A 115343-nucleotide genomic window follows, 5' to 3' on the forward strand; every position below is an offset into this window, starting at 1 on the left:
AAATTAAACATGACGAGATTAGAAGTTTTGGAAACTGCTAAACACTGTGTACAGCTTGCAAAATCCTTTTTTCCTAATGTCCAAATTTCAGCAGAGGATGCATGTCGTACCGATCGAGCATTCCTTGCCGAATTTGCAGAGACTGCTATAAAAGCAGGTGCGGATGTAATTAATATTCCAGATACTGTAGGTTACACAAGCCCTTCAGAATACTATGATCTATTTAAATATTTACAAGAAAATGTACCGTCTTATCATAAAGCTATTTTTTCTTGTCACTGTCATGATGATCTAGGAATGGCAGTAGCGAATTCATTAGCTGCAATACAGGCAGGAGCAAACCAAGTTGAATGCACCGTAAATGGAATTGGGGAAAGAGCAGGAAATGCAGCACTAGAAGAAATAGCAGTTGCACTACATATTAGGGAAGATGTTTATCGTAAAAATACTAATTTACGATTACATGAAATTACGAAGACAAGTGAACTTGTTAGTCGTCTTACAGGTATGGTTGTCCAGAAGAATAAAGCAATTGTAGGTACAAATGCTTTTGCTCACGAATCAGGTATTCATCAAGATGGAGTATTAAAAAACCCAACAACATATGAAATTATACCTCCTTCATTAATTGGACTTTCTACAAATTCATTAGTATTAGGGAAACACTCAGGACGTCATGCTTTTACTGATCGATTAAGAGAACTTGGATTCAATTTTTCACAAGAAATTATTAACGAAGCGTTTATTCAATTTAAAGCTTTGACAGATTCTAAAAAAGAAATTACAGATGCAGATTTACTAAACATTATTAGTAAATGGAGCAAAAAGGAGGTTCTAAAATGAAATTAAAGATCGCATGTTTACCAGGAGACGGAATCGGACCAGAAATAATGAGTTCAGCTGTGCAAGTTTTGGAACAAATTGCACAATCTTATCAACATGATTTTACTTTTTCTACAAACTTATTTGGGGGCCATGCGATTGATGAAACAGGCACCTCATTACCGAAAGAAACTTTAGATAGTTGTTTAAATTCGGATGCTGTATTATTGGCCGCAGTAGGTGGACCAAAATGGGATCAAGGTGTTGAACGGCCAGAAAGCGGCTTATTAAGATTAAGAAAGTCACTAAATTTATACGCTAACATTCGACCGGTCGATGTTTACGATGAACTTGTAAATCACTCTCCATTAAAATCTGAACAAGTAAGAAATGTAAGCTTTGTCGTCGTTCGAGAATTAACAGGCGGAATTTATTTTTCCGAACCTCGTTTCCATAATGAAAATGAAGCAACCGATACGCTTTCCTATACTAGAGAAGAAGTTGAACGAATTGTAACGTATGGTTTTGAGTTAGCTAAAACTAGAAAAGGCAAACTTACATCAGTTGATAAAGCAAATGTATTAGAATCTAGTAAACTTTGGAGAAAAATTGTCATTGAATTAAGTTCAAAATATCCAGAAGTAGAAGTTGAGCATATTCTTGTTGATGCAGCTGCGATGGAGTTAATTCGTAATCCAAGAAGATTTGATGTAATCGTTACTGAAAATTTATTTGGAGATATTTTAAGCGATGAAGCTTCGATGATTACTGGTTCATTAGGAATGCTACCTTCTGCAAGTAGATCTGGGAATGGTCCTTCATTATATGAACCAATTCACGGTTCAGCACCAGATATAGCTGGACAAAATAAGGCTAACCCTATTGCAATATTAAGGTCAGTTTCGATGATGCTTCGCGATTTCAAATTAGTAGATGAAGCAAACTCAATTGAAAACGCAATTGTTAATACAATTAATAATGGTTATTTAACTGGTGACTTAGGCGGTAAAAGTTCGACGATTGAATTTACAGAACAAGTATTAAAGGAATTACAATTTCAAACAGTTGGAGGAACAAGTCGATGAAGCAAACATTGTTTGATAAACTTTGGCAAAATCATGTTGTAACTGGTGAAGTAGGTAAACCTCAGCTTTTGTATATCGATTTACACTTAGTCCATGAGGTAACTTCTCCGCAAGCATTCGAAGGGTTAAGATTATCCAATCGAAAAGTAAGAAGACCAGAATTGACATTTGCGACAATGGATCATAATGTACCAACAAAAAATCAATTAGTCATCACTGACTTAATTGCTAAACAACAAATGGATACGTTAAGAAATAATTGTCAGGAGTTTAATATTCCTTTAGCAGATATTACGGATGAGGACCAAGGCATTGTCCACGTAATTGGTCCAGAACTTGGATTAACTCAGCCGGGAAAAACAATCGTATGTGGAGATAGTCACACATCTACCCACGGTGCATTTGGTGCATTAGCATTTGGAATTGGAACAAGCGAAGTTGAACATGTTTTAGCAACACAAACTTTATGGCAAGTAAAGCCGAAATCAATGGGTGTGAAACTTGATGGTAAGCTTCCAAAAGGCGTATATGCTAAAGATATTATTCTTCATTTACTAGCAACTTATGGCGTTTCAATGGGAACTGGATATGTCATTGAGTTTTATGGTGAAGCAATTACAAATATGTCAATGGAAGAGCGTATGACATTATGTAATATGGCGATTGAGGGAGGAGCAAAAGCAGGATTAGTGGCTCCTGATCAAAAAACTTTCGATTATTTAAAAGGTCGAAAATATACTGTCAATTCATATGATGAAAAATTAGTAGAATGGAAGAAACTATATACAGAAGAGGGAGCAACATTTGATAAAACAATCGAAGTGGATGTAGCAACCCTTGCACCATACGTAACTTGGGGAACGAATCCTGGAATGGGCGTAAGAATTGATGAAGTCCTTCCAAAAGCTAAGGATGAGAACTACGAACGAGCTTATGAATATATGGGATTAAAGCCAGAAATCACACCGAAAGAAATTCCAGTTCAACATGTATTCATCGGTTCATGTACAAACTCTAGATTGTCAGATTTAGAGGAAGCGGCAAATTATTTGAAAGGAAAGAAAGTAAAATCTGATGTACGTGCACTAGTTGTACCAGGATCAAAAAAGGTCCGAAATGCAGCGATGGCAAAAGGACTACATAAAGTCTTTATCGAAGCAGGATTTGAATGGAGGGAAGCTGGTTGTTCGATGTGTCTAGCAATGAATCCAGACCAAGTACCAGCTGGAGAACATTGTGCTTCTACTTCAAACCGAAACTTTGAAGGAAGACAAGGTAAAGGAGCAAGAACACATTTAGTCAGTCCGGTAATGGCAGCGGCTGCTGCGGTACATGGCCATTTTATTGATATTCGAAAGGAGCAAGCAAATGAAACCGTTACGTACGCATAAAGGCACAACTGTATCAATTATGTTAGATAATATCGACACAGACCAAATTATTCCAAAACAATATTTAAAACGAATAGAACGAACTGGCTTCGGAGAATTTTTATTCGATGAATGGCGATATCATGATGATCGCTCACCTAATAAATCTTTTTCATTAAATAATGAAGAAAGAAAAAATGCTTCAATCTTAATAAGTGGAAATAATTTTGGATGCGGATCATCTAGAGAACACGCACCTTGGGCGTTAAATGATTATGGATTTACTATTATTGTTGCTGGTAGCTTCGCAGACATTTTCTACAATAACTGTATAAAAAATGGTATGCTACCGATTGTCTTAAATGATGAAATTCGCTCACAATTATCTACACTAAATGGAAATCAAGAAATTGAAGTGGATTTGGAAAATCAAGTCGTAAAAACAATATTTGGGAACTTTGATTTTTCAATCGATCCTGTTTGGAAAGAAAAATTACTTAATGGCTTAGATGATATTGCCATTACAATGAAATATGAAAATGATATTGAAAAATACGAAAAATTACACGCATAACTAAAAAAAGGAAGTATCTTATAAGCTAACTTACTTATAGGATACTTTTTTTATTTGAGTGAAAGGCATAGACTAGGTAGATGTTCCTTTTTCAATGCAATTTTGTCGATAAAATTAATTCAAATGAGAAATAATTGATTCAATATTTAGATAGTTGTTTAATAAGATTAAAAATACATTATTAAACTAGAAAGAGGTGAATAAATTGAAACTAAAATTAATTGTAGATAGCTCTTCTGATCTTCCAATTGAAATATTGAAAAAATACGATATTTCAGTTATACCATTAAGAGTCTACGACCAATTAGATAAAGAGTATCTTGATGGAGTAAATTTACAATCACATGAGTTAATGCTAAGAATGAAAAATGGAGAGAACTTTACTTCATCTTTACCTTCCTACGATGCAATTTATCAAACTTTAGTCTCTTGTAGTACAGACCAAAATTGTGTCTATCTTACTTGTTCTGGGGATTTATCAGGTACTTATAATTTTGCACAATTAGTAAAATTAGATATTTTAGAAAACAATCCAAATGCCTCTATTCATATCATTGATACAAGATCAGTATCACTCGGAATTTGTGTATTAGTGATGGAACTAATAGAAGGCCTGAATAATGATGAATCATTTGAGAATCTAATCAATCAATTAACTCACAATATAAATAAGATCCAACATATTTTTACGATAGAAGACCTCCAATATTTAATACGTGGTGGTCGTGTCGGTAAGTTTGCAGGTTTTTTAGGAGGCATGCTTAATATTAATCCGATTATGGAAGTTAGCGCAGGGAAATTTAAACCAGTTGAGAAGGTAAGAGGTCGAAAAAAAGCATTAAATCGTATGCTTGAAATAATGAAGGATCGAAAGGATGAACTTAGTAGAAATGTTGGAGTTGTGTACGGGGTAAAGGATGAATTTACTGAACAATTTATTAACCAATTAAAGGATCTAATAGGTAGTGGACATTTAATTGAAAACTCAGTTGGTTCAGCTGTCGGCGTTCACACAGGTCCTAGTGCATTAGGAATCTTTTTTCTATCTAAATAAAAAACATTTCGACTCTCAAAGTGGTGAGAGTTTTTTTGTTTAGATAGCTAAATTTAGAAAATATATGGAAATAATAAATGATCTTTTGATAGGAAATAATAACACATGCTTTTTTGTTAAAAAGAGACATATTTATTAATATTGAAACAGATTTTGACAAAGAGAAGTATAAAGATGTTAGAAAATTTGTGATATTTAAATGTATATATACTTCAGTTTTGAATTCAGTAGATTATTCCTATGGAAATTAATTTTAGTAGGATAGATGTTTATGCTTTTATTCTATCAATAGGGAAGAACGTTTAAAACAATGGGAAAAACTTTTATTAATTAAGGTCTATTGTTGGTTGAAAATAATTTAATAGATAGTAATTGGACTAACGTAAATAAAAATCAGGTATCGCAATTAAAAAAGGTAAATAGAAAATAAAATTGTGGAACTGCAATTAAAATTGAGAATGGCAATTATATTTTAACTAATTGCAATTAAACAAGGTAAATTGATGTGTTTGAAACTCATTTTTTTTAGTTCTTTAACAAATTGAACTAAAAATATGATTCTAAACAATTTAATCGAATTAAAACTATAAAAATGGCTCTTCTTGATTAATTTTTAATAGTTCACAAAATTTTTATGTTCCAATCCCAAAAATTTAATGATATATTCGAAATTTCACGTACTCAAGTAAATTGATTCTATAAAAAAATTGAATAATAAATAAAAATAATACACAAAACCTTTCAATATCTTCACTTATAAATCTAATCCAATATACCTACCAGTAGTCATAAAGTAATAACCAAACCTCCCTATAATACTTCCAAACCATACATAAATCTTTTTACTAAACTAAATTTAACTTTTTTTGGTAATATAAAATCAAGGAAGATTTGATTATTTACATATTAAAATTCGTAAAATTTGTTTTTAAATTATTAAAAGGAGTGATTTAATTGAAAGCTTATATTTTAAGAGACAAAAATGGGCCAGAGTCACTAAAATTGGAAAATGTTGAGATCGGTACTGTGCTTCCAAATGAAGTAGTCATTAAGTTAAAGGCAGCATCATTAAACAGACGTGATTTTTTTATTACTCATGGTATGTATCCAGGGATGAAGTTAGATGCAATTTTAGGATCAGACGGAGCTGGGGTTATTGAGGTTATTGGAGATGAAGTAAAGGGATTTACTATAGGTGATGAAGTGATCATGAACCCGAGTTTAAACTGGGGAGAACGTGACGATATCAATTCAGATGAATTTACTGTACTTGGTATGCCTACTAATGGTACATTTGCTGAATTTATTAAACTACCAGTTGAAAATGTTTATAAAAAACCTGAGTACTTGTCTTGGGAAGAGGCTGCAGCAATTCCATTAGCTGCACTCACTGCATATAGAGCATTAATTACACGTGGTCAATTACAAACGAATGATACTGTTTTGATTCCAGGGATTGGAAGTGGGGTAGCATTATATGCATTGCAAATTGCTGTTGCATATGGGTCAAAAGTAATTGTTACATCTAGTAGCAATGAAAAAATTGAAAAGGCTATTGAAATGGGCGCAATCGCAGGTTTTAATTATCGAGAAGATGATTGGTATAAAAAACTGCGTAAAGAATTTGGATTTGTTAATCTTACGATCGATGGTGTAGGTGGAGAATCATTTAATCGATTAATTGATTTGACTGCTCAAGGTGGAAGAATTGTATCATTCGGTGCGACTAATGGACCAGTTCCTCAAACGGTATTGCCAAAAGTATTCTTTAAAAATATGGATATTAGAGGAACTACTATGGGAAGTCCGAGAGAGTTTGAACAAATGTTAGCATTTTTTGAAGAACATAAAATTAAACCAATTTTAGATAAATCATTTGAATTTGGGGATGTAATTAGTGCATTACAACGTATGAGTGAAGGAAATAATTTTGGTAAAATTACAGTTAAAATAGGTTAATTTGTATTATTTCTTGATGTTTGTCTTCAATCGAAAGAACTGAAATTTTTCAGTTCTTTTATTTTTGCTCCTTGATAAATTACAATTAACATCATATGATTATTACAAATGTAATATTTGAAAAATTTAGTATTTTGAGTATTGTAAGCGTTTTATATATGTGATTAATTATTAGGGGGGCTTATTATGAAACATTCTTACTTAACAAGAGAACATGAAATCTTCCGCACGGCTCTTAGAAAATTTTTACAAAAAGAAGCAGTACCATTCTATGAAGAGTGGGAACAAAACAGAATGATACCAAGGGAATTTTGGGATAAATTAGGAAATGAAGGATTTTTATGTCCTTACGTTGATGAGAAATATGGTGGGTTAGGTGTAGATTTTGGCTATTCAGTTATTATTATTGAGGAACTTGAGAAAGTTGGTTCAAGTTTAGTAGGCGTAGCCTTACACAATGATATTGTTGTACCTTATTTGACTGCTTATGCAAATGAGGAGCAAAAAATGGAATGGTTGCCTAAATGTATTTCAGGTGAATATATTAGTGCAGTTGCTATGACTGAACCAGGTGCTGGATCAGATTTAGCCAATATTAAAACAACGGCAGTAAAAGAAGGGGATTACTATATCGTCAATGGTGAGAAAACATTTATTACGAATGGTATTCATTCAGACCTAATTATCATTGCAGTTAAAACTGATACGACAATTCAACCTGCTCATAAAGGAATAAGCTTGTTAGTTGTCGAAAAAGATACAGTTGGGTTTTCTAGAGGAAAGAAATTAAATAAAGTAGGACTTCATAGTCAAGATACGGCTGAATTAATTTTCCAAGATGCTAAAGTACCTGTAAAGAATTTATTAGGAGAAGAAGGTAAAGGCTTCTATTACTTAATGGAAAAATTACAGCAAGAAAGATTAGTAGTTGCATTAGAAGCACTAGTTTCTGCAGAAGAAATGCTGAAAGTGACTACTGAATATGTGAAAAGTAGAAAAGCATTTGGAAAATCAATTGCAGCGTTCCAAAATACACAATTTAAACTTGTAGAATTAGCTACTGAAATCGAAATTGGTCGTACTTTCATTGAAGATTTAATTTATAAGCATATGGAAGGCGTAAATGTTGTTAAGCAAGTATCGATGGCAAAATGGTGGATTACAGATTTAGGAAAAAAAGTGGCTTCAGAGTGTCTTCAATTGCATGGTGGATATGGATATATGGAAGAATACGAGATTGCTAGACGTTTCAGAGATATTCAAATCATGTCAATTTACGCAGGTACAAATGAAATCATGAAGACGATTATCGCAAAACAAATGGATTTAAATTAATCACAACGTAAAATTGGAGGATCATATTTATGAGAGAAGTAGTTATTGTTGATGCTTTAAGAACTCCTATTGGCAAAAGAGGCGGTGGCTTTAGCGAAACAAGACCTGATGACCTTGCTGCAATTGTACTAAAGGAATTAATAAGTCGAAATGAATTTGATCCGAAAGAAATTGATGATGTGATTATGGGCTGTGTAACTCAAATTGGTGAACAGGCTGGTGATATTGGTAGAGTGGCTTCTTTATTAGCAGGTCTACCAATTGAAGTGCCTGGTGTTACAATTGACCGTCAATGTGGATCAAGTCAACAATCCGTCCATTTTGCATCACAAGCTATTTTAAGTGGAGATATGGACATTGTCATCGCAGCTGGTGTCGAAAGTATGACACGTGTACCAATGTTTTCTAATTTAAAAGGATCAAAATGGAATGAAAAACTAACTAGTATGTTTGGTGACTTTAACCAAGGGATATCAGCAGAACGCATAAATGAGAAGTGGAACATCAGTAGAAGTGAGCAAGATGAATTTGCTTATAAAAGCCATCAAAAAGCATTAAAAGCAATGAAACAAGGCTATTTTGAAGACGAAATTGTTGCAGTTTCGGTTACGAATCAAGAAGGTGAACTTGTTAAAGTTACGAAAGATGAAGGACCGAGAGAAAACTCTTCTATTGGGAAATTAGCTACCTTAAAACCAGCATTTACTGAAACTGGTTCGGTTACAGCTGGAAATGCAAGTCAAATTAGTGATGGTGCAGCAGGACTACTTTTAATGAGTAAAGAAAAAGCGCATCAATTAGGTTTTAAACCAAAGTTTAGAATTATTGGGAGAACGGTAGTAGGATCGGACCCTAAATTGATGTTAACAGGGCCAATTCAAGCTACTCAAAAAGTTCTACATAAATGTGGATTATCAATCGATCAAATCGATTTATTTGAAATAAATGAGGCATTTGCTACTGTTCCTTTAGCATGGCAGAAAGAATTAAATGTACCATTTGAAAAATTAAATATTTTCGGCGGAGCGATTGCATTAGGTCACCCACTTGGGGCTAGTGGTGCAAGAGTTATGGTTACATTGTGTAATGCTTTAGAGAAAACAGGCGGACGTTATGGATTACAAGCGATCTGTGAAGGCCATGGTATGGCAAATGCAACAATTATTGAAAGATTAAATTAATAACCAACAACAAACTGGGGGATTTAAAAAATGAATATTCGTGAAAGTATCGCAATCGTTACAGGTGGAGCATCAGGACTTGGCGCAGGTACAGTTAGAATGATCGTAGAAAATGGTGGAAAAGCTGCTATTTTCGACTTAAATGAAGAGAGAGCTGCTTCCTTAATTTCTGAATTAGGGGAAGAAAATGTTTGTTTTGAAAAAACAGATGTTTCTTCTGAGGAGAGCGTAAAAAATTCAATTAAAAATGTTTTAACTAAATTTGGTTCATTCAATACAGTAGTCAACTGTGCAGGTATTGTTTTAGCTGAAAAAGTAATTAAAAGAGACGGAATTCATTCGTTAGAATCTTTCCAAAAAATTATTAATGTAAACTTAGTTGGTACGTTTAACGTTATCCGTTTAGCAGCTGAACAAATGATTAACAATGAGCCAAATGAATTTGGTGAAAGAGGTGTTATTATTAACACTGCATCAGTTGCAGCATTTGATGGTCAAATGGGGCAAGCAGCTTATGGTGCATCAAAAAGTGCAGTAGCTGGAATGACATTACCAATAGCTAGGGATCTATCAAGATACGGAATCAGAGTAATGAGTATTGCTCCTGGTATATTCGAAACACCAATGTTTGATGTATTACCAGAAAAAGCTAGAGAATCATTAGGAAATATGGTTCCATTCCCATCACGTCTTGGTAAACCATCAGAATATGCACATTTAGCGAAAAGCATTGTTGAAAATCCAATGTTAAATGGTGAAGTAATCCGTTTAGACGGTGCAATTCGTATGCAGCCGAAATAAGAGGGACAAAAAAAGGCAGGAAGAGCGGGGATTAACTTGCTCTCCTGCTTTTTTCTTTGTTCATATTCCGTGTAAGCAATTTTTTTATGAAGTTCTGGTAAGAAGATTGTTGATTTTCTTATTCAACTACTGGCAGATTAGTTAGGTAAAGAGGTAAACGTTTTTTTATGTCGAACAATATATCGATGATGTTTAATATGATTATTAGAAATATTAAGAGGTGCTATTTTTGAACGTTCAATTTGCGAACTTATTAAGTAAAAATACATTTATTGAAAAAAAGAATTTATTCAAACTTGCAGATGTAGTTTTATATCATCCAGGTCATTTTCCAGAGTTAAATGAACATATAGTTAATTTATATAAAAATGACTCTTTTAAAAAGATTATGATCCCTAGTGTTTATAACATTAATCTTAAGGAGGACGAATACATATTCCATAAGGAAAAATTAATTGAATTAGGAATACCTGAAAATATTATTTTCCCAATTGAGGGTCAAGCTGTATCTGCCAATGATATTATAAAAAATGCAATGCTTCAAATATCTTCAGAAGAAAAAAACATATTATTGGTAGGTAAAACGTTTTTCATGAATCGATTCCTATTAATTGCGTCAGCTTTTGCAAAAGAAGACATGATATTAGATGTACTACCATTGGAAGATAATCGAGGTTTAAATCAAGAGAATTGGTATTTAACAGATAGTGGAAGAAAAAGAGTATTAAATGAATATCATATGATTTCACAGTTTTTCAAACAGAATGGTGAACTAATTTTCTAAAAAAAATACGTACCTATCCCAAAGCATTAGTTGAACAAGGTTATAAAAGGACTGTCTATCTAAATAGATAGTTCTTTTTTCAAGTTAAGCATTTGAACAAAAGTTACAATTCATTATTCAACAAAATGGCATTTTAATTGAACAATGACAATAATCAAAATTAGCAAAATATGTATAGATAAACTAAATATTAAGGAGCTTTTAGGATGCAGAAATGGAAGACACTTAGTTCAGAATATTTATTCAAAACTCCATTTGGAAATTTAAGAAAAGACTGTTGTGAACTACCGGATGGAAATATAATACAGGATTATTATGTAAACGAATATTCAAATTGGGTAAATGCTATTGTGATAACAAAAGAGAATCAAATTTTACTAGTCGAACAATTTAGATACGCTGGACAGGACTTTTTTTTTGAAATCCCAGCTGGAAAGCCAGAAGAAAATGAACCTTATTCCGAAGCCATTTTAAGAGAAGTAAGGGAAGAGACTGGATATATTACAAAAACCGAACCAATTTTATTAGGAGAGTTTTTCATTAATCCTGCAACACAAAATAACAAAATAATTACATATTTAATATTAGATGCTTATCCAGCTTTTGAACAAGAACTGGATCCTGCTGAATTTATTGAATTCAAATTAATAGATGTAGATGCTATTTACACTAAAATAAAAAGTGGAGAAATAAATCAACTTTTTACAGTGAGTGCGTTTTATTTAGCAATGCCGCATTTAAGCAAAATATTAAACTTACAATTCAACTAACTGATGAGTTAGCAAATGTCATAAGCTTCTAAATATTCAGCTTTTATTTTGTGATTGTATATGTTTCGTTTCCAATAGAAATAAATCAAAACGCACTTAAATGCAACGATTATAAGAGAGGAAATGGTAAGCAAGTCAACTTACCACCTGGAGTAGATACAATATAAGAGCTTAAAAGGAAAGTATAAATTTAATAGTGAATATTTATCACTAGAGGTGTTGGGACAATGTCATCATTAAAAAATATGGAAAATGGCTTTTCAAATTTGAGGCTAGGAGGCATTATCTAGTCGAATTATTGTTGGAGATAGTTTTTTTACCTTTAATTTATTTTGGAACTAAATTTTTTCTTAGGAATTATTCTTTTACTTTTACTTTATTAGTTATATTTTTGGCTATCTATTAATCTCTATTCGTTCTCAGACGACATATCGAGGAAAAATTTAAGCAAATTTAATATGAGAATTCCAACTTGAATGAGAATTATTTCACCTGCTTGTTTCATTGTTTTTATTTCTTTTATAGATAAATAGAAACCACAGGGGTTAACTGCTTTGTTGGTTTATGGAGCTAAAATATTCAAACAAATATGAATGTTGGAGGAGTTCATCTGATGAAAAATACAGAAGATTTATATTTAGAGATGTCTGATAAAATTAATGAAAAAGAAAGTGTTACTGGAATTAAAGTACTAAGTGAAAATGAAAGAAAATTATATTTAGTTGATAGTCTTCTATTGGAAGTAAATAATGGTGGATTTGATCAATATCTCTCAAATTGGACTGGAGAATATTGGCAAGAAACTGTTTCTATCTTAGATAAATTAGAAATCAATTTCTTATCTAATTTAGTAAAAAAAGCAAATGAAATCTATCGAAGCGATAAATCTGAAGATGATATTCTTGAAGAACTTGAAGAATTAGATAATGAATTTTATGATGATTTGAATTATGAAGATACATACAAGAAAGTATTGAAGTTGTTCATTTAACTAGTGCATTAGTTGAACAACATGATCGGCTTTATAGTCGAGTAAAGATTATCAGTTTTCATGAGTCTTTTGATAGATTAATGATTTTTAATTCAATGATAAAATAAAAAATGAATTGATTTAATTATGAAACATGCCTACATAAATAAGTACGCAAAATTAGAGGGAAAAGGATTCTAGGAGGAGTAAAATGCTTGAAGGTGGAGATTTTATGTTTGCGTTCGGTCCCATTCTTTTTGGTATAACTTTTGTAATAGTTATATCCATTTTTTTATTCACAATCATAAAGGGAGTTACACAATGGAATAAAAATAACAACTCACCAAAATTAAATGTTAAAGCCAAAGTTGTTACTAAAAGAACAGCCGTACAAAACGGAGTGGAACATCGGTCATTTAGTAAATATTTTGTAACGTTTGAAGTAGAAAGTGGAGATAGAATAGAATTTGAAGTAAAGGATGCTGAATATGGAATGATAGTTGAAGGTGACGATGGGGAGCTTGAATTTCAAGGAACAAGATTTCATGGTTTTATTAGAACCAGATAAACTCAAAGTGCTTCATTAATCTTAATTTCTCCTTCGTGGGTATCTTATTTTATAAAACTAATGTAACTAAATAGTTGATCAGCTTTAGGAGTCGATGTTGAACGGCTCCTTTTTAAGTATTTGACAGTTTAGTTGCATTAGGAAAGGATTTTTTTAAGCATAAAAAGAATATTGTTTTAAAAGAATAAACATATGTGTTTCTCATTTAGAACTTTTTGGAGGGAATATACTTGGATTTTTTGATTTCAACAAACGGTGGTATTTTAGTGTTTGGTTCATTGATTTGGTATTATGCATCTCTAGGAAAAAGAATTCACAAAGAAGAAAAAGAGGCTGGCAGAGATCTATCTTATGAAATTAATCCATTTACAGGTTCGGCTAAAAGCAATTCGAATGAAAAAAAGTAAATATAAACTACTATGCAACTAACGCATTGCATTTTTTAAGAACGTGATCGACAGTTTAATCGATTATTTATTACACAATCATAAATCCCCTACAATAATTGGTGTTTTATCAGGCGAAATTTATAATTAATATAGAGGGGAAAATAAGAAATAGGATCAAATATTATTTCACTAAATTGCAGATTTGTTGAAGATGGATATTATCCTGTTTTTTAAGAGAATTAGAATTTCAAGCAAACCTAACACGAATATAGGTAATGAAATTAACAGGTACATAGGAGGTATGAGATATGAAGATTAATAGAATAGATCATGTGAGTATAAACGTAAATGATCTTTCAGAGGCTAAAGCGTTTTTTCTTGATTTAGGTCTTGTAGTGCATGCGGAATGGGAAATGGAAGGAGAACAGTTGGACAGAATAGTTGGGCTTAAAGATGTTAAAACGTCATGTGTAGGATTGGGGATGCCAGACGGTCAGGTTTGGATTGAGCTAGTCAAATTTTATTCTCCCTCAGATGAAAAAGATATTCAGCAACCACTTGCAAATACGCTCGGTATCAGACATATTTGTTTTGCAGTTGAAGATATTGAAGCTATTGTTGCAAAATTGAAAAAGAAGGGCACGGAAATCTTTAGTGAGATAGAGCAATATGAAGAAAGTTATAAGTTATGTTACGTTCGTGGTCCAGAGGGAATTATTTTAGAGTTGGCGGAGAAAATCAGATAAATATTTTATGGGACTTTAAATGTTATACATCTCCAACTTTCAAAATATGTTCTTAAACTATCTGGTGCGTTAGTTGCATAGCGATCGTTATATTGTTAAGTTTAATTCCCACTATGGAACACTGAAGGTAAACGGGTTGGATCTAAAACTAAAATTGAATTTCGTATATTATATAGAACTTGATATTCCAGAAATTCTAGAATGGGAAAAGCATATATATAAGAATAATGAAGGTTTTAGCCAAATAACAAGTAATGATAATCATGTTTATTTATTAAGGGTATTGGAATACAATTCTTTGAAGAACTTACAAATCTCAAGTTCAATACAACGGAATTTATTATTGTAGAAAAATACTCCCATGAAGGAATTTCTAGTGGATGTATTTCTGTAGAGTATTGGAGTATTGGCAAAAAGATGCTCTTCCGCTTTTATTCACCCGATCACATAAATTAAACTATAAATTGTATTAGCAATTCTATAAGCAACCAACACAATGCGTTAGTTATCCAATAAGTACTTATATTAATCAAACAATTTTTTCAAAAAAGGGTAAAGCAAAGTCTGAACGGTGCAACAGGTTCATATTGCCTTACCTTCTATAAGTTATATACATTTGTTGAAAAGCAAGAAATATTGTTAAAATTTTTTTATCTAAAGCTACCACAAGTAATTAGAGAACTAGTTAATAGTAGAAAGTAATGGATCGATATTAACTTTCCATGGTGAAAGTGGTGACGTTCTAACCAAGGTAAAAGAAAGTTTACTTCTAACCGAACCTACATTTTTTATTAAAAGATTAACCTCAACTGGAATTTCAGTTTCTAAAGAGTATGGCTCTGTATCAATTGATTGAGGCAATGACCAATGTATAGCTTCTATTTTTTCTATTTTTTTAAGCTCTTTGTTAATATTTTTGTGGTTACTTATGACAATATTTTTAGCCAAGCCTTTATCACTGTTTTTAATGGTAACAAATAATACATTCAGCAGTTGGTAAGGCGGAAGGTTATTCATATAGTCATCAATCCTTCCAGCAGCTTTAAGGATCATTACATAATGAGATAAGTCTGATTTTCCTGTTTTATGTGTCGTACTGCCCAAAAAATGAATGCAAAAGTGACCACCGAAACCGTTTTGAAGAGCACCTGCACCATGTGGCATTCCGTGCATGGACGCAGGGATTAGATTGTCATGAGCTAAAATTAATACAGCCCTTCTTTTCCAACTCCATTTCCCATCGTATATTTCCTTCATTATATTTGTATCTTCTCTTGTTAATGGCTGAACATCTGCATGCCTACTACCAGCTCTTCGTTGAACATTAAAGCTCTTGCCACTTTCAACATCGATTACTGTGAAAAACGAATATTTTGGGAGTAATTTGTTAACAGTTTCCCAATTCTCAATTTCAATTTGAAAGCTAATTGGCGAGGGACATGGTTGATTTGTCGTAGCGTAAGTATGTTCTACAAGACTTAGTAATGAAAGGCATAGGATTGTTACAATAAAAAAAACTTTTTTCACAGCTATTTTTCAACTCCATTTGTTTAGTAATTGAATACGAATACGTACGATTTTGATATTATTCCTTATTTGACTAAACGCATGCATTAGTTGTATAAGTAGCAAAAAAAGGAAATTCAGAAGAAGATTCTTTTTTATGTAGATAATATGAAAACTAGTATTGCATAAAATTTTCATTAAAATTTTAAAATTAAACACTTGTCCAATTCTTTTTGCTTGTCCAAACATAAGATGTTGGGATGAAACTAAAAGAAAAGGTGTTGTTATAATGGGTTGCAACTGTAATAATGAAAGAAATAATGAAAGAAATAATAATGAAAGAAATAATAATGAAAGAAATAATAATGAAAGAAATAATGATAGAAACAGAAGAAATAGAGATTTTACGTTTAATGCGAAAATTACGATTGATCAAGAAGAATTCTGTCGTGCAGTAAATCGTTGTGACGATGAAAGACGTCGTAGTGACAGATGGTGGAACTGGTAAGTTCAAAGAGCAAAAAAAGGAACTTCAACATAGAAGACATTTTTGGATTCTCGATACTAAATTATAATTTAGAGTTAAGGAATATAGAAAACTAATGCATTGCGTTAGTAGAAGATTATGAGCTGTAAATATGCAGCTTTTTTTTATTAAATAGAACGATAATAGATGAAAAGAAATTTTCAACTCAACATTGAATTTTTACTTTTAAATTTAAAGAGCTTAAATGAAAAAAATTTCTCAATTAAAATAAAAATGGATATTTAAGTCATTTTATTCAAAAAATACTCTTATGACAAACTCATGTAAGAGGAATCTATGAAAAAAATAATAAAATTCATTTTTAAAACTTTAATACTGCTCTTTTCGCTATTAGTAATATTATTTGCTTTAAATGAAATTGAAATGGAACACGTTCAAAAAGATAATATTTACGCAAAAAAGCCAATAACTTATCCAATTGGATATAGTGATTTGTCGATTTATACGAACGGAAAGAAGCTAAATAAACAATTATTTAATGATATTAGGAATGCAAAAAAGGAAGTGCATATTTACTTTTTTTCAGTTTCTAATGATCGAGTTTCTCATGAGTTTTTAGATGTCTTAAAAAAGAAAAGTGATGAAGGAATTCCAGTTTATTATGCAGTTGATCGTCTTGGTGGGATTTTATTAGAACGAAAAGAAAGAAAATCTTTAATCGACCATGGGGTACATTTTACATATTTTAATAAACCTCAATTATCATATTTTTTTGCATCGATAAATAACAGAAATCATCGTCGAATGACGATTATTGATGGAGAAATTGGCTATATTGGCGGGTTTAATATAGGTAAAAAGTATATAGATGAAAAAAAAGAATTAAAACCGTGGGAAGATGTTCAACTTAGATTGGTAGGTAGTGGTGTTGAAGGCTTAGAAAAACAATTTGTACATGATTGGAGAAAAAATTCAGACCAAAAAATTACACAGATGGAGATTAGTAAAAAGGTTGGAAAAAGCCAGCATCAATTTGTTTCTTATACAAAGTTAGGGATTGAACAAGAATATAGTAAATTATTTAAACAAGCAAAACATTCGATTACAATTTATTCTCCTTATTTTATACCGAATAATAAAGTAATATGGAATACATTATTAGATGCAGCAAATAGAGGAATTGAAGTTAAAATACTATATTCTCATAAGTCAGATGCACTTTTAGTAGAACAAGCAGCAATACCGTATATAAAACAAGCCTGGAAAAATAATATTAAAGTGTATGGGTACAAAAAGGGAATTTTTCATGGTAAAGTAATTAAAATTGATGATAAAGTACTAATGATTGGCACAACAAATTTTGATTCCAGATCATTTCATTTAACAGATGAATTGAATTGTTATATATATGATCCACAATTTATCAAACAGGTAGAACCAAAATTAGCCGATGTATTTAATCATCAAGCATTTGAAATTACGCCTACTTATATTAAAAATTTACCTTTTAAAGATCGAATAAAAGAAAAAATAGCTAAAGTATTTGAGTTCTATTTATAGTGTAAAAAACTATTTCTACTGTATTTTTATTTGTAGAATACAATAAAAAAATAATGAAAGATTAATCATGAAAATTGGTTAATCTTTTTTTATTTTCAATTATTTATAAAAATACAATTGATTTTATATTTATTCATAATTATAATGGAGAATATAATTTTATAAAAGGGGATATTAAAATGAAAGTCGGTATTATGGGGGCAACCGGATATGGTGGTCTTGAACTCGTAAGATTTCTATCAATGCATCCGGAAATAAGTGGTATGAATTTTTATTCAACATCAGATTATACGGAAGATTTGTCTACGTATTTTCCACATTTAGCTACTAATAATAGTGGTCAAATAAAAAAGTGGAATAAAAATAATTCTGTTTCTGAAAATGATATTTTGTTTTTTGCTACGCCACATGGAGTAAGCAGTGGATTAATGGAAGAAATCGATTTTTCGAAAACAAAATTGATTGATCTATCAGGAGATTTTCGATTAAAGAAAGAAGAAACATACCAAAAATGGTATAAACACACGCATCCTTGTTTTTCAAAAACGAATGAATTCACTTACGGACTATCAGAACTTAATCGAGAAGCGATCAAACAATCCAATCAGATAGCTAATCCAGGATGTTATCCAACAGCAACGCTACTCGGTTTAGCGCCATTATTAAAGGCAGGAATTGTAGCGAAAAATTCAATTATTGTAGATGCTAAATCTGGAATTTCTGGAGCTGGAAAAACGGCTAATCAAACGACTCAGTTTATGAATAGAAATGAAAATTTAACAGCATATAAAATTACTGAACATCAACATATACCTGAAATAGAACAAATTATTGGATCAATTGATTCTTCACAGGATTTTATTACTTTTACACCGCATTTAGTTCCGATGACAAGAGGAATTTTGTCAACAATTTATGTTACTTCAACTCGTGAAATTAGTAACGAAGAATTAAAAGAATTGTATAACCAAAGTTATGAAGATTCCTATTTTGTAAGAGTAAGAGACGGGATACCTTGTACAAAAGATGTTTATGGTTCAAATTTTTGTGATATATACGCAACTTACGATGACCGTACAAATCGAATCACAATCGTTTCTGTCATTGATAACCTTGTGAAGGGAGCGGCAGGTCAAGCAATTCAAAATATGAACATAATGTTAAATCTGCCAGATGAAACAGGTTTACAATTTACACCAATATTTCCTTAAGGAGAGATAAAAGTTGATTACTAAAGAAAAGAATATAAAAAAGATAAAAGGAACAATTACATCACCAAATGGTTTCTATGCTAGTGGAGTTCATGCTGGACTACGTTATAAACGTAAAGATTTAGGATTAATATATTCTGAAAAGCCAGCTTCAGTTGCAGCTGTATATACATTAAATTTATTTCCAGCTGCACCAATAGCGATTACAAAAAAGAGTATTGCAGATAGTAATAAAATTCAAGCAGTTTTAGTAAATAGTGGTTGTGCAAATGCATGTACTGGTAAAAAAGGGGAGGATGATGCCTATTTAATGAGAGCGTGGTGTGCAGAGTATCTTAATCTTCCAGAACACTTAGTCGCAATCGCATCGACGGGTGTAATCGGTGAATATTTAAAAATGGATCGATTAAAAAGCGGCATTGACAAGTTAACCCTCGGTAATAAGTTGGAAGATGGAGAAGATTTTGGTCACGCAATATTAACGACTGATACGGTTTTAAAAACTATTTGTTATGAAGTATTGATAGACGGAAAGCTTGTAACGATTGCTGGGGCTGCAAAAGGTTCTGGTATGATTCATCCAAATATGGCAACTATGCTAGGTTTTGTGACAACTGACGCTACAATTAGTTCAGAACAATTACAAACTTTATTAAAAGAAGTGACAGATAAGACATTTAACCAAATTACAGTTGATGGGGATACGTCAACAAATGATATGGTTTTAGTTATGGCAAATGGAGCAGTTGAACATGATGAATTAACTGAAAGTCATTCAGATTGGGCTAATTTTGTAACTGCATTTCAATTAGTTTGTGAAGACCTGGCTAAAAAGATTGCTAGAGATGGTGAAGGGGCAACTAAGCTAATTGAAGTAAATGTAAATGGAGCTTCAAGCAAAAAAATTGCAAATCAAATTGCTAAATCGATTGTCGGATCAAATTTAGTAAAAACAGCGGTTTATGGTGAAGACGCTAACTGGGGAAGAATTATTGGTGCCATTGGATATAGCGGGGTCGAAGGGAATTTTAATCAAATTGACATTGCAATTAATGGCGTAACAGTATTATTTGGTAGTAAACCAGTTGAGTTTAATGAAGAAGAGGCTAAGAATGCTTTGAAAAATGAGATTGTTTATATTGATGTCCATTTACACGATGGAGATGCAGTTGGTACTGCATGGGGCTGCGATTTAACTTATGATTATGTGAAAATAAATGCAAGCTATCGCACATAAGGGGGATTTAAACAATGGAAACTGTAGTCATTAAACTTGGTGGTAGCTTAATCCAAAACTTGTCTAATACATTCTTTGAAAATATAAACCAACTAAAAATGAGTGGTAAAAAAGTTATCCTCGTTCATGGAGGGGGGCCACTTATAAATAACTTATTATTAAAGTTTTCAATTCCAGTAGAAATGGAGGACGGCATTCGTAAGACTTCATCTGAGGTTTTAGAGATTGTTGAATATGTGCTAAATGGAAAAATCAATAAAGATTTAACGATTATATGTAATCAATATAATATAAAAGCTATTGGTCTATCGGGATGTGACAATCTATTACTGGAAGCTTCACTTTATAATAAGGGAAAATTAGGTTGGGTTGGAGAAATTGAAGATGTAAATACGAATCTATTAGATTTACTACTTAGCAATGATTATGTACCAGTTATTTCACCTGTAGGGGTAGATAAAATTGGCCAAAAATATAATATAAATGCAGACGAAGCGGCAAAAAGTATTGCCAAGGCAATGAATGCGGAATTGCTCTGCTTTATAACAAATACAAATGGTGTATTAGATTTGGAACATAAATTGATTGAGAAGATTACGCCTAGCGAAGTTCATCAATTAATAGATGAAAAAACAATTTATGGTGGAATGATTCCTAAAGTCACGAGTGCCTTAAATGCCTTAAATGTTGTAAATTCAGTGGCAATTGTAGGTGAGAATTTCTTAAATGAAAATGGAACAATAAACGGTACAGTATTTACAAAAGGAGTTGTGTTAAGTGAGTAATTTATTCCCTACTTATAATAAAAAAACAATTAATTTTCTAAATGGAAAAGGTACTTACTTATATGATGACGAAAATAACAAGTATCTAGATTTTTTAAGTGGAATTGCCGTTTGTAACTTAGGACATTGTCATCCAAAAGTTGTTGATGCACTAAAAGAACAAGTTGAATCGGTTTGGCACGTATCAAATTTATTTACAATTAAAAAACAAGAAGAGCTTGCTAAAGTTTTAGTAAAAAGCTATGTGGATGGATTAGTATTTTTCTGTAATAGCGGTACAGAAGCAAATGAGGCAGCCATAAAATTAGCAAGAAAACATTCAGGTAAATCTCATATAATCAGTTTTAAACAAAGCTTTCATGGACGTACTTTTGGATCAATGGCTGCTACCGGTCAGTCTAAAATTCATGAAGGGTACGGCGAAATGTTAAGTGGATTTACATATGTACCTTATAATGATTTAAATGCTTTACAAAATGAAATAAATGAAAATACTGGAGCAATAATTTTGGAGGTAATCCAAGGTGAGGGTGGTGTAATTGTTGGTAATAATGATTTTTTTGAAGGGATTCAAGCTCTTTGTAAAAAACATGAATTATTACTCATTGTTGATGAGGTACAAACCGGAGTGGGCAGAACAGGAACAATGTTTGCCTATGAACAAACTCCACTAGATCCAGATATTATTACACTAGCAAAAGGTTTAGGGAATGGTTTTCCAGTTGGGGCAATGCTAGGTAAGAACAAATTAGCTGAATCATTCTCACTAGGTGCGCATGGTTCAACTTTTGGCGGAAATTATTTAGCAATGGCAGCTGCATTTGAAACAATTAATATAATAAATGACATTCCGTTTTTGAATACTGTAAAGGATAAAGGGAATTATTTATTTGATAAATTAGTCGAAGTAAAAAAAGAGTTTCCACAAATTTTGGAAATTCGCGGTAAAGGATTAATGATTGGTATCGAATTAAATCTGCCAGTTGAACAACTAGTAGAACAATTTTTAAAGAATGGGTTAATTGTAGGTACAGCAGGGGCTAATGTATTAAGATTATTACCACCGATCAATTTATCATACGGAGAAATAGATGAAGCAATTCAAATAATAAAACAAGTACTTTCTTCCTGTTTTTTAAATACCCAAGTTAAATAATATAGAGTAACTTTTAACTAGGAGGCATTCATGGAACTAGACCATGATGCCTCTTTATTGTTTAGGTCTTTCTACTTGATTCGTAAAAATAAATTGAAAGTTGAATTAAATTTTTAGATAATGGGATAATCACTTTTATTAGGGGAGGAGATAGGTTATGTATCATATTCGTGTAAGAGCATGTGCTTTAATTGTTGAAAATGATTCGGTATTATTAATTCAATTTACAGATGAGGACGGAATTCATTATAATTTACCTGCTGGTGGTACTGAACCTGGTGAGACAATTATAGAGGCTGTAAAAAGAGAAGCTTTTGAAGAAGCAGGTGTGGAAGTTGAGGTTGGAGAACTTGTATTTGTTTCAGAAAATGCACCCCATATGACCGGTCATAAAATACATGGATTAAGTTTAATGTTCCGCTGTCATATTAAAGTAGACTCAGTTCCAACGATGCCAATAAATCCAGATCCAAATCAAACTGGCGTAAAGTGGGTTCCAATAAATGAATTAGACAATATCATCTTATTTCCAAATATTAAAGAACAGATTATTCAATATGTAAAAGGTAAGTATAAAAATAATCGTTTAATTGAAGAGTACAAATTAAAAGAACAACTAATTTAGTGGTAGTTGAGTTTCTACATGTAATTTTGCAAAAAAAAAAAAGTGTAGGACTCAACTTTCTATTTTCATCAATTCATACATGTACTCCAAATTTTCAATAATAATTCATTAAATACTATTGTTAATAGAAAAGGGTGATTTAATGATAACTCTTCCAGATCAATTTATTAAAACCATTAAAGCGATCCATAAAGAAAAAGGAGAAATATGGCTCGAGAATTTCGAAGACTTGTGTATTAAATGCGAAAATCGATGGAATATGAAGATATTAGCACCATTTGAATTATCATATAATTTTGTAGCTCCAATTTTAATTGATGGTCAAAAAAAAGCAGTTATTAAACTAGAAGTTCCTAATGAGGAATTTAATAGTGAGGTTGAAGCTCTAAATGAGTTTAAAGAAAAAGAATTCGTTAAAGTTATTGATGCCGATCTTAATGAAGGCATACTAATTTTAGAACAACTATTACCTGGCGAAACTCTTGCTACGATTGAAAACGAAGAAGAGGCAATGAATATAGCAGTCAAAGTGATGAAAAATTTATGGATAACTGCGCCAAAATCTACAAAAATACCTACAATATTAAGTCGAGAAGATAGCTTTAGCCGAATTGTTGAAAAGTTCCCTAATGGCTTAGGTCCCGTTTCAAAAGAAATGCTATTAGATGCGTTTTCTATTTTTAAAGAAATGAATAAAACACAATCAACACAATACTTACTTCATGGAGACTTACATCATTATAATATATTAAATGCAGGAGAAAACTCATGGAAAGTTATTGATCCAAAAGGATTAATAGGCGAAAGAGAATATGACATCATCCAGTTTCTATTGAACAACTTAAAAGATAAAGATATACCTAAAACCATAGAAAAACGAATTGATCTACTAGTAAAAGAATTAAATTTAAATAAAGAAAGAGTACTACTTTGGGGTTATTCGCACGCTGTATTATCAACATGTTGGAGTTTAGAAGATGAAGGTACTTTTACTGAATACTTTTTTCAAGCTATAAATATTTTTAAAAATTTACATACAAACTTTTATAAATAAAAATTTATATTGGCTCTACGGGTCTAACTGTTGATCATTGAAAAAAAGGCTGTCTATTTAGATAGCCTTTAGCAGATTTAACGAGTAATTTTCTTATACCGCATGCGTTACTTGAATTACAATTTATTATTAAAATACAAAACTGGATTATTTAAATCATTATTTCTAATGACTACATCAGCATTAAGTTGAGGAGAGTGTTGCTCCAAATAGAGTTTCGAAGCTGCATGATACCTTTTAATAAACATTTCTTCGGCTTTTTCATAGCTTCCGAATGCTCGTTCTTCACGTATAGCCCCTCTTTTTCTTGCTATATCAAAATCGGTATCTACGAATATTTTAAAATCGTACAGGTTACATAAATCTCTCTTAAATAAAAATGTTCCATCTATAATAAAAATCATATCCTTAGTCGCAACTTCTAAATCTGAATTAACATACTCATCCTTATGCAAGTCGAGGGAAATTGTTTGATAATGCAGGTTGCCATTTGGTCCTAAAGGAATTAAAAGTTTATGCTTAAAAGACTCGTAATCATGGGCAGACTCATAATAACCTAAAGCAGACTCCTTCCCGAGTTTGTAACGAATCTCTCTTGGGTTATGAAAATGATCAATACTTGTTCTAATCACGTTCTTTTTTCTGCAAATAAGTTCTTCAGCAAGTTCATTAGCAATAGTTGTCTTACCAGATGCCGTGATTCCACTAACCCCCACTCGAAGTGGATGATCTATTTTTAAGCACAATATTTTATTTACCAAATCAGAAATTAGTTTACTCCTTACCATAAATTCTCCTTTCAACAAAAACATTTATTAAAATTAATCTAAGGCAAGCGTTAATTAAACAGTGTGTAATATTCAAAAAATAACATTAAGGTGATAAAAGTTGGTTTTAAATAAATGATTTCCTAAGCAAATTACAATAATTGCTACTTTAGATATAACTTTCGATTGTGTTAGCAACTAAGAAAATCGGCCAAAATTTAAAGTTGCTATCATTTTAAATCTTTTTATTTATATTCTAGAATTAGTGATTTTTTCCTGTTCTTTTCAACTCATCTTCAATTATGCCTATCCTAATCCCTGTACTAATAAGAACAAACCCCGAAAATGGGAAAATTTAGCGAATATCAAGATTAAAAAAAGTCATAATATTAAACTATAAAAAGTAAAGAACCTATTTTGATATGTCTCAAAATAGGTTCTTCTTCTCTTATTTACCTAAAACATGTTCAATTAATCCATAGCTCCAAAATCCAAGTAAAGCTAAACTACTCGCCAGAATGATGTAAGCAATAAAAATTTGCCATTTTTTACGATTACTAGATACATAGTAAGTTTCTAATGTTTTTTGTTGCTTTAGTAAAGGTGCAATCTTTTTATGCTTAATCTCTTGAATCTTTTCATCAATATAATTTCTCCAATCTAAGTCTGGTTCGTGGAAGCGTGCTCGAACAGATCGAATTAGATAATTTATTTCAAGACGTTCCTTATGAATTTGAAATTCTAGTTTTTTATTATCCTCAAAAAAAGGAAAAAAGAAACGTTTTACAATCGTACGATCAGAATAGACATTAAAAATACCAAATTGAAATTGTTTAATTGTATGTTCATATAGTTTTATTTTTTCTTTAATTACATTTAACTGGTAAGCTTCTCGGATTCGTTTAATGAATGTCGTAATACCTAAAATAATAATATAAAATGCGATAAAATTAGGTTGATAAAATAAATACACTAGCATCAACATAATACCGATAAACCAGAAAATTGGAGGTAATACACTTAATATTCTCCCTCCATCTAAAGGAGAAATAGGAATTAAATTAAACAAATTAAGTATACAGCCTAAAGCAATTACTAATCCGAAAAATTCATTATGTGTGTAATGATAAAGCGGAATTGCTGGTAGAACTGAAATTAAGCCTAAAAACGGACCACCAAATGCTACATAAGATTCAGTTACAGCATCTTTTGGCATTTCTTTAAGTGAAATAACCGCCCCGACAAAAGGAATAAAAAATGCTGGTGAAGTTGGTAGACCCTTTTGTTTCGCTGCTATTAAATGCCCACCTTCATGACAAATTAATAAGTAAACAAGTGCGAATGCAAAATACCATCCAAATGTAAATCCGTATACAAATAAATACAATACCATGCTTAAAAAAGATAAAAATTTTGCAGCTTTTAATAAAGGTAAAAGCAGCTTTAATTTAGTGCCAATTATTGCGATTACAACACCAATTCTTGTTAACGACTTTTTCGTCTTACTATTGATTATTGGTTGTGCCATTCATTTCACCTTCTCGCTAATTATGATATGATTATGTAGTATCAAAATTATATCATTAAAAATTATTTGTTTGATAGAATAATAAAGAAATAGGGACTAAAGTCTGTACTTTTACTGATTTTAAACGAAAAATCATAAGAAAATAATTACAAAATAGATGGAAAAGAATGTTAGAAAGTTCGCTTTCTAACTTTTGCATTTTTCTAGAATATTTAATTAGATGAAATACTAACAATGAAATTAACTAAGGATTGATAAAGTAATGAATATATATGGGATGGTCAAAGAAGTAGCAGATAATAAAAGTAAAAACATAGCTTATATATACAATGGAAACAAAATAAATTACGAAGAACTTATGTCATCTTGTGAAAACATAGCCCACATATTAGTTGAAAATAAGATTGAAAAGGGAGATAAAATAGCGATTTTACTAGGAAATTCACCTGAGTTTGTTCAAACCTATTTAGCAATATTAAAACTCGGTGCAATTGTTATTCCGTTAAATCCATCTTTTACGGAAAGTGAACTTAGCTATATTTTAAAAGACTCTGCAACTAAACTTGTAATCGCTACTAGTGATCAGAAGGAAAAACTTAAAAGTGTAAAAAAACAGTGTCATACATTATTAAATATTATTTTAATAGATGAAATAAAACAAAATGAAATTGTAAATATTCAATTAGAAGAAATTGAAATAGGGCAAAATGATACGGCAGTTATTTTATATACATCAGGAACAACCGGTAACCCTAAAGGTGCAATGTTGTCTCATTCAAATTTAATTGAAAATGCTAGTGATTTTACAAAGTTAATCGAATTAAGTGATAGTGATCGAATGATTGCAGTCCTTCCGATGTTTCATTCATTTTGCTTAACATTATGTGTAAATATGATTTTGTTAAATGGAGCATCAACAATCATCATTCCTAAATTTAATCCTGCTGAACTAGTTGAGGTAATAAAAAAAGAAAAAGCTACATTAATCGCTGCAGTACCGACAATTTATAATTATTTATATCAATTAAAAAGTGCAACTGCAAACGACTTTAGAACCTTGAGAGCTTGTATTTCTGGTGGAGCTTCAATACCGCTTGAATTATTACAGTCAATACAAGAAAAATACAATATTTTAATTGTTGAAGGCTATGGATTATCCGAAACAGCTCCAGTGCTTACTTTCAATCCATATCGTGGTATTTGTAAACCAGGGTCAGTTGGTCTTGATCTACCTAGTGTTGAGACAAAAATATTCAATGAAAATGGTGAGGAAGTTCCATCTGGTGAAGTAGGAGAAGTTGTTGCGGTTGGCCCGAATGTGATGAGAGGTTATTTAAATAAAATAGAAGAAACTGAAAAAGCATTTATTAACGGTTGGTTTAAAACGGGTGATCTCGGTAAAAAAGATGAAGATGGCTATTTATTTTTATTAGATCGAAAAAAAGATGTCATTATTACAAATGGATATAATGTGTACCCTAGAGAAATAGAAGAGCGCCTATATGAACATCAAAATATCATTGAAGCAGCGGTTGTTGGAAAACCTGATCAATTAATTGGTGAAAGTGTATGTGCTTATTTAGTCGTTTCGAATGATTCACTATCAGAAAGTGAAATCATTGATTTTTGTAAAAAAGCTCTAGTTTATTATAAAGTACCTAAGGAAATTTATTTTGTAAAAGAACTGCCTAAAAATAGTACTGGGAAAATTTTAAAAAGAAAACTTAGATAATTTCGGAGACCAATTTAGTTAATAGTACTACCATTAAAAAAGCAAACTTATCATTGCCACCAGATCTGTTCTGGTGGTTTTTTGTGAAAAAATATGAATAAACTCATTAATGTTTCATCATTAGTAGGAGAGGATAAGATATATACTCATAAGTGGATCATGAGTTAGAAAAATAGCGAAAAGACGGATTCTACTTACTCATAAGGTGTTCATGAGTAAGTAAAAAAGGGAAAAGATGGATTCTACTTACTCAAAAAGGGTTCATGAGTAAGTAAAATGGCGAAAAGATGAACTTTATTTACTCATAAAGGGTTCATGAGTAAGTAAAAAAGGGAAAAGACGAACTCTATACTCATAAAGGGTTCATGAGTAAGTAAAAAAGGGAAAAGACGGATTCTACTTACTCATAAGGTGTTCATGAGTAAGTGAAAAAGGGAAAAGACGAATATACAACTCATAAAAGGTTCTTGAATAAGTAAAATAACAAAAATATGAAAATACCTTACTCATAAGGAATTCAAAAGTAGTAATAAAAATGTATTCACAATAATGAGTACAAGCTAAAGTCACTAAACAAAATAACTATATTTCCCATGTCCTTCCATTTTGAAGTTTTCACGAAGGACTTTCCATATACCTTTTTTTGATTTATAAATTGCACACCACTCATAGACTACATTAGTGGTAATTTTTCTATCTGGAAAGAGCAATTTCAGTTCTTCAATACTTCTTAATATTCCAATGGGAAGATCTTCTTCGTAGCCACAAGTTTGACATTTCAGTTTACCCTTTTTAACTTCTGTAAAATACGTATTACAGTTAATACAGTTAATCCCCTTTATTAGTTTGTCATAGTGATATTTTGGATATTGTGTGTATTTTGACTCTGATTTGTGAAGTGTTAAAAATACTTCAGCGAGTCGAAAATGGTTAACATTTAATTTGAAATGTTGCATGTTTAATTCGTTTATTAAAAGATTTAATTGTGCTGGAAAAATAATGGGAAGGTTCATAGGGGCATTGAATAAAAAAAATTCGGGGTTTACAAAAACTAAATGAGGTATTATTTTAAAATGAATCTTGTCTTCATTTAATAATTTTCGTAACATAGATTCTGTTCTTTTAAGCTGTTCGTAAGGGTTTTTTATTTCAGTCTTTGGGGTTTTATACCATCGATCTCCTTCAATATAATAATCTCCTTCGTAATTTTTCACTTCAAATAAATGGATTGTTTCTCCAGAGATACCAATCGAATCAATTTGGAATTCTGATTTGTTACATTCGAACAATAAATCGTTAAGAAAAAGCCAATTATCTGAGAGTTTTGAAGTCCATTCATCAAATTTCTTCTCACCTTCGAACCCTTTTTCTAAATAGGATAAGTATGCTAATTCCTCATCGGATAGACTACTCCTAGCATTTAATCTTTGATAAATCCTTAAATCATTTGATTTAAATCGTTCTTTTAGATTTTTCATATTCCACATCCTTTCAATCTATTATTACATAATTATAAACATAATAACTTGACGATTTTTTACTATTTTATTAATTGAGTATTGTTTAGACTTATTTCACACAAATTTTACACTTTTTTAAGATTTATATGATATAGTTCTTTTAATTTGAAAAGAAATGATTTTTAAATCTAAAAATTATGGTTTATGAAAGTAGATTGCAAGCTAAGAATAAAAATAATCTAAATAAAATCATATTATCGAGTGAGTGAAAGAAATGTCAATTAAAATGAGGTTTCAGTTTTCATATATTGGGGTGATTTTTTTTCAATCACATTATTATTGGCTGCAGGTTTCTTAATAATTTTTGCAAAAACAGGAGATGTAAAATCAGTTGAACATCTATACAAGAAAACATATGTACAAAAGCCTTTAACAACAGTTGAAGAAAGTGTGTTTCTCGATTTGAAGCTTCTTGCTAAAAATAATCCTATGCAGTTACTAAAATACGAAGGAAATTAAAAATATTGAGCATAAGAATATCGAAATTGTAGTTCGAAAAGGAACTTATGTCGAGTACGCTTCCCCTTCGCTAGACAAAAAAGTGTTGGAACGAGCGCTTCCTGGGTTTGAGGCAACGAATATTAATACTCGCGATACGATAAAAATAAATGATGTGTTTTTTACGTATGTGAAATTTGATTTTTATTTTCCAGATCAAAAACAAGGGAGTATTTTTGTTTTAAGGAAGGCAAGCTCCTATACCGCGGTTTTTCGTAATCTGTTTCCAATTTTACTAGGTTTACTGTTTTTTTTATTTATCATGATAATTGGAATGATAAATTACTTAGTTTCACGAAGCATTCACATAGTGGCGGTTTTTTTATTTATTGAAACCATCTAAGTTGTTGCTTAGTTAACTACATGACAACTGCAGAAATAGCTACAAAATAATAAGCTCAGGAGAAATATAATTGATATAATTGCCTTATACAATGATTTACTAACATAAGGGGTTAATAATGGAATTACTATTTGATTTAACGTTTAATGTATTAGGTAGTATTATATTTGGTTGGTTTATAGTACTTTCAATGATTAAGATACAAGAAGGTTTGACTGGTGCTAAATTTGAAAAACATCATAAAAGGTATTTATACAAATGAGGAATTTTATTAAGTATAGCAATAGGATTAATTTTTTATTTTATTGGATAGTAGTATGAAAATTCTTTTACAAACGCATGGAATAGATACATAATTTTTGGGGGGCGGAACAGAAGCTCTTCTTTTACTTTCTAAAAATATAGATGATTAGGACTAGGATTGTTAAAAAGGTGAAATTTTAATTGAAAAGAGATGATTAAAGTTAGAGTTGAATGAAAAAATTGATGGTGTTAATAGTCGTGAAGATTTAATCAGATTAATTTTCGACTTGAGAATGGATATACAAAATAATAGAGGAAAATGGGAGAATATAACACTCGAAAACTATTTAGAAGCTATGGAGGCTTGGGTAAATGATATGGATGGTTATTATTTGAATACAATTTAATCTATGCCGATACAACAAACCTGGAAAATAATTGCCGATATTCTATATGCTTCAAGTTTATATGAGTAATCAACAACTAACATTCCCTTTAGTTTAACAAAAAGAATTGTATATATTGTGAGTATTTGAATTCCTTATGACTGTCTACTTGACAGTCATATTTTAGTTCAAAAAAATACATTTTAGTTTATTAGTGCAATCTATAAAGAAATATTATTAAAAATTTTATCCTTTTTTAATAATTTGTTTAGATGGAGTTTTCATTTAAGGATTAACATAGATTTCAGACGAACTAAGGTCTAACTAATGAGCAAGATTGGAGGAAAATTTCCCAGGAATAAAACGATATTTTCATGTTGATTTGTAGTGGATAAGGAGGTCGTTGAACTTTTGTTGAAGTTTTACCAAATCATGAAAATGTTACCCCTTTACAGCATACACGTGAAAAAGGTTTTAAAGAAATCGAAGAGATTTAGATATAAGCAGGTGCTAAATAAGGAAAGTTTTTGAATAAATGGAGATTATATAAAAAACAATTCATCGAAAATTTGAGGAGACGATTAAAAATGAATAATAAAACAAAAACAATTTCATCCATATTACTCGGATTAACTTTAGTAGTAACAGGATGCAATACAGCTGCTAACGCACAAGAAGAGCATAATAAACAAAAGCAAGAAAGAGTTTACAAAGCACCTAAAAAAGTTAAGAATAAATTAACAAAAGGTCAGGTAATGGCTAATATTTTAAGTAGTACAAACTGGCAAGGTACAAGAGTGTATGATAAAAATCATCATGACTTAACAAAAGAAAACGCAAATTATATTGGTCTTGCTAAATATGAAGCAAAATCGGGTAGATACGAATTTTTTGATGCAAAAACAGGTCAAAGTCGTGGCGATAAAGGAACATTTTTTATTACAAATGATGGTAAAAAACGAATTTTAATTTCTGAATCAATGAATTACCAAGCTGTAGTCGATATGACAAAACTTAATAAAAACGTATTTACTTATAAAAGAATGGGTAAAGATGCAAACGGTAACGATGTAGAAGTTTACGTAGAACATATTCCTTATAAAGAAAAAGAACTTTCTTTTACAGATCCTGATAAAAAATTGGATTCTAAAACTGGCGAGATTGTAAAAAAAGTTGATGGCGATAAAATTTTAGGTAGAACACTTTGGAATGGTACAAAAGTACTGGATGAACATGGGAATGACGTAACGAAATATAATACGAATTTTATTAGTCTTGCAAAATTTGATGGAATCACTAATAAATATGAGTTTTTCAATCTTGAAACTGGTAAAAGCCGTGGTGACTATGGCTATTTCGATATTGCCCACGAAAATAAAATTAGAGCACATGTTTCAATCGGAGCAAATAAGTATGGTGCTGTTCTTGAATTGACTGAGCTTAATAATAATAAATTTACTTATAAAAGAACAGGTAAAGACAAAGATGGTAAAGATATAACTATATTTGTTGAGCATGAACCTTATAAAGGTGATTTTAAACCAATGTTTAGTTTTTAATAAACAAAAAGGAGTGGAGAAATCCATTCTTTTTTATTTGAATAAGAAAATTTCAATAAATAATAATTAAACTGAACACATCCGTGCGTTTAAATATTAATTTATTTTATAAAATGGTGGATTTAGTTTATCATTTTAATCGTTTTGTTGTTGTTTTTTCAGAATTCCCCCAATACAACTAATATTAATTTCTTGATTTCATAAGGTTTATAACTGTTGTTAACCAAAAATTGGGAATTATCGCATTATTTTTAATACAAACGTAGTAAAAAAACCCCAATAGTAATTATATGAATTCCCTTGTTTAATTATAGTGTGGATGAAATTATGTTAATTAATTTATTTGTAACTTCTAATCTATTATTTGAAAAGGGGAATTAAAATGGAATACAATTCTACATACTACAATGGCAGCATACCAGAATATGAAATTCCAATAGAAATTGGGAAACAAAAAGACAATGCTGATATCTTTGATGAAGAAGAACCTAGAATAGACGATGAGATAAAACATCATTTTATAATTCGTTTATAATAGAGTATATATAAATTTCAAAAGCTTGTAGACATTGGGAATTAACCCGAGTTTACAAGCTTTTTTGATTATTCACTTACTCATTACAATAATCGTATTATTCGAACTAATCACAGAAAGAGCTCTCAATACATACAATAAATGGGCACAAATACAATACATCTTAAAAGGATGTGAGAAAGATTTATCCATTAACTAATTATAACTTAGTAAGTATGCGATCTGATTATTCAACCCCTCAATATCAAAGTGCTTTCCAATCACGAAATATGAATAGTAATTATACGATTAAAGCAACAGGAAAAGGTGAAGTATTTGTGAAGCCCGATCAGTCGTTTGTACTATTAGGATCAGTAGTAGAAGATATGAAAGTACAAAAGGCCCAGACAGAGAATGCAATCATTTCGAATAAAATAATAGAAGCACTAAAAGGGGTGGGAATTAAACAAGAAGAAATTGAAACGAATTCTTATACAATCGACCGAATTATTGATTACCAAGATTCACAGCAAATTTTTAAAGGATATCGAGTAGGTCATATGTTTAAAGTAATCGTGAAGGATCTTGCAAATGTTGGGAAAGTGATTGATGTTGCAGTTGAAAATGGAGCAAATGAGGTACGGAATCTTACATTTGAAGTATCAAATCCTGATCCATATTACGGAGAGGCACTACAAAAGGCTACTTTAAATGCAAAAATGAATGCAGAAAACATCGCAAAATCATTTGGTTTAACGATTAATAACATACCAATCTGGTTGGCTGAAGAAGGGATTCAAATCGTACGTCCGATGTCCTCTTTAACAATGACTGCGGCTGCATTCAGCGGTCCAACAACACCAATTCAAGAGGGACAAATAAAAATAACTGCTTCAGTACAGGCTTTGTTTAATTATGTAAGTTATTGAATAGTATAATAAATGGCAAGAATTTGTTTGGAAAAATTAACGTTAGATAAAATTGATCAAAACATTTACAAAAAAATGGAAAAATGCGATAATATAGAAAATTCCAAAGGAGGAAAGTAAGTTTATGATGCCAACTAATTGCTGATATTAATTTATTTAAAATTAATATGTTTTCCTAATGAGTACAAAATTGCCTAATGTGTAGGCTTATTTGTTATGATCTTATGGAAATAAGGCAAATTAGAAGGTAACTTACTTTACTGATAACGAAATGATGATTTATCTAATACTGGATATCTTTTAAAGTATTTCATCGGTTTTTTTGTTTAACTGATGAGAGGTATATAAGAATTGTATGCTTATATAGCTCTAGATAAATGATAAATTACTAAGTTTATTAGACTGTGAGAAGATACTTTCTTCTTATAGTCTTTTTTATTTTGGTTCGAAAATCTTAACAAATTTTAATATAAATGAGCCGTAATTAAATAATCAAATCGTATCTAAGTTCACTTCTTTACCTTGTCCATATAAGGCATAACGAAATTTATGGATGAAAGAAGGAAATTTTATGTTTGAATTAAAAATAAATGGTCTTAAAAAATATATGGAAGCAACTTTAGTGCTTAAAAATATTACATTTGAAGCATTTGAAGGTGATAAAATCGGTATTATTGGTATCAATGGAAGTGGCAAAAGCACCATTCTAAAGATAATAGCTGGTATTGTACCGATGCATTATTATCCGGGATATCCTCAAACTTCTAGTTATGGTTATGATGAAGGGTTAATTAATTTCGTACCAAAAGGACTCACCACTGCTTATTTAGAACAAATGCCAGATTATCCTAAAGGCATAAAAGTAATTGATGTTTTAAATATGGCGTTTGATGAAGTTATTCAATTAGAAAATCAAATGCGTGAGTTAGAAGAACAAATGAAAGACTTAGAAAATAATGCTCTAGAAAAAGTAATGAAAAAGTATAGTGATATAGTTCATTTATTTGAAGTAAAAGGCGGCTATGACCGGGAAGAAAAGTTAGGAAAGGTATGTACCGGTCTTAAATTTGAAGAAAGTTTATTAAAAAGAGATTTTTATTTATTAAGTGGTGGTGAAAAAACGACTGTATTACTTGGTAAACTTTTAATAAATAGCCCTGATATTTTATTGCTTGATGAACCTACGAATCATCTCGATATGGACTCAATAGAATGGCTAGAAGGCTTTCTAAGAAATTATAAAGGAATTGTACTGATTGTTTCCCATGACCGTTATTTTTTAGATCATGTCGTAACAAAAATTGTAGAAGTTGAAGAGATGGAATCAATTACGTATAAGGGCAACTATTCATCTTTTGTTGAGCAAAAAGAAAAAAACTTACAGCTCCAATTTGAACATTTTAAAGAACAACAAAAAAAAATAAATGCTATGGAAAATACCGTAACGAATTTAAGAGATTGGGCGATGCGTGCAGATAATAACAAATTTTTTAAAAGGGCTGCCAGTATACAAAAAAAACTTGATAAACTAAATAGAATTGAAAAACCAGTTTTTGAAAAAGAAAATATGAAATTAGATTTAAAGGGTTCCAAGAGATCAGGAAATGAAACAATTAAGGCAATTGGGCTATCTAAATCTTATGAAGATAAAGTAATCTTCAAAGATACGGATTTATTGATTAAATATGGGGAAAGAATCGGGCTTATTGGGCCTAATGGAAGTGGCAAAACTACATTCTTAAAGATGCTGTTAGGCGAAGAAAAACCAGATCATGGTGTAGTACAACTAGGTGCAAATGTGCTGAGGGCATATTTACCTCAAAAAATAAGCTTTAATAACGAAGAAATGACAGTAATAGAATGTTTTAGAAAGGATATCTCAATTACAGAAGGAAAAGCAAGGGAATACCTTTCTAAATTTATGTTTTATAAACAAAATGTTTTTAAAAAAGTTAAGTTCTTGTCAGGTGGAGAGAGAATTAGGCTAAAATTAGGAATGTTATTATACGAAGACATCAATTTGTTAATACTTGATGAACCTACAAATCATCTTGATATTGATTCAATTGAAACGCTTGAAGAAGCACTTAGTGATTTTAAAGGGACAATTTTCTTTATTTCGCATGACAGATACTTTATTAACAAAATGAGCCAAAGAGTAATCGCTGTTGAGGATTATGGTTTAAAAAGTTATCTTGGCAATTACGATGATTATAAAAGTATAAAAGAAAAAATTAGTTTAGAAGAAACAAAAGAACCTGTTGAAAAAATAGCCAATCGAAAAAAAGTTATAAATAAATATGATAACAACCAAGAAGCAATCAAAGCTAAGGCTCTAAAAAAAATAGAACGATTTGAAAAGGAAATAAATGAGATTGATTTAGCAATGAATATTGAGGAAGATTATAATAAGCTAAATAATTTATATTGTAGGAAAATAAAATTAAGTAAAGACTTAGAAACTGCAATGGAGTTTTGGTTAGGGTTGTAAGTTCAGCAAAATTTTCAATTTCTTCCACTGAAAAATCAGAAATATATAAAATTAACAATAGGATTGTTAATTTGAAAATATAGAGATATAATAAATCCGAATGATATGGAAACATAATAATGTATTTGTTATGAATCTATTAAATTCATTTAACTTAATTGGATTGGTATTTTAGTAAATTTTTTGCTAATTAACTATTCCACCAAGAAGACAGAAAGCCTTAATGGGCTAATTGTCTTCCTGGTGGAATTTTTTTTTCAAAAAGTTGAGAAGGGAATGAAATAGTGAGGAATTAGATCAATCAAAAGTTAGTTTACCTAAACTTCATCCAAGGAATTTGTAAATAGGTTGATAAAAAATGTGCAAGTATAATAGGAAAGTAATTATAAATTATAAATTGAGGCGATTAAGTAATGTCGAAAAAAATACATGAATTTAATGATATGATGAGAAAACTTCGGAAAGATTTGTTTGGAAAGGGTCCGGAGAGGATTCATACAGTGTTCGTAGAAAACATGGCCGTATCAACTTTATATGGTAATTTGACTCCAACTGAAAAATTTATTTCCGGAACAATGAATGGAGCCGAAATGGTTCATACTGCACGAACAAAAATGATTCAAGAATTGTACTTAAATAACGCACCAGAAGGTTTAGAAGAACTTGTGGGAGCTAAATTAGTCCATTTATTTTCAGATATGAAGGTAGAAGAAAATATTGCTATTTCAGTTTTTGTATTTGATCGAAATATTATATAGAAGAAGCAGTACGATTAAATGATATTGTTTATCATTTATTTTACTAGAATTAAAAAAGAAACTTTTTATTGGGGACAAAATTGGAGGAGACTAATGCTTGGAACGGGTTGGTTTAAAAAACGAAAATTTCTGATTAAGCTTTATCAAACTGTGTTAAATATTTCATTACTTTTACTGAGCTTGATACTTACTTATTTTCTCTTTAGAGAACTTTATTATATTTTTACCGATTTGTTATTAGGAAATAAAAATGTTCATCAGATTTTTGGCAAAGTTTTAATTTTTTTCTTATATTTTGGATTCATTTCAATTATTGTTCAATATTTTAAAGAAAACTATCATTTTCCAATTCGCTATCTTCTTTATATTGGGATTACGGCTACTATTCGTTTTATTATTGTAAACAATGGAGAATCGACCCATAATTTTTGGTTAGCAATTATCATTTTAGTCCTTACAATTAGTTATATCATTTTACCTTTTGGAGAAGCGAGAAATGGCTGAAAATACCGGATATAGAGGCAAAAAAAGTTGAGGTATTACTTAATTAAAAAACTTTTATTTGAATAATGAATCTCTATTGAATATTAACCCAACCTTATGGTTGAGTTAATGGAATTATACTTAGATGACAGGATTAATTTTAATAAATCAACTTGAACAAACTGAACTGCAACTCGAACTAGAACACGAAGAGTGAGAACTACTAGAACATGAAGAATGTGATGAACTAGAGCATGAAGAGTGTGAGTTATGATGATGACTATCACTCTTGCTTGAACAATCATTTGAACTTTCATTTAATGCAAAAAAAGTATTTGTAGCTAAAAATGTTGAATTAATATGCCCATCATCTGATTTTTTGCTTGAAGATGAACGATTAGCTGAATTTTGGTAAGATTTTTGTGATTGGTGTTTAGTATTTGCTTCTTCATTTTCTTTTTCTACTAAATTTTTTTGAATTCTAGCAAACTCGTTTAAAAAATTATTTTTAGTTTGTGAGTTTAAATGTGAAACGAAACTTTTTGTTTGAATTGTTTTGCTCGATAAATATTCTTGAACTTTAGTATTTTTATCATTAACAACTAAATTTCCTAAGACATAGGTATTTACAGATGTCGTTTCAAACAAAGTATTATATAACAAATTGTAAACAGCTCTAGTATCGCTTCTATCTGTTATAGTTACATCTTCTTTAAGAATATTTGGTTCATGGTGGATCATTTCACCACAAAAAGCCTCGCAGAAGTTATGGTAACTTTTCGTAAATAAAATCATTTCGTGCCAGATTTTATCAACTTCTTGACTATACATTGGAACGTTTTCAAAGATTGCTGTCATTAAGAAAAAGCGCTTTAATTCCCTTTCAATGAAGGAATACTTTTCATTGCTCCAACCTTCTTTTTCTATAACTCTTTCTTTAACATTAGCTAGGAAATCCATTTCCCATGCTTTTTCTAGTCTAGAAACGAACGATAAATTAGCAAAGTTGGAATTTACCTTTAAGTCTTTTGTAATAAACTGATTATAAAGATCATTATAGTATGCATTATCATTTTTTAAATTCTTTTTAAAAATTCTTCCGAAAATTTTTTTCATATAAACCTCCTTTTATTTATTTTTAATACAATTATATAATTAAAAAATTTACAAAAGAAGAAAATTGTTAAGATTAGGAAATAGTTGAATTCTGGATTAACATATCTATAATTCTAGAAGAGAGACCAATAGGTTGACGGATATATCATTAATAGTATGTTAATTCCTTATTAACTTCGCATTTATTTCAACTAACTGCGAAGTTTTTTGATATGTAAAAATATGGTACAATATATTTATATTTAGATTTATTAAAGGCTAAATCTCAAGCGGAAATAGTTCTAAAACGAGGTATTTATAAATTGTTTGGAGGGTTTAAAGATGACACAAGAACAAGTTATACCGTTTATATCAGGGCAAAGGATTACTCCATTTCTTACGTTTAAGGGTAATGCGGAGGAAGCAATGAATTATTATGTTCGTACTTTTCCGAATTCTAAACTCGTTTCTCTTCGAAGATTTACGGAAGGTGATCGAGGTGTAGAAGGGAAAATCATGAATGGCATCATTGAAATTTTAGGACAGACTTTTATGGTTTTAGATATGGATGAAGAATCTTGTCCTGATTTTACTTGGGCTGTTTCTTTTTACTTAGAATGCAAAGACGATGCGGAGTTTGATTTAATTTTTGGTGGCTTGAAAAGTGATGGGCAAGTACTTATGGGGCCAGTAGAGATGAATGATTTTAGTAAGGTAACCTGGGTTACTGATTGTTTTGGTGTTACTTGGCAGCTAGTGTTAAGAAAAAAATCTTAAACAAACGGCGATTATCCCTTTTTCTGTTATTAATTGATGACAAATGGACAAGTTTTCTTAAATAATAATTTATTGATAAGTATTTTGAATATTTCAACAAGTTTTAATAAAAAAATATTTTTTAAAAATAATAATCTGAATATATTGAAGTTTACTAATTGTTGGCATATAATGTAATCAGATACTAGTTTATTAGAGAAAGTAAGTAAGAGGTATTAGCGAAATGGCAGAGCAAAATCAACGAATTGGTCGAACAGCTATGATGCTTGCTTTGACTGATCAAGAAGATGAATTAATGAAAAATGAAAACGTTGTATGGTGTGTAGGTAAAGTCGGTACAATGGATGCTCAAAAAGTTGTTGCTGCGATTGAAACCGCTGCCAAACAAAATGGTGTAATAAATGGAGCTCTATATAGAGAAGTTCATTCATTATATCATGCAACACTTGAAGCAATTCAAGGCGTAACAAGAGGTCACGTTCAATTAGGTGATGTTCTTAGAACAGTAGGACTTAGATTTGCTGTTGTTAGAGGAAAGCCATATAAAAACGTGAACGAGGGTGACTGGATAGCAGTTGCACTATACGGAACAATTGGTGCTCCTATTAAAGGATCGGAGCATGAATCAGCAGGACTTGGCATTAATCACATATAATCGCCCATAGTTTATTAGATGATAGGGGGCTATGATTCGTAAGTTTATATTTACGTCTCATAGCCTCCTTCTGTGTTTTTTTTTGACAAAATTCGGAGGTGTTTTTTAATGGTAACTTTAACTGGTAATAGCTTAACAATGGAACAAATGAAAAGTATTTTATTCGATAAGGTATATGTAAAAGCAAGTGAAGATAGCTTAGTAGCGGTAAAAGCATGTAGAGAAAAGGTTGAAGAAATCGTAAATAACGGCAAAGTTGTTTATGGTATTACAACAGGTTTCGGAAAATTTAGTGATGTTTTAATTGAAAAAGAAAATGTTTCAACTCTTCAATATAACTTAATTGCTTCACATGCATGTGGAGTTGGTGAACCGTTCCCTGAATTAGTTTCAAGAGCAATGTTAGTTCTTCGTGCAAATACAATGCTAAAAGGTCATTCTGGAGTTCGTTTAGTAGTAGTTGAAAAATTACTTTCACTAATTAATGCACATATCCACCCAGTTATCCCGTCTCAAGGATCATTAGGCGCAAGCGGAGATTTAGCTCCTTTATCTCACTTAGCACTAGTTTTACTTGGTGAAGGTGAAGTTTTCTATAAAGGAAAACGTATGGAAACAGCAGAAGCTTTAGCAAAAGAAGGAATTTTACCAATCACTCTAGAAGCAAAAGAAGGTTTAGCTTTAATTAATGGTACTCAAGCAATGACAGCGATGGGTATTCTTACTTACCTTGAAGGTGAAGAGTTAGCATATCAAAGTGAATTAATTTCTTCTATTACATTTGAAGCATTAAATGGTATTACAGATGTTTTTGATGAAAGAATTCATATTGCACGTGGATATAAAGAACAAATTGAAGTAGCAGAACGTTACCGCAATATTTTAGCAACAAGCCAATTAACAACTAGACAAGGTGAAATCCGCGTTCAAGACGCTTATACATTGAGATGTATCCCTCAAGTTCATGGGGCAAGTTGGCAAGTTCTGAACTATGCAAAAGAGAAATTAGAAATCGAAATGAATGCAGCTACTGATAATCCATTATTATTTGGTGATGATGTATTCTCTGGTGGTAATTTCCATGGTCAACCAATTGCGTTTGCAATGGACTTCTTTAAATTAGGTGTTGCTGAGTTAGCGAATATTTCAGAAAGACGTATTGAACGTTTAGTGAACCCGCAATTAAATGATTTACCACCATTTTTAAGTCCAGAACCAGGATTACAATCTGGTGCAATGATTATGCAATACGTGGCAGCTGCTTTAGTTTCTGAAAATAAAACATTAGCTCATCCAGCAAGTGTTGACTCAATTCCTTCTTCAGCAAACCAAGAAGACCATGTAAGTATGGGTACAATCGGAGCACGTCATGCGTATCAAATTCTACAAAACGCTAGAAGAGTTTTAGCAATCGAATGTATTTGTGCAATGCAAGGTGTTGAATATAAAGGAATCGAAAAAATGTCTGAAACAACTAGAAAGTTTATGGAAGATGCTCGTAAAACTGTTCCATCAATTACAAGAGATCGCGTATTCTCAAAAGACATTGAAAAATTAACAACTTATTTAAAAGAAAATTTCTTAGCAAGAAACTATACAAAACAAACACAAATATAAGAAGAGGTGGAATTAAAATGGAAATCACAAAAGGATCTTTAAAAGCGCCAAGAGGTACTGAATTAAACACGAAAGGTTGGATTCAAGAAGCAGCACTTCGTATGTTATTAAATAACTTAGACGAAGAAGTAGCAGAAAGACCAGAAGATTTAGTTGTATACGGTGGAATCGGTAAAGCTGCACGAAACTGGGAAAGCTTTGATGCAATTATTGAATCATTAAAGAAATTAGAGAGCGATGAAACTTTATTAGTTCAATCAGGTAAACCAGTAGCAGTATTTAAGTCTCACGAAGATGCACCACGTGTATTATTAGCAAATTCAAACTTAGTTCCAAAATGGGCAACTTGGGAACACTTCCGTGAATTAGATGAAAAAGGCTTAATGATGTACGGTCAAATGACTGCTGGTAGCTGGATTTACATCGGTACTCAAGGGATTTTACAAGGTACTTATGAAACATTTGGTGAAGCTGCTAAACAACATTTCGGTGGAAGCTTAAAAGGTACAATTACAATTACTGCTGGTCTTGGCGGTATGGGTGGGGCACAACCACTTGCTGTAACAATGAATGGTGGAGTTGTAATCGGTATTGATGTGGATGAAACTAGAATTCAACGTCGTATTGACACTAGATATTGTGACGTATTAACTCACGATTTAGAGGAAGCATTACAACTTGCTACTGAAGCTAAAAATGAAGGAAGAGCTTTAGCAATCGGTTTAGTAGGAAATGCTGCTGAAATTTTACCTCAATTAGTTGAACGTAATTTTGTACCAGATTTAATTACTGACCAAACTTCAGCACATGATCCATTAAATGGTTATTTACCAATCGGAATGACAATGGAAGAAGGAAAGAAACTTCGTGTAGAAAATCCAGATGAAGTAATTAAACGTGCAAAACATAGTATGGCAGTTCATGTTGAAGCAATTTTAGCGATGCAACAACGTGGTGCGATTGCATTTGATTACGGTAATAACATTCGTCAAGTTGCATTAGATGAAGGCGTTAAAAATGCATTTGATTTCCCAGGTTTCGTACCTGCATTTATTCGTCCATTATTCTGTGAGGGTAAAGGTCCTTTCCGTTGGGTAGCACTTTCTGGTGATCCAGAAGATATTTACAAAACAGACGAAGTCATTTTACGTGAATTTGCTGACAACGAGCATTTATGTAATTGGATCCGTATGGCTCGTGAAAAGGTAGCATTCCAAGGTTTACCATCACGTATTTGTTGGTTAGGCTACGGTGAGCGTGCTAAATTCGGTAAAATCATTAACGAAATGGTTAAAAATGGCGAATTAAAAGCGCCAATCGTAATCGGTCGTGACCACTTAGATTGTGGATCAGTAGCATCTCCAAATCGTGAAACAGAAAGCATGAAAGATGGTAGTGACGCAGTAGCTGACTGGCCAATCCTAAATGCACTTATTAATGGTGTAAATGGTGCAAGTTGGGTAAGTGTACACCACGGCGGTGGAGTAGGTATGGGATACTCTTTACATGCTGGTATGGTAATTGTAGCTGACGGAACAGATGCAGCTGCAAAACGTATTGAAAGAGTATTAACTTCAGATCCTGGTATGGGTGTAGTTCGTCACGTTGATGCAGGTTATGATTTAGCTGTTGAAACTGCGAAAGCAAAAGGCGTAAACATCCCAATGATGAAGTAGGTGTTAGATTTGAAGGCAGATATTCTATTAACAAATATTGGTCAATTATTAACGATGGATCATGGTGATGGTCCAATTCATGGGAAAGACATGAGTAATCTACCTGTTCTAGAAAATGCAGAAATCGCATGGAAAGATGGGCAAATTATTTATATCGGACAAATGAATGAACAAAAAATAGATGCAAAAGAAGTTATTGATTGCGAGGGAAAACTAGTCACTCCAGGATTAGTAGACCCTCATACTCACGTGGTCTTTGGAGGATCACGTGAGCATGAAGTTAGTTTGAAATTACAAGGTGCCTCTTATTTAGAAATATTGGAAATGGGTGGCGGGATCCATTCTACTGTAAGTCAAACTAAACTAGCTTCTCATGACGATTTAAAAAAGAAAACGATTCATCACTTAAACAGAATGCTTTCATTCGGTGTAACAACAGTCGAAGCAAAAAGTGGTTATGGACTTGACGAAGAAACTGAATTAAAACAACTTCGAATTGCTAAGGAATTACAGGCTGAGCATGATATTGATTTAGTTTCAACTTTCTTAGGTGCTCATGCAGTACCAAAGGAGTATAAAGGAAATGAAGAAGCTTTCTTAGAAAAAATGCTTTCTTTATTAGATGTTATTAAAGAAGAAGAACTAGCTGAATTTGTAGATGTATTCGCTGAAACTGGTGTATTTTCAGTAGAACAATCAAGAGAATTTTTATTAAAAGCAAAAGAACAAGGCTTTAATGTTAAAATTCATGCAGATGAAATAGATCCTCTAGGTGGCACTGAAATGGCAGCGGAAATTGGCGCTATTTCTGCTGATCACCTATGTGGTGCATCCAAAAAAGGTGTAGAAATGCTTGGTGTGAGCAATACAATCGGAGTCATTTTACCGGGAACTACCTTCTATTTGAATAAACCTGAATTTGCACCTGCAAGAGCGATGATTGAAAATAACGTAGCAGTTTCATTAGCAACTGATTTCAACCCAGGAAGCTGCCCTACTGAAAATTTACAATTAATCATGACAATTGCAATGCTTAAATTAAAAATGACGCCTGAAGAAATTTGGAATGCCGTTACGATTAACTCTTCATACGCGATTAATCGTGGAGACCAATCTGGTAAACTAAAAATTGGTCGTAAGGCAGATGTCGTTATTTGGAATGTACCAAACTATACTTATGTACCTTACCATTTTGGTGTAAATCATGTAGAATCAGTATTTAAGAATGGTAAATTAGTAGTAAGTAGGGGTGAACATGATGTCGTTATCACATCTTAAAAAAGCAGGAGATGCAATTTTCATTGATTCAAAAGTTACAAAAGCAAATGAAATCATCTCTGCGTGGAATGGAACAGAAGCATCAAATTTCTCAATTATCGGTGTACCATTGTCCAAAACATCAATAAGTCATTCAGGTGCAAGCTTCGCACCCACTTCAATTCGAAAAATGCTAAGTAGTTACAGTACTTATCATATTGAAGACCAAATTGATTTAAAAGATTACAAGGTTACTGATTTTGGTGATATTACGATGCATGTGACTGATTTCGAAGAGTCGAGAAATCGTATTAGATCAACAATCTCTGAATTGCTAGGTCAATATAAAGAAACAATGCCAATCATATTAGGTGGGGATCATGGCATTAGTTTTCCAAGCATTTCAGCGTTTGCAAAAGAACGAGGAACAGTAGGAGTTATCCAATTTGATGCTCATCACGACTTAAGAAATACTGAAGATGGTGGACGTTCAAACGGTACACCTTTCCGTAGCCTGATTGATGAAGGTATTCTAAAAGGTGAACATTTAGTTCAAATTGGTATCCGCAATTTCTCAAATAGCGCTCCATACACTGAATTCGGTGTTAATAACGGAGTAAAAATCTTTTCAATGCGCGATGTTCGCGAACTAGGAATCTCAAAAATTATTAAAGACAGCATTAATCATTTAGTAGACAAAGTTGATGCAATATACATTAGCCTAGATATGGACGTACTAGACCAAGCATTTGCTCCTGGTTGCCCAGCAATTGGACCTGGAGGAATGGACAGTCAAACACTATTAGATGGTATTTGTTATCTAGCATCACACCCAAAAGTTTGTGGAATGGATATTGTTGAACTTGACCCAACAATCGATTTCCGTGATATGACAAGCAGAATCGCAGCACATGTTATATTAAACTTTCTTGTTGAAAAAGTTAAACTGTTAAATATGTAAAATGTGAAACTCGTAAACTTAGTTGTTTGCGAGTTTTTTTTGTAGGTAAGGGCGGCAAATAATACTGTGTAAAGTGCAAATAGGAGATGTGTGACTGCAAATAAGAGATCAAGAGCTGGTGATAAGTGCAAATAAAAATTTCAAAAGTGTAAATATAATCGAAAAATTGCTAGTGGCAAGCGAGCTTGCTATAATCAAAATGAGAATAAATGTTCGACTGATTTTAAAAAAATAATAATTATAGAAATCTACACAGGTTGATCAAGTATTAACTCCAAAAGAGTTCATGAGTAAGCAAAAAAGCAAAAATAGTAAATTTAGTAACTCATAAAGGGTTCATGAGTAAGAAAAAAGCAAAATTAAGAAATATAGTAACTCATAAAGGGTTCATGAGTAAGTAAAAAAGCAAAATTAAGAAATATAGTAACTCATAAAGGGTTCATGAGTAAGTAAAAAAGCAAAATTAAGAAATATAGTAACTCATAAAGGGTTCATGAGTAAGTAAAAAAGCAAAAATAATAAATTTAGTAACTCATAAAGAGTTCATGAGTAAGTAAAAAAGCAAAAATAGTAATTTTAGTAACTCATAAAGAGTTCATGATTAAGTAAAAAAGCAAAAATAGTAATTTTAGTAACTCAAATGGTTCATGAGTAAGTAAAAAAACAAAACTATTTAATTTAGTAGCTCATAATAGAAAAGGAGGAAGAGTTTTGTTAAATAATGAATCAAAAAGAAAAATAATTCTAGATTTAGCAGTTACATTAGATGGTTTTATTGAAGGGAAAAACGGAGAAGTTGATTGGTGCATAATGGACCCTGAAATGGAATTCTCAAATTTCTTGAATCAAATAGATACTATTTTATATGGTCGTAAGAGTTATGATTTATGGGGACATTATATTCCAAGCATAGATGACTCTGTATCTGATAAAGAAATGTGGGATTTAGTTCATAGCAAGGAAAAATATGTGTTTTCCAGAACTCAAACAAATGATGATAATAATGCAAAATATATAAATAAAAATATAGTTGAAGAAGTAAATAAATTAAAAGAGCAGCCAGGTAAAGACATCTGGTTATATGGCGGATCGAGCCTTATTACAACATTTATAAATTTAGGCCTAGTAGATGAATTTAGAATATCAATCCATCCTGTTATATTAGGAGAAGGAAAACTTTTGTTTGTAGACATTAAACAGAGAAAAAATTTAATTATGATGAAAACGAGAACTTTTTCTTCTGGAGTTGTTCAGGTTATCTATTATTTGAATGAAGAATAAGTTCCTTGAGGGATTCCTTAAAAAGTTTTCCATTCACATACAAATTCACAAGCTGCTTAATTGCAGTTTTTTTTATTCCCATACTTCTTTAATAAAGACTTTTTCCCAACACCTCAATATAACTATTTGCTCATCAATTTCTTCATGCTAAATTGATTACAATTTTTTCTAAAGAACTTATGGTACAAAAAACCGAGAACAAGTGAATATTCTCGGTTTAAATGTTTTTATTTACGTTATTTATAAACTTCGTTGTTTTGAAACGTCTTGATAAACGTCTTGCTTGCCTTGTGAAGTAGCAATCCACCAAAGAACCCCCTGTGTGAGAAAGAACAGACTCCACATTAATACAAGACCAATCGAAGTTAAATCAGTACCTCCATCACCGTATATACCATTGACTGTAACACAAGTGATGAGACCACTAAATATAAGAACAATCAACTTAATAATTAACGGCGTTTTAGAAATAGATGTATCTATTTGTAGGGAATCATTTGAACTTGTTACGAATGGTTTTTTATAAGACCTAGCATAGTCATGAACACCTCTCTTAATCTCATCCTGTAATTTTTCTTCGTCACCTATTGCCATCTCTTTCGTAATGTAAATTAATGAAAATGCAAAAGGTACTACAATTACTAACCATCCTAAAGCAAATGCTATACCACCGAAATCAAGATGTAAATCTCCAAAAGGCGTCATTATTCATCTCTCCTTTATATGTAGACAATAAACACATGCATTGTTCATCTGAATTCATAATACTGAATAACAATTTTTTTGTGTGTGATTTAAATCACACACTCAGTACTATTAAATAGCAAAAATTCTTGTGAATAAAAGGGGAGAGTTTATGTTTACTAAATCAACTATAACAAATCAAAATTATGATTATATAAGAATAATTTAGGGACACTTTTCAAAATTACATATATAATTAGATAGGCTATATCAAAAGGCATAACATTGAAGTGAAAATTAATAACTATGTTGTTCAGTTGGAAAGAGAGAATAATAAATTATGAAATATGATTTAATTTTTGATTTAGACGATACATTAATTCAAACCCAAGCCGCATTTAGGGATAATACAGATTTATGTGCAAATCTAGTACACCATGCGCTAGGTGGAAAAGTACTAATTAATGACATTAAAGAAGTTTTTAATAAAATCGATTTGGAACTAATAAAAGATATGGGATTCAGTAAAAAACGATATCCTTATGCATGGGAATCAACTTTAGATTTATTTGCAACACGACATAATATAGAGATATCAAGCATTGTCTTTGAACAATTACAATCATTAGCCAAAACGATATTTAAAGTAACTGTTCCACTGCAAAGTGATACATTTATAATAGATGAATTGTCAAATCACAAAGATGTTGCAAGTATGACTATATTGACTTTAGGTGAAAAAGACGTACAAACAAAACGAGTGATGGATACTGGCTTAGTACATCATTTTGATAACGTTTTTATTACAAATAAAAAAGATAAAAATACCTATCTTGAATTAAAGGAAAAATTAAGTAATCCAGTAATGATTGGGAACTCTCTTAGAAGTGATATTGTACCTGCTATAGATGCAGGGATGAAAGCAATTCATATTATTAGAGATTCATGGTCTTATGACGAAATTGAGCATAATCATAGAATAGAGAGTATTCATTCTTTAGTTGAAATAAAATTACTTTTATTTGGAAATTTGATAAACCTATAAGGGCTTTTTTTCAGTTCGTTTTATTTATCAATAGTTCAACAACAAATAGAGGATTATCTTTAATGAGGATGTTGAGAAATCGGTAAAGGGGATTAAACTCCTTTCCCGATTTGTCTTTTTAGGTTATTTCATCGTGTTAAAACATGTTTTTATCAAGCTGTCTTGTTTAATTTATTACTTTAACCATTTTTTAAAATTTAGAGCAATGTTGAGCTAATGCATTGCTTTAGTTGAACGAAACAATCTGCTTATAGTCGATTTTTTATGTAACTAATCGTAGTTTTATGGTATAAGGAAAAAACTAAAGAAGACATTTGAAAAGGATTATTTAAAAAAAACGAGGTGATTAATTAGTGAAGTTAAATCAAGAATCTCAATACATTAGGTCTGTGAATCTTAAAAGTGAGCAAATTTCATCATATGGTCAATTCCCACTTAATCTTCCAGTAATTCGGAATTTCCAAGAAATAACGTTTCATCCAAGTGTTACTTATATTATTGGAGAAAATGGAATGGGGAAGTCAACTTTACTTGAGGGGATTGCTATAGCTTTAGGATTTAATCCAGAAGGTGGAACGTTAAACTTTAATTTTACTAGTTACGACTCCCACTCAAATTTAGATGAATACCTGCAAATAGTAAAAGGAGTAAATAGAGCAAAGGATTCTTTTTTCTTTAGGGCAGAAACGTTTTATAATGTAGCAACTAATATAGAAGAATTAGATAAAGAACCATTTTCTGGCCGTAAGATAATTGATTCATATGGAGGCAAATCATTACATGAACAATCTCACGGTGAATCTTTTTTCGCAGCATTTATGGAGCGTTTTCAAGGAAGTGGTTTATACATATTAGATGAGCCAGAAGCTGCTTTGTCACCATTGAGGCAAATGTCGATGTTAGCTAGAATTAATGATCTTGTTAATCAAGGTTCTCAGTTTATTATTTCCACCCATTCACCAATAATTATGGCGTATCCTAATGCTAAAATTATTCAGCTTACAGAAAACGGAATGAGTGATTCTAAATTAGAAGACACGAATCATTATTCAATTATGAAGCAATTCTTTGAAGATAAAGATCGATTATTGCACCATCTTTTTGAGTAAAGTAGGCTATTGTTAAATTCATAATTTAAGAATGTTTTAGTTGTACTACGAGCGACTGCTTCGTGGTCTTTTTTTATTGGAAAGAAGACAACAAGTGATTCTGATGATGGTTTAACAATCTCGCAAAATGTTGATCTGATAGATTACCTTATTCCACTTTTAAGGGTAACATTAGTAATTGGAATTTTTGGAGCAATTGTTGGCTTAGGAATATTTGTAATAAAGAATAAAAAAATTAATTGAAATCCTTGATCGACTGAGATAGTCGATTTTTTATTGAGGAAAATGGCAGTTTAGTTTAGTAGGATTAATAGAATAATATTTTTTTGTGTTAGAAACAATATAGTTCATGGTAAAATATGGATATATTCTTGTGTTGAAAATTATTGAAAACTGATGATTTTTAGAGGGGAATTACGATGATTAACGCTTTATTCATGATTGACTCAGTTTTCGGAGTTTTTTTCGATTATGGCAGTGTTAAATACACGGAAAATCCATAGGTATTTACCAAAAATTTATGGAAAAAGGAAGAAAAAATAATCTTTCTTTCAGTATAGACCTTGATTTTGATGATTAATATAAAAATCAATCCAAAAGAGTCTTCTTTATAAAGGAGAATGATTATGAAAAAGAGCGTTAAACAAAGGGAAATTCAATCAAAATACAGAAGAATTATGAGTGAAAATAAAGAAAAGCCAGATAAAAATGGGATTTTTTTTGTCATCATATTGTTCATACTTCTTATATGCAACTTACTATTTAAAGGGTTTTAAAATTGTTGAACCAATTTTATTTATAATTCAATACTTTAAGGGGATTTAACTGTGTCAGTTACTTTAAAAGGCTTTTTAATATTACTGTTTGCACTATATCACATTCTTAATAGAGAAGAAGTTGAAAAATCAGAAGTAGAAATTGATGTATCGAACATAAAAACAAACAAAGAGTTGCATCTTCTATTGAAAAAAAAGCTTAAATTTCCAAATATTTATGAAGAAAATTGGGAGGATTTTTGGGAAACAATTACCGGTCGGATTGAATTACCAAATAAGATTAAATTTGTTGGCTGGAAAGTTTTAGAATCAAGATTACCTGAAGATACAAAAATATTACAAGATTACATTCTCGAACATAATCTTGAGTTTCCAGATTGGGAATGTGAATGTTTATTCAACTAACACATGCTTAAGTTTAATAAAAAAATCGATTGTTTAGTCGATTTTTTTATCTCACTAAAACGCAAGATTTACAAAAACTCTTACTTTAGTCGAACAGCATGATTGGCTGAATAGTCGATTTTTTTATTGAATAAGTAAAAAATCTACCTAATTACCAAAGTTGTAAGGTTGGATTTAATTTAACTAAAACAATTTATTCTTTTAATCGAGGTGTTATTATGATTTGGTTGTTATTAATAGATGTTATCTTGTTGTTTTTGACAATTACTTATTTTGTTAAAACCTTTTTAAATGGATTTAAGAATAGTATGACTTTTAAAGAAATCATTAAATCAAATTACATATGGATTTTATTTTTTTTACTTATTCTTTATCCTATAATCTTCAAGGATTTAAATCGATATTTATTAAAATAAAACTAATGTAAAAGATGTCAACTTGAAACTATTACACCACTCTCCTTCATCTTGGACTAATTTGTTTTACATCCTCCATCAATGGCAAAACTATTGATAAAAGGAGGAGATAAAAATGACTCAAGATCGATTTGAAGAAGCGTATGAAATGTATAGAAATCAAAGTGAAAACGAACAAATGGTAGAAGAATCAGTGAATCAAGATAGGGAACATATTGTTGCAGTTCGTAAAAATGAAGATGGTGATTTAATTGGTTTTAGAACAAGTTTAAACCGTGAACTAGATTATCTTCAAGCTTTACAAGAAGCAAAAAGTGGAAATTTAGCATATGTTGATGTCATCCATAAATATGGTCGTGACATACTAAGAAGTGAACCGGATGGTATGGCAGAAAATAATTTGAGTAATCTACCAGAATTTTAAAAATTAAGATAAAACAAGAAAGCTCAGTCTAAATTACTGAGCTTTTTACAATGTCAATTTTGAAAACAAGAAGATACTCTATTATTAATAAATATTAGGATCGATAGAAAACAAAAATAACTTGTCCACATTTTTGCTTTTTAAAATTGATGACCATACTTAGACATTAATAGTAACCAACAATAATCATAGATTAAGTTCCAAGAGTTCTTATTCTTGGTAATTCGAATTGTTCTGCACTCGCTGCTTCCATTCCTCCTCCTTCGTTATGCTCGGAATTAGTTCTAATTCTGCTTCTATTAAGTCTACTGTCTCTGATTTTTATTCCTTGCTGTCCTCCTAATTCATCATTATCTTGTCCTGCAATGCCACTTCTTCCATTACCATCTGCAAATTGAGAATTAGTATTTGAAGTTTGACTATTGTTTCTAGCATTTTGTCCGCCTTGATTTGCGTTCATTCCAACATTTCGATTAATTTGTCCTCCGCCTTCAGCCCTTTGTTCGACTTGGACGCGATTCTCTTTAATTTCAATGTTGAAAAAATTAAAATTGATTGAATCATTCGGATTAGCGGATGCAAGGATCTCCTGAATCTCTTCTTTTAATGCTTTGAAATCATCTAATTCTGCTGCCATAGTAAAATATACACACTCCTTTCTATCAATACTTACACTATATTCATTTTTAATAGATTCTGATTAGACATTTAATAGAATAAATTTCGACTTTTATGTAATTTAGTGAAAAAAAGGTCAAAGCAAACATTTTGAAAGAGTTATTTTTAGAAATATATTTTATTCTCCCGGAATTTTCAACTATAAATTTGTTGTTTTTCCCAAGAATTAGTTCCAAATTACATAGAATAATCATTATTTCACATTTAAATCATAGATTAGTAATGGAGTGTGATCTAGATGAATCCTTTTTTAATAAAAATATTAAAATCATTTTGTGGTGTAATTGTCATCGACCTGTTTTTACTTACTTATTGCTTGTTACTAGGGAGCTATTTTCATATTTTACATTCATTTACTTGGTTTGGATTTAAAATAATTGTTTTACCGTTTAGCATTTTAGCATTTATTATTTCAATGGTTTATTTTAGTAAAAAAATAGAAATCGAGGCATTGGAAGATAGTAATGAGCTTGAAGAAGGTGAAATTGAACATTCAACAAGAATGGAAAAATACCATCAACTCGAAAAAAATTGAATTGAGGTGGTAAAATGGACCTCGAAAATATTGTTTTACGAAATATTGAAGAGCGGATCAATCGTCTAACAAGGAAACAAGGTGAAGATGGATCATGGGAATTTTGTTTTGAAGGTTCATTATTAACTGATAGTTTTATGGTTTTATTAATGAATGATCTAGAATACAAGAATCAAAAGGTAATAGATGGGATTATTGATCGTATCATCAATCTTCAACATCCGAATGGAGCTTGGAAATTATACGAGGATGAAAAAGATGGAAACTTAACTGCAACTGTACAAGCTTACATAGCTTTACTAATTTCAAAAAAGTATACAAAAGAACATTCAAGTATGAAAAAAGCTGAAAAATTTATTCGTGAAAACGGCGGTATTAAAAAAACACATTTTATGTTAAAAATGATTCTGGCTACTCATGGTTTAATTGAGTATCCTAAATTATTTTACTTTCCAATGAGTTATTTTTTACTTCCAAATAAAATGCCGTTGAGTTTATTTGATTTAAGTAATTATGCTAGAGTTCACTTAGTTCCAATGATTCTTTGTATTAATAAGCGGTTTAAATTGAAATTGGATGACAATCTAAATATCGATCATCTTCTAGAGACTAATGAAGTAGAATGGTTTTACGAAGAGCGAGGGAGTTTTTATCAATTTTTACTTGAGGAAGGTAAGAAGCTTGCTTCATATCCTCTTTATTTTCACCAGAAAGGATATGAAAAGGCTGAAAGATTTATTCTAGATCGTATTGAAACAAATGGAACATTTTATAGCTATGGCAGTTCTACATTTTATATGGTCTATGCTTTAATGGCTTTAGGTTATGAATCAAATTCATCCGTTATTCAAAATGCACTTCATGGACTTTTATCATACGCAACCGATACAGAAGCCGGACTTCATATTCAAAATTCACCATCGAAAGTATGGGATACTGCATTATTGTCTTATGCAATTCAAGAAGCTGGTTACCAAGTAAGTGATCCAATCGTTTCGAAATCTTTAAGCTACTTAATTAAGAAGCAACAAAATATGATTGGGGACTGGTCGGTTCATGCTAAAAATTTAAGTCCTGGTGGTTGGGGATTTTCAGATGTTAACTCTTTTATTCCAGATAATGATGATACTGGCGCAGTTTTAAGGGCATTATCAAGAAGTGCTTTGAATCAAACGACTATTCATGAAAGTTGGTTGAAGGGAGTTCATTTTTTACTTGGACTTCAAAATGAAGATGGTGGTTGGGGAGCATTCGAAAAAAATGTAACGAATAAATGGTTAACCTTTTTACCGATTGATAATGCAAAAGATGCAATCATTGATCCTTCTACTGCAGATTTAACAGGACGTGTATTGGAATTTATTGGGCATTATACGACGATTTCAAAAGATGATCCGATTGTGAAGAAGACGGTTGATTGGCTATTAAAAAATCAGAAATCAAATGGAAGTTGGTATGGTAGATGGGGAATTTGTTATATATATGGAACTTGGGCAGCGATTACTGGTCTTAGAGCCGTGGGGATTCCTAAAAGTCATGAGGCAATTAAAAAAGCTGAGAAATGGTTAGTTAGTATTCAAAATGAAGACGGAGGCTGGGGAGAATCAGGTCTTTCACCTGTTAAAAATAAATATGTTCCTTTAAAATATAGTACTCCCAGTCAAACAGCATGGGCAGTCGATACTTTACTTTCGATTCGTAATAAAGAAGACGAAGTAATTAGAAAAGGGATTAAATTTTTAACGACTCAAAGTGAATTATCTAATAAAGCATTAAATTATCCAACTGGATTAGGATTACCCGGTCAGTTTTACATTCATTATCATAGCTATAATGAAATTTATCCGCTATTAGCACTAGCACACTATAAAAATAGTTAAATAATACTATTATGTAAACAAAGTATATTTATTTTTGGGAATTTTTCCATAAATGTCTTTTCTTTATCATATAAATATAGTAAACTGTGTTATATTCAATATAACTAAATAATCCTTATCGAGAGCGGTGGAGGGACTGGCCCTTTGAAACCCGGCAACTTTAGCGAAAGCTAAAAAGTGCTAAATCCAGCATGTTTAAAACATGAGAGATAAGGCGTAATCTACATTTTAACGTCATTCTTTCATTTTTTGAGAGAATGGCGTTTTTTATTTTATATAAACGGGAAGTGATCGTATGAGCTTATTGAAAAAGTTAAATGAAGGAATTGTTTTAGGTGATGGCGCAATGGGAACACTTTTGTATTCTGGAGGACTTCACAGCTGTTTTGAAGAACTCAATATTACTGAGCGTGATCGAATCATTCATATACATGAACAATATATAGATGCTGGCGCAGAAGTTATTCAAACAAATTCGTACGGGGCAAATGCTGGAAAACTAAGACAATATGGTTTGGAAAAACTGGTTAAGCAAATTAATCAAATGGCTGTTAGAAATGCTAGAGAGGCTTCAAAAGGAAGAGCTTTAGTAATTGGTGGTATTGGTGGAATGAAATATGTAGGTTCTACTTTTACAACTCCTTTAGAACGCGAGATGATGCTACTTGAGCAAGCTTCTGCATTACTAGAAGAAGGCGTAGATGGAATCATGCTTGAAACATTTTATGATGAAAATGAATTATATGATGCGGTAAATCTATTAAGGGGAAGAACAGATTTACCGATTATTGCACAAGTAACATTACAAGAAATTGGCGTTATGCAAAGTGGTCAATATATTGAAAAAATTCTTCCTAACTTAATTGATTTGGGTGCAGATGTAGTTGGTATCAATTGTCATCTTGGACCACTTCATATGCTTGAGTCTTTAAATACTGTTTCATTACCAACGAATGGTTACTTATCGGCATTTCCAAATTCAGGATTGCCATTATACAATGAGGGGAAATATGTATACAAATCGAATCCAGAATATTTTGAAGATATGGCAAAACCATTTATTGAACAAGGCGTAAGACTAATTGGTGGATGTTGCGGTACAACACCTGCGCATATCGCTGCTTTACGAAGTAAGATTGATACTTTACAGCCTGTTACAAAAAAAGAAGTGAAAAACAGAACAATTAAAATTACGATTCCTAAGCAGGTAGAACAAAAGAATGAAACTTTACCAGAAAAGGCAACAAAGAGAACGACAATCATTGCCGAACTTGATCCGCCAAAAACATTACGAACGAGAAAGTTTTTTGAAGGAGCAAAAGCATTACATACCGCAGGGGCTGATGCAATTACGCTAGCAGATAATCCACTTGCTTCACCTAGAATTTCGAATGTGGCGATGGCATCACTTCTTCAAAGATTGGATGTACCAGTCTTGACGCATTTAACTTGTCGAGATCGTAATATGATTGGACTTCAATCTCATTTAATGGGGCTATCAACATTAGGATTAAATGAAGTTCTTGCAATTACGGGCGATCCTGCAAGGGTTGGAGATTTTCCAGGTGCAACTTCAGTATATGATGTAGCATCACTTGAACTGATTCGAATGATTAAAGAAATGAATGATGGAAGGCTTTATTCCGGTAAAAGCTTAGGAAATGGCACGAGATTTTCTGTTGCGGCTGCATTTAACCCGAATGTTCGGAAATTTGATGCGGCAATTAAAAGGCTTGAGAAAAAGGTCGAGGCTGGAGCTGATTATTTTTTAACTCAACCAATTTATGATTTTGAAACGATTGATAAGTTATATGAGGCAACACGTCATATTAAACAGCCAATATTTATTGGGATTATGCCACTAGTTAGTAAAAGGAATGCTGATTTTATTCATTATGAAGTTCCAGGAATTACTTTATCCGAAGAAGTAAGAAATAGAATTACATCAGTTGAACCAGAGAAAGCAGTTGATGAAGGTAAAAAAATTGCAAAAGAGCTTATTCATTATGCTAAAGATAAATTTAACGGCATTTATTTAATCACTCCATTTTTGAAGTATGAAATAACCGAGGATTTAATTCAGTTTACTAAAAGCAGCAATAAAGAGGAGATACAACTATGAAAACTTTAGATGTAGCATTAAAAGAAAAAATATTACTTCTTGATGGAGCAATGGGAACGATGATCCAACAAAGAAACTTAACAGCAGAAGACTTTGGTGGAGAAGAATATGAGGGATGTAATGAATATTTAGTTGTTACAAGACCCGATGTTATACAAGAAATTCATGAGGAGTATATAGAAGCAGGTTCTGACATTATCGAAACGAACACATTTGGAGCAACAAATATCGTTTTATCCGATTATAATTTACAGCATTTAGATATTGAACTAAATGAAATTGCAGCAAGGATAGCAAGGCAAGCAGTTGAAGCATCGGGTAAAGATGTATATGTTGCAGGTGCAATGGGGCCAACAACGAAAGCAATCAGTGTTACAGGCGGTGTAACTTTTGATGAATTAATTACTGCATATAATCGACAAGCAACTGGATTAATAAATGGTGGCGTCGATGTTTTATTAGTTGAAACTTGTCAAGATATGAGAAATGTAAAAGCTGCATGTATTGGGATTAGTGATGCATTTAACGAATTAAATATAAAATTACCAGTTATGATTTCCGGAACAATTGAACCGATGGGGACAACATTAGCAGGTCAAACGATAGATGCTTTTTATTTAGCCATTGAACATATTACGCCTATATCAGTTGGATTAAACTGTGCAACAGGACCTGAGTTTATGAGAGATCATGTTCGTACATTGTCGGAGCTATCTGAGACTTTTGTTTCTTGTTATCCAAATGCTGGCTTACCAGATGAAGACGGACACTATCATGAATCACCAGAATCATTAGCAATAAAAGTACGTGATTTTGCTGAACAAGGATGGATCAATATTATAGGTGGTTGTTGTGGAACAACCCCAGATCATATTAAAGCAATGAAAGAAGCGATAAGTGGAATTACACCTCGTCAGCCTAAAAAAAGAGAGGATCATGCTGTAAGTGGTTTAGAATCACTTCGATATGATGATAGTATGCGACCACTTTTCGTCGGTGAAAGAACAAATGTTATTGGGTCTCGTAAATTTAAAAATTTAATAGCTGACGGAAAATTTGAAGAAGCTTCAGAAATTGCGAGAGCTCAAGTGAAAAAAGGTGCTCATGTAATCGACGTTTGTATGGCTGATCCAGATCGCGATGAAGTTGAGGATATGGAAAACTTCATAAAGCAATTAGTGAATAAAGTAAAAGTTCCAATTATGATTGATTCAACTGATGAAAAAGTAATTGAATTAGCATTAACTTATATTCAAGGTAAAGCGATTATTAATTCGATCAATCTTGAAGATGGTGAGGAACGCTTTGAGAAGATCTTACCTTTCATTCATAAATATGGTGCTGCAGTTGTAGTAGGTACGATTGATGAAGATGGGATGGCTGTATCAGCAGAAAGAAAATTAGAAATTGCCAAAAGAAGTTATCAACTATTAACTGAAAAATATAAGATTCGTGCTACAGACATCATCTTTGATCCACTTGTTTTCCCTGTTGGAACAGGTGATACACAATATATCGGTTCTGCAAAAGCAACAATTGATGGCATTAAATTAATTAAAGATGAATTTCCGGAGTGTTTAACGATCTTAGGTTTAAGTAATATTTCTTTCGGATTACCAAATGCTGGTCGTGAAGTATTAAATGCAGTTTTCTTATACCATTCTACAAAAGCAGGTCTTGATTATGCGATTGTTAATACTGAAAAACTGGAACGATTCGCTTCAATTCCTGCAAAAGAGCGTGAGCTTGCTGAAAATTTATTATTTCATACGTCTCAAGAAACATTAGATAAATTTGTTGAGCATTTTAGAAATTCAGTAAAGAAAGAAGAAAAACCAAAAGAACAGCTTCCAATTGAAGAAAGGTTAGCCGCTTGTGTAATTGAAGGTTCAAAACAAGGATTAATTGAAGATTTACAGGCTTGTCTTGATAGAGGAGACACACCACTAAATATTATTAATGGTCCACTAATGACTGGGATGGATGAAGTTGGAAGACTTTTTAATAATAATGAACTAATCGTAGCTGAAGTATTACAAAGTGCAGAAGTTATGAAGGCATCTGTAAACTTTTTAGAGCAATTTATGGAGAAAACTGAAAGCTCTAGAAAAGGAAAAGTTATCTTAGCAACAGTTAAAGGTGATGTTCATGATATCGGTAAGAACTTGGTTGATATTATTTTGACGAATAATGGCTTTGATGTCGTCAATTTAGGAATTAATATTCGACCAGATGATTTAATTACAAAGATTCGTGAAAACAAACCAGACATTATTGGATTATCAGGTTTATTAGTAAAGTCTGCTCAACAAATGGTCATTACAGCTGGTGACTTAAAAAGTGCCGGAATTAACACACCAATTTTAGTTGGTGGAGCTGCATTAACTAGAAAATTTACTGAAAACCGTATTCAACCAATTTACGATGGATTAGTTGTTTACTCTAATGACGCTATGACTGGTTTAGATTTAGCAAATAAAATTGTTAATCCAGCTGAGTTAAAAGCATTAGAAGATAAGAAAAAAGCAATTAAAAAAATAGACAATGTAATTGAATTGCCTGTTCCAGAAATTAGTACAAAGAGATCAGCAATACAAAAGTCAGATTGTCTAGTTCCTTCATCATTAAGTAAAACGGTCATAAAAAATATTCCAGTAGCTCAAGTGGCACCATTTATTAATTATCAAATGCTAATAGGACATCATTTAGGTGTGAAAGGTAAGTGGGAAAATCAAGAACGTGGCCAAGAGTTATACGAGTTAGTTCAAGAATTCTTAAAAGATGGAAATGAATATTTCGACTGCCAAGTAATCTATCAATTTTTCCCAGCTCAAAGTGATGGCAATGATGTCATTATCTATGATTCTGAAACTAAAAAACCGATTGAGCGTTTCCAATTTCCAAGACAAAGAAAAGAGCCTAACCTTTGTATAAGCGACTTTTTAAATCCTGTTGGTGAAGAAATGGATTATGTTGGATTCTTTTCTGTTACATCGGGACCACGAGTAAGAAATATTGCTGAAAGATTGAAACAAGAAGGGGAGTATTTAAAGAGCCACGTTTTATTCTCATTAGCTTTAGAATTAGCAGAAGGCTTAGCTGAGAAAACTCATATGTTGATGAGAGAAAAATGGGGATTCCCCGATCGTCCAGATTTCACGATGTCAGAGCGTTTTAAAGCGAAGTATCAAGGAATCAGGGTTTCATTTGGTTATCCTGCTTGTCCAAATCTAGAGGATCAAGAAAAGTTATTTAAGCTAATTAACCCAAATGAAATAGGGATTAATCTAACAGAAGGATTTATGATGCTACCAGAAGCTTCTGTAACAGCAATGGTATTCTCGCATAAAGATGGTAGATATTTTTCAGTTTAAAAAGAAAGAATAATTATTCATTTTGTTCAATAAAACTAAAATTTAGGTTAAACAGATTAAATAGGTAGTAGATACATTTTATTCACCATTCTACTGCCTTTTTTCAAGGAAAAAAAGGAGTGGAAAAAATGCCGGTCATTATTAACAAAGATTTACCTGCAACGGAAATACTAACGAAAGAAAATGTTTTTTATATGACAAAAGAGAGAGCGGAGTCTCAAGATATAAGACCGCTCCAAATAGGAATATTGAATTTAATGCCAACTAAAATTGAAACCGAAACGCAAATATTACGTTTAATCGCAAATTCACCTTTACAAGTAGATATCGATTTAATCGGTACGGAATCATATAAGCCTAAAAACGTATCAGAAGAGCACGTTTCAAGCTTCTATAAAACAATTTCACAAATTCAAAATACAAAATATGATGGATTTATTATTACCGGTGCTCCAGTTGAGACATTGGAGTTTGAGGAAGTTGAATATTGGCCAGAGCTTAAAGAGATTATGGATTTCACAAAAGAAAATGTAACTTCTACTTTACATATATGTTGGGGTGCACAAGCAGGTCTTTTCCATCATTATGGAGTTCCAAAATATTCATTAGATAAAAAAATGTTTGGCGTTTTCCCACACTCAGTAGAGGATCGTTTTGTGAAGCTAGTACGTGGCTTTGATGACGAGTATTATGTACCACATTCAAGACACACTGAGGTTAGGAAGGAAGACATCGATAAAATAGGAGAATTGAAGATTTTAAGTCTATCTGATGATGCAGGTGTGCATCTTGTTACGAGTGAAGACGGAAAGCAAATTTTTGCGACTGGACATCATGAATATTGTATTAATACTTTAAAGTCGGAATATGAAAGAGATGTACAAAGAGGAGCGGAAATTGCTATTCCCAAAAACTATTTCCGAAATGATAATCCAAAGGAAACACCGATTGTGCGTTGGAGAAGTCATGCTAATTTACTTTTCTCAAATTGGTTAAATTATTACGTTTATCAAGAAACCCCTTACAATTTATGATTTTTTAATTTTCGTTTCATAATTTGTAAAATACGAAATAAAAATAATTGGAAAATTTAAAAAAAGTGTTTGCTATTTTCATAAAATATTCTCATAATGTAAATAATATCAAATTTTAACGGAGGAGATCATATGAAGGACTGTATTTCTATTGGACTATTAGGACTAGGAACTGTTGGAAGTGGTGTTGTAAAAATTGTTGAAGATCATCAGGACAGGTTAGCCCATCAAATCGGTTGTTCTGTTCAAGTAAAAAAGGTTCTTGTTAAAGACCTTGAAAAGGAACGTTCAATTTCAATTCAGAAGGATTTATTAACTACAAATGCTTATGAAATTCTAGATGATGCTGAAGTAGATGTTGTTGTAGAGGTAATGGGTGGAATTGAAGATGCTAGACAATACATAATCCATGCTCTTCGAAATAAAAAGCATGTAGTCACAGCAAATAAAGATTTAATGGCTTTATATGGTACTGAATTACTCCGTGTAGCAAATGAAAATAAATGCGATTTATTCTATGAAGCTAGTGTTGCTGGAGGTATACCAATTATTCGTAGTTTAGTAGATGGTTTGGCTGCAGACCGTGTAACTAAGTTAATGGGTATTGTAAATGGAACGACAAATTTTATCCTTACAAAGATGAGCAATGAAGGAAAAGCATATGAGGATGTGTTAAAAGAAGCTCAAGAACTTGGCTTTGCAGAAGCAGATCCTACTTCTGATGTAGAAGGACTAGATGCTGCGAGAAAAATGACAATTTTGGCTAAATTAGGTTTTTCAATGGATGTTGAACTAGAAGATGTGCAAGTACGTGGAATTAGTTCAGTATCTTCAGAAGACATCGATTTTGCTAAATACTTTGGTTATACAATGAAATTAATTGGTTATGCAAAGAGAAACGATAATCGAATTGAAGTTAGTGTTGGACCAACTTTAATTGCACATAATCATCCATTGGCATCTGTTAGCAATGAATTTAATGCAGTTTATGTATATGGTGAAGCAGTAGGAGAAACGATGTTTTATGGACCAGGTGCTGGTAGTTTACCAACAGCAACTGCAATCGTATCTGACTTAGTAGCAGTAATGAAAAACATGCGATTAGGTGTAAACGGCACTAGTGCTGTTTTACCACAATATCCAAAAGAATTAAAAGAAGATAATGAGATTTATTTTAAATCGTTCTTCCGCTTTACAGTAAAAGATCAATTAGGTTCGTTCGCTAAAATTACTTCAATTTTTACAGAATCTGATATTAGCTTTGAGAAAATTATTCAAGTTCCATTAAAGCATAAAGGGCTAGCTGAAATCATTTTAGTAACTCACAATGCTTCATATTCAGCATACAAAAAAGTAATAGATAATTTAGAAACATCTGATGTAGTCGATGAAGTACGTAGCTATTATCGAATTGCAGGTGAAGATCGTGATGTATAAAGGATTAATCGAAAAATATTCAAGTTTCTTACCTATAAATGAAGAAACACCAAAATTAACTTTAAATGAAGGAAATACGCCATTACTGTTCTTACCTCGTTTATCCGAGGAGTGGGGAATTGAATTATTTGTAAAATTAGAAGGACTTAACCCAACAGGTTCATTTAAAGATCGTGGTATGGTAATGGCAGTTGCTAAGGCAAAGGAAGCAGGAAGTTCAGCAATCATTTGTGCATCGACAGGTAACACATCTGCTGCGGCTGCTGCTTATGCTGCAAGAGCTGGAATGAAATGTTTTGTTATTATTCCTAATGGCAAAATTGCATACGGCAAACTTGCGCAGGCTGTCATGTACGGAGCACATATTATTAGTATCGATGGGAATTTTGATCACGCATTACAAATGGTAAGGAAAATTAGTCAGTCTGAACCAATTACTCTAGTAAATTCGGTAAACCCATATCGAATCGAGGGTCAGAAAACAGCTGCCTTCGAAATTTGTGAACAATTAGAAGAAGCTCCTGATGTATTAGCAATACCAGTTGGAAATGCAGGGAATATTACAGCTTACTGGAAAGGGTTTAATGAATATAATTTTTCAAAAGGTTATCAATTACCTAAAATGCATGGTTTTCAAGCAGAAGGTGCAGCACCAATTGTAAATAATAAAAAGATTGAAAATCCTGAAACAATCGCAACTGCAATTCGAATTGGAAACCCAGCAAGCTGGGAGCACGCAGTAAATGCCATCGGGCAATCAAACGGTGCAATCGATAGTGTATCAGATGAGGAAATATTACAAGCGTATAAATGGATTGCATCAAAAGAAGGCGTATTTGCAGAACCAGGTTCATGTGCAAGTATTGCTGGTGTATATAAACAAGCACAGTCTGGTGTAATCAAAAAAGGCTCTAAAGTAGTAGCCATTTTAACAGGTAATGGATTAAAGGATCCAGATATCGCAATTGAATCAAGTAAAATTGAACCAATTTTATTACCGAATGAAGAAAAAATTGTATTAGAACATTTACAAGGTGTGGTTTCGATATGAAAAAACTTTTCCAAATAACAGTTCCTGCAAGCACTGCAAATGTGGGACCTGGTTTTGATTCGATAGGTATCGCTTTAGATCGATACTTAACAATTGAAGTATTTGAACACGTTCAATATAGCTGTGAGGGATTTAGTGAATATTTGAAAGATATTCCACTTGATCAGACAAATTTAATTTTAAAAACAGCAATTGATGTTGCAAAAGCAAATCATAAAACTTTGCCAACATGTCATTTAAAGCTTGAAAGTAATATACCGTTAACAAGAGGTTTAGGAAGTAGTGCATCTGCAATAGTAGGGGGCATTATTCTAGCGAATGAACTTTGTGATCTTCAATTATCTCTAGAAGAACAGCTTAGAATCGCAACTTCAATTGAAGGCCATATGGATAATGTCGGTGCTTCAATTTATGGCGGTTTAGTTATTGGGACTTTTATCGATGGAAAAGCGTATATCCAACACTCGACTTTAAACAAAGTGTCAGTAGTAGCAATAATACCAAAATACGAATTAGAAACTGTACATGCAAGAAATATATTACCTTCAACGATTCCTTATAAGGATGCGATACAATCTAGCAGCTATAGTAATTTATTAGTAATAGCACTATTATCAGAAAATTGGAAACTAGCAGGCGATATGATGAAAAGAGATCTGTTTCATGAACCATATCGATGCAAAATTGTAAAAGAGCTAGACACTCTAAAACAAATCGAATTACCTGAGTATGTACATGGATTTGTTTTAAGTGGTGCCGGTCCAACAGTATTAGCCTTTGTTTCGAAAGAGGGAAGTCCTGAAGCAATTGATTATTTTACAAGTCTTTTTCCAAATTGTGATGTAAGTGAAATAAAAATAGAAAACAAAGGTGCAACAGTTAAACATTCAATCCACTCGAATTAAAAAACACAACCGCTCAATTATAGATAGTTGAGCGGTTTCTTTATTTTTGAAAGATATTAGATGGAGAATAAATATATTTTGAAAGTGCAAAGGTTAGACTGCAATTAAAAACTGTGAAAGTGCAAATAAAAAAGGTAAAACTGCAAATAAAAATTGGGTAAGAGCAATTAAAAAGATCGAACCTTCAAATAAAATCACTAAAACAGCAAATAAGAGCATGAATTGTGAGTAGATTAAACGAAAACCACAAGAAATATCAACAAAAATAGAGTAAGGAATAATTTATTTTTTTTATTTTTCCCGTTCTTTCATATGTTTTTCTGCTAGTAATTGTTTAACTTGATTATAAGTTAAACCAGAATTTGAATTTTTTCTTTTCACTTCGTTAATGTCAGTTCCAGTTATCGTAAAACGTTTATCTTTCATTTGGTTTCATCTCCAAAACAAAATATTTAATTTTATTATTTATTTGTTAAACGGAAAATATGCTTTTAAAAGATTATGAAATAAAACAATTTATTCCTTATTTTTATTGGAATAAAGACATGATAAAATTATTGGTAATATAAGGAAAAGGGGATAAAACCATGCATGAGGTTATCTTTGGAATAGTAGGTTTTATTTTTCGAATCATTTCTTGGTTTGTTATGGAAATAATAGTTCAATTTTTCTTTGATTATTTGCCAAAGAAGTTTTTTGGTTATCCTAATAATGAGAAGGATGATGAATTAATACAAGGGAAAATTTACATATTAGAAAAAGAACCTTGGTTTGGACCATACAAAGACTATTCATTGGAAATTTCTCAAAGAAAAAGTATTCGAAAATTAATCATAAATTTAAAGATGTTAGAGATTCAATCAAATGAAGAAAAGAGAAATGAATTCTTATTTGAATTAGATTGCCGATTATATGACTTAAATCCAAATGGAATTACAAATAGAAAAACGAGCCCGAATTAACGGCTCGTTTACTTATTTTTTATAAACTTTTACAGTAACTGTTTTAACTCCCCATTTTAGGGCGTTTTTCTGATTTGGGATAAATACATCAATTTTATTTCCTTTTAGTGATCCGCCTGTATCACCAGCAATTGCATAGCCATAGCCTTCTACATATACTTTAGAGCCTAGCGGAATTACCTTTGGATCCACAGAAATAACTTTTGCTTTTGGATTCTTTTTTAAGTCTATTCCAGTAGCTGTTTTTCCACTACATCCTTTACAGCTTCCAGTGTAAGCTGTAGCTTTCATTTTGATTACTTTATAAGGTGTAGCAGCTTTAGCTGTAGTTTTTTTAGTTGTTGTTTTTTTAGTCGTTGTTTTTTTCTTAGTTGTAGGGTTAATTTGTAATACTTGATTTACTTTAATAAGGTCTGATTTTAAATGATTCCATGTTTTAATTTGAGAGACTGTTACCTTTTGTTTTTTTGCGATAGCAGATAAAGTATCTCCAGATTTAACTTTGTAAGTTGCTGCGTATGTATTTGTCGTAAATCCCATTGTTAGAAAAACAGTAGTAACAAAACATGTCATTAATTTTTTCATATTTCCCGCTCCTGTCCATCTTCTATGTATAATACTTTACCATGGAAATGTGACAGTAAGATTTCAGTAGCTTTATTTTATATTACAAATATATTACCTTTTTTATAATTTTCTATAAATTCTGCAAAATAGTTACAGTTCGTTTCGACATAATTCTAATTTAAGAAAGTGAAAAGGTAAATTATTGGCTAAAATGCTTGATTTTAAAGGGCTGAACAGGTGGAAACATAGAATAATACGGAGAAATTAAACAGTGAAAACATTTCAATAGGCTTTTAAATAGTCCATAAAAAACATACTTTTTTACTCTATTAAAGATGGGTTTTATTAATTTTGAATTAAAAACAATGTAACAAATTGAGAGGTTTTGTAATATTAGATTTTAATTTAAGGAGTTTATATGCCTAAATTTAAGTTCTATAACCGACTAAAATTTACTAAAAGTTACTAAAAGTTACGTTCATTAGCAAATATACGAAAAAATATTACATACTTTGATAAATAGATAGAATGTATGAATAAACCAAATAAGCTTGAGTATGATTTAGAATTGGACATAAGTAGTATGATTAGACTAAATATTTTGAATAATGTATAATAACAAATGTACTTATAAAACCAAAAGGTGGGGTCGTATGTCAACGAATACATATTCACTTACGTGGGATTTAGATGTTTTCTTTAAAGGAGGAAGTGAATCTCCTGAGTTTGGATCATACATAAAAGAAATTACTAGTCTAGTAGAAAGATTAGAGAGACAAGTTTCTTTGTTTTCTGCTCCTAAAAGTAGTGTTGAAATCGAGGAATTAGCTGATATCATAAGTAATATTGAAGTAATCGGTAAAAAGTTATCACAAGCAAGTGGATTTGTTAGCTGTTTACAAGCTCAAAATATGGCTGATCAAAAGGCTAATTTATTAGAAGGAACATTAACTCAAACTTATGCAGCATATTCAACTTCTTTAACAAAATTCCATAGTCAATTAACTATAATTGAAGAATCTGTTTGGAAAAATATTTTAGAAACTGATGAGTTTAAGGAAATTTCTTTCGCATTAAATGAGCGTCGTCAAAGTGCTAGTGAGTTATTATCAGTTGAACAAGAAGCATTAATTACTGCACTTTCAGTTGATGGATATCATGGTTGGGGTCAAATGTATGACACTGTGGTTGGAAAAATGCAGATTGAACATGATGATAAAGTTTTATCTGTTGGTCAAGCGTCAAATCTTTTTTCTTCTAAGGAACGAAGTGTTCGTAAAGAGGTTTTTGAAAAATGGGAAGAAACATGGGGGAATGAGTCAGATTACTTCGCAAAAATATTAAACCATCTTGCAGGTTTCCGTTTAAGTGTATATGGACAACGTGGATGGAATAATGTATTAAAAGAACCACTATCAATCAATCGTATGAGTCAAGAAACACTTGATTCTATGTGGGGCGCGATAATCGACAATAAAGCTCCATTTGTTGAATATTTAGAAAGAAAAGCTAAATTACTAGGCGTTGAGAAATTAAGTTGGTATGATTTAGATGCGCCTGTTGCTGATACTGATTCTTCTGTTTCATATTCTGAAGGAGCAGAATTTATATTAGATCAATTTGGCCAATTTGGTGATGAATTAACTAATTTTACAAAGATGGCGTTCGAAGATTCATGGATTGAAGCAGAGGATCGTGCAGGTAAACGTCCAGGTGGTTTCTGTACGGGATTCCCTGAGAGCGGTCAATCTCGTATTTTTATGACTTATTCAGGTACACCTTCAAATGTTTCAACATTAGCACATGAATTAGGTCATGCTTTCCATTCATTTGCGATGAAAGATGTTCATACATTTAATAAATATTACGCAATGAATGTTGCAGAAACAGCATCTACTTTTGCAGAAATGATCGTAGCTGATGCAGCCGTTAAAAATGCAAATTCAGATCAGGAGCGACTTGCACTATTAGAAGACAAAATTCAACGTAGTGTTGCATTTTATATGAACATTCACGCTCGCTTCTTGTTTGAAACGCGTTTTTACGAAGAGCGTAAAAATGGTGTTGTAAGTAAAAATAGAATAAATGAACTGATGGAAGAAGCTCAAAAAGAAGCATACTCTGGGGCTTTAGAAGAGTATCATCCACATTTCTGGGCATCTAAACTACACTTCTATATTACAGGTGTTCCGTTCTATAACTTCCCATATACTTTTGGATACTTATTCTCATTAGGAATTTATGCAAAAGCATTAGAAGAAGGTAAGAGCTATGAACAGAAATATATTGCTCTTTTAAAAGATACAGCTTCTATGACAGTTGAAGAATTAGCTCAAAAACATTTAGGTGTAGATTTAACAAAACGCGATTTCTGGGAGAAAGCTGTAAAACTATCTCTTAAAGATGTTGAAGAATTTTTATCGATCACTGAATGATAACTATGATGAGGACTCGTTTAATTACGAGTTCTTTTCCTGTTTTAAATGGCTTTATTAAGATTTTTGTAGATTTATTAAAAAGAGATAAGAAAATACGGAGGGGTTTTTTAATCATTACCTCTTTAGTAGGGGAGTGACTAAAGTGAATAGTTTTAAATTTTTAAAACCATATAAAATAACAATTTTCGCGGCAATCGTCTTTTTACTATTAGAATTAGTAGTTGAATTATTTCAACCTTACATTTTATCTAATATTATAAACAATGGAATAGTAAACAAAGACATGGCTTATGTTACAAAATGGGGAATCGTTATGATCGGGTTATCGATTGTAGCTTTTATTGGAGGGGTATTAAATACTTTTTATGCAACCCATGTAGCCCAAAGCTATTCATTTATGTTAAGGAAAACATTATTTGAGAAAGTGCAAACTTTTTCATTTACTACATTTAGTTACTTACCAACCTCATCCATCATTACTAGATTGACAAATGACGTATCACAATTACAAAGTGCAGTATTTATGAGTTTAAGGATTATTTTAAGAGCGCCATTAATTGTAACTGGTAGTGTCGTAATGGCATTAATTTTAAATTGGAGGCTTTCTTTTATTCTATTTTTAATTTTACCTTTCTTATTTATGTTTCTTAATTGGATGGTTAAAAAAGGTAGAGGGCTATTTAAGAATGTTCAAGATAATGTGGATATCGTAAATAGTGTACTTAGAGAAAATTTAGTTGGAATGAAATTAATTAAAGCGTTTGTACGAAATGAACATGAAAATAATCGATTTCAACATATAAATCAAAATTTAAAACAAAAAACTTCTGTTGCATTAAGAACAATGGAAATTACGATGCCAGTAATGCTTCTATTTATGAATGCTTCCATTCTGATCGTATTATGGTTTGGAAATAGTAAAGTACATTCACACGAAACAAATATTGGAGATATTGTTGCAATTGTAAATTATATTTCTCGTATTACTTCATCATTTACTGTTTTTTCATTTATCATTAGTGCATTTTCAAGAATGAGAGCTTCTTCTGAACGTATCGATGAAATTTTAACAATTGAAGAAGACTTTGTAGAAAAGAATGAAGGAAATCAACTATCAAATCGATTAGAAGGAAAAATTCAATTCCATCAAGTTTCCTTCAGTTATCCGAATTCTGAAAAAGAAGTGCTAAAAAATATTTCATTTGTTGCATACCCTCAAGCAACAATTGCAATATTAGGTTCAACTGGGTCAGGAAAAACATCATTATTCCAATTAATCCCTCGTTTATATGATGTTAATTCTGGAACCATTTTAATTGATGATCAAGATATACGTAAAATAAACAGTAAGCAACTAAGAGGACAAATTGGTTATGTACCTCAAGAAGCTTTACTGTTTACAGGTACAATCAAAGAAAATTTATTAATGGGTAGAGAAAGTGCATCAGATGAGGAAGTTTATTTAGCGGCAAAACATGCACAAATTCATGATACAATTTTGACTTTTCCAAATGGATATGAAAGTTTAATTGGTCAAAAAGGTGTTAACCTTTCAGGTGGTCAAAAACAAAGACTTTCTATAGCAAGAGCAATCCTCAGAAAACCTAGTATTTTATTACTTGATGATAGTACAAGTGCATTGGATTTAAAAACTGAAGCTAGCTTGATTGAAGCTTTAAAAAATTACGAGTGTACGACATTAATCATTACACAAAAAATCAGCACTGCTAAAAATGCAGATAAAATATTAATTATTGATGAGGGTGAATTAGTAGAAGAGGGTACACATGAATCCTTATTAAAAAGTTCAAAACTATATAAAGCTATCTACTATTCACAATATGGAAAGGAGGAGATTCATAATGTTAAAGGAGCTAACTAAACCTTTCCAATATAAACACTTACAATTATCAAAGAACAAGAAGAGAAACGAATCTTCTCGCGCAAACAATGTTTCCTCCACATTGAAAAGAATATGGTCTTACCTTGCACTAATGAAGGGTAAACTAGTTGTTGTACTATTAATGGTTTTAGTAAGTTCTGTACTAGGCTTATTAGGACCTGTATTAGTAGGCTATTCAATTGACCATTATATTTTAAAAAATAATTTAAGTGGTTTAAGTTTGTTAATCATTGCGTTAGTGTTTATTTACTTAGGTTATTCGGCATCATTGTTTTTACAAAATTTTTGGATGATCGATATAGCTCAAAACACTGTAACCAAAATGAGAACCGAATTATTTAATATGTTTCATAAATTACCAATGTCATTTTTTGAAAAAAGACAACACGGTGAGTTAATGAGTCGTGTGACGAATGACTTGGAAAATGTCAGTTCGACTTTAAATACTTCGGTAATCCAAGTATTTTCAAGTGTTTTAACTTTAGTTGGTACTATTTCAGTTATGCTTTGGTATAGCCCAATTTTAACTTTATTGACTTTATCAATTGTTCCAGTATTAATAATTGGTATAAAATGGATTACACACCGTACTGGCCAACTTTATAAAATTCAGCAACGTAACTTAGGTGAGTTAAATGGATTTATTGAAGAAACAGTATCTGGTCAAAGAATCATTAAGACTTTTTCACAAGAAGATAAAATGATTCGAGACTTTTTAAATAAAAATGAAAAATTGAGAAACTCAGGGTTTTGGGCATTTATCTTTGCCGGATTTATTCCTAAATTCATGAACGTTTTAAATAATGTAAGCTTTGCAATTATTGCAGGTATTGGTGGCTACTTTGCATATAAAGGTCATATCTCTATTGGTACAATTGTCGTATTTACTGAGTATTCAAGGCAATTTACTCGTCCACTAAACGATTTATCAAATCAGTTTAATACATTACTTTCTGCGATCGCTGGAGCTGAAAGAGTATTTTCAATTATTGATGAAGATATTGAAGCAATTGATGAGTCTCACATTATCAACGATCAAAAAGTTATTCAAGGTGAAGTGGAATATAAAAATGTTAATTTTTCTTACGGGAAAGATTCAAATACATTAACAAATGTTTCATTTAAAGTGTCACAAGGAGAAACAATTGCTTTAATCGGACCGACAGGAGCAGGTAAAACGACAGTAGTAAATTTACTTTCACGCTTTTATCAAATCAATAGTGGTGATATACTCATAGATGGTGTAAGTATTGGTCAATATTCTAGAAAAAACTTGAGACAGCAAATGGCATTTGTTTTACAAGATTCATTTTTATTTAAAGGAACAATTCGCGAAAATATACGGTATGGTCGTTTAGATGCAACGGATGAAGAAGTAGAAGAGGCTGCAAAGCTTGCCAATGCACATAGTTTTATTATGAAATCTACTAAAGGATATGATACAATCTTACAACAAGATGATCAGCAAATTAGTCAAGGTCAAAAGCAACTTCTCTCAATTGCTCGTGCTATTCTAGCAAATCCTGCAATTTTAATTTTAGATGAAGCGACAAGTAGTATTGATACGATTACTGAAATTAAAATTCAAGAAGCTTTACAAAGACTAATGCAAGGCCGAACAAGCTTTGTTATTGCTCATCGACTAAATACAATAAAAAATGCTAATCAAATACTTGTTTTGAAAAATGGAATGTGTATAGAGAGAGGTTCACATGAAGAATTAATTGATAAACAAGGCTTTTACTATGAATTAGTAAATCATCAAGGGATGAATGAAGATCAGCATATACAATAAAGGGTGGAAACATGGATTACAATTCGTTTAAAGAAATTATTCACGGAAGAAGAAGTATTCGAAAATTTACTGATCAAGCAGTTTCAAATGAAATAATTGAAGAAATTATTGACTGCGCACGTTATGCTCCAAGTGATACAAACTCACAAACTTGGGAGTTTATTATAATTAAAAACACTGACAAAATTAAAAAAATTGAAGAGATGACTTGGGATTCTTTACATGAAGTTGCTGAAAAAGCAAAAGAAAAAGGATTAGAAAAAGAAGGTAAATTATTAGTTCGCTCTTTTGGTCCTTATGCAACAGCATTTAGAGAAGCACCAGTTTTAATTATTTGTTTAGCAACACCTTACGAATCAAAATTCAGAACAAAAATATTTGATCCAATTGGCTTTGTTGAAAATGAAGTTTGGAAAGAAGAAGGAATTAAAAGTAGCTGCTTAGCATCACAAAACTTAATGTTAGCTGCTCACGCATTAGGATTAGGAACATGTCCAATGACAGGTCCAGTTCTATTAGCTCAAGATAAACTTAGAACATATTTAGAGATCGAGGATAACCGTGAAATTAATATGGTCATTTCACTTGGATATCCATCTGAACCAGCAAAAAAACTTGCACGTAAAGAAGTAGCAGAAATTATTCGTTACGTTGATTAATAAACTAAGTAGCCCACGAGGAAATTACTCGTGGGTTTTTTTGTGTTTATACAGTAGATTCAATTAATATTAATAATCTATTAACTAAGTTCACAACTTTATTAATATAATTAGTTTGTATTTTAGAGTGTGAGATATTTGAAAATTTACTTTTACACCTATTTGAAATACTATACTAATATATAATAACAATTGAATTTATATTAATATATCTGTATAATTACTCAAGGTATTATAAGCAGAAGATTTTTTTATTGAAAGGTGCAGTATCATCATGGATTCGACTAAAAAATTAGGTGTAATGGGTTTATCATTTTTAAGCATAAATGCAATATTAGGTTTGCGTAATATTGCTTTCGCTTCAACAATTGGTCCTTCAGCATTATTTTATTGGATTGTTGCAGCATTAATCTATTTTATTCCAATTGGATTGATCGTAGCTGAGCTATCTACAACCTATCCAAACCAAGGCGGAATGGGTGTTTGGGTTCGAAAAGCTTTTGGAGAAAAAGCTTCATTTTTATGTTCGTGGTTTTTTTGGATTGCTAATTTTACATACTATCCTTCACTTTTATTAACAACTACAATTGCGATTGCATATGGAATTAACCAGCCACAAATGGCAACTCACCCTATGAAAACAGCTATTATATCAAGTGTTATATTTTGGATCGTTACTTTACTTACATTAAAGGGTACTAAAATGAGCGGAAGGCTTGCGTCGATTGGGGCACCACTTGGGGTTTTAGTTCCTGCAATTTTAATATTTGGTTTTGGATTTTATAGTATGTTTAGTGGTGAGCCAAGCGCTACTCACTTTACACAGAGTACAATCATGCCAAATAATTTATCTCTTGGAACGATTATGTTTTTATCAACATTAATGTTTGGATTTTCAGGGGCAGAAATGTTAGGAACAATTGCGGGGAATGTAAGGAACCCACAAAAAACATTTCCAAGAGCAATTTTTATCACATCTATTATTATTGCATTAGTCTATATACTTGCAACAGTTGCATTTCAATTTGTCATTACTATTTCATCTGACCAAACTGCGACAGCACTTTACTTATTTGCAAATAAAATAACATCTCAATTTGGACTGAATTTTTCACTCTCACAAATTTTAGGAATCTGTTTTGTGTTAGCATTTGTAGGATCTCTTTCATTTTTAATTTTGAATCCTAGTGTAATGATTGCTGAAAGTTCAAAAGAGGTTCTTCCTAAAAATTTATTAAAAGAAAATAAAGATGGAATGCCATCAATTTTAGTATTAGGTCAAGCAGTTGCAGTTACATGCATTTTAATTCTTTCTGCTTTTGTACCAAGTGTCTCAAAGGCATTAAATATGTTAATTTTAATGTCGACTTTGGCGTTTTTTATCCCTTACGTATTTTTAATTAGTGCTTATATTAAACTTCGAATGACTGATAAAAAAGTAAACAGACCGTTTAAAATTAAAAGCAATTCAGTAGCTTTATTTGTTGCACTAATTGGAATGATTTCAGTAGTTGGAACAATCGGATTAACACTTATTCCAGCTCCAGATACTACATTATTAGAATATTTACCAATTGTGCTTGGACCGATTTTATTCGGATGTATAGGATTTATTCTATATAGTAATGGAACAAAAGGTAAAAAGAAACATATGAAAAACTAATAAAAACACCTAAATTATTTATAATAGAATAATTTAGGTGTTTTTGATATTTTTTAGAAAAGTGACTCTAATTCAGTCACTAATGAACCAACATACTCAACAGCTTCTTTGATTGGTGCACTTGTCGTTAGATCAACACCAGCCATTTTTAAAAGTTCAACAGGTTTTTTCGATCCGCCTGTTTTTAATACTTCAATCCAAGCATCAATAACTGGTTGTCCCTCAGATGCAATTCTTCGTGAAATAGCGGTAGATGCAGTCAAACCAGCAGAATAAGTATATGGATAAAGACCCATATAATAATGAGGCTGGCGCATCCAAGTTAAACTTGCACCCTCATCTAATTCAACAGAATCTCCCCAAAATTCTTTCAGAACATTACCTTTAACTTCACAGAATGTTGTCGCAGTAAGAGGCGTACCTTTTTCAGCAAGTTCATAAACTCTTCTTTGAAACTCACCTTCAAGTAAATGAGTTACAAAATTATGATAATAAGTACCTAGCAATTGAAGAATCACCCAACGCTTCATTTTTGGATCATTCGTTTGTTTTAATAAATATTGTCCTAATAACATCTCGTTAAATGTCGAAGGTGCTTCAACAAAATACATAGAAGGACGAGTATTTACAACACGTTGATATTTGTTTGCATAATAGAAATGACCAGCATGTCCGAGCTCATGAGCAAGTACAAATGCATTTCGCATAGTATCCTGCCAGCTAATTAAAATGTAAGGGTGTACTCCATATGGACTAGAGCAAAAAGCTCCTGTTGATTTTCCAACATTATCGGAATAATCAATCCAACGCTCGTCAAACGCTTTTTCCATAATCGAAATATAGTCAGGTCCCATAATTTCTAGTGATTTTAAAATCGTTTCTTTTGCTTCTTCATATGTAGTACTCGGATTGAAATCTGGATCTAGTGGAGCTTTTAAATCATAAAAATGCATCGTTTCTAGTCCAAGTTGTTTTTTCTTTAAGTTAGCTAGTCTACGCATATGTGGTGCAAGTTCTTTAAAGATGATATTTAATTGATTATGATACATTTCTAAAGATACTTTGTGGTCTTGCAGTAGCATATGTGTAACTGATTCATATTTACGCAATTTACTTAAAGCGACTTCCTTTTTTACTTGAGTAGCATAAATCGAAGCATATGTATTTTTGTATTGGGTAAGCGTTTTAGTAAAAGATTCATACGCTTGTTTTCGTACTGTATGATTTGGAGAGAATTCATATAAATTTTCAAACATAGCAAAGGAATTTTCTAATTCTTTTCCATTTTCATCTTCAAAGGAATCGAATTTTAAATCAGCGGCCTTACTTGTTTGGTAAATTCGATATGGGGCAGAAGTAACTTCGCCAATCGCAGCTAAAGCCTCTTCAGTTTCAGGGAGTAATTTATGTTCCTTAGATGCAATAATTTCTTCTAATAATAATTTAAAAACCTCAATTTCGTTTTCTTCCTTAATAAATGCTTCTAACATTTCATTATTTAAATGTAAAAGCTCTGACTGAATAAACGTTAAAGTTGTATTTGCTTTCGTACTTAAGCTAGAAAATTGTAAACTATCAGATTGATTTTGAGAATCTGAACCATCTCCAGACTGACGTAAGCTGACATATGTACCACAACGAATTAATTGAAGCATAATAGATTCATAAGTTAATAATGCCTTTTTTAAACTTTCAGCAGACTTAAGGACAGAACCTTTCAACGATTTTGCCTCTACTAAATCATTTTCAATAAGTTCTAAAGCAACAAGCCACTCCGCACGAGTCGGATATAAATCCTCTAATTTCCATGTCATTTCTGTTGGAACCTCAGCACGGGTTAAACGTTTTACTAACATTTTTTCCATCAAATTGCCTCCTTCAGTAGTAGTTGGTACGAGTCTATTATACTGTATAAAAACATTTTAAGGGTGAAATTATTCGATAAAATTGAAAATTATAACAATTCGACTGCACAAGTCCTCATTATTTTGATAAAATTAATTGTATTTGGTTAAAAATTTCAACTATTAGAAATAATTTTGGAAATTAATTTTATTCGTAAGAAGGGAGTTTTTTAAGAACGAATGAAAAATTTTAAAATGGTCTGTTTACTAACTTTGGCAACTATTGCACTATCAGCATGTACAATTAAAAAACCTCCACAAAATTTGGCTATTCATGCAGACGGAAGTTTTGATCCTAAAAGTATTGGAATTAAAGTGGAATCATCACTTCCTAAAAATGCAAAATTTAATATTCTGTTTAAAGATGATGATACAAAGAAGGTAATCTACGAAACTACTATTAAAACGGATGAAAGAGGCACTGCAAATAAGAAAATTGCAATAGACTTAGGCGATAAAAATTTAACAGGATTCTTATTTTTTAAACCTGATGAGCAACCAAAAAACATTCAAGACAAATTTGGTAAAAATGGTGAAAATATTCGATCAAATACAATGGGATATAGGGTTGGGAAGAAGAATAACCAAAAGTATATATACATAAAGCAATACGGGACATTTTGGAAATTTGGTAAGTTAGATGATGGAGGTTTTCTAGTATTTAGTAAAGAGAAGATAAAGCAAGAAAAGGAGGGGAAATAATACACAATTAGACTAATAAGATTGTGTATAAAATATGATACAAACTAGTAGAATTATTTCTAAATATCTTCTTCAGTTTTGTTTAACTGTATTCGGAATTGGTTTAATTACGGCTACTTCTTTTACTCTATTTTTACCAAAAGGAGAGCGGCTAGCTGAGTTTTGGAATCAACTACAAATCTTTTTTTGGAGTTTTTTTTACTTCGATAATTTGGAAGTTTACTTAAAAGAATTTCAATATGTTCCTTTTTCTTCCGTATTTTTAGAGCCATACGTTTATTCTTTTACAATCCTTTTTTCGGCGTTTTTACTATCAATCATTGGCGCATTAATTATTTCTTACATAGTAAATTTAGGTCCAAAGTCATTTAGAAAAATAATGAATAGTATTCTATTTTTCCTACAATCTATACCAGATGTAATAATGATTTGCGCATTACAAATATTCTTTTTATGGATTTTTAATAAAACCGGCGTTAAAATTGTGGATCCAGTAAATGGCTTTGAATCTAAAGCTTACGCATTACCGATCATCCTTGTATCGATCATTCCTACGATCCAACTTTTCCAGATGTTATTTCTAGCAATACAGGAAGAGAAAATTAGAGACTATGTAGATTATGCAAAAGCAAAGGGGCTTTCTGATTCTTGGATTATAATCCGCCATATATTCCGAAATGTTACGATTACTTTATTAAGTAATAGTAAGCTAATATTTTGGCTGATGATTTCAAATCTATTAATAGTAGAAAAGTTCTTTAATATGAAAGGTTATTTTTCATTTTTATTTAATAATAGTAGATCTCCTGAAATCTTTTTTATGGCACTAGTTTTACTATTTATCCCATTCTTTTTGCTAGATATTTTGTTTAAACAAATTGTTAATAAAATGAAAGGGGGAGAAGCTGTATGATAAAAAATAGAAAGTATTTACCAATCATAATAGGAAGCTTTATCATACTTGGCTTAATCACCTTTAGTTTTATTTATACTTACTTTATAAAAGATACATTAAAGCCACCTCCAGCCTTGTTATACAATGCTGAAGGTAAATTAATAGATTCATATGGATATCCGCCAAGCCTAAAATATCTTTTTGGTGTTGACCGGTATGGAAGAGATGTATTTTGGATGGTAATTGATGGTGCTAAATACACTTTATCCATTGCCATAGTTGTTGGATTAATTAGAGTCATATTTGGCGGTTTATTAGGTGCTTTTTTCGGGTTCATGAATCAAAGATTATTAAAAATTATTGAACCAATTTTGAATGCATTTCGATTTGTACCAGCTGTTATCATTATATTTCCATTTTTTGAGAAACTAAATGACGTTCCAGAAGCAGCCAAAGAAAAAACGATTGCCATTCAATTATCATTACTAATCATTATTTCGATACCAGTACTGATGAATTCAATTGGTGAAGAAGTTAGAGATTTTTTAAAAAATGATTTCATTACTAGCTCTAGAATCATTGGTGCTCGAAATGGTTGGATACGACGAAAACACGTCATCCCATATTTACGTAGCCGTATTCTTTTATTATTTGTACAACAGACTATTCAAACTTTATTTTTACTAACACAATTAGGTGTTTTCAAACTATTTATTGGTGGAGTTAAAGTCCTATCCCTAGATATCAATGTTGATCGACCAATGTCAAAAGCAAACGAATGGTCGGCGATGATTGGTGCAAATTATATCGAGTTATCGATCGATCCATGGGTCATTGTAGGACCAAGTATAGCTTTTATTATTTCAATATTTGCTTTTAACCTTATGAAATTGGGCATTGAGCGTTTAATGGACAACCAAACAATCCATAAAAAGAAGCAACTAATGAAAAATGAGAGTTTATATCCTGGATTAAATGATTTTGATTTTGTGAATAAGGAAAAATTTAATGAAGCTAGTAGGAAAGTAGAGGACGAACCTAAATCGAGTGGGCAGCTTGCAACTAGATAATAAAGTAATAGAAAACCTTTGTTCTAAATTGAGAATAAGGGTTTTTTATTTTTTTTGGCTCTATTTTGTCGAGTTTTATTAACATTTAGTGGAAGAAGAATTTTTAAAAAACAGCCATTTAAATCCCAATATATGGTAAAATTTATCAGTACAGTAATTAATTTTTAGGAGTGTTCTAACTATGCAAAATAAATATACGGTACTATTTTTACTATTGTTTATTATTTCAATTACAGGTGGATTAGCACTTAAAAATGTTCTCGAGTTTTCGATGATATATGGCGTAGGATTAGGACTGGTATTTTTAGTTTGCTCGATCTACATTTTAGTAAAAAGTCAGAAGAAAATAAGTGCACGTTAAACTTATTATCTTATTTACTATCTAAAGAAATGTTTATAGCCTCTAAACGAATATTGCCATGACATTGTACACAACAATATAATAACTTTCTGTTCTCCTTGTACAACTTATATTCCTTACTACCTTCGTATAATCTAAATTCCTTTTTACAACAAAAACAAGTGATATCATAAAAAAACATTGTACATCCTCCCCAGAGATGACACATTTGTTTTAAGATAATATGGATACATTCTTATAGTAGGTGAACTTAATTATATCAGCTAGGCCGTGAAAACAAACTATGCTTGGATTTTCTTTATTACCAAATTCGTAATATCTCACTTTTTTATTCTCTATGTTTAACAAAACTTTCTGCAATTTCGGAGCCCCCAAATGACTTTTATATAAATAAAAACTTCTATAATTTTGTTCAATTTCCTCTTTACAAAAATAGTTTCTATTCATTTGATTGTTTATCTGTTATTAACTAATCTGTCAGCTTGTTCAAAAGAAGTATTTGAGGATTCATGGCTGGCTAACGCATGTATTTGTGACATAAGAGAACAGTCGCTTTTGTGGCATTATTATTCATATAAATGTTTCGATAAGTCAGAAAATTCGCCTTAAATTGGATAATTATGGTAAAATTATTTAATATAATAAGCATTAGGGAGGTTGGCAAAATGAATAATAAAGCCAGAACTATTATAACCCTAATATTTAGTTTACTTATTTTTGCTCTTGGAATGTTTAGGATACTTACAGAAACACTCTCTTCAACATCATTGTTTGTAGCATATATTTTTGCTATTACTGGGTTACTTGGGGTTGTTACAAATGGTTTAATCCTTGGAAAACTACAATCTAAATAACCAAAGCTGATTGCGGCTCATTTAAAGAATCGCTTTTTCTTATCCAACTAAACATGTGTTAATTGAACAACTTGAACGATAGTAAATTTATATGTCAGTTAAAGGTAATATTTAATGGAGGGGTTAAAATGAAATTTGATCTGCAAGAAATAAATATTCCAATTTCTGATTCGGGTCCATACGGGGTAGCCGTTTCGCCTGATGGGAAAATATGGTTTACTCAGCATATAGCAAACAAAATTAGTTGTCTAGATCAAGAAGGACATATTCAAGAGTATACTGTTCCCACTCCTAATGCTAGAGTGATGTGTTTAACAGTTTCTTCAAAGGGGGATGTTTGGTTTACAGAAAATGGAGCCAACAAAATAGGTAAGTTCTCGCCAAGTGGTGTATTTACAGAATATCCCCTACCGCACCCAAAATCAGCCCCGTATGGTATTACAGAAGGATCAAAAGGAGATATCTGGTTTACTGAGATGAATGGAAATCGGATAGGTAAATTGACTTTAGAAGGGAAGATCCATGAATATGAACTTCCTACCAAAGATTCATATCCTTCTTTTATTACACTAGGTTCTGATAACTCTCTTTGGTTCACTGAAAACCAAAACAATGCTATTGGTAAAATAACGGAATCTGGTGAATTAATGGAATTCCCAATTCCAACACTCGCTTCAGGACCTGTAGGGATAACAAAGGGGAATGATGATGCACTTTGGTTTGTAGAAATAATTGGGAATAAGATAGGGAGAATCTCTTATTCTGGTGAGATAATAGAATTTAACATCCCTACACCAAATGCACGCCCCCATGCTATTACTGTTGGTGAAGAATTTGATATATGGTTTACTGAATGGGGGGCAAACAAAATAGGAAGATTAACAAAAGATCAAAAAATTGTAGAATATACCATTAAAACACCTAATGCAGAACCACATGGAATTGTATGCGATAAAGATGGTGTCGTTTGGTTCGCATTAGAATGTAACAAACTCGGAAAACTAACCATAATAAAATAAGAGTCAAGTAGTTAGCTTGTTTAATATATTTATGCCAAATCAAGTTATGTTTAACGGAAATGAAGGGAATTTTTTAAAGATTAAGAATTAACATAATATGGTAATCAAAAAGTGGATCATAAGAAAGTATTTAGGGTTATTTCATATGTATATTTTCATTTAAAAAGGTGAAAACGAACATTTGTCCAATTGTGGGATTAGTCACGATAAGATAGTTTAAACAAATAGGAGTTGAGGAGAATGGAGCAATTTTTATTTAATCAGTTAGCTTTTGTAAGAAATCAAACTTTAAATGTACTACAAGGTTTAACAGAAGAAATGGCTGACCAAATTCCGAATGGGTTCCGAAATTCGATCCGTTGGAATTTAGGACATATCTATGTCGTTGAGGAACGATTCGCATTTCAACACTTGGGACTTCCTCAAAAGTTACCAGAAGGATTTAAGGAACAATTTGAATACGGTACAACACCAGTAAATGCCCACAAATTTCATGTACCTACTTTAAAGGAATTAGAAGATCTACTAAAAGAACAACAAGTTCGAATTCAAGAAACACTTATAGACTTATTAGATGTAAATGTTGATCCATATACTACATCTGCAGGAATGACATTAGAGACACCAAAACAATTTCTAACTTTTATTTTGTATCATGAAGGTATGCATTTTAGTGTTATTAAACTTTATAAATCATTATTATCACGTTTATAAATAAGAATGATAGCTTAAATGTAGAAAGAATATTTTAATTGAAAGTCCTTTAATAATCTTTTCTGCCCTATTTCATATATTGTTGTTCAAGGTATTGGAGCCGATTTATTGGCTCCTATTTTAGTTTTTAACATTTTAGTTAGAAAAGGACTACTAATTATGAGGTGAGAAAAATGAATATTTTAATTAAAGATCTACCTGAATATGAAATTGCTTTTTTCAGACGTGTTGGATCTTATTTTGAACCAAATGCCGAACATTGGGACAAATTATTAAATTGTGCAATAGAAAACGGACTCTTTCCTCCACATCAATCTTTTATAGGAATTTCTTTAGATAATCCAGATTTAGTAGAAAGTCATAATTGTCGTCATGATGCTTGTGTTACGTTACCTGATGGTTTTGATAAAGAAAAACATGAAAATATACAATTTAGAAAATTAGATGGTGGGCAGTACGCTTTGTATCAATATTATGATTCTCCTAGTATGTTAAATAGTGGATATAAATTTATGTATGAACAATGGTTACCAAATAGTGAATTTGAACCTGATTACGAACGATATAACTTAGAATTTAGTATGAATAATCCTGCCGAAGACCTAGATGGAAAAGCAATAGTTCATTTATTTGTACCAATTAAAAAACGTACATCTTGAACAAACCTTTTAGTATAACGATATTAAGATTAGTAAATAACTAAAATTATTATCTACTAACCTAAACATCTTCTTTCATAATGATGTAAGTGTTGTTATTTCTTGGAAATAATACTATAATTAAACAGAATTTAAATTAAAATTATATCCTTTGTGAAAGGGTGTTAGACAATGAATTTCACTATTTATTTTGGAAATCATGAAGATAAAGAAGTACATACAATGGATTGCTATGTGGACATTGAGGAAGAAACTGTTTCTTAAGTTATCGATTTAAATAAGTTTAATTTCAAGGATGCGAAAAATTTTCGTATCCTTTTTTTCATTTTTGAGATTTACATTTTAAAACTTATTGTGTATGATAAAAATATAAAATGCGAACTAATGTTCTGTATATAGATTTTAGAAGGAAAGGAACTTGCATGATGAAAAGAACTGGAGCAACTAAAAGGAATTCAAAATCACCTATTATATCCAATACAGGTTTTATCGGGGCAAGTTTCATTGATACGGAAGAAATGAAAGAAAATCAATATTATTTTTCAAGGAAGCATCCTTTAATTATACATGAAGTATTAAACGGTCTATTACGAGCTGCATGCACTTTATTCCAAAAACAAAATATCCCAGCATATATAGCTTGTGAATATTTACGTACGGAAAAGAAAATAGGCTTAATTTTATCAAAAAAGCCATTCGAAAAAGAAGAAGGAATTCGTTTTTTTATTGAATATCTTCGTGAGATTGGTCACTTAAAAAATGATAAAACAATAAGGGCTGAAATTTCAAATACTGGATTTATTGGAGTAATATTTGTGGATTTATCTTATATTACAAGGTTTACATTCGAGACGGAAATGAAGTTGCTTTCTGCTTTCGTTATTAATTTCATGGAACCGTTAAAAGAAATCTATCATCAAAATAAAATTCATTTATATATGTCAGGTGTAGAACTTCAAAAGGAAGATAAATTAGGATTTGTACTTTCTAAAAATCCTTATGATGAGCGAAAAGAGGCGAACTTGTACTTTAAGGAATATTTGAGAGAAAGAGGCATGCTAAAAAATTATAAAGAGAATGTATTTATTCAAAGACATCGAGCATGACTTTTATAAATTAAACGTTGTATTATGATTTTTATTATACATATTGAATCAAAGAGGAACTGAAGGGATCAGTTTCTCTTTTTTTATTCAAAAAAGTTCATAATTTGTTTACAGTTAGAAACTTTCTTAAAACATTCCTTTGCATAATATATAGAAAGGAAATAACTAAGAAGTAAAGAATAATATAGTATAGGACTAAGCAAAAAGGAGGTTAGTACGATGGCGAATAATGGGAAGTATGTAGATTGGTTAAGTGAAATTGTTCAACGTCATGAAAAAGAAGGTGGATTTGAAGATTTACCTGGATTAGGTAAACCATTACCTAAAGAGCTCCTAAAAGATGATCTATTAACAACTGTTATTAAGAAATCCGGCTATAAACCAGATTGGGTAGTTCAACAGAAGAAAATTTATCAGAAGCTTGAAACGATTTTAAAGAAATTAAATTCTGATGAAAATAGTAAAGAAATAGCTAAAATGATTTCAGAAGTTAATGATGAAATTAAGAAATATAACTTAGGCTGTCCTTTTCCAATGCAAAGAAATTATGTAAATAAAGAAAACCTTGAGAATCAATTGATTTATTGGAATTAAACTTGTGAAAAATCGAACGTATTCACTATATTGATGTTTATACGATTAGACAGTATAAACATCTTTTTTATTTTCTTAGCCTTTATTCACATGTAATTTTTTAAAAATGGTAATCTATGAAAAAATCTTAATTTAATGTTAATGTATTAAATAGATAGAAGTTGTACAAGGGGGAAGAGGAATGAGCGCCACTCTTGAAATGAGGAGATTAGATCGGAATTTTCCATTTTGTTTATTTTCAAATGATGGATTAACTTTAGTTGGTCATCATTGGCATAAACTTGTAGAAATTATTTACGTACAAAAAGGCATTTTAAAGATTGGTGTAAATGATGAGTTACTTCAATTAGAAGAAGGGGAATTTTATATCATTAATAGTGGTGACATACATTATTTTTTATCTTCACCGAATAGTATGAGATTGGTCGTGCAATTTGATTTTTCTATTTTTGAAGATGTACAGTTTTTGAAAAGACATAATATGGAACTAATCGAATTGTTTAATTGTATTCAAAAATCTAGTGTGTTTTGGAACGAAGAAGTTAAACAGAAAATGATAACCTATTTAAAAGAACTTGAAAGTGAATATATCGATAAAAAAGAAGGATATGAACTAGCGATCAGAGCTAGATTATACGATATTTTACTACTAATCTATCGAGAACTACCCCACACAGAAAATAATAAGCAAAACTACCCTAATAGGAAAGCTAGTCTATTGAAATTAGAAAAAATATTTCACTACATAGAAGAGAATTATATGAATGATATTACATTAAATGATGTTGCGAATTATATCGGTTTTACGAATTCTTATTTTGCAAAGTTTTTTAAAAAATACACTGGTTCAACATTTTGTCATTTTGTAAATCAATATAGGATCACAAAAGCTCAATGGTATTTATTTAATGAAGATTTACCAATTACTGAAATTACGTATAATGTTGGATTCATCAATGTGAAAACGTTTAATAGATTATTTAAAAATGAAGTTGGTTTATCTCCAACCCAATATAAAAAAAAGACAATATTTGAGAAGTTTTAGGCAAGATGTAAGGAAGACTCAAATCAAGTATTTCTATAAACTGGAAATGTAAATAACATTTCTGGAGGTTTCATAATGAAATTAAAAGTAGGAATAATCGGTTGTGGCGGAATAGCTAAAGGTAAACATATGCCTAGCTTAGCAGCATTAGATAACGTAGAAATGGTAGCTTTTTGTGACATTATTGAAGAACGCGCAATTAAAGCAAAGGAACAATTTGGTGTTGAGGAAGCAAAGACATATACAAATTACAAGGAATTATTAGCAGATGAAACAATTGATGTAATTCACGTTTGTACACCAAATAAATCTCATTCATTTATTACGATTGATTCTTTAGAAGCAGGTAAACACGTTATGTGTGAAAAGCCAATGGCAAAAACTTCAGAAGAAGCAAAGGCGATGGTAGAAGCGTCTAAACGTACAGGAAAAAAGTTAACAATCGGATATCAAAATCGTTTTCGAAACGATTCACAATATTTAAGCGAAGTTTGTAAAAATAATGAACTTGGTGAAATTTATTTTGCAAAAGCACATGCGATTAGAAGAAGAGCGGTACCAACTTGGGGAGTATTTTTAAATGAAGAAGAACAAGGTGGTGGCCCATTAATTGATATTGGCACACATGCTTTGGATTTAACATTATGGCTAATGGATAATTATAAACCTAAATGTGTAGTTGGAAACGTTTACCACGAATTATCACATAAAGAAAATGCGGCAAATGCTTTTGGACCATGGGATCCAAAGGAATTTAAAGTAGAAGACTCTGCATTTGGATTTATTACGATGGAAAATGGTGCAACCGTTATCCTAGAATCAAGCTGGGCTTTAAACACACTTGAAATTGGAGAAGCTCAAACTACTCTTTGTGGTACTGAAGGTGGAGCTGATATGAGAGATGGTCTTCGAATTAATGGGGAAGTATATGGGCGACTTTACGATAAAAAAATTGATATCCAAACTGGTGGCGTAGCTTTTTATGAAGGTGCATCTGATTCTGCTGAAGTGTTAGAAGCGAGACTTTGGATCGACAGTATTATTAATGATACAGAACCACTAGTTAAACCTGAGCAAGCATTGGTTGTAACTCAAATTTTAGAAGCAATCTACGAATCTTCAAAATCAAAGAAACCGGTATTCTTTAACTAAATAGTATAGGAGATGGCTTAAATGACACTACCGATTGCACTACAATTATGGAGTGTAAAAGAGGACGCTGCAATCGACTTTTTCGGTACTTTAGAAAAAGTAGCAGAAATGGGTTATGACGGTGTTGAGTTTGCGGGTTACTATGGTAAAAATGCATCGGAAATTAAAGCTGTGTTAAATAAACTAGGATTAAAAGCTGCGGGAGCTCATGTAAGCGCAGAACAAATTATTCATCATATTGATGACGTAATTGCTTTCGAAAAAGAATTAGGAAATAAATATGTCGTATGTCCTTGGGCAAATTTTAATCGTTTAGAAGAATGGAATGAATTTGCAGAACATTTGCAACAATCTGGAAAGAAGCTGACTGAAGCAGGATTATCTTTGGTTTATCATAATCATGCTCATGAACTAGTTACATTAGAAAATAAATATATTCTAGATATTTTATTAAACGCAGTTCCAACTAATCTATTAAAAGCAGAATTGGATACTTATTGGCTAGAATTTGCTGGTGTTAATGCGGTCGAATATATGAGTAAGTATAAAGGAAGAACGCCATTAATTCATGTGAAGGATATGTCTCCTTCCAAAGAGGAAAGTACCGAAGTAGGAAATGGAATAATGGATATAAAAGGAATTGTTCGCCAAGCAAAACAAAATTCAGCCGAATGGTTAATTGTTGAGCAAGAAGCATTTACTAAACCTCAATTAGAAAGTGTTGAAATAGGATTGAATAACTTAAAAATGATCTTAGCTGAAGTTTAAGTCGCAATTAAACAATTTTAAAAAATAGAGATGGGTGAGCCATATGGTAAAAGTAACGGTTTGGAATGAGAATCGACATGAACAAATTAATCCGGAAGTAAAAAGTATTTATCCAAGCGGAATACACACTACAATTGCTACTTTCTTAAATGAGGCAGGGTACGATGCTGCGACGGCTACATTAGAACAAACTGATCATGGTTTGACGGATGAAGTGTTAGAAAATACTGACGTATTAATTTGGTGGGGACATATTGCTCATAACGATGTGGAAGATCAAATTGTTCAAAAGGTTTATGAAAAAGTATTGCAAGGAATGGGCTTAATTGTTCTTCATTCTGGACATTTTTCTAAGATTTTTAAAAAGTTAATGGGGACTAGTTGCGATTTAAAATGGCGTGAAGCAGCGGAAACTGAAAGACTTTGGGTTGTCGATCCGTCCCATCCAATAGTAGATGGTATTGGTGAATATATTGAGATTGACCAAGAAGAAATGTATGGCGAACATTTTGATATACCTACGCCAGATGAGCTAGTATTAGTTAGCTGGTTTAAAGGTGGAGAGGTATTTAGAAGTGGATGTACATTTAAAAGAGGGAATGGGAAAATCTTTTATTTTAGACCAGGACATGAAACATATCCAACTTATCATCATAAAGAAATTCAAAAAATAATCATTAATGCAGTAAATTGGGCGAATAAATCTAAAAGAAATTATCCTTCATATGGACATAAAGAGGCAATAGAGGCATTAACAGATTAATAGAATGGAGAGAAAACGATGAAATTAGGAGTATTCACGGTATTATTTGCGGATAAATCATTTGAAGAAATGCTTGATAAAGTTGCAGACTCCGGATTAAAGGCTGTTGAAATAGGAACTGGTTGTTACCCTGGGAATGCTCATTGTCCGTTGGATCGTTTATTAGAAAGTGAGCAACTTAGAAGAGAATATATTGAAAAAGTTGAAAAACGCGGATTAACGATTAGTGCTTTTAGTTGTCATGGTAATCCAATATCACCTGATAAAGAGTTTGCGAAGGAATCACATGCTGTTTTAGCTAAAACGATTAAATTGGCTTCGCTATTAGGTGTTCCAGTTGTAAATTGCTTTTCTGGAACTAGTGGTGATCATGAAGAAGCAAAATTCCCTAGTTGGCCTGTAACTGCTTGGCCAAATGAATATAGGGATGTACTAAATTGGCAATGGGAAGAAAAGCTAATACCTTATTGGAAAGAAATGGGTAAATTTGCGGAAGATCATCAAGTAAAAATTGGGCTAGAACTACATGGTGGCTTTTTAGTTCATACTCCATATACATTATTAAAGTTGCGTAAAGAAACTAGTAATGCAATTGGTGCTAACTTAGATCCTAGTCATCTTTGGTGGCAAGGAATTGATCCTGTAGCAGCGATTAAAATACTTGGAAAAGAAAATGCGATTCATCATTTCCATGCAAAAGATACTTATATCGATCAAGATAATGTAAATATGTATGGTTTAACTGATATGCAACCTTATGGTGAAGTTCAAACTAGAGCTTGGACATTCCGATCAGTAGGCTGTGGACATAGTTTGAAAGATTGGTCAGATATGATGAGTGCACTACGAACTTTTGGATATGATTATGTCGTTAGTATTGAACATGAAGACCCGATCATGTCAATTGAAGAAGGTTTTTCACGTGCCGTTAAAAACTTACAATCCGTATTAATAAATGAAGAGCCATCGCAAATGTGGTGGACTTGATAAAAAATAGGTTACCAATCAAAAAAAAGTTGGTGAAAAAATGGGAAAATTAAGAGTTGCGATTATAGGTTGTGGAAATATTTTTTTAATGCATGCGCAACCTGCTTTCGTAAGAGAAAATGTAGAATTGGTAGCGGTTTGTGATATTAAAGAAGAGCGAGCAAAAGAGAAAGCTGAACAATTTAATTGTGCTTATTATATAAACTATCTTGAGCTTTTTGAGAAAGAAAATTTAGATGTTATTCATATTTGCTTACCGCATTATTTACATGCGCCGGTTGCAATTGAAGCAGCTAAACGAAAAATTCATGTTCTTACTGAAAAACCAATGTCTATTCATTATTCTGATGCTCAAGATATGGTAGAAACAGCAAAAAATAATGGAGTAACTTTAGGTGTCATTTTTCAGAACAGGTATAATCCTGGATCCGTACTAATTAAAGAAATATTACAAAATGGTACTTTAGGAAAAATAAAATCTGGAAAACTTTCAGTTACATGGGATCGTTCTGACCAGTACTATTTGAATAGTGATTGGAAAGGGACTTGGGATAAAGAAGGTGGCGGGGTAGTCATTGACCAAGCTATTCATACGATGGATTTAATGCGATGGTTCGTTGATGATGAGATTGAATATGTAGACGCGACAATCAGTAATAGAGCTCATGAAATAATTGAAGTAGAAGATTGTGCAGAAGGTGTTATTAAGTATAGAAGTGGTGTAGTTACTGCTTTTCATACGATAAACTATTATTCTTATGATGCACCAGTTACAATTGAACTGCATTGTGAAAACGGAATTGCTAAAATGGTTGCTGACCGAGGTGTAGTCTCTTTAAATGATGGAAGAGAGTTTGTTGCTGATAACAATCCAAATGAAACTTTTGATTACGGCAATGGTGCAAAAGGATATTGGGGCGTTAGTCATGTAAAACAGATTAATAACTTTTATGAATCATTGGAAGATCATTCTCAGTTACACATTACTGGTGAAGAAGCGATGAAAACTCAAAAAATGATTTGTGCAATCTATGAATCAGGTAAGAAAAAAGAGCGGATTTATTTATAAACTATTAAATCTCCTTATAATTTAAATGTTAGACCGAGAAAAGTAAATGACGTGGACTGTTTTGTTCACGTTGTTTACTTTTTGGTTTTTTTAGGAAGGGATTTCATATCATTAAATGTTTAATATTCAAGTTGGTGAAAGCCATGGAGATATAATTGTTTGACATTAAAAGCTTTAAGTAATTACCTTCTAGAATCATAGGATTTCAGTATATTAGCGGGAGAAATTTCATTTACCGAAATGGGTTTATTTCAATTAATTAAGAATAAAACAAGCTTACTAGAACATACATGATACCTTCGTATGGAGATGGTGAATGGGATGAGCACTTCAACCTGCAAATGCTCAATTGAAAATTTACATGATGGTATGCATCGTATTGATATTTATATCTAATGTTGGTTCGGATAAAGGGAAGCTTTTTAAGTTGTTAATAATCCGATTTGTTTTAGTCTTTTTAAAATTTTAATCAACTAAATGACAGGATAATTGAATAGTAAAAGGAAAAAATATCCACTTCGTCGAAATAAAAGAGAAAAGGTTTTAATAAAGGAGAAGTCGATGAATTACATAGCAGAAATGAGAAAATATATTGGTGAACAAACCCTTTTAACTGTAGGTTGTGGGATAATTATAGAGGATAATGAACAGATATTGTTGCAACATCGAACTGACGAAGACAATTGGTGTATTCCAGGTGGAATTATGGAAATTGGAGAAACTTTTGAGGAGACAGCAAAAAGGGAATCTTTTGAGGAAACGGGGCTAACGGTAACAGGTTTAGAGTTGTTTGGAATTTATTCAGGAGAAAAATGTTTTGTTCAATATCCCAATGGAGATAAGGCATTTAGTGTTCAAATAATTTTCAAATCCAAACATTTTACAGGGGAAATAAAACAAAAGGATGTTGAAAGCAGAGAACATCGATTTTTCAGAAAAACAGAACTTCCTGTTAACATAAATCCACGTCAAAAACCATTTATAATTGATTGGGCAGAAGAAAATAGATATCCAATTATAAAATAATTCGTTTACTAAAGTATAAATTTGTTGAAGATCAAGGGTTTTTGGTTACTTCAGTTGCTCATTTCATGTTGAACTATTAACGGTATAGCTCAATAAGGATGATTAAAGGATATAACTTTATTTTGCTGAATATGTATTAGTTATCAGAATGTTTTCTTTAGGAGGACCTATATATTGAAAACCATTAAGATTGTATCGATAACTTTTATTTGTGCTTTAATATCATTTGTTGTTTTTTTGGCGGTAAAAGAAGTATTTAAATATGCTCATCAATCAAAACCAGTGAATGTAGAAATTAGTAAGATTAATGCACAAAAATCATTAACATTATTAAATGCAAATGTTGATATCATCAATGATAAAAATAAAGTGGGTGCTATAGGCATTACTGAGGGAGAAAATAAGGGGAAAGAACTTGTACCAACTGCTTTATATTATGAGTTTACTATAAAAAATACTAGTAAAAGAACGGTTGGAATGTATAATAAACAAGGACTTGAGGTTAATATTATCCCTAATGATAATTTAATTTCATTATCAAAAGAAATAATAGGATTTAATATATTCAATCCTTCAGAATATAGTAATAGTGGGGTTGGTTATGGAAAGTCCTTTGATTCTGTCCTTAAGCCTGGTCAAGTAGGTCAGTACAGTATTCATTTTGATTTAGGTGTTAGTGAAGAGAATTCTCAAGTTCCTTTATTAGTGCCATCAGCAGAAAAATTACAATTACTTAAAAAAGATGCTTTAAATGCTACGCTTGTTGTAACCTTAGAGGATAAAGAAATATTACGTTTTAATCTAAAAGAATATAAATAGTTTGTTTAACCAAGGCTTTGGGAGTTGAACAACAAACTCGGCTATATAGTCGAGTTTTTTTGAGATAATAGCTGTATAGTTCAATAAGTAAAGTACTGCGTGAATATTTAATAGAGAACTTATCTAGTATATTCTAAGAGAAGATTTGTTTTTTTATGCAATGTCAATGTTTAATAAAAGGTGCTGATTTCATTGACCAAAAAAGTAAGAGACATTATGAAATATCGAAAAATCTCTTTAGCATGTTTATTCAGTGCAATGTTTATTTGTTTATTAGATTTTGTGATAAATAGCATGTTCTTAGTGAAACTTGCATGGTTTCTTATCTTCCTATTTATAGTAATAACAACCATATTCTGGAGATGTCCACAATGTAAAAAGAGACTGCCTTTTCGATTTAATATCAATAAAGACGTACATGATTATTACCGATGTCCTTATTGCGAGACAAAGTTTTTAGACGGAGAAATCGTTGAGTAATTGTAATGTTTTTGTTATTAGATAATCACTAATACAAGAGCTAGTTACTTACCAAGAAGTTGACCCAAAAGTCGTTTTTCAACGTCCTTTTGAGTCAACTTCTATTAATTTAAGGAGTTCAGATAATAATTTTTGATAACTTCTTACTTATTAAATCTAACCTTTGAAGGGCTATTGGCTATTTAAACATCATTATCCTGTTCGAGCATACTAATGTTATAACTTTTTTGATTTGAATCTTAGGCAAATGATGAAAAAAGTAAGAAATAAGTCATTATGGCGTTTTTTATAGACAATTAAACCGCACTCTAATTGTAAGATATAACAAACAATAGGATGTGCAATTTTTTCATAGCTAAGTTTACTTTGGATTTTCAGTCTTATTTAAATGTGTGTTCTAAGCAAATAAAGAACCACTTTGAAAGGTTCTTCGGCGAAAAACACTTAAAAGCGATGTTTGAATATGATGGGTATAAATGAGAATAAAAACTTGATGTTGAAAAGAGGTATAGTATGAATCATTTTTCGGGGATGCCAATTCAACAAAGTGACACGGGGGCGTCTGATAGTGTAATAAGAATGAAAGTTCAACAGATGAATGTAAATCCAGCTATTCATGCATATCGATCGATTGATGAGTTTGAAAGTATGTTGCGAAATAACATCATTCTAAGTGCAAGAGCGATGTTTCAAAGTAGAGTGAGCTTTGCAGTATTTGAAAAATCGCGTTGTAATCCAATGTACTGGCAATTAATGAGAACAGGAGGATTCCTATTAAGGCAAGGTGTAAAACCTTCTGACGCGATTAATGATATTTACTATAATAGTTCATTATATGCGTTTGAATGTGCAACGGCAATGGTCATTATTTATTACCATGCAGTCCTAAATCTGATTGGTGAAAACTTATTTAATCAAATTTTTCAAAGCATTTATTTATACGGATGGCATACTGATTCTGACTTAGGAGTAAATGCCCAGTATTCTGACCGTTTTTTTCCTGGAGATATCGTATATTTTAAAAATCCAGAATTTAATCCACTAACCCCAGAGTGGAGAGGAGAAAATGCAGTTGTACTAGGAGATGGTACGTTTTTTGGACATGGAATAGGAATTATGACAGCTGAACAAATGATTTATACCTTAAATAAAATGAGATGGCCAGGAGCATATCGGTCTGCCTACCTGACTAATTCAGTTACAAGACCGAATTTTAAACATCTGGCAGAATTATCGAATTGGCAAAGAGATCACTCAATTAATAAATATAGAAATATAGTCATCCATCATAATCAAAGTTCAATTTCATTTGATTTTTATAGATATTTATTAAATTGCCTCACATGATATTCAATAAATTATGCAATTAATTAATCTTAAACAAAACCAAGGTCATATCTTGGTTTGAGTGTTTTATTTGTCTAAAATAGTATTCTATTTATTTTTGTCTAACATTCCTTATGACAATTTATCTATTTAAGTTAAAACTAAACAACAACTTGATCGGCTGTATAGTCGATTTTTTTTATTAAAATAAATGGCAATATAATTACAAAGGGGCTGATATAATTTGAGTAAAGTAACCATTTAAGGGGAACAAGATGAAGAAAAAAATTATAGTATTCTTGACTACTATTGTAGTACTTCTAATTCTGGATCAAGAAATAAAACCGTTTGAACGTAAAACTGGCATTAATGGAGTTCCAAAAGGAGAACTAATAGTTGAAAAGAAAGCACCAAATCAAAAGTATATATTTCGATTATATGAAACAACTGGTGATGCCACAGTTGGAATTGGAAGAGTAGGGGAAGTCGAGAGTACGAAGGATAACATAAGAAAAGTAGTTTACCAAAGTTATCCAAATGAAAAAAATGAAATTAATTGGATTACAAATAACAAATTAATGGTTAATGGAAAAACATTAAATGTGAAAAAGGATGTCTTTAACTACAAAAGACATGTATATAATTTTTTCAAAGGCTATTATTCTAAGAATAAATAATTCACTTTTTAAGCAACTAACGCAAAAATTTTGAGCAAATATTTACGGTCAGTAGGATGAAAAAATGTAGGTAAATTTTATTTTATATTGATAAAATTATTAACTGTATTATATATTATTTACATTTAATTTAAACGTAATAATAGTAAAATAGAAAAAATGGCTTTTTGGTATACAGAGAATGGAGGATATGGGATGGCGGGAATAAAAGACATAGCCAAAGAAGCTGGAGTTTCCATTTCAACGGTGTCATATGCATTAAATGGTAGCCCAAAAGTAACAGAAGAAACTCGAAGCAGAATCATGAAAATCGCAAATAGATTAGGGTATGTTCCTAATGCAGCTGCAAGGATGTTAAAGGTTAAAGAAACAAAAATTATTGGGGTATTTTTAGCTGATTATGGAGGTTATTTTTACGGACCACTATTAAGAGGAATGAGACAAGCTTTAAATGACAAAGGGTATGAATTAATTGCATGTTCTGGTGTGCAATCACATCGACTTTTATTAGAAAAAGTAATTGATGGTGGAATCATTTTAGATCAGGCTTTTTCAGATGAAGAACTTTTAGATTATGCTGAAAAAAATTATAAAATTGTAGTGATGGATAGAGAATTACAGCACAACAATATTAAAGGAGTTTTATTAGATAATAATGGCGGAGCTAAATTAGCTATTAAAGAACTTCTTAAAAATGATGTAAAAAAAGTATATGTTGTAACAGGGCCAGAAGGATCATACGATTCAAGTAAACGTATAGATGGTGTTAGAGAAGAATTAGCAAATTATCCTGAAATTGAGTTAATTGAAATTGGCGGAAATTTCATGAAAGATTCAGGAGAATTAGCAGCAAAACAAATCTTTTCAAACTATAACGAACCAACTGCAATTTTCTGTTTAAATGATGAAATGGCAATTGGAATCTATAACTATTTACAAGATACAGATTACAAAGTTGGTAAAGATGTTTTTATTGTAGGTTTTGATAATATTGAATTATCACAATATGTTTCACCAAGATTAAGTACAATATCTTATTCTACATTTGATTGGGGTTCATTAGCGGCTAAAAATTTATTGAAACTCATATCTAACGAAGTTGTTGAGAATAAGAAAATTGAAGTTTCATTAACTGTTGGTGGTTCTTCTTAAGAAGGAAATTATATCAGAAACTTAATTTTTTCTTAAAGAGACTTAAATTTCTCTTAAAAAGAGAGGTTTAAGTTTCTTTTTTTATGACTAATACTTAAAATTTCACATACCGTAATAGGATGACTTAAATGAAAAAAACAGTTTTTATAGTCAAAATTGAACAGACGACCAGATTTAAAAAGAACATACTTTGGAATTCAACCTTACTAATATGACAGGAAAATAAACTGACTTTGTCGAAATATTGAACTATATAAATTCTACCAAAGGACTGATTGCTTTTGAACACATTATTGTTAACAGGTTTTGAACCTTTTCTGAACTTTTCAATTAATCCTACAGAAGAAATTGTGAAAGAGCTAAATAATCAAGAGGTTGGAGGGTTTCACATTATCGGGTCAGTTTTACCTGTTGATTTCAGTAAAGCAGGTAATGAATTAATAAAATTGTTTCATACACATAACCCATCGGCGGTTATCTCATTAGGATTAGCAGGTGGTAGATTTAAAATATCACCAGAACGGATCGCCATAAATTGCAATGATGGTGCAGCGGACAATAAAGGGAAAAAATATGCTGGGGCAAAAATTGATCCAGAAGGCCCTGATGGACTATTTTCAACGCTTCCAATTCAGAAAATTGTTAATGAATTAAACAATCACAAATTTCCAGCTGAAATATCCAATTCTGCAGGTACTTATTTGTGTAATAACGTTATGTATCAAATGCTTAATGAATTAAAAAAAACTAACAAGCAAATTCCGAGTGGCTTTATTCATATTCCAGCTTCACATGAAATGGCCGTAATTGATCAGAAGTTGCCAAGTTGGTCGCAAACTGATTTGACGGATGCTATAAAGCTTGCAATTGAAGTGATTAGTCTAAATGACTAGCACCAAATTAGATATTTTTCCGTTAGGTTGCTCTGGCTTAGTATGTTATTTAGGTGATTCAATTTCAATGGAAACAAATAGTCTACTGCATGCTTTTTCAGAATATCTAAAAACTGAATTAATGACGAAATTAACAGCAGTCGTACCATGTTATCATTCCATTACGATTTTTTATGATTCAATTAACTTTTCATACGCGGAAATAAACCAAGAAATAAATTCGCATTTTAATCGTTTTAATCGTTCAAAAATTAACAGAGAGAATACAATTTATGAAATTCCTATTTGTTTTAATTCCACTTTTGGGACAGAACTTCAAAAAGTAGCAGAGCATAATAAACTAAAAACTGAAGAGGTAGTGCGACTTTATCTAGAAAAAATGTATCCCATTTATATGATTGGTTTTATACCTGGGTTTCCGTATCTTGGCGGGTTAAATCCTAAACTATCAACTCCAAGACTAATCAAGCCAAAAACAGTTTTAAAGGGTTCGATTGGGATTGCTGGAAATCAAACAGGGATCTATCCATTTGAATCTCCAGGTGGCTGGAATATTATTGGACGTACTCCAATTTCAATATTTTCAACGAAATATAATGGCACAGAAAACTTTAAACCTGGAGATTTAGTGAAATTTTTTGAGATTAATATCGAAACATTTAATCAAATTGAACAGCTAGTGAAAGAGGGTAACTATTTAATTAAAAAGGAAGTGCGTTTTATTGATACAAATTGATTTAAACTGTGATTTAGGTGAAAGTTTTGGAAATTACAAAATAAATGATGAGCAAATTATGCCACATATTACTTCAGCCAATATTGCTTGCGGATTTCATGCAGGAGATCCGTTTGTAATTTATGAAACAGTAAAATTAGCTAAGCAGTATAATTTATCAATTGGTGCGCATCCAAGTTTTCCAGATTTACTTGGTTTTGGTAGAAGAGAAATGAATTTTAGTGAAGAAGAAATATACAAATTAGTCCTCTATCAAATTGGAGCACTTTATTCGGTTTGCAAAGTAAATCGAGTTGAACTTCGTCATTTAAAACCTCATGGTGCACTTTATAATATGGCAGCTACTAATTTGAAGCTCGCTTTAGCGATTACAAAAGCAATGAAAGACTTCGATTCTTCACTAACCTTATATGGACTAGCAAATAGTAAATTAATAGAAGCAGCGATTGAGATGAATATTCCTTTTTCTTCAGAAGTATTTGCAGATCGAGCATATGGTGATGATGGTTTATTAGTACCTCGTAATCAATTAAACTCGGTTCATCACAATACAAAAGATGCCATTAATCAGGCACTTCAAATTGTAACAACCAAAACCGTATCGACAATTTCCGGTAAAGATATTCCAATTCAAGCTGATACCATTTGTATACATAGTGATTCTGATATTTCAATTAAATTAGCGATGGAATTACGTAAGGTATTTAGTGAAAATAATATTCTTGTTAAGTCTATAGGAGCGTAATACTTTGAAAGAGTTTTTTGAAGTTTTACAAAGAGGTGTATCTATTTCAATTCAAGATAATGGTAGGAATGGATTTAGACATTTAGGGATCCCCGTATCTGGTGCTATGGACAAATTAGCTTATCAAATTGGAAATCTATTGATGGGAAATAAATTAAACGCGGCTAGTATCGAAATTGCGATTGGTGGTACTGTCCTAAAAGCATTAAATCATTTTTCAATCGTCATTACAGGTGGAAATTTGAAACCTACAATTAACGGCAAATCTGTTGAGATGAATAAAATAATTGACATAGCAAAAGGAGAGATTTTGACTTTTAACGGGGGAGACACTGGTGTTTACTCATATATATCAGTACCCGGCGGAGTTAAAAGTGAAACTCATTTCGAAAGTCAGTCATCGTATGAACCTGCTTCTCTTGGATTAGTTCCTAAAAAAGGTACAATAATTTATGGTTCCAGCACTACTTATAAACTAGTGAAAAATGGACTAAAACATGAGTATATTCCAATCTATCCAAAGCATAATTTGGTTCATTTTATAAAAAGTAGTCATTTTGAGAAAATACCTCACCAGATAAAATCACAAATTTTATCTGAACCTCTTACGATTGGTACGTTTAATAGAATGGGAATGTATTTAAGTTCAAAAAATGCTAATTTAGAACCGTTTGATTCAAATATTCTATCAGAAGGTACTACTTTTGGAACGATTCAAATACTACCAACTGGCCAACCAATTATCTTACTAGCAGATTCTCAAACTACAGGCGGATATGCAACAATAGGTACAATAATTTATTCAGACCTTTGGAAACTTGTACAATTGCAACAAGGAAATACAGTTCAATTAATACCAGTAGATGTAGATGAGGCGAGACTTTTAAATAAAAAGCTTCATTTATTTTTGAATTATTTACAAATTGAATGTAGAAATAGGGAGAGATAACTATGGGAAATTTACTTGCAAAATTATTTGATGCTACCCAAAAAGGTGAAAACGAAATTGTAATTGAAATAATAAGTAACCAGCCAAATTTGATTCATGAAGAAAATGAGCATGGGTTAACATTACTTGGAATCGCAGCACATTACGGTCAATATGAAGTTGTAAAAACTTTAGTAAATAATGGTGTTCAGATCAATGCACTTTCTCATTCAAAGCTTTCATTCATTCCACAAAACACTGCCCTACATGCAGCAATTGCAGGTGAAAAATCAATAGAAGTGATTGATTTTCTTTTAACAAATGGAGCAGATCCTAATATTAGCGACAGTGAAGGTCACACTCCATTACATATCGCAGCATTTGAAGGAAATACGTCTATAGCTGAACGTTTGTTAAAAAATGGTGCTGAAATTAAATCGAACAAGTCTGGTAAAACCCCAATAGAAATTGCTGAAGAACGTGGTAATTCAGAGTTTATTAAATTAATAAGAGAAGTGACTTTATAAGACATTCGTAGTGTTGTGATGACTGTTATGTCACAACACTTTTTGTTATGATAAAGGAAAGACTAGTAAAAGAGGAATATGTATTGAGAATTAATGTTTATATTAGCGCATCAGGGTATTGTTCTAGAAGAGCGGCAGAGCGACTAGTAGCTTCGGGACAGGTTAAAATTAACGGGCTACCTGCTGAGAAAAACAGCATAGTCGAAGAAAATGATCTTGTACTAGTAAATGATGAAGTTATTTACTTAACGAGTGAAAAAGACTATATTATTCTAAATAAACCAGTAGGAATTACTTGTACAGGATTACAAACTGTTGAAGGAAATATAATTGATTTTGTAAGCTTTCCAAGGAGAGTTTTTCCAATAGGTAGATTAGATAAAGATTCTGAAGGATTAATTATCCTTACAAACGACGGGCCTATTGCACATAAAATTTTACATAGCGAACATGGACATGAAAAGGAGTATATTGTCACAGTCGATCATTCAATTGATGAAGATTTTATTAATGGCATGACAAATGGCGTTCTTATAGGAAATGTTTTAACTAAAAAATGTAAAGTAGAAAAAATAGATGATTACACATTTCGAATTATTTTAACGCAAGGGTTAAATCGTCAAATACGAAAAATGGCAAAAAGTTTTGGATTTAAAGTGACTAATTTAAAGAGAATTAGAATTATGAATATCCATTTGGAAAATCTAGAATTAGGTAAATGGAGAAAATTAACGGATATCGAATTATTTAATTTAAAAGAACAATTGAAAGAGGAAGAATCAAATGAAAATTTTAATTGATGCAGATGGCTGTCCAGTAGTTTCAGAAACAATTAAAATTGCAGCAGAATTTAAGATAAACGTTCTTTTATTATGTGATACTGCTCATATTATGCAAAGAGATGGCGCGGAAACGATTGTTGTTTCACAAGGTGCAGATGCAGTTGATTTTGCATTAGTGAATCGAGTTGAAATTGGAGATCTCGTAATTACTCAAGATTATGGTCTTGCTGCAATGGTTTTATCAAAGCAAGCATATGTATTAAATCAAAACGGCTTTCAATATACAAATGAAAATATTGATTCACTTTTACATACTCGATATGTTTCAAAAAAGATTCGAAATGCAGGTGGGCGAGTGAAGGGACCAAAAAAACGTCAGAAGCTTGATAATACAAATTTCGAAAACGGCTTAAGAAAATTACTTACTTCAATTTCTTTATAGTAAAATAGAGTTGTACAAATAAAATAAAAAAGGAGGATTGTATGCTAACACTTGCAAGAGAAAACTTAAAAAAGTATTTTGGATATGAAAATTTTAGAGCAGGACAAGAACAAATTATTGAACGAGTTTTATCAGGAAAGCACACAGCAGGTATAATGCCTACAGGTGGTGGAAAGTCGATCTGTTATCAAATTCCAGCCACAATTCTTCAAGGAGTTACCCTCGTCATTTCTCCTTTAATCTCTTTAATGAAAGACCAGGTAGATGCACTGCATCAAGTAGGTATTCCTTCCACATTTATTAATAGTTCACTTTCTTATAATGAAGTAAATGAAAGAATGATGGATTTAAGTTATGGTGAATACAAAATTCTATATGTTGCACCTGAAAGACTAGAATCTGAAAGCTTTATTAATGAATTAAAAAGATTGCCGATTTTACTTGTAGCAGTAGATGAAGCACACTGTATATCATCATGGGGACATGATTTTAGACCAAGTTATTTACGCATTAAAAACTTAATTCAAGAATTGCCGACTAACCCAACAATATTGGCACTTACCGCGACGGCAACTCCTCAAGTTAAATCAGATATTTGTCATCAACTAGGAATAATTGAGGAATCAACAATCATTACAGGCTTTGAAAGAGAGAATTTGTCATTTAAAGTCATTAGAGGTCAAAATCGATTAGATTATATTTGTAATTACATAAAACAAAATAAAAACGAATCAGGTATTATTTACGCAGCAACTAGGAAAGAAGTAGATAATGTTACGAATAAAATAAAAAATCTTGGCATCTCCGTCGGGAAATATCATGCAGGCTTAAGTGATGCTGAACGTACAAAACAACAGGATGCATTTTTACAAGATAATATTAATGTAATGGTCGCTACGAATGCATTTGGAATGGGAATTGACAAAAGTAATGTTAGATACGTAATCCATTACCAAATGCCTAAAAATATGGAAAGCTATTATCAAGAGGCTGGAAGAGCAGGACGAGATGGATTAGAAAGTGAATGTATTTTGCTTTTTACAGCACAAGATGTTCAAATACAAAGATTTTTGATTGAGCAATCTACCTTTGATCCTAATAGACTAAAACAAGAAATTTCAAAACTACAATCAATGAAGGATTATAGTTATTGCGAAACATGTTTACAGGCATTTATTTTAAAATATTTTGGTGATGAAAATGACCACTCCTGTGGCAAGTGTAGTAATTGTATTGATCAAAGAACCGCTATAGACATTACAATCGATGCTCAAATCATCTTATCATGCATTATTCGAATGGGCGAAAGATTCGGTAAAACGATGGTTGCATCAGTACTTACTGGATCAAAGAATAAAAAACTAATAGACTTGAATTTTCATACTTTAACGACTTACGGTTTATTCAAAAATCGTACATTAAAAAGCGTTGGAGATTTAATTGATTATTTAACATCAGAACAATTTATAGGTGTAACAAGTGGTAAATTCCCACTATTAACCGTAACAAATAGGGGAAGAGAAGTACTATTAAATAAAATAAACGTGATGAAAAAAGAAGAAATCCAAGTTGCTGAAATACAAAACGTTGATAATGATTTATTTAATCAACTACGAAGTTTACGTAAAGAAATTGCTACAGAACTTGGTGTACCGCCATTTGTCGTATTTGCAGATAGTACTTTGCGAGATTTATGTAATTTACTTCCTACAACTGATGAGGAGTTCTTACAAGCAAAAGGTGTCGGTTTACAAAAACAACAAAAATTTGGTAAGCAATTTATAGAAGTGATCAAGAAATATAAAGAAGAGAATCATATTGAAGAAGAAGCAATAATCCCAAAAGCGACATCAATCAATAAAGTACCTTCTCACAAAATATCATATGAATCTTATCAAAATGGACTCACTATTTCTGAAATTGCAAAAGAGAGAGGATTAAATACGACGACTGTTGAAAATCATATTCTGCAAAGTGCAATGGAAGATGATTATTTTGATTGGGATGAATTGGTTCCTAATGAGGTTGAAAAACAAATTAAAGAAGTCATCAATACAGTTGGAAGCGAAAAACTTCGACCTATTAAAGATGAATTACCTGCTGAAATTAGTTACTTTATGATTAAAGCAGTGATTATGAAATCTGCAACATAATTTTCAGTAATAGTATAAAGAGCTTCCTATAAAAAATGGAAGCTCTTTTTTTACCTATTCCTTGCTAGCTTTAACCTTTATTTGATTACTTACTTTACTTTCATTATGAAGTCGATCTACAGCTGTTATTTCATAAGTGTAGTCTCGATTATTTTTTGCTGTTGTATCAAGGTATGTTGTTTCTCCATTTTCTGATTTTCGAACAGTGTTTACGATGTTTCTTGGATCATCAATACTTTCCTTATGTAATCCATCAAAACGATATACAACATAATATGATACATCTTTATCATTTGGATGAGTGTTCAATGTCAGTTGGATGCCATCTTTTGTTCGAAGGGCATTTTCAAATTTTGGTTTCTTTGGAGCTTGATCATCTAACCATGGCATTGATGGAATTAATGCCTTTGTTCTATACAAGTCTTGGCTTAAACGATCTTTAATACCTAGTGGATTTCGATTTAAGTCTTTTATTGAAAAATGCATACTACCTTTGATTTCAGGTATTGTACGATTTAATGCAATTTGATTCGGTAATTCGTCAGGATTAGCCCATGCTTCATTGTTAGCGTTAATTTTGTAATCAGCTTGTCCAATATATAAATCAACATTCTTACCTTTTACTTCCTTCGTCCACCAATTTGCAAGCGTATCGTATGCAGCAGCTTCAAATCCTATATTCCAATAGATTTGAGGGGTTATATAATCAATGTATTCTTTATTAATCCATTCTCTAGTATCAGCGAATAAATCATCATAATTTGTTTGACCAGCAGTAGTATTTGAACCAGTAGGATCTTTTGCTATATTCCGCCAAACTCCAAAAGGACTAATTCCAAATTTCACATAAGATTTTTCTTTCTTTATTGAACTTTGAAGAACTTTTACGAATTCATCTACATTGTCTCGTCGCCAATCTTCAATATTAGCAAACTTTTGTTTACCATATTTTTCGTACGAGGCTTGATCTGGAAATTCTTGCCCTGCAATACGATAAGGATAAAAATAATCATCCAAATGTACAGCATCTATATCATATTTTTTTACAACTTCCATAATCCCATCAATAATAAATTTGCGTGCATCAGGATTACCCGGATTAAAATATAATTGCTTCCCATATGGGACTACCCAATCAGGATGTTTTCTTGCTGGATGGTTTTCGGCTAAAGTATTTAAATCATCTAAAGTCGCATCTCCTGGTACAGTTTTAGGCATGGTAATACGATATGGATTAAACCAAGCATGAAATTCAATATTACGCTTATGTGCTTCTTCGACCATAAATGCAAGCGGATCATAGCCTGGATCCTTTCCTTGAGTACCAGTTAAATATTTAGACCATGGACCATATTCAGAAGGATAAAAAGCATCGGCTGTCGGCTTAATTTGTACAACGACTGAATTCATTCCCATCTTTTCTACATCATCTAATAGTTTTATAAACTCCGATTTTTGTTGCATTTCAGACAATCCAGTAGCTGATGGCCAATCTATGTTTGTAACTGATGCAATCCAAGCTGCTCGCAACTCATGCTTAGGCGGGACTGAATACTGTGTAGTAGTTTCAGCATGAACATTTTGAATTTGTTGAAATAATAGAGATGCGCCTACTGTCGCAGCAATCGCATATTTTCCTAGTTTTCTTTTTTTCATAAGTGTTCCTCCTTACTTTCTATCAAATGAATAGCGCTTACATAATATTAAACTATCAAAAATGGAAAGTATTGTCTATAAGATATGAAACAAAATTTCAAAAAAATCTAAAAAATAAAGAAATTAAATTTCGGTTTGTTTTAAAATTTAGTGTAATCCCTCATCTAAATATAACTTATCATTTACGAACTATAGCTTGTATTGTCTTAAATTGTTAAAATATTTAATGTAAGTATAATTGCATATATTAAAGGTCATATAAGGAAAGAGTCTACATAATTTATACAAAAATTGAGAGACAAGAGAGGATAAGAATTTGAAAATAAGTCAACTAATTGCAAATAATATTAATAAATTAGATGCAATTTTACCTGAGAATCAGTCGTTAGGAATTGCTGGATTATCTGGTTCTGGTAAAACAACCTTTTGTCAAACAATTGGGGAAGAATCAAAGAAACGACTTGTATCTTTACTTCCAAAGGCTGAATATCAATATTTGTTTCCAAACATTATGGATACAAATTTTAGTGCTATTAAGATGGAAGATATGCCATTAGTACTTTTCCTAGGCAAATCATCCATTTCTACTAATCCACGTTCAACACTTGGAACACATACTGGTGTATTTAAAGACATTCGTGTAAGTCTTGCAGAAAAGTTTAATCTTTCTCCAGAAGTTTTTTCGTTTAATAATGAATTAGGCTGGTGTCCGGATTGTAAAGGTCGTGGAATTACAAAAAATATTGAATGTAAAAATTGTAAAGGAAACCGTTTTAATCAAAAAATTGAAGAATATACAATTGAGTTATTTGAACGTCCACATTCTATTTCAGATATTAATAACTTAAGTGTCGAAACAATTTTATCACTAGCAGAAGAATTACAAATTAGTGAAGCTAAACAGCATCTACTCAACAATATAATCAAAATGAATATTGGCTATTTATCTTTAAATCGAATAACAGGAACATTATCTGGTGGAGAAATAACTCGACTTTATTTAGCCGAATTTATGGCAACTAGTGAAAATACAGTAATTATAATCGATGAAATTTCGGTAGGGCTTGATCATGATACGTTAATTAGAATATTAGATGAGATAAAGGAATTAGGATTGAAAAATCAAATATGGTTAATTGACCATTCTGATACTGTATTAGACGCGACTGATGATCAAGTATTTTTTGGACCCGGCAGTGGAAAGTATGGCGGTAAAATTGTTGAAGAGTCTCCACGACCAAAACCAATTTACTGCCAAAGAAATCAAACTTTGCCTAATGAGTTTTATGAGTTTAAAGATCTTCATTGTCGCAATATCCAAATTCAAGAGATACAAATTCCTAAAAATAGACTAGTTACTTTTACCGGCGAATCCGGTTGTGGTAAATCAACTCTAGTAAATGAGTGTATGTCAAAAGACTTTTTAAAACGATATCCTAAAGATAAATTAGTGATGGTAGGGCAGGATCGAAACCAATCGATTACGAGTCGTTCAACAGTTGCTACATTTTTAGATATAAAAAGAAAGTTAACAAAATATAGTAATGAAATTGATGATATTTTCCAACGTTCAATCGAGGATATTATTGAAGAACTACCGAACGAAGACATTGCACATAAGCGATTAAGCCTATTAATCAAACTTGGTCTTGGCTATCTCACACTTGAAAGAAAAACACAAACACTATCAACTGGAGAATTTCAATGTGTACATCTAGTTTCTGAACTATTTTCTAATTCAAGAAACCCTCATACTCTATTTATTTTTGATGAACCTTCAAAAGGATTATCACAAAATATATTAAATCAATTTATCGATAGTATTCGAGATATTCTAAATGATGAATCGATTTCCATTATGATGATTGAACACAATGCATACATGTTAGAAAGCTCAGATTATATTGTAGATTTTGGAAAAAGAAAGATAACGCCTGTTGAACATCTTGAAGTTGTAGGTCATGATGACTATTTTAATCAATTAAAACAGGACAATGAAAAGCGTCAAGCGCATATTTCATCAGAGCTCAAAGTACAAAATGGCGTTCAATATATACAAGAAAATAATATAAATTATTTCAAAAATGCTGAAAACATATATAAGGGTGGAATATTAAAAAGTCTATCATCAATGGCACGACTTATTTATGGGGAATATGAAGCAGATGCTATTCTTCCTGTTATTGCAATTGATTTAGAAAGACATTTATATAGTCAATATACATTTTTATATGAAATTGGTGGACTAATTAATCAAATTGTTGCTTCACATCCAACTAATAAGGATTCAAGAAGCTTTGACTTTTATAACCAAGAAAATCATTGTCCATCTTGCTCTGGCCGTAGAGTAATTGAGAAGTTTGATATTGATGTAGTCATTCAAGATAAAACAGTACCATTTTGGGAAGGCTTATTGCATCCAGATGTAATGGAAGTTTTAAAATATTACCAATATCCTAAATTACAATTCCTATTTGATGAAATTAAAAATGAACTAGGTCATGACATTAGTAAAAGTTTTAATGAGATGTCAGAAGCAGAAAAGCATACTTTTTTATATGGATATTATGAAAAAACTTTTTATGATAAAGCTGGAAAGACGCAAAGATTATGGGAAGGCTTTAACACCATTATTGGAAGGTATATGTCTATTTCGAAATCGACTATTAAAGAACAAATGAAGGCTTCAAAGAAGCAAATTACATGTCCAATTTGCGAAGGCACAGTATTAAACCATCACAAAAAATTAATGTTTGGTGATTCTGATATTCGTGAAATAATAAATCAGCCTGTAGATCAAGTAATTAAAACGGTTGGTCAGCTAACAGTTTTAGAAGAAATAAAATCAATTGTTGGTGGAGAATCAGCTTTGACAATAGAAGTTTCTTTACTATCACGAGAGCAACAGGTTGCTTTAAAAATGCTAGAAATAAAACAAGCAAGTTTCGTTGGATATGAAGTTGTCTTACAAAATGCTTTACCATTTTGGGATCGTGTTAAGACAAATATTGAAGAAGTAAGCAATAAAAACTTAGTAACGATAACTGATTTTAAAGATATATATGAAACTAGAGAAGACATTATAGACAAATATTTTACAAATGGTAAATTCAAAAAACTAACATATGTTTATGAAGCATTTGGATATAAAAAAATTGTTACTCTAATTAATAAAATAAAAGCAAGTAATCCTTGTCCGTTCTGTAAAGGAAAGAAAGTAATTTCTGAAGATAATCTACATGATGGGGTATATAAATTAACAATTCCTTGTGTTAGCTGTTATGCTAGTGGGATCAATGAGAGTGGACGTCAGCAGCTTGTTGAGGGTATTGCGGTTCAAACATGGCTCACTGGTAAAGTAAGTGAAATTGTACCTGAAAATTTAATAACGGAAGAAGTTAAAGACATACCGATTTTCAATCGTATAAGAGAACTAAATAAACGTGATATGATGGCAGTATATCAATGTTTGATTCAAAATAATTAACAATCATAAAACTCATTTTCAAAGATTTTTTGAAATGAGTTTTTTATTTTGGGGTTTATATATATGTGTCAATATAACAGCTAAAATTGTTAAAAAATTTTCATAGAATAATGTTCACACTTTATACATGGAAATAAAACAGAATACTTAGTATGATTAATCTGTAGCAATTAACGAATTTTCTAAAAATACATTTTTATAATAATAATATTACAACCAATATTTTATTTGAAAGTAGGAGATATGATGAATCATTTAAACTTAGGTAGGAATTTAAAAATATCAGCAGGTTTAACAGTATTTGTAATATTTTTGATGTCATATCTTTTAAATTAAATATTTGTATTTAGCATGATACTTTGATCTAAAATCAGATAACATTGATATTGAATTAACTATTTAAGTTACTGAATATAAATTAAAATACAAAAGAAGAAATAAAATTGAGGGTCACACTTAAGTTGTGGTCCTCTTTTATTTGCTAAATACAATAAACCTTTTGTTTTCAAAAGTTAACTATATCATCGGGGTAAATATTTAATTCGTAAATACATGACTTAATCTAACAAATGCAAAAAGGAGATAGCATGCCAGTATAGAATATAAGCATTGTAAGGAGTGTGAGGGCATGATAGACGGAGAAGTTATATTAACTAGTTCTCAAATAAGAGAGCAGTTGGAGTTGAAACCTAGCACCTTCAGAAAGTATCAGGACATCTTAGAGAAGGTTGGTTATTCAATCAAGAAGAATAGTAGAGGACATCGACAATATTCAAATTATGATTTCGTGATATTCGAAAAACTAATTGAATTAAGTAAGCATGATGGTATGACGTTAGAGAAGTCTGCGAGAATGATAATAGAGCAAACCAATAGATTAATACATAATACTGAAATGATAGACGAAAAAAAATCATTTAACTTAACAGAGCACCTAATACAGATAAACAATGAACACCAATTGCAAACAATTGGAAAACTAATGAATGAAATGGAAGAAAGACTTTCTAATAAGATGGATCTACAACATAAAGAAGTATTAAAGCAACGTGAAAAGCAGACCAGCTTACTGTTAGAAGAATGGAGAAAACAAAGAAAACAAGATCAACAACTTTTATTAGAAACGGCAGCCACTCAAGAAAAGACTTCATTACGAAAGAAAGTAAAAGAAAAAATGGAAGAATTAAAAAAATGGTATTTCGAAATATGAGCTTAGATTACATTATAGCGATTTCTTCCGTTGCTTTTGTCGTTGGAATGATACAAGCTATCTTATATGGAATTGTACGATCAATAAATTAAGGAGCACTTAAAACAAGTGTTTCTTTTTATTTATCTGAAATTATTATGTAAACTCGATACATATTGAGCGTTGTTGAAGTGTAGAGGATCTTGAATAAAGTTGCGGATCTACCCGGCATTGATATTATCTGAACACTTCGTATAGAAAAAAGAACCAACGTTCTGTTTGAATATACCTTCTAGCTTCATAATTCTATTACCCTTATCAAGTTCAAAAGCTGCCGTTGAAGTAATGTTAATCCTCTCTTATGCACTAAATGGCTCAAAATTAAATCCTAAAAAAACAGAACATACATTCTAGTATTTTGAATATACTTATGGTAAAATTAGGTAGAGTAGAGTTGTGGTAGGTGCCTTTCTTCGCTAAGAAGGGAGGTGAGAATGTGACTGGTTATGAGATTGCAAATTTAATTATTCAGAGTGTTGGGATAACCGCAACTGTAATCTTAAGCATAATCGGTATTATCATTTCTATTAGCAAAAAAAAATAACCACCCTACCCCTCGAATGGTTGTGGTGATTATTTCTTCACTGGATCCGAGGAAAGCAACTTTACCAATTACTACTCGGAAGGGGTGTGTTCGCAGCACATCCCTTTTTAGTATATTCTTTATGACTTTATTATAGTCCTTTTAGTATAGTTTGACAATGTAGTTAAAGTTCTTTTTAACTGAATGAATCGTTAATTTGCGATTTTTTCATTTGAATTTTGCGATACCTTTTTCGGTGAGTTCAGTAACAGAATTAAAGCGATACCTAAAAATGTCATAAAAATTCCAATTATTTGGGTTGGTGTTGGTTTAAACCCTGTTATAACTATATCCAATACAATTGCAACTGCAGGATCTAAAAATGTTAACACAGCAATTATATTAGAAGGTAAAAATCGAATATTTCCAAAGAATAATGCATAGATAACGCCTGTGTGAACAAATCCAATAATCAAAATAAAACTCCAGTTTTCTATATGCAAGTTTTGAAAAGAATCAAATTTAACAAATGGAATTAAAAATAGAAAACCTAATGTTGTCTGAAGTAAAGTCGTAAAATATGAACTCGTTTGTGTAATCCCTTTATTCACGATCATTAATAATCCATAAAATATTGCAGCAAGAAATGCCCAAATAACACCTGAAGAAAGGAATTTATCAATTGTAAAATCGGAATTAATACCGGATAAAAGGATTGATCCGATAAAACTACTTAAAACTCCAAGTAAAGGAACTAGCGTTATTTTTTCTTTATAAATTAGACTTCCTAATAAAAATAAAATAACTGGAGCTAAGTAGTAAATTGAAACTGAAATTGTAACCGATAGATTTTCAAATGATTTAAATAAAAATACCCAATTCAAAACTAATAAGATCCCACTAAATAACGAAAGAGTTATATCTTTTTTATTAAATATTTCTTTTTTAGCTAATCCTGAAAAATACCAAACAGCAAATAAAAAGATACTTGCAAAAACACATCTAATAAAAACTAAATCAATGGCTTTTAGGCCTGTTTTAGGAGCGACGAAACCTACTGTACCGAAAGTAGCCATTGCAATAATGATACTAATTGTCGCCTTTTTATTTACTGCCATATTCCCCAATATGTATCACATCCATTTCATGTGTAATTTCAATATTCTGTTAATTAAGTATATATTATACATTATTATTATATCAATTGTTTAAAACAAGGTAAAAATAAAGAAACTCTCACTTATCATGATAAGAAACTAATACAATATACTAGTTAGTTAGTAATAATATAAAAAACTATTTAAAGATTTCTTAAAAATAGTTAAGAATTGGAAGCTCACCGTTTCTTTGGTTTTACATAATTGTAAATGCCCATATTAATAAATGTGGGCATTTACGATTATGTATTCATATTGAGGTAGTGCACAAAATATATGAAAACGGTAAGTAGACTCAGACAGACTATAAAGTGACATAACTGCAATCGAAAGTTTCCTTTGATCCTGTCTAATAAAATATATACATATATATTGATAATCAGATTTTTCTATAGTGAGTCTTACTATAATCAGTACCAGCTTTTACGATAGTTGCTAATGGATTATCTATTAATAGCAAATCTGCCTATTAAGTTTTTAATTCATCAGGTGAACTATTGAAGGAATTAATGTTCTACATAAGAGGATATTTTTTGTTTGTAACGAATAGTATTTAACGTATATTAAATATTAATGTTAATTAAATAATAAAGGAGGTTAATATATTGGGTAGCACGAATGAATACATCGAACGAATTCAGATTGCACTTCAAACTACTATTCATAAAATGCAGCCTAAAATGACAGAGAATATGAATAAACATGGGGTAACAGCTACTCAATTTCATGTACTAATGTACTTACGTAAGAATACGAGCTGTAAAATTTCTGAAATCGTAGAAATAATGGGCGTTAAACCTAGTGCGGTATCATTTATGATTGATCGACTTGAACAAAATAACTTTGTTTATAGAGAACATGATAAAAAAGACCGCAGAGTTGTAAATATTTTGTTAACTGAGAAAGGCATGAAAAAATTAGATTCAATAATCAATGATCGGAAAGAAATGTTTGAAGGTATTCTACTTAATTTTACTGAAGAAGAGCTTCTACAATTTGTAAAGGTTACTGAAAAGCTTGCAAATACCAGCTGATTAACAAAAAATAATCCAAAGAGTTTTCTTGGTATTTAGTGAGAGAGGAGCAAAAACTTTGGGCACAAATACTTCTACTCAAAAAGAAGTTAATCGTAAACTATTACTAATTGGTCTTATTATTGCAATGTTTTTCTCAGCATTAGATGGAACGATCGTAGGTACTGCAATGCCTAAAATTGTTGGAGACCTTGGCGGCTTAAGTATAATGACTTGGCTTACAACAGCTTATTTATTAACCTCAACCACAGTTGTACCAATTGCAGGTAAATTAGCCGACTTATTGGGCCGTAGAAGCGTATACATTGCAGGCTTAGTTATTTTTATGGCAGCATCTGCGCTTTGTGGTATTGCTAATAATATGACAGAATTAATTATTTATCGTGGTATCCAAGGTATTGGCGGCGGTGTCATGATGCCAATGGCGATGATTGTAATTGGTGATTTATTTACTGGCAAGGAACGTGCGAAATTCCAAGGGGTTTTTGGTGGTCTTTACGGTCTAGCCTCAGTAATTGGACCTCAAATTGGTGGATGGATCGTTGACTCATTAAACTGGAAGTGGGTTTTCTATATCAACCTTCCAGTAGGTATTGTAGCAACAGTCTTTATTGGATTAGGTCTCAAAGGTAGAAAAAATTCAGGACCAATCAATTTCGATATCGCAGGCATGGTAACAATGATCATTGGGGTAGTCAGCTTACTCCTTGCTTTAAGTTTAGGTGGAGTTGAATATAATTGGAATTCTTGGCAAATTATTGGTTTATTTACGTTAGCTATAGTGGGAATTATTAGTTTTGTGATTATAGAAAATAAAGCTAAAGAGCCAATTTTACCAATGCATTTATTCAAGAATCGAACTTTTGTTACTTTAAACTTAATAGGCTTCTTTATGACAATTGCGATGTTTGGCGCTATTATGTTTGTACCATTCTTCATGCAAGGTATTGTTGGGGTTAGCGCGACACAATCAGGAACAATTATGACGCCAATGATGATTACAATGATCATCGCAAGTATTATTGGAGGGCAAATTGTATTTAAAGTAGGGATTAAACCACAAATTATAACAGGAATGTTCGTTATTGCATTAGGTTTATACTTATTAACAACTTTAGATATGGATTCAAGTAAAACAATTGCTACAGTATTTATGGGAACTATGGGTTTAGGGATTGGTTTAGTAATGCCGACAATTACTCTTGCTCTTCAAGAAGTATTTGATAAGAAGGAATTAGGGATTGTTACATCTTCTAGTCAATTCTTCCGTTCGATTGGTGGTACATTTGGAGCAACTGTTTTAGGTTCAGTAATGAATAGTAAATCAGGAACACTTCTAAACAATGATTTAGTACCATACTTAAATAGATTACCAGAACAAGCTGCACCGTTAGTAGACAAATTTAAAGGCATGATAAATACAACACCTCAATCTGTTTTTACAATGTTATTTAATGAAGATGCTAAGAAGTTAATTCCAAATCAAATCTTAGAAGGAATGCTACCAATTATTAAAACGTCATTAATGGAATCATTACACAATGTATTTTTTGTTGCATTAGGATTCATTATTGTAGGTGCGTTTGCTGCATTCTTCTTAAAATCAATTAAATTAACAAGCAAAAAATCTGGTGAACATAATAAAAAACAAATAGAAGTTGAATCGGCCACTTAATAAAACTATATAAAATCTCAACTAGTACTTTATTGAAAATTTTATGAGTAGATATAATAATTTAGATAAGTAACCGAGGTGACTTAAAATTAAAACATATCTTGTGACAGGTGGTTCTGGTTTTATAGGTTCACACATTTGTGAGCGACTTATGATGAAAGGAAATAGGGTTATTAATCTAGATAACTTCTCAAACTATTATGACTACAAAATAAAGATTAAAAATGTACTTGAAAGTATGGGAATGACTACAAATTTTGAATTCTATAATAAAGCAGAAGACCTAATAAGATTAGCTAAGAAAGTTACGAATCAATACTATCGTTTATATGTGGCTGATATTACAGATGGCAAAAGTTTTGATGTTATTTTTCGGGAAGAAAAAATAGATGCAGTGATTCACTTAGCTGCAAATGCTGGTGTAAGACCATCTATTGAAGATCCGATAGGATATATAGATGTTAATATTCATGGAACAGTAAAACTATTAGAAAAAATGAAAGAGTATCATGTGAAAAAATTAATTTTTGCATCTTCATCTTCTGTTTATGGAAATAATCAAACAGTACCCTTTTCAGAAAAACATAATGTAGATTTTGCTATTTCACCCTACGCGGCAACAAAGAAAAGTGGCGAAGTTATTTGTCATACTTATCATCATCTATTTGAGATCGATATGTTGCTTCTTCGGTTTTTCACTGTATACGGAGAAAGACAACGACCTGATCTTGCGATTCATAAATTTACGAGATTGATAGATGAGGGGAGGGCAATACCTTTTTATGGAGATGGTCAGTCTGAAAGGGATTATACGTATATTGGAGATATTGTAGATGGGATTGAAAAGTCTTTACATTACGTAGAGAATTATCGCAATATTTATGAAATTGTTAATTTAGGTGAGAGTCAAACCATTTCTCTAAATGAAATGGTTACTATAATCGAAAAGGTATTAAACAAAAAAGCAACATTTGAAAAATTTCCAATGCAACCTGGTGATGTTCAAAAAACGTATGCTGACATTTCAAAGGCAAAGAAATTATTAGGTTATAAGCCTATAACAGTTTTTGAAGATGGGATTAAGCAATTTATAAAATGGTATAAGGGGGATAAGAATGATTAAATTATCTGTTGTAGCCCCAATTTATAATGAAGAAGAAAATATAAATAATCTTTATCAAACTATCACAAATGCGGTTAAAGGCAAAATAAAAGACTATGAAATTATACTAGTTGACGATGGAAGTAAAGAT

At 31.4% G+C, this 115343-nt stretch carries 103 protein-coding genes, 1 pseudogene and 1 riboswitch (2 of these 105 only partly in view); of the genes and pseudogenes, 92 read left to right on the plus strand and 12 right to left on the minus strand.

What is annotated here, in order from left to right:
* From B6K90_RS05375 to B6K90_RS05440, 15 genes and pseudogenes are all read left to right on the plus strand, one after another.
* Positions 1-798 (plus strand): annotated as a pseudogene (locus tag B6K90_RS05375) (2-isopropylmalate synthase) (its annotated part extends 324 nt beyond the left edge of the window); the annotation flags it as partial.
* Positions 799-839: 41 nt separating this feature from the next.
* A complete protein-coding gene (gene leuB / locus B6K90_RS05380; RefSeq protein WP_088011709.1) occupies positions 840-1907 on the plus strand; it encodes a 3-isopropylmalate dehydrogenase in 1068 nt (355 codons plus the stop codon).
* On the plus strand, positions 1904-3298 hold the full coding sequence (leuC, locus tag B6K90_RS05385) for a 3-isopropylmalate dehydratase large subunit (RefSeq protein WP_088011710.1): 1395 nt from the start codon (positions 1904-1906) through the stop codon (positions 3296-3298). The genes leuB and leuC overlap by 4 nt, the downstream gene beginning before the upstream one ends.
* Complete coding sequence (leuD, locus tag B6K90_RS05390; RefSeq protein ID WP_088011711.1) at positions 3276-3851, plus strand: 3-isopropylmalate dehydratase small subunit; 576 nt, start codon at positions 3276-3278, stop codon at positions 3849-3851. The genes leuC and leuD overlap by 23 nt, the downstream gene beginning before the upstream one ends.
* A gap of 205 nt (positions 3852-4056) precedes the next feature.
* Entirely contained in the window at positions 4057-4905 is an 849-nt protein-coding gene (locus B6K90_RS05395; RefSeq protein ID WP_167555282.1) for a DegV family protein, read from the plus strand.
* Positions 4906-5859: 954 nt separating this feature from the next.
* Positions 5860-6864, plus strand: coding sequence for a zinc-binding dehydrogenase (locus B6K90_RS05400; protein ID WP_088011713.1), 1005 nt, complete (start codon positions 5860-5862; stop codon positions 6862-6864).
* Between the two features lie 186 nt (positions 6865-7050).
* Positions 7051-8199, plus strand: coding sequence for an acyl-CoA dehydrogenase family protein (locus tag B6K90_RS05405; protein WP_088011714.1), 1149 nt, complete (start codon positions 7051-7053; stop codon positions 8197-8199).
* 29 nt (positions 8200-8228) lie between these two features.
* The gene (locus B6K90_RS05410) at positions 8229-9380 is read left to right on the plus strand and encodes a thiolase family protein (protein ID WP_088011715.1); all 1152 of its coding nucleotides are present in this window, start codon (positions 8229-8231) and stop codon (positions 9378-9380) included.
* Between the two features lie 30 nt (positions 9381-9410).
* Positions 9411-10181, plus strand: a complete 771-nt coding sequence (locus B6K90_RS05415) for a 3-hydroxyacyl-CoA dehydrogenase (protein ID WP_088011716.1) — start codon at positions 9411-9413, stop codon at positions 10179-10181.
* Positions 10182-10401: 220 nt separating this feature from the next.
* Positions 10402-10965, plus strand: a complete 564-nt coding sequence (locus tag B6K90_RS05420; protein ID WP_328588116.1) for a hypothetical protein — start codon at positions 10402-10404, stop codon at positions 10963-10965.
* 206 nt (positions 10966-11171) lie between these two features.
* Positions 11172-11735, plus strand: a complete 564-nt coding sequence (locus tag B6K90_RS05425; RefSeq protein ID WP_088011718.1) for an NUDIX hydrolase — start codon at positions 11172-11174, stop codon at positions 11733-11735.
* 613 nt (positions 11736-12348) lie between these two features.
* A complete protein-coding gene (locus B6K90_RS05430; RefSeq protein ID WP_167555283.1) occupies positions 12349-12726 on the plus strand; it encodes a DMP19 family protein in 378 nt (125 codons plus the stop codon).
* 190 nt (positions 12727-12916) lie between these two features.
* On the plus strand, positions 12917-13273 hold the full coding sequence (locus tag B6K90_RS05435) for a DUF2500 domain-containing protein (RefSeq protein ID WP_088011720.1): 357 nt from the start codon (positions 12917-12919) through the stop codon (positions 13271-13273).
* 230 nt (positions 13274-13503) lie between these two features.
* Positions 13504-13680 carry a hypothetical protein gene (locus B6K90_RS23605; protein ID WP_167555266.1) on the plus strand — a complete coding sequence of 59 codons (177 nt, stop codon included), beginning with the start codon at positions 13504-13506 and terminating at the stop codon, positions 13678-13680.
* A 290-nt stretch (positions 13681-13970) separates the two neighbouring features.
* Complete coding sequence (locus tag B6K90_RS05440; protein ID WP_088011721.1) at positions 13971-14408, plus strand: VOC family protein; 438 nt, start codon at positions 13971-13973, stop codon at positions 14406-14408.
* A 681-nt stretch (positions 14409-15089) separates the two neighbouring features.
* Here B6K90_RS05440 and B6K90_RS05445 read toward each other — a convergent pair.
* Complete coding sequence (locus B6K90_RS05445; protein WP_088011722.1) at positions 15090-15935, minus strand: hypothetical protein; 846 nt, start codon at positions 15933-15935, stop codon at positions 15090-15092.
* A gap of 268 nt (positions 15936-16203) precedes the next feature.
* On the opposite strand from B6K90_RS05445, the gene B6K90_RS05450 reads away from it, so the two are divergent.
* The 8 genes from B6K90_RS05450 to B6K90_RS05485 all read left to right on the plus strand — a co-directional run bounded on the left by B6K90_RS05450 (position 16204) and on the right by B6K90_RS05485 (position 24029).
* On the plus strand, positions 16204-16422 hold the full coding sequence (locus B6K90_RS05450) for a hypothetical protein (protein ID WP_088011723.1): 219 nt from the start codon (positions 16204-16206) through the stop codon (positions 16420-16422).
* Between the two features lie 315 nt (positions 16423-16737).
* Positions 16738-17961, plus strand: a complete 1224-nt coding sequence (locus B6K90_RS05455) for a phospholipase D-like domain-containing protein (protein WP_088011724.1) — start codon at positions 16738-16740, stop codon at positions 17959-17961.
* Positions 17962-18140: 179 nt separating this feature from the next.
* A complete protein-coding gene (gene argC, locus B6K90_RS05460) occupies positions 18141-19172 on the plus strand; it encodes an N-acetyl-gamma-glutamyl-phosphate reductase (protein ID WP_088011725.1) in 1032 nt (343 codons plus the stop codon).
* Between the two features lie 13 nt (positions 19173-19185).
* Entirely contained in the window at positions 19186-20409 is a 1224-nt protein-coding gene (argJ, locus tag B6K90_RS05465) for a bifunctional ornithine acetyltransferase/N-acetylglutamate synthase (RefSeq protein WP_088011726.1), read from the plus strand.
* Positions 20410-20423: 14 nt separating this feature from the next.
* A complete protein-coding gene (gene argB, locus B6K90_RS05470; RefSeq protein WP_088011727.1) occupies positions 20424-21194 on the plus strand; it encodes an acetylglutamate kinase in 771 nt (256 codons plus the stop codon).
* Positions 21187-22350 (plus strand): acetylornithine transaminase, encoded by a 1164-nt coding sequence (locus B6K90_RS05475; protein ID WP_088011728.1) that lies wholly within the window; start codon positions 21187-21189, stop codon positions 22348-22350. The genes argB and B6K90_RS05475 overlap by 8 nt, the downstream gene beginning before the upstream one ends.
* Before the next feature lie 157 nt (positions 22351-22507).
* On the plus strand, positions 22508-22975 hold the full coding sequence (locus tag B6K90_RS05480; protein ID WP_088011729.1) for an NUDIX domain-containing protein: 468 nt from the start codon (positions 22508-22510) through the stop codon (positions 22973-22975).
* A gap of 142 nt (positions 22976-23117) precedes the next feature.
* Positions 23118-24029, plus strand: a complete 912-nt coding sequence (locus tag B6K90_RS05485; protein WP_088011730.1) for an aminoglycoside phosphotransferase family protein — start codon at positions 23118-23120, stop codon at positions 24027-24029.
* Between the two features lie 116 nt (positions 24030-24145).
* Here the strand turns inward: B6K90_RS05485 and B6K90_RS05490 are convergent, their stop codons facing one another.
* Both B6K90_RS05490 and B6K90_RS05495 read right to left on the minus strand, forming a co-directional pair.
* A complete protein-coding gene (locus B6K90_RS05490; RefSeq protein ID WP_088011731.1) occupies positions 24146-24817 on the minus strand; it encodes a nucleoside/nucleotide kinase family protein in 672 nt (223 codons plus the stop codon).
* A 427-nt stretch (positions 24818-25244) separates the two neighbouring features.
* Entirely contained in the window at positions 25245-26324 is a 1080-nt protein-coding gene (locus B6K90_RS05495; protein ID WP_088011732.1) for a site-2 protease family protein, read from the minus strand.
* 262 nt (positions 26325-26586) lie between these two features.
* Between B6K90_RS05495 and B6K90_RS05500 the strand changes: the two genes are divergently transcribed.
* A complete protein-coding gene (locus B6K90_RS05500) occupies positions 26587-28056 on the plus strand; it encodes a long-chain-fatty-acid--CoA ligase (RefSeq protein WP_088011733.1) in 1470 nt (489 codons plus the stop codon).
* 569 nt (positions 28057-28625) lie between these two features.
* On the opposite strand, the gene B6K90_RS05505 is transcribed toward B6K90_RS05500, so the two are convergent.
* A complete protein-coding gene (locus B6K90_RS05505) occupies positions 28626-29534 on the minus strand; it encodes a nuclease-related domain-containing protein (protein ID WP_167555284.1) in 909 nt (302 codons plus the stop codon).
* 1001 nt (positions 29535-30535) lie between these two features.
* Here B6K90_RS05505 and B6K90_RS23610 point away from each other — a divergent pair.
* The 8 genes from B6K90_RS23610 to B6K90_RS05540 all read left to right on the plus strand — a co-directional run bounded on the left by B6K90_RS23610 (position 30536) and on the right by B6K90_RS05540 (position 37801).
* Positions 30536-30679: a hypothetical protein gene (locus B6K90_RS23610; protein ID WP_167555285.1), complete on the plus strand. Its 144-nt coding sequence runs from the start codon at positions 30536-30538 to the stop codon at positions 30677-30679.
* A 208-nt stretch (positions 30680-30887) separates the two neighbouring features.
* Positions 30888-31067 carry a DUF7660 family protein gene (locus B6K90_RS24635; RefSeq protein ID WP_088011735.1) on the plus strand — a complete coding sequence of 60 codons (180 nt, stop codon included), beginning with the start codon at positions 30888-30890 and terminating at the stop codon, positions 31065-31067.
* A 566-nt stretch (positions 31068-31633) separates the two neighbouring features.
* Positions 31634-32605: a DUF4822 domain-containing protein gene (locus B6K90_RS05520; RefSeq protein WP_088011736.1), complete on the plus strand. Its 972-nt coding sequence runs from the start codon at positions 31634-31636 to the stop codon at positions 32603-32605.
* A 382-nt stretch (positions 32606-32987) separates the two neighbouring features.
* Positions 32988-33140 (plus strand): hypothetical protein, encoded by a 153-nt coding sequence (locus B6K90_RS23615; RefSeq protein ID WP_167555286.1) that lies wholly within the window; start codon positions 32988-32990, stop codon positions 33138-33140.
* Positions 33141-33313: 173 nt separating this feature from the next.
* Positions 33314-34048, plus strand: coding sequence for an SIMPL domain-containing protein (locus B6K90_RS05525; RefSeq protein WP_139840683.1), 735 nt, complete (start codon positions 33314-33316; stop codon positions 34046-34048).
* A 571-nt stretch (positions 34049-34619) separates the two neighbouring features.
* Positions 34620-36539 carry a ribosomal protection-like ABC-F family protein gene (gene abc-f, locus B6K90_RS05530; protein WP_088011738.1) on the plus strand — a complete coding sequence of 640 codons (1920 nt, stop codon included), beginning with the start codon at positions 34620-34622 and terminating at the stop codon, positions 36537-36539.
* Positions 36540-36952: 413 nt separating this feature from the next.
* On the plus strand, positions 36953-37297 hold the full coding sequence (locus B6K90_RS05535; RefSeq protein WP_088011739.1) for a DUF2294 domain-containing protein: 345 nt from the start codon (positions 36953-36955) through the stop codon (positions 37295-37297).
* A gap of 93 nt (positions 37298-37390) precedes the next feature.
* Positions 37391-37801, plus strand: a complete 411-nt coding sequence (locus tag B6K90_RS05540; RefSeq protein ID WP_088011740.1) for a phosphate-starvation-inducible protein PsiE — start codon at positions 37391-37393, stop codon at positions 37799-37801.
* Positions 37802-37948: 147 nt separating this feature from the next.
* Here B6K90_RS05540 and B6K90_RS05545 read toward each other — a convergent pair whose 3' ends face one another.
* Positions 37949-38896, minus strand: coding sequence for a glycine-rich domain-containing protein (locus B6K90_RS05545; RefSeq protein ID WP_088011741.1), 948 nt, complete (start codon positions 38894-38896; stop codon positions 37949-37951).
* A 321-nt stretch (positions 38897-39217) separates the two neighbouring features.
* Between B6K90_RS05545 and B6K90_RS05550 the strand changes: the two genes are divergently transcribed.
* The 7 genes from B6K90_RS05550 (at position 39218) to B6K90_RS05580 (ending at position 47099) form a co-directional block, all read left to right on the plus strand.
* On the plus strand, positions 39218-39652 hold the full coding sequence (locus tag B6K90_RS05550) for a VOC family protein (protein ID WP_212667548.1): 435 nt from the start codon (positions 39218-39220) through the stop codon (positions 39650-39652).
* A 223-nt stretch (positions 39653-39875) separates the two neighbouring features.
* Positions 39876-40307 carry a hut operon transcriptional regulator HutP gene (hutP, locus tag B6K90_RS05555; protein WP_088011742.1) on the plus strand — a complete coding sequence of 144 codons (432 nt, stop codon included), beginning with the start codon at positions 39876-39878 and terminating at the stop codon, positions 40305-40307.
* Between the two features lie 108 nt (positions 40308-40415).
* Positions 40416-41924, plus strand: coding sequence for a histidine ammonia-lyase (hutH, locus tag B6K90_RS05560; protein ID WP_088011743.1), 1509 nt, complete (start codon positions 40416-40418; stop codon positions 41922-41924).
* Positions 41925-41941: 17 nt separating this feature from the next.
* Positions 41942-43600: a urocanate hydratase gene (gene hutU / locus B6K90_RS05565; protein ID WP_088011744.1), complete on the plus strand. Its 1659-nt coding sequence runs from the start codon at positions 41942-41944 to the stop codon at positions 43598-43600.
* 54 nt (positions 43601-43654) lie between these two features.
* A complete protein-coding gene (gene hutI, locus B6K90_RS05570) occupies positions 43655-44878 on the plus strand; it encodes an imidazolonepropionase (protein WP_088011936.1) in 1224 nt (407 codons plus the stop codon).
* Positions 44859-45818 carry a formimidoylglutamase gene (gene hutG, locus B6K90_RS05575; RefSeq protein WP_139840685.1) on the plus strand — a complete coding sequence of 320 codons (960 nt, stop codon included), beginning with the start codon at positions 44859-44861 and terminating at the stop codon, positions 45816-45818. Before hutI ends, hutG begins: the two co-directional genes overlap by 20 nt.
* A 711-nt stretch (positions 45819-46529) precedes the next feature.
* Positions 46530-47099 (plus strand): dihydrofolate reductase family protein, encoded by a 570-nt coding sequence (locus B6K90_RS05580; RefSeq protein ID WP_088011746.1) that lies wholly within the window; start codon positions 46530-46532, stop codon positions 47097-47099.
* A gap of 240 nt (positions 47100-47339) precedes the next feature.
* Here B6K90_RS05580 and B6K90_RS05585 read toward each other — a convergent pair whose 3' ends face one another.
* Entirely contained in the window at positions 47340-47804 is a 465-nt protein-coding gene (locus tag B6K90_RS05585; RefSeq protein WP_088011747.1) for a hypothetical protein, read from the minus strand.
* A gap of 319 nt (positions 47805-48123) precedes the next feature.
* Here B6K90_RS05585 and B6K90_RS05590 point away from each other — a divergent pair, with 319 nt between their 5' ends.
* From B6K90_RS05590 to B6K90_RS05605, 4 genes are all read left to right on the plus strand, one after another.
* Positions 48124-48828, plus strand: coding sequence for an HAD family hydrolase (locus B6K90_RS05590; protein ID WP_088011748.1), 705 nt, complete (start codon positions 48124-48126; stop codon positions 48826-48828).
* A 353-nt stretch (positions 48829-49181) separates the two neighbouring features.
* Complete coding sequence (locus B6K90_RS05595) at positions 49182-49937, plus strand: AAA family ATPase (RefSeq protein WP_088011749.1); 756 nt, start codon at positions 49182-49184, stop codon at positions 49935-49937.
* A gap of 827 nt (positions 49938-50764) precedes the next feature.
* Positions 50765-51118, plus strand: a complete 354-nt coding sequence (locus B6K90_RS05600) for a barstar family protein (protein WP_235821721.1) — start codon at positions 50765-50767, stop codon at positions 51116-51118.
* Between the two features lie 564 nt (positions 51119-51682).
* Positions 51683-51958: a DUF3892 domain-containing protein gene (locus B6K90_RS05605; protein ID WP_407920501.1), complete on the plus strand. Its 276-nt coding sequence runs from the start codon at positions 51683-51685 to the stop codon at positions 51956-51958.
* Between the two features lie 193 nt (positions 51959-52151).
* Here B6K90_RS05605 and B6K90_RS24055 read toward each other — a convergent pair whose 3' ends face one another.
* Positions 52152-52595: a hypothetical protein gene (locus B6K90_RS24055; RefSeq protein ID WP_235821722.1), complete on the minus strand. Its 444-nt coding sequence runs from the start codon at positions 52593-52595 to the stop codon at positions 52152-52154.
* 279 nt (positions 52596-52874) lie between these two features.
* Here B6K90_RS24055 and B6K90_RS05615 point away from each other — a divergent pair, with 279 nt between their 5' ends.
* From B6K90_RS05615 to thrB, 8 genes are all read left to right on the plus strand, one after another.
* Complete coding sequence (locus tag B6K90_RS05615) at positions 52875-53171, plus strand: hypothetical protein (RefSeq protein ID WP_088011751.1); 297 nt, start codon at positions 52875-52877, stop codon at positions 53169-53171.
* A gap of 14 nt (positions 53172-53185) precedes the next feature.
* Positions 53186-55051: a squalene--hopene cyclase gene (gene shc / locus B6K90_RS05620; protein WP_088011752.1), complete on the plus strand. Its 1866-nt coding sequence runs from the start codon at positions 53186-53188 to the stop codon at positions 55049-55051.
* A 112-nt stretch (positions 55052-55163) separates the two neighbouring features.
* Positions 55164-55267: riboswitch (SAM riboswitch) on the plus strand.
* A gap of 79 nt (positions 55268-55346) precedes the next feature.
* Positions 55347-57173 (plus strand): bifunctional homocysteine S-methyltransferase/methylenetetrahydrofolate reductase, encoded by a 1827-nt coding sequence (locus B6K90_RS05625; RefSeq protein ID WP_088011753.1) that lies wholly within the window; start codon positions 55347-55349, stop codon positions 57171-57173.
* The gene (metH, locus tag B6K90_RS05630) at positions 57170-60547 is read left to right on the plus strand and encodes a methionine synthase (RefSeq protein ID WP_088011754.1); all 3378 of its coding nucleotides are present in this window, start codon (positions 57170-57172) and stop codon (positions 60545-60547) included. Before B6K90_RS05625 ends, metH begins: the two co-directional genes overlap by 4 nt.
* 128 nt (positions 60548-60675) lie before the next feature.
* A complete protein-coding gene (metA, locus tag B6K90_RS05635) occupies positions 60676-61581 on the plus strand; it encodes a homoserine O-acetyltransferase MetA (RefSeq protein ID WP_088011755.1) in 906 nt (301 codons plus the stop codon).
* Positions 61582-61713: 132 nt separating this feature from the next.
* Positions 61714-63018: a homoserine dehydrogenase gene (locus B6K90_RS05640; RefSeq protein ID WP_088011756.1), complete on the plus strand. Its 1305-nt coding sequence runs from the start codon at positions 61714-61716 to the stop codon at positions 63016-63018.
* Positions 63011-64069 carry a threonine synthase gene (gene thrC, locus B6K90_RS05645; protein ID WP_170927387.1) on the plus strand — a complete coding sequence of 353 codons (1059 nt, stop codon included), beginning with the start codon at positions 63011-63013 and terminating at the stop codon, positions 64067-64069. The genes B6K90_RS05640 and thrC overlap by 8 nt, the downstream gene beginning before the upstream one ends.
* The gene (gene thrB, locus B6K90_RS05650; RefSeq protein ID WP_088011758.1) at positions 64066-64974 is read left to right on the plus strand and encodes a homoserine kinase; all 909 of its coding nucleotides are present in this window, start codon (positions 64066-64068) and stop codon (positions 64972-64974) included. The genes thrC and thrB overlap by 4 nt, the downstream gene beginning before the upstream one ends.
* Before the next feature lie 291 nt (positions 64975-65265).
* Here thrB and B6K90_RS24325 read toward each other — a convergent pair whose 3' ends face one another.
* The gene (locus B6K90_RS24325; RefSeq protein WP_088011759.1) at positions 65266-65400 is read right to left on the minus strand and encodes a hypothetical protein; all 135 of its coding nucleotides are present in this window, start codon (positions 65398-65400) and stop codon (positions 65266-65268) included.
* 161 nt (positions 65401-65561) lie between these two features.
* On the opposite strand from B6K90_RS24325, the gene B6K90_RS05660 reads away from it, so the two are divergent.
* Positions 65562-65936 (plus strand): hypothetical protein, encoded by a 375-nt coding sequence (locus B6K90_RS05660; protein ID WP_088011760.1) that lies wholly within the window; start codon positions 65562-65564, stop codon positions 65934-65936.
* 12 nt (positions 65937-65948) lie between these two features.
* Here B6K90_RS05660 and B6K90_RS05665 read toward each other — a convergent pair whose 3' ends face one another.
* Positions 65949-66521: a 3D domain-containing protein gene (locus tag B6K90_RS05665; protein WP_088011761.1), complete on the minus strand. Its 573-nt coding sequence runs from the start codon at positions 66519-66521 to the stop codon at positions 65949-65951.
* A gap of 635 nt (positions 66522-67156) precedes the next feature.
* On the opposite strand from B6K90_RS05665, the gene B6K90_RS05670 reads away from it, so the two are divergent.
* The 5 genes from B6K90_RS05670 to B6K90_RS05690 all read left to right on the plus strand — a co-directional run bounded on the left by B6K90_RS05670 (position 67157) and on the right by B6K90_RS05690 (position 74961).
* The gene (locus B6K90_RS05670) at positions 67157-68938 is read left to right on the plus strand and encodes a M3 family oligoendopeptidase (RefSeq protein ID WP_088011762.1); all 1782 of its coding nucleotides are present in this window, start codon (positions 67157-67159) and stop codon (positions 68936-68938) included.
* Positions 68939-69083: 145 nt separating this feature from the next.
* Complete coding sequence (locus tag B6K90_RS05675; RefSeq protein ID WP_235821723.1) at positions 69084-70823, plus strand: ABC transporter ATP-binding protein; 1740 nt, start codon at positions 69084-69086, stop codon at positions 70821-70823.
* The gene (locus B6K90_RS05680; protein ID WP_088011764.1) at positions 70804-72639 is read left to right on the plus strand and encodes an ABC transporter ATP-binding protein; all 1836 of its coding nucleotides are present in this window, start codon (positions 70804-70806) and stop codon (positions 72637-72639) included. Before B6K90_RS05675 ends, B6K90_RS05680 begins: the two co-directional genes overlap by 20 nt.
* A gap of 11 nt (positions 72640-72650) precedes the next feature.
* The gene (locus B6K90_RS05685) at positions 72651-73298 is read left to right on the plus strand and encodes a nitroreductase family protein (protein ID WP_056473231.1); all 648 of its coding nucleotides are present in this window, start codon (positions 72651-72653) and stop codon (positions 73296-73298) included.
* A 274-nt stretch (positions 73299-73572) separates the two neighbouring features.
* Positions 73573-74961 carry an amino acid permease gene (locus B6K90_RS05690; protein ID WP_088011765.1) on the plus strand — a complete coding sequence of 463 codons (1389 nt, stop codon included), beginning with the start codon at positions 73573-73575 and terminating at the stop codon, positions 74959-74961.
* A gap of 53 nt (positions 74962-75014) precedes the next feature.
* Here the strand turns inward: B6K90_RS05690 and pepF are convergent, their stop codons facing one another.
* Entirely contained in the window at positions 75015-76826 is a 1812-nt protein-coding gene (gene pepF, locus B6K90_RS05695; RefSeq protein WP_088011766.1) for an oligoendopeptidase F, read from the minus strand.
* A gap of 219 nt (positions 76827-77045) precedes the next feature.
* On the opposite strand from pepF, the gene B6K90_RS05700 reads away from it, so the two are divergent.
* From B6K90_RS05700 to recQ, 29 genes are all read left to right on the plus strand, one after another.
* The gene (locus B6K90_RS05700; RefSeq protein ID WP_088011767.1) at positions 77046-77567 is read left to right on the plus strand and encodes a hypothetical protein; all 522 of its coding nucleotides are present in this window, start codon (positions 77046-77048) and stop codon (positions 77565-77567) included.
* 34 nt (positions 77568-77601) lie between these two features.
* A complete protein-coding gene (locus B6K90_RS05705; RefSeq protein ID WP_088011768.1) occupies positions 77602-78480 on the plus strand; it encodes an ABC transporter permease subunit in 879 nt (292 codons plus the stop codon).
* Positions 78477-79532 (plus strand): ABC transporter permease, encoded by a 1056-nt coding sequence (locus B6K90_RS05710; RefSeq protein ID WP_088011769.1) that lies wholly within the window; start codon positions 78477-78479, stop codon positions 79530-79532. The genes B6K90_RS05705 and B6K90_RS05710 overlap by 4 nt, the downstream gene beginning before the upstream one ends.
* A gap of 181 nt (positions 79533-79713) precedes the next feature.
* Positions 79714-79893: a hypothetical protein gene (locus tag B6K90_RS05715; protein ID WP_088011770.1), complete on the plus strand. Its 180-nt coding sequence runs from the start codon at positions 79714-79716 to the stop codon at positions 79891-79893.
* 665 nt (positions 79894-80558) lie between these two features.
* Positions 80559-80747 (plus strand): hypothetical protein, encoded by a 189-nt coding sequence (locus B6K90_RS05725; protein WP_088011772.1) that lies wholly within the window; start codon positions 80559-80561, stop codon positions 80745-80747.
* A gap of 128 nt (positions 80748-80875) precedes the next feature.
* Positions 80876-81766 carry a Vgb family protein gene (locus tag B6K90_RS05730; protein WP_088011773.1) on the plus strand — a complete coding sequence of 297 codons (891 nt, stop codon included), beginning with the start codon at positions 80876-80878 and terminating at the stop codon, positions 81764-81766.
* A gap of 240 nt (positions 81767-82006) precedes the next feature.
* Positions 82007-82480 (plus strand): DinB family protein, encoded by a 474-nt coding sequence (locus B6K90_RS05735; protein WP_088011774.1) that lies wholly within the window; start codon positions 82007-82009, stop codon positions 82478-82480.
* A gap of 173 nt (positions 82481-82653) precedes the next feature.
* Positions 82654-83139: an AraC family transcriptional regulator gene (locus B6K90_RS05740; protein WP_088011775.1), complete on the plus strand. Its 486-nt coding sequence runs from the start codon at positions 82654-82656 to the stop codon at positions 83137-83139.
* A gap of 425 nt (positions 83140-83564) precedes the next feature.
* Positions 83565-84245: a hypothetical protein gene (locus B6K90_RS05750; protein ID WP_235821724.1), complete on the plus strand. Its 681-nt coding sequence runs from the start codon at positions 83565-83567 to the stop codon at positions 84243-84245.
* 219 nt (positions 84246-84464) lie between these two features.
* Positions 84465-84839, plus strand: coding sequence for a DnaJ family domain-containing protein (locus B6K90_RS05755; protein ID WP_088011778.1), 375 nt, complete (start codon positions 84465-84467; stop codon positions 84837-84839).
* Positions 84840-85020: 181 nt separating this feature from the next.
* Positions 85021-85884 (plus strand): AraC family transcriptional regulator, encoded by an 864-nt coding sequence (locus tag B6K90_RS05760; protein WP_088011779.1) that lies wholly within the window; start codon positions 85021-85023, stop codon positions 85882-85884.
* A gap of 75 nt (positions 85885-85959) precedes the next feature.
* On the plus strand, positions 85960-87036 hold the full coding sequence (locus B6K90_RS05765) for a Gfo/Idh/MocA family protein (protein WP_088011780.1): 1077 nt from the start codon (positions 85960-85962) through the stop codon (positions 87034-87036).
* 21 nt (positions 87037-87057) lie between these two features.
* Complete coding sequence (locus B6K90_RS05770) at positions 87058-87804, plus strand: sugar phosphate isomerase/epimerase family protein (protein ID WP_088011781.1); 747 nt, start codon at positions 87058-87060, stop codon at positions 87802-87804.
* Between the two features lie 43 nt (positions 87805-87847).
* Entirely contained in the window at positions 87848-88567 is a 720-nt protein-coding gene (locus tag B6K90_RS05775; protein WP_088011782.1) for a ThuA domain-containing protein, read from the plus strand.
* An 18-nt stretch (positions 88568-88585) separates the two neighbouring features.
* On the plus strand, positions 88586-89554 hold the full coding sequence (locus B6K90_RS05780) for a sugar phosphate isomerase/epimerase family protein (RefSeq protein WP_088011783.1): 969 nt from the start codon (positions 88586-88588) through the stop codon (positions 89552-89554).
* A 40-nt stretch (positions 89555-89594) separates the two neighbouring features.
* Entirely contained in the window at positions 89595-90623 is a 1029-nt protein-coding gene (locus B6K90_RS05785; RefSeq protein ID WP_088011784.1) for a Gfo/Idh/MocA family protein, read from the plus strand.
* 561 nt (positions 90624-91184) lie between these two features.
* Complete coding sequence (locus B6K90_RS05790; RefSeq protein WP_088011785.1) at positions 91185-91649, plus strand: NUDIX hydrolase; 465 nt, start codon at positions 91185-91187, stop codon at positions 91647-91649.
* 174 nt (positions 91650-91823) lie between these two features.
* Positions 91824-92468: a hypothetical protein gene (locus B6K90_RS05795; protein ID WP_088011786.1), complete on the plus strand. Its 645-nt coding sequence runs from the start codon at positions 91824-91826 to the stop codon at positions 92466-92468.
* Positions 92469-93461: 993 nt separating this feature from the next.
* A complete protein-coding gene (locus B6K90_RS05800) occupies positions 93462-94295 on the plus strand; it encodes a protein-glutamine gamma-glutamyltransferase (RefSeq protein ID WP_088011787.1) in 834 nt (277 codons plus the stop codon).
* A 254-nt stretch (positions 94296-94549) separates the two neighbouring features.
* On the plus strand, positions 94550-94951 hold the full coding sequence (locus B6K90_RS05805) for a DUF5412 family protein (RefSeq protein WP_088011788.1): 402 nt from the start codon (positions 94550-94552) through the stop codon (positions 94949-94951).
* Between the two features lie 195 nt (positions 94952-95146).
* On the plus strand, positions 95147-96103 hold the full coding sequence (locus B6K90_RS05810; protein WP_088011789.1) for a LacI family DNA-binding transcriptional regulator: 957 nt from the start codon (positions 95147-95149) through the stop codon (positions 96101-96103).
* A gap of 281 nt (positions 96104-96384) precedes the next feature.
* Positions 96385-96996: a pyroglutamyl-peptidase I gene (locus B6K90_RS05815; RefSeq protein WP_088011790.1), complete on the plus strand. Its 612-nt coding sequence runs from the start codon at positions 96385-96387 to the stop codon at positions 96994-96996.
* Complete coding sequence (gene pxpB, locus B6K90_RS05820; RefSeq protein WP_088011791.1) at positions 96989-97732, plus strand: 5-oxoprolinase subunit PxpB; 744 nt, start codon at positions 96989-96991, stop codon at positions 97730-97732. Before B6K90_RS05815 ends, pxpB begins: the two co-directional genes overlap by 8 nt.
* Positions 97719-98477, plus strand: a complete 759-nt coding sequence (locus B6K90_RS05825) for a 5-oxoprolinase subunit PxpA (RefSeq protein ID WP_088011792.1) — start codon at positions 97719-97721, stop codon at positions 98475-98477. Before pxpB ends, B6K90_RS05825 begins: the two co-directional genes overlap by 14 nt.
* Before the next feature lie 4 nt (positions 98478-98481).
* The gene (locus B6K90_RS05830) at positions 98482-99426 is read left to right on the plus strand and encodes a 5-oxoprolinase subunit C family protein (RefSeq protein ID WP_088011793.1); all 945 of its coding nucleotides are present in this window, start codon (positions 98482-98484) and stop codon (positions 99424-99426) included.
* A gap of 2 nt (positions 99427-99428) precedes the next feature.
* Positions 99429-99932: an ankyrin repeat domain-containing protein gene (locus B6K90_RS05835; protein ID WP_088011794.1), complete on the plus strand. Its 504-nt coding sequence runs from the start codon at positions 99429-99431 to the stop codon at positions 99930-99932.
* 83 nt (positions 99933-100015) lie between these two features.
* A complete protein-coding gene (locus tag B6K90_RS05840; protein ID WP_088011795.1) occupies positions 100016-100732 on the plus strand; it encodes a pseudouridine synthase in 717 nt (238 codons plus the stop codon).
* Complete coding sequence (locus B6K90_RS05845) at positions 100716-101156, plus strand: YaiI/YqxD family protein (protein ID WP_088011796.1); 441 nt, start codon at positions 100716-100718, stop codon at positions 101154-101156. Before B6K90_RS05840 ends, B6K90_RS05845 begins: the two co-directional genes overlap by 17 nt.
* 41 nt (positions 101157-101197) lie before the next feature.
* The gene (gene recQ, locus B6K90_RS05850) at positions 101198-103309 is read left to right on the plus strand and encodes a DNA helicase RecQ (RefSeq protein ID WP_088011797.1); all 2112 of its coding nucleotides are present in this window, start codon (positions 101198-101200) and stop codon (positions 103307-103309) included.
* Between the two features lie 54 nt (positions 103310-103363).
* Here the strand turns inward: recQ and B6K90_RS05855 are convergent, their stop codons facing one another.
* On the minus strand, positions 103364-104965 hold the full coding sequence (locus B6K90_RS05855; protein ID WP_088011798.1) for a glycoside hydrolase family 10 protein: 1602 nt from the start codon (positions 104963-104965) through the stop codon (positions 103364-103366).
* Positions 104966-105281: 316 nt separating this feature from the next.
* Between B6K90_RS05855 and B6K90_RS05860 the strand changes: the two genes are divergently transcribed.
* Positions 105282-108452 carry an ATP-binding cassette domain-containing protein gene (locus B6K90_RS05860; protein WP_088011799.1) on the plus strand — a complete coding sequence of 1057 codons (3171 nt, stop codon included), beginning with the start codon at positions 105282-105284 and terminating at the stop codon, positions 108450-108452.
* A gap of 628 nt (positions 108453-109080) precedes the next feature.
* Positions 109081-109662 carry a MerR family transcriptional regulator gene (locus B6K90_RS05865; protein WP_088011800.1) on the plus strand — a complete coding sequence of 194 codons (582 nt, stop codon included), beginning with the start codon at positions 109081-109083 and terminating at the stop codon, positions 109660-109662.
* 774 nt (positions 109663-110436) lie between these two features.
* Here B6K90_RS05865 and B6K90_RS05870 read toward each other — a convergent pair.
* On the minus strand, positions 110437-111342 hold the full coding sequence (locus tag B6K90_RS05870) for a DMT family transporter (protein WP_139840686.1): 906 nt from the start codon (positions 111340-111342) through the stop codon (positions 110437-110439).
* 644 nt (positions 111343-111986) lie between these two features.
* Here B6K90_RS05870 and B6K90_RS05875 point away from each other — a divergent pair.
* The 4 genes from B6K90_RS05875 to B6K90_RS05890 all read left to right on the plus strand — a co-directional run.
* Positions 111987-112415, plus strand: a complete 429-nt coding sequence (locus tag B6K90_RS05875; RefSeq protein WP_088011802.1) for a MarR family winged helix-turn-helix transcriptional regulator — start codon at positions 111987-111989, stop codon at positions 112413-112415.
* Between the two features lie 58 nt (positions 112416-112473).
* Positions 112474-114090 carry an MDR family MFS transporter gene (locus B6K90_RS05880; RefSeq protein WP_268875893.1) on the plus strand — a complete coding sequence of 539 codons (1617 nt, stop codon included), beginning with the start codon at positions 112474-112476 and terminating at the stop codon, positions 114088-114090.
* Positions 114091-114193: 103 nt separating this feature from the next.
* A complete protein-coding gene (locus tag B6K90_RS05885) occupies positions 114194-115213 on the plus strand; it encodes a GDP-mannose 4,6-dehydratase (protein WP_268875894.1) in 1020 nt (339 codons plus the stop codon).
* Positions 115206-115343 carry the beginning of a glycosyltransferase family 2 protein gene (locus tag B6K90_RS05890; protein ID WP_088011804.1) on the plus strand. 567 nt of this gene lie beyond the right edge of the window, so only the first 138 of its 705 coding nucleotides appear in the window; the start codon lies at positions 115206-115208; its stop codon lies off the right edge, out of view. The genes B6K90_RS05885 and B6K90_RS05890 overlap by 8 nt, the downstream gene beginning before the upstream one ends.

The organism is Gottfriedia acidiceleris (assembly GCF_002128425.1).
In the GTDB taxonomy this organism is placed as follows: Bacteria; Bacillota; Bacilli; order Bacillales; family Bacillaceae_G; genus Gottfriedia; species Gottfriedia acidiceleris.

Excerpts from the sequence above, each read along its gene's own strand:
- B6K90_RS05680 (WP_088011764.1), top strand. The coding sequence starts at position 70,804 with ATGTTAAAGGAGCTAACTAAACCTTTCCAATATAAACACTTACAATTA.
- B6K90_RS05845 (WP_088011796.1), top strand. The coding sequence starts at position 100,716 with ATGAAAATTTTAATTGATGCAGATGGCTGTCCAGTAGTTTCAGAAACA.
- B6K90_RS05640 (WP_088011756.1), top strand. The coding sequence starts at position 61,714 with ATGAAGGACTGTATTTCTATTGGACTATTAGGACTAGGAACTGTTGGA.
- B6K90_RS05770 (WP_088011781.1), top strand. The coding sequence starts at position 87,058 with ATGACACTACCGATTGCACTACAATTATGGAGTGTAAAAGAGGACGCT.
- B6K90_RS05520 (WP_088011736.1), top strand. The coding sequence starts at position 31,634 with ATGAATAATAAAACAAAAACAATTTCATCCATATTACTCGGATTAACT.
- B6K90_RS05740 (WP_088011775.1), top strand. The coding sequence starts at position 82,654 with ATGAATATTTTAATTAAAGATCTACCTGAATATGAAATTGCTTTTTTC.
- hutH (WP_088011743.1), top strand. The coding sequence starts at position 40,416 with ATGGTAACTTTAACTGGTAATAGCTTAACAATGGAACAAATGAAAAGT.
- B6K90_RS05440 (WP_088011721.1), top strand. The coding sequence starts at position 13,971 with ATGAAGATTAATAGAATAGATCATGTGAGTATAAACGTAAATGATCTT.
- B6K90_RS05865 (WP_088011800.1), top strand. The coding sequence starts at position 109,081 with ATGATAGACGGAGAAGTTATATTAACTAGTTCTCAAATAAGAGAGCAG.
- B6K90_RS05490 (WP_088011731.1), bottom strand. The coding sequence starts at position 24,817 with ATGGTAAGGAGTAAACTAATTTCTGATTTGGTAAATAAAATATTGTGC.
- B6K90_RS05435 (WP_088011720.1), top strand. The coding sequence starts at position 12,917 with ATGCTTGAAGGTGGAGATTTTATGTTTGCGTTCGGTCCCATTCTTTTT.
- B6K90_RS05785 (WP_088011784.1), top strand. The coding sequence starts at position 89,595 with ATGGGAAAATTAAGAGTTGCGATTATAGGTTGTGGAAATATTTTTTTA.
- B6K90_RS05715 (WP_088011770.1), top strand. The coding sequence starts at position 79,714 with ATGCAAAATAAATATACGGTACTATTTTTACTATTGTTTATTATTTCA.
- B6K90_RS05775 (WP_088011782.1), top strand. The coding sequence starts at position 87,848 with ATGGTAAAAGTAACGGTTTGGAATGAGAATCGACATGAACAAATTAAT.
- B6K90_RS05430 (WP_167555283.1), top strand. The coding sequence starts at position 12,349 with ATGAAAAATACAGAAGATTTATATTTAGAGATGTCTGATAAAATTAAT.
- B6K90_RS05480 (WP_088011729.1), top strand. The coding sequence starts at position 22,508 with ATGTATCATATTCGTGTAAGAGCATGTGCTTTAATTGTTGAAAATGAT.
- B6K90_RS05550 (WP_212667548.1), top strand. The coding sequence starts at position 39,218 with ATGACACAAGAACAAGTTATACCGTTTATATCAGGGCAAAGGATTACT.
- B6K90_RS05700 (WP_088011767.1), top strand. The coding sequence starts at position 77,046 with ATGAAAAATTTTAAAATGGTCTGTTTACTAACTTTGGCAACTATTGCA.
- hutP (WP_088011742.1), top strand. The coding sequence starts at position 39,876 with ATGGCAGAGCAAAATCAACGAATTGGTCGAACAGCTATGATGCTTGCT.
- B6K90_RS23610 (WP_167555285.1), top strand. The coding sequence starts at position 30,536 with ATGGAATTACTATTTGATTTAACGTTTAATGTATTAGGTAGTATTATA.
- B6K90_RS05800 (WP_088011787.1), top strand. The coding sequence starts at position 93,462 with ATGAATCATTTTTCGGGGATGCCAATTCAACAAAGTGACACGGGGGCG.
- B6K90_RS05810 (WP_088011789.1), top strand. The coding sequence starts at position 95,147 with ATGGCGGGAATAAAAGACATAGCCAAAGAAGCTGGAGTTTCCATTTCA.
- B6K90_RS05540 (WP_088011740.1), top strand. The coding sequence starts at position 37,391 with ATGCTTGGAACGGGTTGGTTTAAAAAACGAAAATTTCTGATTAAGCTT.
- thrB (WP_088011758.1), top strand. The coding sequence starts at position 64,066 with ATGAAAAAACTTTTCCAAATAACAGTTCCTGCAAGCACTGCAAATGTG.
- B6K90_RS05585 (WP_088011747.1), bottom strand. The coding sequence starts at position 47,804 with ATGACGCCTTTTGGAGATTTACATCTTGATTTCGGTGGTATAGCATTT.
- B6K90_RS05405 (WP_088011714.1), top strand. The coding sequence starts at position 7,051 with ATGAAACATTCTTACTTAACAAGAGAACATGAAATCTTCCGCACGGCT.
- B6K90_RS05750 (WP_235821724.1), top strand. The coding sequence starts at position 83,565 with ATGAAAAGAACTGGAGCAACTAAAAGGAATTCAAAATCACCTATTATA.
- B6K90_RS05505 (WP_167555284.1), bottom strand. The coding sequence starts at position 29,534 with ATGAAAAATCTAAAAGAACGATTTAAATCAAATGATTTAAGGATTTAT.
- B6K90_RS05760 (WP_088011779.1), top strand. The coding sequence starts at position 85,021 with ATGAGCGCCACTCTTGAAATGAGGAGATTAGATCGGAATTTTCCATTT.
- B6K90_RS05870 (WP_139840686.1), bottom strand. The coding sequence starts at position 111,342 with ATGGCAGTAAATAAAAAGGCGACAATTAGTATCATTATTGCAATGGCT.
- B6K90_RS05545 (WP_088011741.1), bottom strand. The coding sequence starts at position 38,896 with ATGAAAAAAATTTTCGGAAGAATTTTTAAAAAGAATTTAAAAAATGAT.
- argB (WP_088011727.1), top strand. The coding sequence starts at position 20,424 with ATGGAAACTGTAGTCATTAAACTTGGTGGTAGCTTAATCCAAAACTTG.
- B6K90_RS05690 (WP_088011765.1), top strand. The coding sequence starts at position 73,573 with ATGGATTCGACTAAAAAATTAGGTGTAATGGGTTTATCATTTTTAAGC.
- B6K90_RS05455 (WP_088011724.1), top strand. The coding sequence starts at position 16,738 with ATGAAAAAAATAATAAAATTCATTTTTAAAACTTTAATACTGCTCTTT.
- thrC (WP_170927387.1), top strand. The coding sequence starts at position 63,011 with ATGTATAAAGGATTAATCGAAAAATATTCAAGTTTCTTACCTATAAAT.
- abc-f (WP_088011738.1), top strand. The coding sequence starts at position 34,620 with ATGTTTGAATTAAAAATAAATGGTCTTAAAAAATATATGGAAGCAACT.
- B6K90_RS05735 (WP_088011774.1), top strand. The coding sequence starts at position 82,007 with ATGGAGCAATTTTTATTTAATCAGTTAGCTTTTGTAAGAAATCAAACT.
- B6K90_RS05780 (WP_088011783.1), top strand. The coding sequence starts at position 88,586 with ATGAAATTAGGAGTATTCACGGTATTATTTGCGGATAAATCATTTGAA.
- B6K90_RS05765 (WP_088011780.1), top strand. The coding sequence starts at position 85,960 with ATGAAATTAAAAGTAGGAATAATCGGTTGTGGCGGAATAGCTAAAGGT.
- B6K90_RS05605 (WP_407920501.1), top strand. The coding sequence starts at position 51,683 with ATGTATAGAAATCAAAGTGAAAACGAACAAATGGTAGAAGAATCAGTG.
- B6K90_RS05495 (WP_088011732.1), bottom strand. The coding sequence starts at position 26,324 with ATGGCACAACCAATAATCAATAGTAAGACGAAAAAGTCGTTAACAAGA.
- B6K90_RS05425 (WP_088011718.1), top strand. The coding sequence starts at position 11,172 with ATGCAGAAATGGAAGACACTTAGTTCAGAATATTTATTCAAAACTCCA.
- shc (WP_088011752.1), top strand. The coding sequence starts at position 53,186 with ATGGACCTCGAAAATATTGTTTTACGAAATATTGAAGAGCGGATCAAT.
- B6K90_RS05590 (WP_088011748.1), top strand. The coding sequence starts at position 48,124 with ATGAAATATGATTTAATTTTTGATTTAGACGATACATTAATTCAAACC.
- hutG (WP_139840685.1), top strand. The coding sequence starts at position 44,859 with ATGTCGTTATCACATCTTAAAAAAGCAGGAGATGCAATTTTCATTGAT.
- B6K90_RS05730 (WP_088011773.1), top strand. The coding sequence starts at position 80,876 with ATGAAATTTGATCTGCAAGAAATAAATATTCCAATTTCTGATTCGGGT.
- B6K90_RS05835 (WP_088011794.1), top strand. The coding sequence starts at position 99,429 with ATGGGAAATTTACTTGCAAAATTATTTGATGCTACCCAAAAAGGTGAA.
- B6K90_RS05670 (WP_088011762.1), top strand. The coding sequence starts at position 67,157 with ATGTCAACGAATACATATTCACTTACGTGGGATTTAGATGTTTTCTTT.
- B6K90_RS05790 (WP_088011785.1), top strand. The coding sequence starts at position 91,185 with ATGAATTACATAGCAGAAATGAGAAAATATATTGGTGAACAAACCCTT.
- metA (WP_088011755.1), top strand. The coding sequence starts at position 60,676 with ATGCCGGTCATTATTAACAAAGATTTACCTGCAACGGAAATACTAACG.
- B6K90_RS05710 (WP_088011769.1), top strand. The coding sequence starts at position 78,477 with ATGATAAAAAATAGAAAGTATTTACCAATCATAATAGGAAGCTTTATC.
- metH (WP_088011754.1), top strand. The coding sequence starts at position 57,170 with ATGAAAACTTTAGATGTAGCATTAAAAGAAAAAATATTACTTCTTGAT.
- B6K90_RS05415 (WP_088011716.1), top strand. The coding sequence starts at position 9,411 with ATGAATATTCGTGAAAGTATCGCAATCGTTACAGGTGGAGCATCAGGA.
- B6K90_RS05665 (WP_088011761.1), bottom strand. The coding sequence starts at position 66,521 with ATGAAAAAATTAATGACATGTTTTGTTACTACTGTTTTTCTAACAATG.
- leuB (WP_088011709.1), top strand. The coding sequence starts at position 840 with ATGAAATTAAAGATCGCATGTTTACCAGGAGACGGAATCGGACCAGAA.
- B6K90_RS05685 (WP_056473231.1), top strand. The coding sequence starts at position 72,651 with ATGGATTACAATTCGTTTAAAGAAATTATTCACGGAAGAAGAAGTATT.
- hutU (WP_088011744.1), top strand. The coding sequence starts at position 41,942 with ATGGAAATCACAAAAGGATCTTTAAAAGCGCCAAGAGGTACTGAATTA.
- B6K90_RS05410 (WP_088011715.1), top strand. The coding sequence starts at position 8,229 with ATGAGAGAAGTAGTTATTGTTGATGCTTTAAGAACTCCTATTGGCAAA.
- B6K90_RS05725 (WP_088011772.1), top strand. The coding sequence starts at position 80,559 with ATGAATAATAAAGCCAGAACTATTATAACCCTAATATTTAGTTTACTT.
- B6K90_RS23615 (WP_167555286.1), top strand. The coding sequence starts at position 32,988 with ATGGAATACAATTCTACATACTACAATGGCAGCATACCAGAATATGAA.
- B6K90_RS05450 (WP_088011723.1), top strand. The coding sequence starts at position 16,204 with ATGGGTTGCAACTGTAATAATGAAAGAAATAATGAAAGAAATAATAAT.
- B6K90_RS05485 (WP_088011730.1), top strand. The coding sequence starts at position 23,118 with ATGATAACTCTTCCAGATCAATTTATTAAAACCATTAAAGCGATCCAT.
- B6K90_RS05615 (WP_088011751.1), top strand. The coding sequence starts at position 52,875 with ATGAATCCTTTTTTAATAAAAATATTAAAATCATTTTGTGGTGTAATT.
- B6K90_RS05660 (WP_088011760.1), top strand. The coding sequence starts at position 65,562 with ATGCATGAGGTTATCTTTGGAATAGTAGGTTTTATTTTTCGAATCATT.
- B6K90_RS05535 (WP_088011739.1), top strand. The coding sequence starts at position 36,953 with ATGTCGAAAAAAATACATGAATTTAATGATATGATGAGAAAACTTCGG.
- pepF (WP_088011766.1), bottom strand. The coding sequence starts at position 76,826 with ATGGAAAAAATGTTAGTAAAACGTTTAACCCGTGCTGAGGTTCCAACA.
- B6K90_RS05705 (WP_088011768.1), top strand. The coding sequence starts at position 77,602 with ATGATACAAACTAGTAGAATTATTTCTAAATATCTTCTTCAGTTTTGT.
- B6K90_RS24055 (WP_235821722.1), bottom strand. The coding sequence starts at position 52,595 with ATGGCAGCAGAATTAGATGATTTCAAAGCATTAAAAGAAGAGATTCAG.
- pxpB (WP_088011791.1), top strand. The coding sequence starts at position 96,989 with ATGACTAGCACCAAATTAGATATTTTTCCGTTAGGTTGCTCTGGCTTA.
- argC (WP_088011725.1), top strand. The coding sequence starts at position 18,141 with ATGAAAGTCGGTATTATGGGGGCAACCGGATATGGTGGTCTTGAACTC.
- B6K90_RS05625 (WP_088011753.1), top strand. The coding sequence starts at position 55,347 with ATGAGCTTATTGAAAAAGTTAAATGAAGGAATTGTTTTAGGTGATGGC.
- recQ (WP_088011797.1), top strand. The coding sequence starts at position 101,198 with ATGCTAACACTTGCAAGAGAAAACTTAAAAAAGTATTTTGGATATGAA.
- B6K90_RS24325 (WP_088011759.1), bottom strand. The coding sequence starts at position 65,400 with ATGAAAGATAAACGTTTTACGATAACTGGAACTGACATTAACGAAGTG.
- B6K90_RS05805 (WP_088011788.1), top strand. The coding sequence starts at position 94,550 with ATGAAGAAAAAAATTATAGTATTCTTGACTACTATTGTAGTACTTCTA.
- B6K90_RS05755 (WP_088011778.1), top strand. The coding sequence starts at position 84,465 with ATGGCGAATAATGGGAAGTATGTAGATTGGTTAAGTGAAATTGTTCAA.
- B6K90_RS05855 (WP_088011798.1), bottom strand. The coding sequence starts at position 104,965 with ATGAAAAAAAGAAAACTAGGAAAATATGCGATTGCTGCGACAGTAGGC.
- leuD (WP_088011711.1), top strand. The coding sequence starts at position 3,276 with ATGAAACCGTTACGTACGCATAAAGGCACAACTGTATCAATTATGTTA.
- hutI (WP_088011936.1), top strand. The coding sequence starts at position 43,655 with ATGGATCATGGTGATGGTCCAATTCATGGGAAAGACATGAGTAATCTA.
- B6K90_RS05500 (WP_088011733.1), top strand. The coding sequence starts at position 26,587 with ATGAATATATATGGGATGGTCAAAGAAGTAGCAGATAATAAAAGTAAA.
- leuC (WP_088011710.1), top strand. The coding sequence starts at position 1,904 with ATGAAGCAAACATTGTTTGATAAACTTTGGCAAAATCATGTTGTAACT.